The following is a 113,126-nucleotide window of genomic DNA, read 5'->3' on the forward strand; positions in this document are numbered from 1 at the left end:
GCAATAGGCGAGGGCTTTTTCAGCCCTCTTCGCCGTGGCCGGAGCGACGGGCTCAACCGCGGCTAGCCATCTTGCGCAGCCGCAGGTGCATGGCGCAGGCACAACCCGCCGGGTGAGTCGCCGGATCATCGGCCGGCGACTCAGCCGGGCTGTTGGCATTGGCGGCCGGAAGATAGTTCAGCACTGGAGCGAGCCAACGTTCCGCTTCCGCCACCGTCCAGCCCTTGCGTGCGGCATAATCCTCGACCTGGTCGCGCTCGATCTTGCCGACACCGAAATAAAAACTGTCAGCATGGCTCAAATAGAGGCCTGATACCGAGGCGCCGGGCCACATGGCGAAACTTTCGGTGAGTTGGACGCCGGTCGAGCGCTCTGCGTCGAGCAGGCGGAACAGCGTTGCCTTCTCGGTATGGTCGGGCTGTGCCGGATAGCCGGGGGCCGGCCGGATGCCAGCATACTCCTCGGCGATCAAGCCGGCATTGTCCAGCGCCTCGCCAGGGGCGTAGCCCCAGAATTCGGTGCGCACGCGCTGGTGCATGCATTCGGCAAAAGCCTCGGCGAAACGGTCGGCGAGCGCCTTGACGAGGATCGACGAGTAGTCGTCATTGGCCCTCTTGAAGCGGTCGGCCACGGCGTCTTCGCCAAGGCCGGCGGTGACGACAAAACCGCCGATATAATCGGCGACCCCGCTCTGCACCGGCGCGATGAAATCGGACAGGGCCACGTTGCGCCGACCTTCGCGCTTGGGGAGTTGTTGGCGCAGCGTATGGAAGGTTGCGAGGGACTCCGTGCGCCGCTCATCGGTGTAGACGACGATGTCGTCGCCCACGGCGTTCGCCGGCCAGAATCCGATGGTGGCGCTGGCACTGAACCAGTTCTCCGCGATGATCCGCTTCATCATGGCCTGCGCGTCGGCATAGAGCGAGCGCGCGACCTCTCCGACGGTTGGGTCGTCGAGAATGGCGGGGAAACGTCCGGAGAGCTCCCAGGTCTGGAAGAACGGCGTCCAATCGATGAAGTCGACGAGTTCGGCCAGCGGGTAGTTGCTGAAGCTGTGGCTGCCGAGGAACGATGGCTTGATCGGCGCCGCCTTGCTCCAATCGATCGGGAAGGCGTTGGCACGAGCGTGCTCGAGCGTCAGCCGTGCCTTGTCGGATTGGGCGCGGGCATGGGCCGTGGCGATCTTGAGATATTCCTGGCGGACTCCGTCGGCATAGCCGCGGCGCCGCTCCGGGGATAACAGCGCGGACGCGACGCCGACGGCGCGGCTGGCATCATTGACGTGGACCACGGGGCCGCGGCGGTAGTTCGGATCGATCTTGACTGCGGTGTGGACGCGGCTCGTGGTGGCGCCGCCGATCAGCAGCGGCAGATCGAGCCCGCTGCGCTCCATCTCGGCGGCGAGGTGGCACATCTCGTCGAGCGAGGGCGTGATCAGGCCGGACAAGCCGATGATGTCGGCGCCCTCGGCCTTGGCGGTCTCGATGATCCGGGTAGCGGGCACCATGACACCGAGGTCGATGACCTCGAAATTGTTGCACTGAAGCACGACGCCGACAATGTTCTTGCCGATGTCGTGGACATCGCCCTTGACCGTGGCGAGCACGATCTTGCCGGCGCTGCTGCTGCGCTCGTCCTCATTGCCGGCGGCACGGTTGCGCGCCTTCTCCTCTTCCATGAAGGGCAGGAGATAGGCGACGGCCTGCTTCATCACCCGGGCTGATTTCACCACCTGAGGCAGGAACATCTTGCCGGCGCCGAACAGGTCGCCGACGATATTCATGCCGCTCATCAGCGGGCCTTCGATCACCGCCAGAGGCCGGTCGGCGGCGAGGCGCGCCGCCTCGGTATCCTCCTCGATGAATTCGGTAATGCCATGGACCAGGGCATGGCTGAGCCGCTTATCCACCGGCCAGGCGCGCCAGGCGAGGTCCACAGTCTTGGCCTGCTTCTCCTGGCCGCGGAATTTCTCGGCCAGTGCCAAGAGCCGTTCGGCGCCGCCGCTGTCGCGGTTGAGGACAACGTCCTCACAGACCTGCCGCAGTTCCGGATCGAGATCATCATACACCGCCATCTGACCGGCATTGACGATGCCCATGTCCATGCCGGCCTTGATGGCATGATAGAGGAAGACCGAATGCATCGCCTCGCGCACCGGCTCGTTGCCGCGGAACGAGAATGACAGGTTCGAGACGCCGCCCGAGACGTGGGCATGGGGCAGATGGCTGCGAATCCAGCGGGTCGCCTCGATGAAGTCGACGCCGTAATTGTCGTGTTCCTCGATGCCGGTGGCTATGGCGAAGACGTTGGGATCGAAGATGATGTCTTCCGGCGGGAAGTTCAGGCGTCCCACCAGGATGTCGTAGGCGCGCTTGCAGATCTCAGTCTTGCGCGCGAAGGTATCAGCTTGGCCGGCTTCGTCGAAGGCCATCACCACCACCGCCGCGCCGAAGCGGCGGGCGATGGTCGCTTCGCGGATGAATTTCTCCTCGCCTTCCTTCATCGAAATCGAATTGACGATCGGTTTGCCCTGGACGCATTTCAGTCCGGCTTCGATCACCTCGAACTTGGAGGAATCGATCATCACCGGCACCCTGGCGATGTCGGGCTCGGAGGCGACGAGGTTGAGGAAGGTGGTCATCGCCTGCTGGGAGTCGAGCAGGCCCTCGTCCATGTTAACGTCGATGATCTGGGCGCCATTCTCGACCTGGTCTCGCGCCACCTGCAGGGCAGCGGCATAGTCGCCGGAGGTGATCAGCTTGCGGAAGCGGGCCGAGCCGGTGACGTTGGTGCGTTCTCCGACGTTGACGAAGGGGATTTCCGGCGTCAGTTCGAACGGCTCGAGGCCGGACAGCCGCAGCCGGGGCGCGATCTGTGGCACCTTGCGCGGCGTATGGCCCGCCACGGCTGCGGCAATGGCCGCGATGTGTTCGGGCGTGGTGCCGCAGCAGCCGCCGACGATGTTGACGAGGCCGGCCGCGGCGAATTCGCCGATCAGGCGGGCCATGTAGTCGGGGCTCTCGTCGTATTGACCGAATTCGTTGGGCAGGCCGGCATTGGGATAGGCACAAATCAGGCTGTCAGCGACGCGGCCGATGTCGTCCACGTGAGCGCGCAGATCAGCGGCGCCGAGTGCGCAATTGAAACCGATGGTGAACGGCGCGGCATGCCGTACCGAATTCCAGAAGGCTTCCGGGGTCTGGCCGGACAGGAGCCGGCCCGACTTGTCGGTGATGGTCCCGGAGATCATCACCGGCACGTGCCTTCCGGTGGCCTCGGCAATTTCCGCAGCGGCATAGAGCGCCGCCTTGGCGTTGAGCGTATCGAAGATGGTCTCGATCAGCAGGAGGTCGACGCCGCCGTCGATCAGGCCGCGGATCTGTTCGGCATAGGCCAGGCGCAGGTCGTCGAAGGTGACCGCGCGATAGCCGGGATTGGACACGTCCGGCGAGATCGAGGCCGTGCGATTGGTCGGGCCGACGGCTCCGGCGACGAAGCGCGGCTTGCCGTCCTCGGCTTCGACGCGCGTCGCGGCGGCGCGGGCGAGTTTGGCGCCTTCGAGATTGAGCTCATAGGCCAGCGACGACAGATCGTAATCGGCCTGGGCGATCGCGGTGGAGGAAAAGGTGTTGGTGGCGACGATGTCGGCGCCGGCGCGCAGATATTGGGCGTGGATGTCCTCGATCGCCTGCGGCTGGGTCAGGATCAGGAGGTCGTTGTTGCCGCGCAGGTCGCGGGCGAAATCGGTGAAGCGGGTGCCCCGAAAGGCCGCCTCGTCGAATTGCCGCGCCTGGATCATGGTGCCCATGGCACCGTCGAGCACAAGGATGCGCTCGCTGGCGAGCTGGCGGAGGCGGGTTTCGGTGCTGGAACGGAAGGTCATGCTGATCTGCTGCTCGTTCATGCGGCCTGCTGGGCCGACGGACGCAGGCCCAGCAGGTGGCTGATGGCGAACACCAGATCGGCGCGGTTCATGGTGTAGAAGTGGAAGGCGTCGACGCCGTGCTTGGCGAGGTTTTGGACCTGGCCGGCGGCAACCGTCGCCGCCACCAGCTTGCGGGTCTCGGGATCGTCGTCGAGCCCCTCGAACTTGTCCGCCAGCCAGTCCGGCAGTGAAGCGCCGGCCCGGCCGGCAAACCCCCTGGCCTGCTTGAAATTCTGCACCGGCAGAATGCCCGGCACGATCGGAATGTCGATGCCCCGGGCGCGGACGCGGTCGAGGTAGCGCCAGTAGAGATCGTTGTCGAAGAAGAACTGGGTGATCGCACGGCTCGCGCCGGCGTCCACCTTGGCCTTGAGCCCGTCGATGTCGGCGTCGAAGTCGCGGCTCTCGGGGTGCTTCTCGGGATAGGCCGAGACCGAGACCTCGATATCCGGATGGAGGCGCTTGATCCCCGCGACGAGCTCGGCGGAGCTGCGATAGCCGTCGGGATGGGCGGCGTAGGGGGTGCCGGGACCGCCAGCGGGATCGCCGCGCAGCGCTACGATGTGTCGGACGCCAGCTTGGTGATAGTGGGAGATGACGTCATCAATCTCGCCGCGGCCGGCGCCGACGCAAGTGAGGTGCGCGGCGGGTAGGAGGTCGGTCTCGGCCAGGATGCGCGTAATCGTGGCGTGGGTGCGCTCGCGCGTCGAGCCGCCGGCGCCGTAGGTGACCGAGACGAAGCTGGGACACAGGGGCGCGAGGCGCTGGATCGTCTGCCACAGACCTGCCTCCATGTCCGCCGTTTTGGGCGGAAAGAACTCGAAGGAAATCTGCGGGCGCCGGGCAGTGGCCCCGGCCGGGAAAGCGGTCTCGGTCATGGACGTCCTCGGATCGGGCGCTTGCCGCCACGATGGGTTCAAGCGGGTTCGCCGGAAGATAAGGGGCTGGCAGGTCGACGCCCAGCCCACAAATCCAGCGATCGACTTGGGAAATTGCCCAAACACCCTACAATAGTTCAGCCGATGTAGGCGTATGTGCCGTTTGTGGGAAGGGCAAGGCAGGCAGTTTTTCGCAAATAATTGCACGATTTGGATGAAGTATTCGCTGTGGGCAGGTAATATATAATCGAAATCATTCAGTTTCGCCCACTGCTCCCCGGACGGTGGTCCGAATCCCGCCGGGCGACGGCCGGCGGGGCCATTGTCGCCGACGCCGGCGGAGCTATCTTTGGCCGGCAGGCCGGTGCGGCAATTCACTGCCGGGATTAACGCCTGCTCCTTCAGGCGAGCCCATGCCCCTTCTGTCTATCCTTGACCTCTCGGTCGTCACCACTGCCGCACCACCATCCGCGGCGCTCCGCAACAGCATCGACCTTGCCCGCCATGCCGATCAGCTCGGCTATGAGCGCTACTGGCTTGCCGAACATCACAACCTTGCCTCGGTGGCGAGCCCGTCGCCGGACCTGATGATTGGCCAGATTGCCGCCGTGACCAATAGCATCCGGATCGGCTCCGGCGGCATCATGCTGCCGAACCACGCCCCATTGGTCGTCGCCGAACGCTTCAAGATGCTCGAGGCGCTATTTCCCGGCCGGATCGATCTCGGTCTCGGCCGCGCCCCGGGCACCGACCCCGCTACCTCCCATGCGCTGCGCCAGCGGCTGCAGGGCCGCGACGGCGACGATTTTCTCGAGCGATTGCACGAGCTCACCTTGTGGGAAACCCGCGAGTTTCCGTCGGGGCATCCGTTCAACAAAGTGGTGGCGATGCCCAACGACGCGCCGTTGCCGCCGATCTGGTTGCTCGGCTCGAGCGACTACAGCTCGCAGCTGTCGGCGCAACTGGGCATGGGCTTCGCTTTTGCCCATCATTTTGCGAGCTACGATGCCGTCGAGGCGCTGACACATTACCGCCGCCAGTTCCGCCCCTCGCGCTGGCGCGCGAGGCCGCACGCGATCCTCGCCATCGCTGTGGTCGCGGCCGACACCGACGAGGACGCCGAACGGCTTGCGTCCTCGATGGATCTCAACCGCCTGCGCCGGGATCGCGGCCAGTACGAGCCGCTGCCGTCGCCGGAGGAGGCGCTGGCCTATCCCTACGCGCCGGCCGGGCGCGCTTCGATCGCGCGCAATCGCGAGCGGCTGTTCGTGGGCAGTCCCGCCACGGTGCGGGCGAAGATCGATCCGTTGGTCGCCGCAAGTGAAGCCGACGAGGTGATGGTCATCTCTGCGATTTTCGATCACGAGGCGCGCAAGCGCAGCTACAGCCTGCTCGCCGAGTCGTTCGCACTCAAGGGCGCGGCGCCCCCATGAAGGCGCGCCAGCCGCCGAAGCTGGAAATGTCGCGGGCACCTTCCAGAGCCGAAGACTCCACCAGAAAGCCCTTCACTGTAGCGCCATCGGCGAGTTCAATGGTGCCGATCGACAGCGGCGGCGGCACTTCGGCGACGAAGCGGCCGAAGGCCTCGGTGGCGAATGACCACACTTCAATGGCGATGGCGACGCCGCCGGATCCCACGCGCAGCATGCCGGGTTTGGGCGGGGTGGTGTCCGGCAGGGCATGGAGACGGTAGCGCGGCGCGGTCATGGTTGCGCCGACGAGGCGCGCGCCGAGCGTCGTCAGTTCATGGTTGAGTGCCATGCCGGACAGATGCGCTCCGACCACCGCGACGGCGATCTCGTCGGCGGCACAGGGCGCGAGCGCCGGCAGGGGCGGTTGCGCTTGTCCGCGGCCCCCCAGCGGCAGGCCGGTGGCAGCGTGGAAGGCGCGGCCAAGCGCTGCGAGTTGTGCATCCTCGCCGGCAGGGGCGAGAAAGGTGATGCCGAAGGGCAGGCGTTCGTCGCTCAGCGCTGCCGGCACGGCAAGGCCGCAGAGATCCAGTAGATTGACGAAATTGGTATAGGTGCCGAGCCGGCTGTTGAGGGTGATCGGATCGGCCAGTACCTCGGCGACGGTGTAGGTGGTCGGCGCGGTCGGCACTACCAGGGCGTCCACGGCGGCGAACAGCGCGTGCGCACCGGCGCGCAGCGCTTCCAGCCGGTAGAAGGCGGCAAAGGTGTCCGCAGCGCTGATCTTTTCGCCCTTGAGCGTGATCGCGCGGGTGACCGGGTGGACTGCGTCGGGATTTGAGGCAAGCAGATCGCGAATGACGAAATAGCGTTCGGCGACCCAGGGGCCGTCGTAGAGCAGCTGCGCACACTCATAGAGCGGCGTCATGTCGATCTCGACGAGCTGCGCGCCGGCACGCACGAGTTGCTCGATCGCGGCGTCATAGGCCCGCGCTGCAGCAGCGTCATCGAAGAACTGTCGCTGGTCGGGCCGCGGCACGCCGAGCCGCGGTGAATTCGGCGCCGCCACCGCGCCCAGCGGCCGGTCGCGGCTATAGGCGTCGGCGGCGTCGGGGCCAGCCATCGCCGCGAGTGCGGCGAGCGCATCGTCGGTGGTCAGCGTGAAAATCGAGACGCAATCGAGGCTGCGGCAGGCCGGCACCACGCCGGTGGCCGGGATCATGCCGAGACTGGGCTTGAGGCCGACGATGTTGTTGAGCATGGCTGGTACGCGGCCGGAGCCCGCGGTGTCGGTGCCAAGCGCGAGCGGCACCAGTCCGGCGCCGACTGCGACCGCCGAACCCGAACTCGATCCTCCGGGCACCAGATCGTCGCGCAGCGCGTTCTTCGGGATGCCATATGGCGAGCGGACGCCGACAAGCCCGGTGGCGAACTGGTCGAGATTGGTCTTGCCGACGACGATGGCGCCGGCGGCGCGCAGCCGCGCCACCACCGTGGCGTCGGCTGCGGGCTGATAGGAAAAAGCGGGGCAGGCCGCAGTGGTGGGCAGCCCGGCAACATCGATATTGTCTTTCACTGCCACGGGGATGCCGAAGAGCGGCAGGGCCGCGGCATCGCTGCGCGACGCCAGGGCCTCCGCCTCGGCGATTGCTTCGTTCTCCGCGCGCAGGCTGATGAAGACCGCGTCGTCGCCGCGGGCGCGGATGCGGGCGAAGCTGCGCGCAATCGTCTGCGCCGGCGTGATGCTGCCTTCGCGATGCGCGGCGACGATTTGGTGGATGGTTTCAGGCACGCGGTGTCCTTGCAGTCTGGAGGAGGGAAGGTGCGGTCAGGCGAGCGCGTCGAGCACGGCCCTGGAGTGGCTGACCCAACCAAAGATGCTGCCCTGAGCCTTGATCATGGCTAGGCCGGCGTCGTGGAATTCCTGGAAATAGGAGGCGCAGCAGTCGCCGAGCACGACACAGCGATAGCCGCGGTCATTGGCTTCGCGCACCGTGGTATTAACGCAGACTTCGGTGGCGACATCGCAGACGAGGAGCGTGTCGATGTCGCGCTGCTTCAGTACATCATCGAGTGCTGTGGCGTAGAAGACGTCCTTGCCCGGTTTGTCGATGACGATCTCGCCGGGCTCGAGGAAATCGCGCTGCATGTCGAAGACGAGAAGGGCGGTGCGCGCCCAGGCGATCTCGATGGCAGTCGGTTCCGCTGACACCATGTCGGTCTGTCCCGATCCATCCACCGGCGCCACTCCCGCCGCACTCTCCGGCTGATCGCGAGCCGTTCGCCGGCAGCGACGGAGCGTCGCTGCCGGGTCTGATCGAAGCAAGCCGCATGCCATTGTGTACACTTGCCGAAGGCTGCGGCTGTTTTTTAAAATAATTATATTTTCAATATGTTGCCTAGATATATCGCAAATTTTCAGAACTCTTTCCGCGCCATCGTCGCGGCCGAAATGATCAAAAACTAGGCTGCCGTACGAGGGCCTACCCCTCCTTGCGAGCGAGATGCAGCATCACGTAGAGCACCAAACGACGCCAGCGCGCCGACGATCACCGATCGCCGACGCAGCGGGAGCCGATCCGTCGGCCAACGCGGATCAAGGGGGAAACGACCACGCCCGAAGTGTCGGCGACTGGCTGGAACTGTGGGCTCGGCGACGCCCTGATCGCGTCTTCCTGCTGAGCGCGATGATCCGGCTTCCCCCTGGCGCAGCGTCAGCTATGGCGAGGCGCTCGGTCAGATCCGCGCCATCGGCGCCTGGCTGCTGGCGCGCGGGCTTTCTGCGGATCGCCCGCTCGCCATTCTCTCCGACAACAGCATCGCCCATGCATTGCTGGCGCTCGGAGCGATGCACGTCGGTGTGCCGGTCGCTTCGACGCTGCCGTCGTCGCCGGCGCTCCGGCCGAGGGCGTCATCGGTTATGACGAACTGGCCACCACGCCGTGAGCGCAAATCGCCTGCACGCTTCAGCTTATGGGCGATTGTCGGCGGTGGAGCTCTTAATGCGTGCGTCGGGGCCGCGGAAGATTGTGTCGACGAAAAATTTGCCCTTTTCGCCTACAGCCTTCTCCACTCCGATGGAATCGGAGCGGAGGCTCTAAATTTTTGTTTTGGCGCGTTTTCCTCGCACGAACCGGTATCCACTTCGCGGGAAAATGCTCTAATCGGAGCTGCCGACGCTCGCGCTCGCCGCCGACCATACCTTCGGCGGCGTCATGTCCAGCCGCACGCGATAGACCGCGAGATTCTCCGTGACCCGCTGGACGTAGTTGCGGGTTTCGGCAAAGGGGATGCGCTCGACCCAGTCGACCGGATCGACATCGGCGCGGCGCGGATCGCCGTATTGCCTGACCCACTGTTGCACGCGGCCACGGCCGGCGTTGTAGCCCGCGAAGGTCATGACATGACAGCCGCCATATTCCTTGAGCAGTGCGGCGAGTTCAGCGGCGCCCATCTGGGTGTTATAGACCGGATCGGATACCAGCCTGTTCCAGTCATAGGCGACGCCGAAGCGCTTTGCGGTGTCGCGCCCCGCCTCAGGCGTCACCTGCATCAGGCCGACCGCCTTGGCTGGCGAGATGTCCTTCTGGTCGAAGGCGCTCTCGGTCCTCGCCACCGAGAAGATCAGGCTGCGCTCGACCGGCGGCCCGATCGGCGCATGCTCCGGCACACCGATATCGGGAAAGGCATAGGTGTCGAGGGCGAAGCCGCGGGCGAGTGCGGTCTTGCCGATTTCCAGCATGGCGCGGGCATCGCGCCGCCGCCGGGCGAGATCGCCGAGTGCGACCAGTGCCCGGATATCGTTGCTGCGCTCGGCGAGGTCGGCGGCGAAGGTAAGGACCTGATCGCGCTCACCGATGGCGTAGAGCATGTCCGCGGCGCGAACGAGGTCGTCGGCCGCGAGGCCGGCTCCGGCCGCCTCCGGCGGCGGCTGCTGCCGCAGGTCGAAGCGGGGCAGGCCGAGCTTCGCCCGCGCCAGTTGGCCGTAATAGGCGGTCGGATGCGCGGCTGCCGCCTCGTAGCTGGCCCGCATCGCTTCAGTGTCGCCCAGCGCCTCGGCGGCGCGCCCCCGCCAGTAATTGGCCCGCGCCAGCACGATGGGATTGCGCGAGCCGTCGTCGACATGGGCGAAATGCGTCTGGGCCGTCGCGGCATCGTTGCGGAAGCGCAGCGCGATCCAGCCCGCCATGAAATGCGCCTCGGCCCGGTAGTTCGGATTGGCCGGCATCGCCGCATCACGCACCACTTTGTAGGCGGTCTCGCTGTCGCCAAGGTCGAGCAGCTTGCGCGCGATGACGCGGCGTTGCCGCCACCATTCGTCGGTGTCCTGCTCGGCCATGGTCCTGGGCGATGCCGCCAGCATGACATTCGCGGCGTCCACGAAGCGGTCATGGTGCATCAGCGCCTGGGCTCGGCACAGCGCAAAGCCCAGATCCTCGCGCGCGGCACCACCGACCTGATCGAGCAGTCCGAGCGCGGTCTTGGCATTGCCGGCGGTGGCGATGCAGGCTTTGACGATCGCCACTTGACCCTCGCCGAGGCGCTTCGCCGCACGCATGGCGCCGGCGAAGTCCTTGGCGCCGAGGCGCCGGTCCATGCGTGCGCGATGATCATCGGCGGTCAGGAGATCGCGAAAGCTGTCGAGAGCGTCGGCCTCGAGGCGCTCGGGCATCTCCTGCGTGCGCCACGCCTCGCGTACTTGCGCTTCCGCGCCCGACCTCTCGCCCGCGGCAAGGAGCGAGCGGGCGAGCGCCAGCCGTCCCTTGGCGCTGACCGGCGCGCCGTCGATGAAGTGTCGCACCACGGCGCCGTCGCTGCGTGCGTGCCATAGCCGCGCTTCGGCCCGGGCGCGAAAAACGCGCTGACCTGGCCAGGACGGATGGTCGGCAACGAAGGCGGCGTAGCGGGCGAAATTGATATCATCGCCGCCGTTGCGCAGGATCAGCCATTCCGCCAGCGTCCGGCCGACGCCCTCGCCGAGGGAGGACTTGAGCGCGGTGGCCTCGCCGATCTTGCCCTTGCGCGCGAGTTCCAGCGTTTGTTTGAGGACGGCGAGGTCGCCCGTCAGCGCGGGCGGGGCCGGTGCAGCGGGTGCAACAGGTTTCGCGGCGGTGCCGGATTTGTCTTTCTTTGATTTCGCGGCGGCAGTCTTGCCGCTGGACTTACCCTGGTTTCGCTTCGCTGCGACGGTCTCGTGCTTGGCATGAGGGGCAGCGTTGTGCTTGGCGCGATGCGCCAGCTTGTGCCGTGACGCTGCCGCGGCTTCGCCGGGCAGGATGGCGCCGATGCTGCAGACCATTCCCCAAGCGACGAGGCGAGCCAAGACCCGCGTACCCCGAGTCGAGCGGTTCATGCAACGACCCCTCGCGATGCAACGACCACGAGAAGGCTATCACAACACAACGCCGTGGTTGTTACTGTCCGGCCACACCGCTGGGAAAAGACTCGGGTTCCAGATGCGCCCGTGATGGAACCGGAACGGTGCGCGGCGCGCAGATGTGAAGCGGCACGATTCAAATATTGGCGGTAATATTTGACCAAGATCAATCCGCCTGTCGCGTCACGATGCTGACTGCGTTGCAATCGGTAAGGCGGATTAAATCCCGTCGATCCGGCGTGGACACGTCATGAGCGACTCCGCATCCGGTTCTGTCACCGGCCCCGCGCTCGTCGGCCTTGGATCGGTCGAGGTGGCGGCACGACTGCGGCAGTTCGGTCCCAATGCGGTTGACGACGCCGCGCCGGCGCTGTGGCGCGCGCTGCTGGGCAAATTCCTCGCGCCGGTGCCGTGCCTGCTGGAAGCGGCGATCGTGCTGCAATTGATCCTCGGCGAATATCTCGAGGCCGGTATCATCGCCGTGCTGCTGGTCTTCAATGCAGTGCTTGGGCTCGTTCAGGAAGGGCGTGCGCAGGCGACGGTGGCGGCATTGAAGTCGCGCCTGGCGCTCAATGCAGCCGTGTTGCGGGACCGGCGCTGGCAGGTGATTGCTGCCTCCCGGCTTGTGCCCGGCGATATCGTCAAGTTGTCACTCGGCGCCATCGTGCCTGCCGACGTGCAATTGATCTCGGGCAGCATTCTGGTTGACCTCTCCATGCTCACCGGCGAATCTGTGCCGGTGGAGGCGGCATCGGGCTTCGAGGCGCCGGCCGGCGCGCTGATCCGGCGCGGTGAAGCCGTGGCGCAGGTCACGGCGACCGGGGCACGCACGAAGTTCGGCCGCACCGCCGAATTGGTGCGCGCCGCAAAGGTGGCAAGCTCGCAGCAGAAGGCGGTGCTGCGCGTCGTTGTCTATCTTGCTGCCATCAACGGTGCGTTGGCGGCGGCTCTGATCGGCTACGCCATCGTGCGGCGTCTTCCCGCAGCGGAGGTCATCCCGCTCGGACTGATTGCCGTGCTCGCCTCGGTGCCGGTGGCGCTGCCGGCCACCTTCACCCTGGCCGGCGCCGTCGGCGCCCAGGCCCTTGGGCGGAAGGGCGTGCTGCCGACGCGGTTGTCCGCGGTCGACGAGGCGGCGGCGATGAATCTGTTGTGCGTCGACAAGACCGGCACCCTCACCAGCAATGAACTGGTGGTCACCCGCACCCTGGCCATGGCCGGTCACGACGAGGGCGAGGTGCTGGTGCTGGCGCGGCTGGCGAGCTCCGACGGTGGTCTCGACACGGTGGATGCCGCGGTCCGTACCGCTGCGGCGCGGCAGATTTCGCCGACGGCCACAGCTCTGCTCTCCTTTACGCCGTTCGATCCCGGCTTGAAAATGGCGGAGGCGGAGGTGCTCGCCGATGGCGAGCATCGGCGAATCGTCAAAGGAGCCTTCGCCCATGTCATGGCGATCTGCCGTCCACTGCCGGCGGCAACTGCCGCCGCGGCGGCGCTCGAGGACGACGGCCTGCGCGTGCTCGGCGTCGCCGTCGGAGTGGGGGACGACATGCAGCTGGTCGGGCTGCTGGCCCTGAGCGATCCACCGCGGCCCGAGGCGGCAGGGTGCATCGCGGCGCTGAAGGAGATGGGCATCCAGGTGGTGATGGTCACGGGCGATGCGCCGAAGACCGCAGCCGCAGTGGCACGCGCCGTCGGCATCGACGGCCCGATTCATTCATTACGATCCTTGCCGCCGCGTGTCAGTCCCGAGGACGTCGCCGTCTTCGCCGCCGTGTTGCCCGAGGACAAGTTTCATATCGTGCAGGCGTTTCAGCGCGCCGGCTTCATTGTCGGCATGTGTGGTGACGGGGCCAACGATGCGCCGGCGCTGCGTCAGGCTCAGCTCGGCATCGCGGTTTCGACGGCTACCGACGTCGCCAAATCGGCGGCGGGGCTCGTTCTTACCGAACCGGGACTGTTCGGCGTGCTGAGCGCGGTCACCGAAGGCCGGATCGCCTTCCAGCGGATCCTGACCTATACGCTGCGCTCGATCATCCACAAGGTGCGCCAGGTATCCTATCTCGGCGTCGGCCTCGTCCTCACGGGGCACGCGATACTGACGCCCATGCTGGTGGTTATCGTCATGATCACCGGCGATTTCTTTGCCATGTCGGCGACCACCGACAACGTGCGTCCCTCGAAGAAGCCGAATGCCTGGCGGATCGGCAATCTGGTGATCGCAGGTGCGCTGCTCGGGCTGGTCGATCTCGCGTTTTGCGTCGTCGTGCTCGTGGCCGGACAGCAGCGGCTCCATCTCGACCTTGATACGCTACGCACGCTTACGATGGTCAATCTGGTGTTCAACGGCCAGGCGGTTTTCTACTCGGTGCGGGAGCGCCGCCATCTATGGTCGTCCCGTCCCAGCAACATCGTCCTCGTCTGCTCGGCGGCCGATCTGTTCATCATCCCCGTCATGGCGCTGGGCGGCTTCCTGATGGCGCCATTGCCGTCGGCGGTCGTCGCTGCCGTGCTGGCCGGGGCGGTCGTCTTCGCCCTGGTGCTCGACCTCGCCAAGAGCATGCTGTTCAAGCTGCTTAGGATGACCTGATTACACCGGCGAGGTCGGCTGTTTCGAAGTCGCAACGGTCCTATCGGAAGCTGCCGAAATTGTTGCCGTTGTCGAGGTTGTTGGAGCGACGACCGCCGCCGCCCGGAGGGCTCATCTGGTGCCGGCGGGAAGAGTGACCGGAATGAAGCCGGCTTCCTGCAGGATGGTCTGTCCGTCGGGAGATAGAATGAAGAGCGTGAGTTCGGCCGCGATTGCCGGTGCCGTCCTCGCAATGGTCAGGCCGTACTCGGGGCCAATGGCGAGGTCAGAGGGCAGCGGAATGATCTTGATGCCGATCTGGGAAGCAAGTTGGCTGCCGGCGGAACAATAATAAAGCGCGGCGTCCGCCTTGTCCTCGGCCATCGCCACCGCAAGCCGATGCCGTCCATCGAGAGGGGTCGTCGTCGCTGGGCCGCCAAAGACCTGCTGCGCCTTGCCTGACAGCAACGCATAGGCTCCGGGCCGGGACCTTTCGATCAACCGGAAGAGCTGCCAGGTATAGTCGCCACCGGGATCTGAGACGGGTGTCGAGGTGGCGAGGCGGATCTGCGGCTTCAGCAGATAGTCCACCAGCGTGTCGGTGGTGACTTCGGACGGCGCCCGGACAAATCCGCACAGGGTATTGCGGACGAAGAGGACCGTCGGGCCCGAGAGTCCTCTGTCAGTGATGGTCTGGGCGTGAGGCAGCGCAGCCGAGGCGAAGATGTCGAAAGCAGAGCCCTTCGCGATCGAGTCGCGCAAGGTGCCTGATGGGCCCCAAACGAAATTGATGACGACCGATGGATGTGTCGCGGTGAATCGCTCGGCGATCCGTCCGAACGGCTCTTTGAGGCTTCCGGCGGCCACCAAAGTGATCGTGTCGGCGCGCGCCGTTGCCAGGGAGGCTGCCAACATCCAGATCAGGCTGCCGATGACGACTCGAGGGGACACTCTTCCGCACCCGTCGTAATGCAAGTCTTCAACATCAATCTTCAATATCTCGATCGTCGCCCGCGCCAGCCAGCAGGCGCTAGTGATCTCCTCTAGTCTGCTCCAGCGACGCGATATATTCAACCGAATATATCCGCCTTCTGCTGGCCTCCGACTTGCATGGCGGTTCGCCGGCAGCGGAGAGGTGCGCGATGGACGATGTTCCGGCAAAATGCGGCTGTCTTCCCGCCGACTGGCGCGCGGCGGTCAGGAGGCTTGCGACCTGTCTCTTTCCGCCAAGCCGCACCATCGAAAGCGAGGGCGACGATCCCTCATCGCGGGTCGGCATGGACGACGATGCGCCAAGGCCTCCGGACCTGGTCTGGATGGAGCTGTCCAGTTCGTCCTGGTTATAACGATGTCGGCTCGTTATGTTGAAATTGGTACATCGACGTCGTGTTCGCGACATCGCACCGGCCAGCGACGCCGGAACGTCAGGGCCGAATGTCTGGTGCGGTGGATTTGACGCTCGTATCAGCATTGGAGCGAGTTCTTCAAACGAGCGTCAGATCCAAAACCACACTAGAATTATAATGATGCTAGTGTCCCCTTGTTTCCAACGTTCGTATGAGCGCCTGCTGCAATGGGATACGAACGTTGGAAACGGGACACTAGTTTTTGTTTTGACGCGTTTTCTTCGCGCGAACCGGTGTCCACTTCGTGGGAAGCGCTCTAGAGATGCGAGCCGCGCAGGTCTTCGATCCGGGCGCCGGCTTCGTCGGGGGGCGGCAGGGATCGGAAAGCGCCGTTCGTGCCGATCACGGTCATGAAGACCGGCGCGGCATCGCGATCGGTATTTTCGTTGCTCGACGCCGGCGTCGGCGCCGGCAGCAGTGAACGGACCTGCCGCAGTTCGCTCACCAAGGCCTGGCGGGTCGGCGCCGGCCCGAGACGGTCCAGGGCCCGCCCGACCAGGCGACCGGCGAGGTAGCCCTCCAACGAAACGAATCCCGGGCGGGCCGACCAGTCGAAGGCCCGCAGCGCCCGTTGATAATCGGCCACGGCCTTGATCGATGTGTCCCAGGGCAGCGGCACGACCTGGGACACGATCACGCCTCGGCCCTCGGCTCCGAGGTCGTCGGCGAGTGCGTCGGCGCCGACGAACGAGATGTTGACGAAGACCGGATTGAAGCCGGTGCGTCTCGCCTCATGGATGAACTCCGCGCAGGGCTTGTAGGAGCCGACCATCACCACCGCTTCGGGCGCCGCCCGCGCCAGGGTTCGCAACGCCGAGCGTACGGCGCTGGTATTCCGCTCGAACGTCGCTTCGGCGGCGAGATCAATGCCGTGCGCATCGAGCGCCGCCTTGAGACCGGCAAGGGCGTCGCGGCCGAAGGCATCGTCCTGATAGAAGATGGCGATACGGCTCATTCGGCGTTGCGCTACCAGGTAACGCACCCAGGCCTGTGCTTCGGCGGCATAGCTCGCGCGCAGGTTGACCACCGTCGGAAGGTCGGGGGTGTGCAACAGGCTGGCGCCGGTGAAGGGCGCAATGAACGGCACGCCGGCGGCGGCGGCGAGCGGTGCCGTGACGATGGAGGTCGGGGTGCCGACGGCGCCGATCAGCGCGAACACCTTGTCCTCGTCGAGGGATCGCCGGGTTTCCGCCAATGAGCGGTCCGGATCGTAGCCGTCGTCGCGGCTGACCAGCAGCAACCGGCGGCCATGAATGCCGCCCTGCGCGTTGATCTCGGCGAAGGCCGCCTCGATCCCGAGTCGCATGCCCTGGCCGAGCGCCGAGGCCGGGCCACTGAGCGGGGCCACCTGACCAAACACGATCTCGCGCTCGGTGATGCCGTCCGCTGCCGCGGCGGCGCGCGCAACGCCGGTGATGCAGAGGAGGGCCGTCCAGACGGCAATTATGGCGCGATTCATGGTCCGAAATCTCGCAGGCGGACACTCAAGCTACCTCTGCCGGATTGAAAGGCCTTTAACGGGCGCTGCGCGCCGGACAAAGTCCGCCGATTGAAGCGAAATGTTTAACCATTTCTTCACCAGCGGGGAAAACTTCGGCGCGGTTTTGGCTTCGTACGGGAAGATTTCACGTCTACTTCCGACAATAGCTCCGTTTTTCCCAGGGCTGTCCATGGCCGACGACGTCTTCAATCCACGAGGTGACGCCGATGCGACCCCGCGGTCGCGTTGGCGGTCGCGCGTTCTCGCGCCCCTGCGCCGGCCGACCTGGATTGCCGCATTGTCGGGGATCGCCCTGACCCTTGTCGTCGGATCGATCGTGGCGCAATGGGAGCAGCGCGTCATTCGTGTCGAGTTCGACAGCGCTGCCGCTGCCAACGCCGGGTCGCTGACGTACGGCATCGACGAGTATATCCGGCGCCTCGAAACCCTTCGGACCCTGTTCGAAGCGAGCGAGGAGGTCACGCGCTCCGAATTCGACGTCTTCAGCCGGCGCCTGTTCAGCGGCCACAGCGGGTTGCTGCGTGTCGCGTGGATGCCGCGGGTTCGATCCCATGAGCGTCGGGTGTTCGAGGACGCGGCGCGGGCCGACGGCGTGCCGAATTATCGTATCCGTTCGATGGCGCCCCCTGGCCGGGACGAGGACGCCGGGCGGGATTTCTATCCGGTGTATTTCTCGACCGAACCGAAGACCTCGATGGTCTATGGGCTGGACCATTCGAGCGATCCGGGCCGGATGTCGACGCTGGACCGCGCGCGGGACCTCGATCGGGTCGCCGTGCATCTCGCCGAACTCCAGGTGAGCGCCCGGCCCGGAGCGCAGGGTCTGCTGGTCACAGTGCCGGTCTTCGTCAAAGGCACGTCGCGCGATACGGTGCGGGACCGTCGACGCAATATCAATGGCTTCGTCGTCGGGGTGTTCGACTTTGTCGCCTTGATCGACAGCATCAGGGCCAAGGACCGCTCGGTCATGTCTATCCAGCTGGTCCGCCACGTCATGGACCGATTTGGCGCTCCGATTGATGTCGTCGACTATCCCGCTGGCGGCGCGACCATCGACAGCGTGGCGCCGCTGCAGTGGACAGGCAGGTTGCCGATCGGGGACGGCGTCTGGACCCTGGTCGCCGCGCCGCGCGTTTCCGATCGCTTTGGTGTCCGGTTCACGCGCACACTGGCTCTGACCGCGGGTGGATTTTTCCTCACCTTCCTGATCGTCGCCTACCTGACGATCGCGGGCCGCAACCAGGAGACCCTGCGCCGGGCGCATCGGCGCGTGCTCGAGGTAGCGCAAACCGACAACCTCACCGGGCTCGCCAGCCGCGCCTTCTTCATGCAGCGGCTCGACATGGCGGCACGGCAGGTGATGGCCGGAGGCCGGCATTTCAACGTGTTCATGATCGACATCGACCACTTCAAGGAAATCAACGACACCCTTGGCCACGGCGCCGGCGACGGTCTGCTGCGCGAGGCCGCCGACCGCCTGAAAGCCGGCCTTCGCGGTCACGATCTGCTGGCGCGGCTCGGCGGTGACGAGTTCGCCATTCTGCAGCCGGTCGGAGTCGAGCAGGATAGCGAGGGCGCGCTCCTCGCCATGAAGATCATCCAGCTTCTGACGCCGTCCTTCACCATCCAGGGACGGAAGGTGGAGATCGGCGCCAGCGTCGGTGTCGCCATGGCTCCGGAACATGGCAGCGACCCGCAGGAATTGCTGCGCAATGCGGACGTCGCCCTCTATCGCTCCAAGGCCGACGGCCGCGGCTGCTTCACGACCTTCCGCAAATCCATGGCAGAGGAGATTGCCGCGCGCAGCTCGCTGGAAGCCGATCTGCGTAGCGCGATTGCTGCCGGCCAGTTCCAGCTGTACTACCAGCCGATCGTCGATGCGGCGAGCGGGGTGACTTGCGGTGCCGAGGCGCTGCTGCGTTGGCACCATCCAACCAGAGGGATGGTGCCGCCACAGGAGTTCATTCCAGCGGCGGAGGAGACCGGGCTCATTATCCCGCTCGGCGAATGGGTTCTGCGCCAGGCCTGCAGCGACGCGGTTTCATGGCCGCACCAGCTGAAAGTTGCCGTCAACATCTCGTCCGCCCAATTCCGCGACAAGGACCTGTTCGGGGTGATATGCGGCGCGCTGTTCGAGGCGGGACTGCCGCCGCAGCGGCTCGAAATCGAGATCACCGAATCGGTGCTGATGGACAGCGCGCCGGACAAGATGGCCTTGATGCAGGAGCTGCGGGACAGCGGCATGTCGCTGGCGCTGGACGATTTCGGCACCGGCTATTCCTCGCTGAGCTATCTGACGAAATTTCCGTTCAGCAAGATCAAGATCGACCGCAGCTTCGTGCGGAACGTCACTTGCGACCCGCAGTCGGAGGCCATCGTCGCGGCGATCATCACGCTGGCCCGCCGACTTGGCGTGACGGTCACGGCGGAGGGGATCGAGCGCGAGGACCAGGCCGAGTTGCTGCGGCGCTGCGGCGCCGATTTCCTGCAGGGCTATCTGTTCGGGCGCCCCGCCGCGGAGCCGGACTTCGCGCGAGTGCGGTCGCAGATAGCGACCTCGAGCGCCGCCGTCGCCTAGTGCGGTGGATCTGACGTTGGAAACGGGACACTAGTGTGGCGTCTCGCAATTGCCTACCGCCTTTGCGGCAAGCCTCTTGTAGGCAATTGCGAGACATAAGCCACACTAGCACTTTGATTTTGCTAGTGTCCCTATGTCTCCGAATGACCGTGCGAGCATGAGGCAAATGGAGCGGTAATTCGGAGACAGGACACTAGTGTGGCGTCTCGCAATTGCCTATGCCCTTTGCGGCAAGCCCCTGTAGGCAATTGCGAGACATAAGCCACACTAGCTTTTTGATTTTGCTAGTGTCCCGATGTCTCCGAATGACCGTGCGAGGGTGAGGCAAACGAAGCGGTAATTCGGAGACAGGACACTAGCGCGGCGTAGCCGGCTCGGTCGTGAATGTGCCGGGGCGGAGCGCCACCGAAGACGGACCCGGATCAGAACAGGCATGCGATGCGCTCGTCGTCGGCCGGCAGGATGTCGTTCGTCAACGGCTCCGGCCATTGCACCGTCAGGGTGCCGATCAGGTCACCGACACCATCTTCGTCTTCGACATCGCAGAATATTGGCTCCTGCGCATGCGCGATGAAGCCGTGCAACAGATGAGCCGCATCGTGATCGTAGACGATATCGCCCGGCACGATCCCGGGCCGCCGCATCAGGAAGCGCCTGAACGCGGTGAGGCGGGCCTGCCCGGCCGGCAGGGCAACGAAGGATAGCACGCGCGCGCCATGCGGGAGGCGTGGACCGTCCTGCATCCGGTCGTAGAGATGGAGTACGCCGGCGCGTTCGAGGTCGGCAATCTCGGTGAAATCACCGCCGACCAGCGCCGGCGACAGCGCATTGCGGATGGCCAGGATACCTTCGGGCGCGATGCCGCGGCTGCGCAGCGCGGCGGCGAGCGTCGGCAGGCTCATGGCATCTTGGCCCGCGATATCACCGTGCCGTCGCAGATGCGGCGACGCGCTCGTCGGCGAGCACCGGGGTCACGGTCTCGATCAGCCGCGCCGCGGCTTCCTTGACGCTCAGCCTGGCGGTGTCGACGCAGGCCGAGGCGCGCGCGTAGAGCGGTTCGCGGCTGGCCAGAATGGTGCGCAGCTCGGCCATCGCCGAGCGGTCGTCTGCCATCGGCCGCAGGTCGCCCTGGTGGCGAACGCGCGCCATGTGTTCCTCGGGCTCGGCCTTGAGCCAGACGGTGTAGAACGACGACAGGATGAGATCGAAGGTGAGCGGCTCGGAGACAATGCCGCCACCTGTGGCGAGCACCACCGGTTTGCGGCGCGCCAGCAACTGGCCGAGCGCGGCCTGCTCCATGCGCCGAAAGCCTTCCTGGCCGTAGAGCGCGATGATCTCCGCGACCGACAGACCGTTCTGCCGCTCGATCTCCTTGTTGAGTTCGACGAAGGTCCAGCCGATCCGCTCGGCGAGAATTCTGCCCAAGGTGGATTTGCCGGCGCCGCGCAAACCGATCAGGGCGATGCCGGCAAAGCCGGGCCGGCGCGACAGGCTGCCGACATGTCCGGTGAGGATCTCCTTGGCCTGGGCGATCTGCAGCGGCGAAGCCTTGCGCATCAGATCGCGGACCACCGCCCAGTCGGCTGGCACCTCGCTGCCGGGAAGGATGTCCTCGAGCGGCGTGGCCAGTGCCTGGGCGACCCGGCGCAGCAGCACAATGGAGACATTGCCTTTGCCGCTCTCGAGCTGGGCGATGTAGCGCTCGGAAATTCCGGAGACGCGGGCCAGCACCTTGCGCGACATGCCGCGCAGCCCGCGCATGGTGCGCACCCGCTGCCCGAGTTGCTGCAGGAAACCCTCTTCGATGGGTCCGGTTTCGGCGCTGGCCGGCACGGCAGGCGCCGGATCTGGAGCAGGGGGGTCGATCACGCGAATTCCGATTGATTCATCGATCTGATGTGAAACATAGTGCCGTAAATCGTTGACAGCAAGGCGTGCTCATGCCTCAATATGAATTATAATTCTTAATCTAGGAGAGGGAGCGTCGTGGAGAGCATCCTCAGGACCGCGGTCGCGCGCAGTATAATGCATAGGCGTCGCCAGGAGCGAAGCCTTGGCGAGAACTCTCTAGCAGGAGGCCGGTCTTGACCGTTTCGAGCACCTACAACGCGGTGACGTATCTCCTCGACCGCAATGTCGCGGCGGGGCGCGGCGACAAGGTCGTCTTCACCGATCCCACCGCTGCGGTGACCTATCGCCAACTGCAGAGCCGCACCCGCCGGCTTGCCGGCGCGCTGACGCGCCTCGGCGTGCGTCGCGAGGAACGGGTTGCGATGATCATGCTCGACACCGTCGACTTTCCCACGGTGTTTCTCGGCGCCATGCGCGCCGGCGTGGTGCCGGTGCCGCTCAACACGCTGCTCACCGCCGAGACCTACGGCTACATCCTGGCGGACTGCCGGGCGCGTGTGCTGGTCGTGTCCAAGGCCTTGCTGCCCGCGGTGGCCGATCGTCTCAAGTTGCTGCCCGATCTGATGCATGTGGTGGTGACGGGAGATGACGCGCCGACACTCGACAAGCCCAGCCATCGTCTGTCGGATATTCTCGCCGACGCGCCCGACGAGTTCGACACCGTTGCGACCCATCCGGACGAGCCGGCCTTCTGGCTCTATTCCTCCGGCTCGACCGGAATGCCCAAGGGCGTTCGCCACTGTCATTCCAGCCTGGAGGCCACCGCCGAAACCTACGGTCGGCAGGTGCTCGGCATCCAGGAAAACGACGTGGCGCTGTCGGCGGCCAAGCTGTTCTTCGCCTATGGGCTCGGCAACGCCCTGACCTTTCCGATGTCGGTCGGCGCCTCGACCATCCTCAACCCGGAGCGGCCGACGCCGGCGGTGATGTTCGATCTGATCCGGCGCCATCAGCCCAGCGTCTTCTATGGTGTGCCGACGCTGTTCGCCGCGATGCTCAACGACGAGGCGTGCAAGGCCGAGCCGCGAGGCAAGCGGCTGCGGGTCTGCGTCTCCGCGGGCGAGGCGCTGCCTGAACAGGTGGGTGAGAGTTGGAAGCGACGCTTCGGCATCGATATTCTCGACGGTGTCGGCTCGACCGAGCTTCTGCACATCTTCCTCTCCAATGCGCCGGGCGATGTTCGTTACGGCACGTCCGGGCGTCCGGTGCCGGGCTATGAAGTGCGTCTCGTCAACGAAGCCGGACAGGACGTTCCCGATGGCGAGGTCGGCGAATTGGTGGTGCATGCGCCGTCGGCGGGCGACGGCTATTGGAACCAGCGCAGCAAGAGCCGGCAGACTTTCGAGGGGTGCTGGACCCGCACCGGCGACAAATACATCCGCGACGCCGAGGGTCGTTACACCTACTGCGGACGCGCCGACGACATGTTCAAGGTGTCCGGCATCTGGGTCTCGCCCTTCGAGGTGGAGAGCGCCCTGATCAGCCACCCCGCGGTGCTCGAGGCGGCCGTGGTCCCCGCCGCCGATGCCGACGGACTTTTCAAGCCCAAGGCCTACGTCGTGCTGAAATCCGCGGCCGACCTCGCGGACCTGCGCGAGAGCCTGAAAGAGCACGTCAAGCAGAAGGTCGGGCCGTGGAAATATCCGCGCTGGATCGAAGTGGTTGATGCACTGCCGAAGACGGCGACCGGCAAGATCCAGCGCTTCAAGCTGCGCGAGGATGCGGCGTGAGGAGCGCGCGTGTTTGAGCCCGCGGCCTGCCGCCACACCGCGAGGAAGTGCCGTGTGCATTGTTGCGCGCGATGCGGTCTCGTCAAAGGATGCGGCTGACGCAGGAGGTCTTCTGAAGATGACTGCACTTCAGTCCACCGGCTTTCTCCCCATCGGCGACGGCGAACTCGAATACCGCTTCACCGGCCCCTCGCCGGCGGAGGCGCCGACGCTGGTTCTGCTGCATGAGGGGCTCGGGTCGGCGGCGCTGTGGGGCGAATTGCCGCAGCGCCTCGCCGCCGCGACCGGCGCCGGCGTCTTCACCTATTCTCGCGCTGGCTATGGCGGCTCAAGCCCGGTCACGCTGCCGCGGCCGCTCGATTACATGCAGCGCGAAGCCATTGAGGTGCTGCCCAGGGTGCTCGATGCCATCGGCTTCCGCCGCGGGCTGCTGATCGGTCATTCCGACGGCGCCTCGATCGCGGCGATCTATGCCGGAAGCGTCCAGGATCATCGCGTGCGCGGCATCGCGCTGATCGCTCCGCATTTCATCGTCGAAGACGTCTCGATCGCCTCGATCGCGAGGATCAAGCAGGATTACGAGGGCACCGAACTGCGGGTCAAGCTCGCGCGCTGGCATCGCGATGTCGACAATGCCTTCTATGGCTGGAACGGCGCCTGGCTCGATCCGGCATTCCGCGCCTGGGATATATCCGACGTGCTTGCCTATATCCGCGTGCCGGTTGCCGTCATCCAGGGCGCGCAGGATCAGTATGGTACGCTGCGCCAGGTCGAGATCGCACAAGAAGAGTGCTACTGCCCGGTCGACGTCAGCGTGATTCCCGGCGCCGCCCATGCCCCACACCGCGAGGCCGCCGAGGTGACGCTGTCGACGCTGGCCGATTTCGCCAACCGCCTCCTGCGCCTGCACGGTGAGGGCGCGGTCCGGGCGGCGTGACCGCGGTCGCGACCATTGCCCGGCCGCGCTGGGCTTATGTCCCTGGCGAGGGCGGTGGCGTCGATCGCGAGGCCATGGCGTGCGGCCTGGCGCTGCTATCGCCGAGCTACGCGGACCGCGTTCCGGCGGACGATGCGGCGGTGGGTTACGGCATCGCGCTCAACGACGAGGGCTTCTTCTGGGAGGCGCACGAGGTGCTCGAGGCCGTGTGGCGGGCGGCGCCGCCGGCCGGCCTTGATCGCCTCGTGTTGCGCGGCTGCATCCAGATTGCCAACGCCAATCTCAAGCGCCGTATGAGCCGCCCGGCCGCGGCGGCGCGGCTGATGGCCGAGGCGGCTGCGGATTTCGCCGAACTGGGCCGCCGTGGTCCGGCACCGACGGACAGTTTCGCCGGCCGGATCGACTTGACGCGGATCGCCGCCGGTTTTGGCCGACCCGGTCCCATCTTGATCGAACCGGCATTGACATGAACCAAACTGCATGATTCCTGCACTTTAGCGCTGGACATGCCGATAACATGCATTATTATGCATATTCAGCGGCGGGGCGAGGTCCTTGCCGACGATCGGTCGGACATCGGCGTTGCGCCGAGACCAGAGCAAGGGTGGATTCATGGCAGGTGAGGAGCGCAGGCTCGCCAACGGGGCGACCTTCATCGACTTCCAGACCGATCCGTCGCGCTACCGCCATTGGCAGCTCGCGGTCGATGGCGAGATCGCCACGCTTACGCTCGACGTCGACGAGAATGGCGGAATGTTCGAGGGCTACCAGCTCAAGCTCAATTCCTACGACCTCGGCGTCGATATTGAACTCGCCGACGCCGTGCAGCGGCTGCGCTTCGAATATCCTGAGGTCAAGGCGGTGATCCTGCGGTCCGGCAAGAACCGGGTGTTCTGCGCCGGCGCCAATATCCGCATGCTGGCCGGGGCGAGCCACGCCCACAAGGTCAACTTCTGCAAATTCACCAATGAGACGCGCAACGGCATTGAGGATTCCAGCGAGAATTCCGGCCAGCGCTTCATCTGCGTCATCAACGGCACCGCTGCGGGCGGCGGCTACGAGCTCGCGCTCGCGGCCGATCACATCGTGCTGGCCGACGACGGCTCGGCGGCGGTCGCCTTGCCGGAAGTGCCGTTGCTCGCGGTGCTGCCCGGCACCGGCGGTCTCACCCGCGTCGTCGACAAGCGCAAGGTGCGCCGTGACCACGCCGACTACTTCTGCACCATCGAGGAAGGCATCAAGGGCAAGCGGGCGGTGCAGTGGCGCCTCGTCGACGAGATCGCGCCCAATTCGAAGATCGATGCCAAGGTGGTGGAGCGGGCGAACGCCTTCGCCGCGAGCTCAAAGCGCCAGGGCAAAGGTCCTGGCGTGGCGCTGGCTCCGCTGGCACGTCGGATCGACGAGAGCGGCGTCCACTACGGCTTCGTCGATGTCGAGATCGATCGTGCCGCGCGCATCGCCACGATTTCGATCGCGGCGCCGATCGTGTCGCCGCCGGCCGATGCCGACGCCATGGTGGCGCAGGGCGCCTCCTTCTGGCCGTTGCAGCTCGCCCGCGAGCTCGATGACGCCATCCTGCATCTGCGCATCAACGAACTCGACACCGCGATGCTGGTGTTCAAGTCCCACGGCGACCGCGACCTGGTGCTGGCGTATGATGCCTTCCTCGAGGCCCATCGCGACCACTGGCTCGCCAGCGAGATCCGCCATTTCTGGAAGCGGGTTCTCAAGCGCGTCGACGTCACCTCGCGCACGCTGGTGACGCTGGTCGAGCCCGGCTCCTGCTTCGTCGGGACCCTCGCCGAACTCGTTTTCGCCGCCGACCGCTCCTACATGCTGATCGGCGAGAAACAGGGCGACAACCGCCCGCCCGCCGAGCTGGTGCTGACCGCAGCGAATTTCGGCGCCTATCCCATGAGCCATGGCCTGACACGCCTTGCCTCGCGTTTCCAGGCCGATCCGACCGATCTCGAGACGGCGCGGGCGCGCATCGGCGAGCCGCTCGACGCAGAAGCCGCCGAAGGGCTCGGTCTCATCACCTTCGCGCTCGATGACATCGACTGGAACGACGAGGTGCGCGTCTTCATGGAGGAGCGCGCCAGCTTCTCGCCCGACAGTCTCACCGGCATGGAAGCCAATCTGCGCTTCGTCGGGCCGGAGACCATGGAATCGAAGATCTTCGCCCGTCTCACCGCCTGGCAGAACTGGATCTTTCAGCGGCCCAACGCGGTCGGCCAGCACGGCGCGCTGCGCCGCTACGGCACCGGCGAGCGCGCGCAATTCGACATGACGCGGGTCTGACCGCGAAAGGGCGTGCCGGGTCAACCGGCGCTCCGGAGGAAACGCGAGAAAGGGAGTTGGCCATGTCCATCATCAATGTCGACTACACCACCAAGATCCCCAATAACGTCAATCTCGCCGAGGACCGTCAGGTGCTCAAGGCGCTCGAGGGCTGGCATCCGGGCTATCTCGACTGGTGGAGCGACATGGGGCCGGAGGGCTTCCAGGAATCGCTGGTCTATCTGCGCACCGCGGTGAGCGTCGATCCCAAGGGCTGGGCGAAATTCGACTACGTGCGCATGCCGGAATATCGCTGGGGCGTGCTGCTGGCGCCGCAGGAAGAAGGCCGCCTCGTCAACTTCGGGCAGCACAAGGGCGAGAAGGCCTGGCAGGAGGTGCCCGGCGAATATCGCGCCATGCTGCGTCGCCTGGTGGTGATCCAGGGTGATACCGAACCGGCGTCAGTGGAGCAGCAGCGCTATCTCGGCAAGACTGCACCCTCGCTTTACGACATGCGCAACCTGTTCCAGGTCAATGTCGAGGAGGGCCGCCACCTCTGGGCCATGGTCTACCTGCTGCAGAAATATTTCGGCCGCGACGGTCGCGAGGAGGCCGACGAACTGCTGCGCCGCCGCTCCGGCGATGCCGACGCGCCGCGCATGCTCGGCGCCTTCAACGAGGCGACGCCGGACTGGCTGTCCTTTTTCATGTTCACTTTCTTCACCGATCGCGACGGCAAGATGCAGCTCGAAAGCCTGGCGCAGTCCGGCTTCGATCCGCTGTCGCGCACCTGCCGCTTCATGCTGACCGAGGAAGCGCATCATATGTTCGTCGGCGAGACCGGCATCGGGCGTGTGCTGCAACGGACCTGCGAGGCGATGAAGAAGGCCGGCATCGATGATCCCGCCGACATCGAACGGGTGCGCGCGCTCGGCGTCATCGACCTGCCGACGATCCAGAAGAAGCTGAACCTGCATTACTCGCTGTCGCTCGATCTGTTCGGCTCGGAGGTCTCGACCAACGCCGCCAACTTCTACAACGCCGGTCTCAAGGGCCGCTTCCAGGAAACCAAGATCGACGATGATCACCGTCTCACCGGCGACATCTACAAGGTGCTCAAACTGGTCGAGGGCGAAATCCGCCTCGTCGACGAGCCGGCGCTCACGGCGCTCAATATGCGGCTGCGCGACGACTACACGACCGATTGCGCCAAGGGCGTCGAGCGCTGGAACAAGGTCATCGAGAAGGCCGGGGTCGATTTCCGCCTCGATCTGCCGCACACCGCCTTCCATCGTCAGATCGGTGAATTCGCCAATGTCGAAGCGACGCCGAAGGGCGTGCTGCTGAGCGGCGCCGAATGGGCCAAAGTCCGCGACGATTATCTGCCCTCGGCAGCCGACGGCGATTTCATCGCCTCGCTGATGCAGCCGGTGTCCGCGCCGGGCGAATATGCGCCCTGGATCGCGGCGCCCAAGGTCGGCATCGACAACAAGCCCGGCGACTTCGAATACGTGAAAATCGCCGCGTAAGCCGCCACCATGCATGTCGAAGGCCTCCTCAAGCAGCACGTGATCGATCCGGAGATCTGCATCCGCTGCAACACCTGCGAGGAAACCTGTCCGATCGATGCGATCACCCACGACGACAACAACTATGTCGTCGACGCATTGATCTGCAATTACTGCATGGACTGCATTTCCCCTTGTCCCACCGGGGCCATCGACAACTGGCGCGTGGTGCGCGAGGCCTATTCGCTCGCCGACCAGTTCTCCTGGAGCGAGTTGCCGGCGCAGCAGGAAGTGGAGGTGGTTGAAGGCGGCTCGGCTATCGAAGCGCTGGAGGACGAGGTCGGTGCGCTGCTCGCCGAGGCGCGCAAGGGTCTCGGCGGCAAGGCGGTTGCACCGCATTCGGCCAGCAAGCCGACCGTCAATCTCTACAATCGCGGCAAGCCGGCCACCGCTACCATCGCCGGTAATCGGCGCCTGACCGATGCCGCTGCCGATTCGGACGTCCGCCATGTCATCCTCGATTTCGGCGACCAGCCTTTTCCGGTGCTCGAAGGCCAGAGCATCGGCATCATCCCGCCCGGCGTCGACGCCGCGGGTAAGCCGCATGCGCCGCGACTCTATTCAGTTGCCAGTCCCCGCGATGGCGAGAAGCCGAATTCGAACAATCTGGCATTGACCATCAAGCGAGAGCCCGGCGGGATCTGCTCCAATTATCTCTGCGATCTGCCGCGCGGCGCCAAGGTCGAGGTCACCGGACCGTTCGGCGCCACCTTCCTGATGCCGAATGATCCAGCCGCCAACATCGTCATGATCTGTACCGGAACGGGCTCAGCGCCATTCCGCGGCTTCACCGAGCGACGCCGGCGCGCCATGCCCGATGCGCCGGGGCATCTGTTGCTGTTCTTCGGCGCCCGGCGGCCGCAGGAATTGCCCTATTTCGGCCCCCTGCAGAAGGTGCCGGAGAAACTCCTGACCCGGCACTTCTGTTACTCGCGGGTGCCTGGCGAGCCGCGCAGCTATGTGCAGGATCGGATCCGCAGCGAGGGCGCAGGCGTCACCGAACTGCTCCAGGACGCCAATACCCATGTCTATATCTGCGGCTTGCGCGGCATGGAGACCGGGGTCGACGAGGCTTTCGCCGACATCTGCCGGTTCGCGGCGATCGACTGGGCGGTCCTCAAATCCGAAATGCGCGACAACGGGCGCTATCACGTCGAGACATATTGAGGGCTTGAGGCCGGCTCTCCGGTGACGGCGAGAGGGATTCCGGCCCCTCTCCGCCGCGTCACGCTGAGGTGCGCGCGAGCTGCGCCTATCTCAGGATGCCATGGATAACGGCTGTCACAGCTTCGCCTTCAATCCCAGCCGGCGCCGGCGATGCCAGGATTGGCATAGACGACGCCCCCGTCGACCACGACCGTGGCGCCGACCACGTAATCGCCGGCGCGCGAGGCGAGATAGATCGCCGTGCCTGCCATGTCCTCGTCGTTGCCGATGCGGCCTGCCGGAATCCGTTCCGCCACGGTATCGGCGTTGTCGCGCGCGGCGCGGTTCATGTCGGAGGCAAACGCGCCCGGCGCAATCGCCGTGACCACCACATGGTCCTTGATCAGGCGCACCGCGAGGCGGCGCGTCAGGTGGATCAGGCCCGATTTGCTCGCCGCATAGGAATAGGTCTCGAGCGGGTTGACGAAGATGCCGTCGATTGAGGCGATGTTGATGACCTTGGCTGGGCGTGGGGCGGTCGCTGCGGCGCGCAGCAGCGGCGCCAGCGCCTTGGTCAGGAAGAACGGCGTCTTGACGTTGAGATTCATCACTTTATCCCAGCCGCTCTCGGGAAACTCGTCGAAATCGGCTCCCCAGGCTGCCCCGGCATTGTTGACTAGGATGTCGAGCTTCGATTCCCGCTTCTCGATCTCGGTCGCCAGAGTTTCGATCCCGGGCATCGTGGAAATGTCGATCGGCAGGGCGATGCATTCCCCGCCATAGCGCTCGGTCAGTTCCTTCGCCGTCGTCTCGCAGGGACCGGCCTTGCGTGCGGTGATGTAGACCTTCGCCGCGCCTTGGGCGAGGAAGCCCGCCGCAATCATCTTGCCAATGCCGCGCGAGCCGCCGGTGACCAGGGCGATGCGGCCCTTCAGCGAGAACAGATCCGTGAACATTCTTCCTCCTTTTTGATGTGACGTGCAGTCACGGTTTATGCGGCGAGACTTTGACTTTCTGGCCGCCCGCCACAAATCGGCAGTTCGGCGTACCAAACCGCATGCGTCGACTTGCGAAAAGGCCCTCGGTGAGACAGCGACCCATGTCCCCGAACAGCCTTCGTCTTCTCAGGCCATATGACGTTCGGGGCGTGTCAGCCAGGCTTCCCGCCCCGGCTGCCCGGCAGGTCGGTGCGCCGGACGCCTCCGTCTGGCCTGAATAAAGCCAATTGGCAGGTTCGCGTTGACAGGCCCGCGTTCGCTTGGTTTCACTCCCGCGATCACGCTCTCGGATTCTTCGACGAGCCTGGTCTGTCTCCGCGGAAAAGCCCTGTCAACTTTCCCGGATCATGCTCTAAGGTATGGGAATGCGAGGCTTTTTCAGGTGGGCGCGCAAATGGTGGCCGGGACTTTTGCCGCTCATTGTGCTGTGGATCGCTGCGGCTTGGAACACCACTGGGCCGCTGGAGGCCGATCTTACGGCCGAGACTGCCGCTGCGCTCAAGGGCAGCGTACTCAGCAAGGTCCGGATTACCGCCGCTGGTCGCGATGTGTCGCTGGCGGCGGAGGCGTTCTCCGAGCAGGGACGGCAGAGTGCGCTGGCTACGGCTGAAACCGTTCCCGGCGTTCGTCTCGTCAACGACGAGACCCGCCTGGTGCCGGAGGCACGGCCGTTCGTCTGGATTGCCGAGCGGGTTGTGGTTCGGGTGACGCTTTGGGGCAATGCGCCGCTGCCGGCGATCAAGGCGCGACTTTTCGACGCGGCGCGCGCCGCGGTGCCCGGGACCGAGGTCGTCGACCAGACAACGCTGGCGCGTGGCGCGCCACCGCGCTTCGACGTCGCTGCCCAGCTCTTGTTGGAGCAGGTCGGACGGCTCAAGGACGGCAAGGTCACCATTTCCGATACCGGCGTCCAGCTCGCCGGCATGGCCCGTGAGCTCGGCGGCCGCGAAGCCATCGCTGCCGCTCTGAAGAACCTGCCAGAGGGTTTTGTCGTCGCCGAAAATGCAGTGAAGGCGCCGCCCTACGTCTTTCAGGCCAACAAGGATCCGGTGGCGGTGACCGTCACGTTCACGGGCTATGTGCCGGACAACAGCGCGCATGCGGCGCTGATCGGCGCAGCAGGCCGCAAATTCTTCGACAGCAAGGTGGTCGATCAGCTCAAGGCCAGCCTCGGCGCGCCGTCGGGCTTTGTCAACGTGGCGACGATCGCTCTTGGGGCGCTGTCGCGTCTCTCCACCGGTTCGCTTGTGATCGCCGATCGCGAGGTGAAGCTGTCGGGGGATGCACTTTATGGCGTGGCCGCGGACCAAATCCGCGCCAGTCTGGCCACCGATCTGCCCCAGGGCTGGAAAGCGGTGGCGGAGATTTCGGTGCGGCCGGCGGCGACCCTGGTCGATGCCACGGTCTGCCAGCAGCTGTTCACGGACCTGTTCCGTCGGGGCAAGATCCGCTTCGAGACCGGCCGTGCCGCGATCGATCCTGATTCGGTCGGTCTGCTCGACCGCCTGGTCGAGGCGGCGCTGCGCTGCCCAGGCGCTGGCGTCGAAGTCGCCGGCCATACCGATGCGAGCGGCGACGACGCAGGCAACCAGGCGCTGTCGGAAAAGCGGGCGCAGGCGGTGGTGGACTACATGGTGAAGGCCGGCCTGCCGCGCGAGCGCCTGACCGCTGTCGGCTACGGCAGCAGCCAGCCGATGGCGTCCAATGAGACCGAAGACGGCAAAGCCCAGAATCGCCGCATCGAATTCACGGTGAAGCAATAACATGGCTCATCTTGCGTCGTTTCTATGGGGATGGCTGGCCGCCGCCCTGCTGCTCGGCCTGGCCATGGGCTGGATCGCCGTGGTGCACCGCGGCCGCCCCTTGTCGGCGGAGATGTTGCGCCGGATTGCGGTCGTGCTGGCGGTTTTCGTCGGCGTGACGGTGGCGCGGATGATCCCAGGGCGGGTCGGCTACTGGTTTGATCTTGGTCTTGTCATGTTTGCGCTCTATCTCGTCGGCTGCGCCGTGGGCAGTGCATTGCGCGATTGGGTCATCAGCCGCCATGTCGCGGCCAAGTGAGCTCGGCACGATCCCTTCGGCCGGATCTGGCTCGCCGGCGGACCTTGTCCCTCAGGTGGAAGTTGGCATTCCGGCAGTTGCTGCTGCGGCGGTTGGCCCGTGTCGCGAGCCTCGCGACCTCGGTCCGGTTCTGCTACCAATCGGGAACCGGAACGGCATCGTCGGCGCCGGGGGCGCGCCTCGGCCCGGTCCGGAATCCACGGCCGAACCAATCCATGGCAGGCCTGAGCAGGGCAGTCGAGGTCTAGATGCTGGCATCCATACGCAGGACCGTTGCGGTCCTGCGCGAACGGCAAATCCTCCACAAGCTTGGCATTGTGATCAGCATCACGATCATCGCGACCGCATGCTACATTCTGTTTCACATGCTGCGCGACCTCAAGGTCGCAGATCTGATGGAGGCGATCCGGGAAACTGATCGCAAGGCCATCGTGCTCGCCGGCCTCTGTGTCGCCGCGGGCTATTTCACCCTGACCTTCTATGATCTGTTTGCGTTGCGCAGCATTGGCAAGGCCGACGTGCCCTATCGCATTGCAGCGCTGGCCGGCTTCACCAGCTACTCGATCGGTCACAATGTCGGCGCCAGCGTTTTCACCGGTGGGGCTGTCCGCTACCGGATCTATTCGGCCTGGGGGCTTACGGCCGTCGATGTCGCCAAGGTCTGCTTCATCGCTGGACTGACCTTCTGGCTCGGCAATGCCGCCGTGCTCGGCCTCGGGGTCACCTATCATCCCGAGGCTGCCTCCGCCGTGGACAAGCTGCCGCCCTGGCTGAACCGCGGAATCGCCATCCTGGTACTGATCATCCTGGTCGGCTACGTCGTTCATGTCTGGCGCCGTCCTCGCCAGGTGGGCCGCGGGACGTGGACTGTCAGGCTGCCGGATGGTCCGCTGACGCTGCTACAGATCGCCATCGGCATCATCGACCTGGGATTCTGTGCCCTGGCGATGTTCATCCTGATCCCCGAGGAGCCGCATGTCGGATTCGTCGTGGTCGCGGTCATCTTCGTGTCGGCGACGCTGCTCGGTTTCGCATCGCACTCGCCCGGTGGTCTCGGCGTATTCGACGCCGCCATGCTGGTCGGCTTGTGGCAGTTCGACAAGGAGGACCTGCTGGCCGGGATGCTCCTGTTCCGGGTTCTCTATTATCTCACGCCGTTCGTGCTCTCTGTCACGCTCCTGACGCTTCGTGAGGTCATCGTTGGCGCCCGCAACAAGCGGCTGCGCGAAGCGCTTGCGAAGCTTGACGAGAGCACCGCGCAGCCTCCCACGATTTTACGGGACCAGGGTGATGGCGGCATCTGACCGGAGCGGACAGTCCACGGGTGCGGCTTTGCCCGGCCTCGCGCCGGCGCCACCGCCGGTGGCGCCGTGGTCGGATCGGCTGCGCCGATCCGCGGTGGTGCTGCTGGTGGCGGCGCTCGCCCTCGTCGCTTTGGTGGTACTCGGCGGAGTGCCGTTCGCCCGGGCTATCGCCGTCTTCGTCTGTATCGTCGGCGCGGCTTTGATCCCTTGGCAGCTGCATGATGCCCAACAGTCGCGCGGCGAGGCGATCGGGGCGGCGCCGGTGGAGACGCCGGTGGTGCGGGCCCTGATCGAAGGCATGCCGGATCCCGCCGTACTGCTCGACCGCGCCGGTCGCGTGCTTCATTTCAATATCGCGGCAGGTCAGCTTGCGCCGGCGCTGCGCCGCAACGAGCTGGCGCAGTTCGCGCTGCGTTCGCCGGAGATCATCACCGCCCTGCGCGAGGCGATCACCTATGCCCAGCCGCGGCGGACGAGCTACGTCGATCATGTCCCGGTTGACCGCTGGATGGAGCTGGTGGTCAAGCCGATCGCGGTGCCGACCGCCTTCGGCGGCACCGACTACTGCATGCTGATGACGTTCCACGACCAGACGCCGCTGCGCCGGGTCGAGGAAATGCGCGCGGATTTCGTTGCCAATGCGAGCCACGAGCTGCGCACGCCATTGGCGGCGCTGTCGGGTTTCATCGATACGCTGCAGGGGCCGGCGCGGGATGATGCCAAGGCGCGTGAGCGCTTTCTCGCCATCATGCATACCCAGGCCTCGCGCATGGCGCGGCTGATCGACGATCTCTTGTCGCTGTCCCGTGTCGAGCTCAGCGCGCATGTTAGACCGGATACCCTGGTCGATGTGGTGCCGATCATCCGAGAGGTGATCGACGGACTCGAGCTGCTGGCCAAGGAACGTCAGGTGGTGATCGAGACTGATCTTCCGGCGGGAGCGGTGACCATTGCCGGCGACCGCGAGGAGTTGCTGCGGGTCTTCGAGAATCTGATCGAGAACGCCCTGAAATATGGTGCGTCGGGCGGCAGGGTGATGGTCGCCCTGACGGTCGCCCCGGCGACCGACGGTGCTCCCGAAGTGCGGGTCATGGTACGGGATTTCGGTCCCGGTATCGCGCCGGAGCATCTGCCGCGGCTCACCGAGAGGTTCTACCGGGTCGACGTCGGCGACAGCCGCGCCCAGGGCGGGACCGGCCTCGGCCTGTCGCTGGTCAAGCACATCATTGGCCGCCATCGAGGCCGCCTAGTGATCGAGAGCGTGCTCAAACAGGGCGCTACTTTTACCGCCTGTTTTCCCCAGCCGAAGCCTCCTGAAAGCGCATAAAGCCAAGTTTTTACAATGGCTTGCTTGTGTCACATGAGTGTCACTGAACTCTCATAAAAGCTCTAACGCGGGCTTCTAAAGGAAGCCGCAGGGGCCTGATCGAGAGCGACCCGGCTCCGGCTCACAGATGGAGAGAACCCGTGAATTTCATCAAGACAATCGTCGCCGCGGGCCTGCTGGCCGCTGCGACCCTGCCGGCGCGCGCCGCCGATATTTCCGGTGCTGGCGCGACCTTCCCCTACCCGATCTACGCCAAATGGGCTGATGCCTATAAGAAGGAGACCGGCAACGGCTTGAATTATCAGTCCATCGGCTCCGGCGGCGGCATCAAGCAGATCACCGCTCGCACCGTGACCTTCGGCGCCTCCGACATGCCGCTGAAGCCGGAAGAGCTCGAAAAGGCCGGCCTGATTCAGTTCCCCACGGTGATGGGCGGCATCGTCCCCGTGGTGAATCTCGACGGCATTCAGAGCGGCGAGCTGACCATCGACGGTCCGACCCTCGCCAAGATCTATCTCGGCGAGATCAAGGCCTGGGACGATCCGGCGATCAAAAAGCTCAACCCGAGCACCAAGCTGCCGTCGCAGGCTATCGTCGTGGCTCATCGGTCCGATGGCTCCGGCACCACGTTCATCTTCACCAACTATCTCGCGAAGGTCAGCGCCGACTGGAAGAGCAAGGTCGGCAGCAACACCGCGGTTGAATGGCCTACCGGCATCGGCGCCAAGGGCAACGAAGGCGTCGCCAACAACGTGGTCCAGACCAAGGGCGCGATCGGCTATGTCGAGTCGGCTTATGCCAAGCAGAACAAGCTGACCACCACCAAGATGATCAACAAGGACGGCAAGACCGTCGCGCCGGCCCCGGGTGCCTTCCAGGCTGCCGCCGCCGGTGCCGACTGGGCCCATGCTCCCGGCTTCTACATGATCCTGACCGACGAGAAGGGTGCGGAAGCCTGGCCGATCGCAGGTGCGACCTTCATCCTGTTGCCGAAGCAGCCGCAGGACGCCGCCGCGGCCACCGAAGCGCTCAAGTTCTTCGCCTGGGCCTACGCCAAGGGTGATCAGATGGCGCAGGACCTCGACTACATCCCGATGCCCGACAGCGTCGTCAAGGTGGTGCAGAAGGTGTGGTCGTCCGAGGTCAAGGACTCCAGCGGCAAGCCGCTGTTCGCCGCCTCCAACTGATAACGCCAATGGAGGGCGCGGCCTCCGGGTCGCGCCCATCTCGATCTCGACGTGACTATCCGCACGAAGCGCCGAATCGCCGAGCAGTTTATCGGCGCCTGTCTGCCGGAGCTGCAAAGATGTCAGCGCATGCCGTAATGACCCGCGAGCGGCGGGACGAGGAGGCGCCCGTGGTTGAAGTGGCTTGGGAAGGGCAGGTTGTGGGAGCGCGGCAGGATGTCGAGGAGCGCGCCAAGGCGCTCGACCGGCTTCGGCTCAGCGACAATATCTTCAAGCTGATGACTCGCAGCGCCGCGATCTTCGTGCTCGCGCTGCTCGGTGGCGTCATGCTTGCGCTCTTTCTCGGCTCGTTGCCCGCGCTGAACGAGTTTGGCCTCGATTTCTTTCTGTCGCAGAGCTGGAATCCGGTTACTGAGAAATTCGGCGCGCTGGCGCCGATCTACGGCACCCTGGTCACGTCGCTGATCGCCATGATGATCGCGGTGCCGTTCGGCCTCTTGATCGCAATGTTCCTCACCGAACTTTGCCCGATGTGGCTGCGTCGTCCGATCGGCATTGCCATCGAACTGCTCGCGGGCATTCCCAGCATCATCTACGGCATCTGGGGGCTGTTCGTACTCGCCCCCTTCCTGCAGCAGCATGTTCAGCCCGGTGTGATCGCGACTTTCGCCAATGTGCCCGGCCTGTCGGCCCTGTTCGCCGGACCGCCTTACGGCATCGGCATCTTCACCGCCGGTCTGATCCTTGCCATCATGGTCCTGCCGTTCGTCACGTCGATTTCGCGCGACGTTTTCGAAGCGGTGCCGCCGGTGCTCAAGGAAGCGGCCTACGGCCTCGGCTGCAGCACCTGGGAAGTGATGCGCTATGTGGTGCTGCCCTACACCCGGGTCGGCGTCATCGGCGGGGTCATGCTCGGCCTCGGTCGTGCTCTCGGCGAGACCATGGCTGTGACCTTCGTGATCGGCAATGCCCACAAGATCTCGTCCTCGCTGCTGGCGCCAGGCACCACGATCTCGGCGACCATCGCCAACGAATTCACCGAAGCGGTCGGCGATCTCTACACCTCGTCGCTGATCGCGCTCGGCCTCATCCTGTTCTTCATTACGTTCGTGGTGCTGGCGATCGCGCGCTACCTGCTGCTGCGCATCGAGCGGAGGATCGGCTGATGGATGCTTCGCTCTACAGCACGAGACGTCGTCGCAACGTCATCGCCATGGTGGCGTCGGTCGGCGCGACGCTGATCGGACTGTCCTGGCTGGCCCTGATCCTGGGCGCCTTGTTCTGGGAAGGTTTCAGTGGCTTGTCGCTGCGGGTCTTCACCGAGAACACGCCACCGCCCGGTTCCGATGGCGGGCTGCTCAATGCCATTATCGGTAGCCTGATCGCCACCGTCCTCGCCGTCGCGATCGGCACTCCGATCGGCATTCTCGCCGGCACCTACATGGCCGAGTATGGCCGTCACGATAAGCTGACGAGCGTCGTGCGCTTCATCAACGACATTCTGCTCAGCGCACCCTCGATCGTCATCGGCCTCTTCATCTACGAGGTGATGGTGCGGCCCATGGGACATTTCTCCGGGATCGCCGGTGCCGTCGCGCTCGCCGTCATCGTCATTCCGGTGGTGGTGCGGACGACCGAGGACATGCTGCTGCTGGTCCCCAACACCATGCGCGAGGCCGCCGCCTCGATCGGTCTGCCGCGCTCGCTGATGATCCAGAAGATCGCTTATCGCGCGGCGCGTTCCGGCATCATCACCGGCATTCTGCTGGCGATCGCCCGCGTCAGCGGCGAGACCGCGCCGCTGCTCTTCACAGCCCTCAACAACCAGTTCTACAGCACCAACCTCAACGCGCCGATGGCGAGCCTGCCGGCCGTCATCTTCCAGTTTGCCCTCAGTCCCTACAAGGACTGGCAGAAACTGGCCTGGACCGGCGCCCTGATCATCACGCTGTCCGTGCTCGCGCTCAGCATCGTTGCGCGGGCGCTGACCGGAGCAAGGAAGTCGTCATGAACCTCGCCACAGCGACGCCGTCATCATCCTCCGCCCCGAACCCGGCGCAACCGCCGCTGGACCTGAGCGCGCTCAAGCCCAAGATCGCGCTGCGCGACCTCGATTTCTTCTACGGTGAGGCGCGGGCGCTCAAGAGCATCTCGATGTCTCTGTACGAGAACAAGGTCACGGCCTTCATCGGCCCGTCGGGCTGCGGCAAGTCGACGTTGCTGCGTATCCTGAACCGGATGTACGATCTCTATCCGAACCAGCGCGCAGCCGGGCACGTCGACTTCGACGGTATCGATATCCTGCAGCCGGGGCTCGACCTCAACCTGCTGCGTGCCCGGATCGGCATGGTGTTCCAGAAGCCGACGCCGTTCCCGATGTCGATCTATGAGAACGTCGCCTTCGGCATCCGCCTTTACGAGAAGCTCTCCAAGAGCGATCTCGACGAGCGGGTCGAGCAGTCGCTGCGGCGCGCAGCGCTGTGGGAGGAGGTCAAGGACAAGCTTTCCGCCAACGGCCTCAGCCTGTCGGGCGGTCAGCAGCAGCGGCTCTGTATCGCCCGCACCGTGGCGGTGCGGCCGGAGGTCATCCTGTTCGACGAACCTTGCTCGGCGCTCGATCCGATCTCGACCGCCAAGATCGAGGAACTCATCGACGAATTGAAGGACGACTACACAATCGTGATCGTCACCCACAACATGCAGCAGGCGGCGCGGGTCTCCGATTTCACGGCGTTCATGTATCTCGGCGAGTTGATCGAGTTCGGCCCGACCACCAAGATCTTCACCACGCCGTCGGACCGCCGGACACAGGATTACATCACCGGCCGTTTCGGCTGAGGCGCCGCAAGGCGCAGGAGAACATTATGGCCTTCGAACATACCAGCAAAGCCTTCGACCAGGATCTGCAGGAACTGACGCGGCAGGTCGCCGAGATGGGAGGTCTCGCCGAACGCCAGATTGTCGATTCGGTCGATGCCCTGGTCCGGCGTGACGTCGTTCTCGGCCAGCGAGTGGTCGTCAATGACGGCGAACTCGATCGGATGCAGCGTGAGATCGAGGAGCGCGCGGTCCTGACCATCGCCCGTCGCCAGCCGATGGCGGTGGACCTGCGCGAGATCGTCGGCGCCATGCGTGTCGCCACGGATCTGGAGCGGATCGGTGATCTTGCCAAGAACATCGGAAAACGCGTCAGCGCGCTCGACAGCGATTTCCACCCGCTCAAGCTGATCCGGGGCTTCGAGCACATGGCCAATCTGGTGCAGTCGCAGCTCAAGGCGGTGCTCGATGCCTATGCCGCCCATGATCTTCCCGCCGCCATGGCTGTATGGAAGGGCGATGAGGAGGTGGATGCGATTTGCACTTCGCTGTTCCGCGAACTGCTCACCTACATGATGGAAGATCCGCGCAACATCAGCTTCTGCATGCATCTGATGTTCTGCGCCAAGAACATCGAGCGAATGGGCGACCACGCGACCAATATCGCCGAAACGGTTTTCTACATGGTCGAGGGGCAGCAGATGGTGGATCAGCGCCCGAAGGGCGACATGACCGCCTTTGTTCCCTCGGCTCCCGGCAACTGATCGACGGAGACGACATGGGCGCTCGAATTCTGGTGGTTGAAGACGAAGAGGCCTTGGCCACGCTCCTGCGCTACAATCTGGACGCCGAAGGCTATGAGGTCGAGACGGTCGCGCGCGGCGACGAGGCGGACACCCGCCTGAAGGAGCGTATCCCCGATCTCGTGGTGCTGGACTGGATGCTGCCGGGATTGTCGGGCATCGAGCTCTGCCGGCGCCTGCGCGCACGGCCGGAGACCAAACAGCTTCCGATCATCATGCTGACCGCGCGCGGCGAGGAGAGCGAGCGCGTGCGCGGCCTCGCCACCGGCGCTGACGACTACATCGTCAAGCCGTTCTCGGTGCCGGAACTGCTGGCGCGGGTCCGTGGTCTGCTGCGGCGAGCGAGCCCCGAGCGGCTGGCCACGGTGCTGACCTTTGGCGACATCGAACTCGATCGCGACAAGCGCCGCGTCGCCCGCTCCGGCCAGCCGATAGATCTTGGACCGACCGAATATCGCCTGCTCGAGTTCTTCCTCGAGCATCCAGGCCGCGTCTTCAGCCGCGAGCAGTTGCTCGACGGCGTCTGGGGTCGCGATATCTATATCGACGAGCGTACGGTCGACGTGCATATCGGCCGGCTGCGCAAGCTGCTCAATGTCGGCCGCGAGCAGGATCCGATCCGCACGGTTCGCGGTGCCGGCTATGCCCTGGACGATCGTTTCGCCAAGGTCGAGTGAGGCGGGGCGTCAGGCCACGCCGGAGCGCTGCTCGACAAATCGTCTGAGCAGGTGAGCAAAATAAGACATAGCAAAACAAAAACGGCGCCCGCGGGCGCCGTTGTCGTCTTCTCCGAGGGACCCCAGGCTGCGACAGTCATTCGCAGAGGGACACTCGCAAAAAAATAAAAAGCGAGTGCGGCTCATGTCTCGCACTCGGCCTCGAGGTCCGCGCCGCGCTGTACGTTATCTCACTTCCCGCTCGGCCGGCGGTCGCGCCGCCGGTCGCTCGCCGGCTGATAGGCGACGCGCGAATGATGGGCGCAGTAGGGCAGGCCGTTCAATGATTTGCCGCCGCAGAAAAAGAAGTCGGTGCTGCCCGGGTCGCCCACCGGCCAGTGACAGGTGGCTTCCGTCAGCTCCAGCAGCGATCGGCGCTGGCTCATTGGCACCACGTTGTCGATAGCCACGGGATCGGGCTCGGCTTCGACCTCGAAAGCATGGGCGAGCGCGGTGTTGCCGCGGGCGATCGGGCGCGAGATCCGCATCATGTGCTGGGCGGGACGCGCCTTACGCTGCCGCGGCGCCGCCGAGGACGGGCTTTTGGCCCGGCCCGACAGCCCGAGCCGGTGCACCTTGCCGATCACGGCGTTGCGGGTGATGTTGCCGAGTTCCGCCGCGATCTGGCTGGCCGACAGGCCGGCCTCCCACAGCTTCTTCAACTGTTCCACGCGATCGTCGGTCCAACCCATTACCGTCATCGCATTAATCCCTTCGTGCGCACCCCGGGCCCGGGGCGACTGCAGTTGTCAAAATCCCTGACGGCAGAATCCCTTGACCCTCGCCGGTCGCTGTTTCGCAACCGGGCGCTTACGCCTTGACCAAGACCAATAGGGATCTGAACCGCCTACAACGAGATGTCGTATCCGACGCCCAAAACGCTACAATATGGCGTGACTCACGCGCAAGAGTCGCTGGACTCGGCGTCCACACCTTCTCCGTGACAAATGCGCGAATCGGTTTTTTCTGCGGCTTTTGGGCATCACTGCCGAGTTGACACCCTCCCTGCCGCCAATAGAATGTTCATCACGTGCTGCCCGCGGAGGCGGCACGTTTTGTTTCAGGGGCAGGCTTATCGTCTGATCTCGCGGTTTGGCCGCCACCGGCCCACCGGGTCTGTCGGTATTTTCTGCCCGAATTGGGTACTCGGACGTCGCCATGAGCACGAACGCCACCTCGCATCTGATGCCGGTCTTCGCACGGGTGGACCTCGCCTTCGAACGTGGCGAAGGCGTCTGGCTCTACGGCACCGACGGTCAGCGCTATCTCGATTTTACCAGCGGCGTGGCGGTGAACGCGCTCGGCCATGCCCACCCGCATTTGGTCGCGGCGCTGCAGGCCCAGGCGGCGCGGCTGTGGCATATGTCCAATCTGTTCCGTAGCCCCGATGGCGACAAGGTCGCGGCCCGGCTGTGTGCTGCGACCTTCGCCGATTACGTCTTCTTCGCCAATTCCGGCGCCGAGGCCATGGAAGCGGCGATCAAGGTCACGCGCAAATATCAGGCGGCCAAGGGCAAGCCGGAGCGGTATCGCATCATTACCTTCGAGGGCGCTTTCCACGGCCGCACCCTGGCGACGCTCGCCGCGGGCGGCCAGCAGAAATACCTCGAAGGGTTTGGCCCGCCGGTGGACGGCTTCGACCAGGTGGCGCTCGGCGATCTCGATGCCGTCAAGCGCGCCATTGGCCCGCATACCGCCGGGATCCTGATCGAGCCACTGCAGGGGGAGGGCGGGGTGCGTTCGCCGCCGCAGGGCTTCTTCAAGGCACTGCGCCAGCTCTGTGACGACAATGACGTGCTGCTGGTGTTCGACGAAGTGCAGACCGGCATGGGGCGCACCGGCGATCTGTTCGCGTATATGCACACCGGCGTGATCCCCGACGTGATGGCGCTCGCCAAGGCACTTGGCGGCGGCTTCCCGATCGGCGCCTGCCTCGCCACGGCCAAGGCGGCTGCCGGCATGACCGCCGGCACCCATGGATCGACATTTGGCGGCAATCCGCTGGCGATCGCCGCCGCCGGCGCGGTGCTCGACGTCATGCTCGCGCCCGGCTTCATGGACCGCGTGCGGCGGATCTCGGGCCTGTTGAAGCAGAAGCTCGGCTCGCTGGTGGATCGTTATCCCGATATCGTCAGCGAAGTCCGCGGCGACGGCTTGCTGATCGGCCTCAAGGCGGTCGTTCCCGCCGGCGATGTCGTCGCGGCGCTACGCAACGAGAAGCTCCTCACCGTCGGCGCGGGCGACAATGTGGTCAGGCTGCTGCCGCCGCTGATCGTGACCGAAGCCGAGATCGATGATGCCATGGGGCGCCTGGAGCGCGCCTGCACGTCGTTGTCCGAACAGCTGAAGCGGAAAGCCGTCTGATGAGCAAGCCGCGTCATTTCCTCGATCTCAACGAACTGCCGGTTGAAGAACTGCGTGCGATGCTCGACGCTGGCGCGGCCATGAAGGCGCGCCTCAAGGCCGCTCAGGCCCGGGACGAAGCGTCGCCGGATCGGCCGCTCCGCAACAAGACGCTGGCGATGATCTTCGAGAAGCCGTCGACGCGGACCCGCGTGTCGTTCGACGTCGGCATGCGTCAGCTTGGCGGCGAGCCGATCATGCTGACCGGCCAGGAGATGCAGCTCGGGCGCGGCGAGACCATCGCGGACACCGCGCGGGTGCTGTCGCGCTTCGTCGATGCCATCATGATCCGCATCCTCAACCATGATGCGCTGCTCGAGCTTGCTGCGCATGCCACGGTGCCGGTGATCAATGGGCTGACCCGGCGTTCGCATCCTTGTCAGGTCATGGCCGATCTCATGACGTTCGAGGAGCGTCGCGGCCCGATCACCGGGCGCGCCGTCGCCTGGACCGGCGACGACAACAACGTGCTGGCCTCCTGGGCCCATGCGGCAGAGCGCTTCAAGTTTCAGCTCCGGATCGCCACGCCCCCGGAGCTCGCGCCCAAGAAGGCGTTCCGCGACTGGATCAAGGCGAGCGGCGCGGACATCGTGGCCGGCACCAATGCCGAGGAGATGGTGCGCGGCGTCGACTGCGTCGTCACGGACACCTGGGTGTCGATGGGGGACAAGGACGGCGAGCACCGCCACAACCTGCTGCGCCCCTATCAGGTCAACGCCGAGTTGATGGCGCTGGCCAAACCGGATGCGCTGTTCATGCATTGCCTGCCGGCGCATCGCGGCGACGAAGTGACCGACGAGGTGATCGACGGTCCCCAGTCGGTGGTGTTCGACGAGGCGGAAAACCGTCTGCACGCGCAAAAGGGAATCCTCGCCTGGTGCTTTGACGCAGTCGCCTGAGCGTGGCAGAGCAAGGCATGGCAGATCGCGATATCAAGGACGACGGCACGCAGGACAATGGAACGGTGCGGGCGCCTTCGGCGACTCCGGTCGACGACGCCGTGCTGCCGTTCGAAGTGTCGGCACTGGACCTTCGTGGTCGTCTGACCCGGCTCGGCCCCGCGCTCGACGAGATCCTCACCAAGCACGCTTATCCCGAACCGGTAGCCAAGCTGCTTGGCGAAGCCATCGTGCTCGCTACCTTGCTGGGTTCGTCGCTGAAATTCGACGGCAGGTTCCTGCTGCAGACCCAGACCGACGGGCCGGTGTCGATGATCGTCGTCGATTATGTATTGCCGGATCGGCTGCGCGGCTACGCGCGTTTCGATAGTGCGCGGCTGAAGCCGGGGCTCGGCGCCGGCGAACTGCTCGGTCACGGCCATCTGGCGATGACCATCGATCAGGGCTCCGATATGCGGCGCTACCAGGGACTCGTGGCGCTCGACGGCGGTACGCTGGAGGACGCCGCCCATGAATATTTTCTGCGATCGGAGCAGATCCCGACCAAGGTCCGGCTTGCCGTTGGCGAGGAGTTTCGCTCGGGTGAAGGTCCGCGCCATCGTTGGCGTGGCGGCGGCATGCTGCTGCAGTTCCTGCCCAAGGCGCCGGAGCGGGCGCGGCAGGCGGACCTGCATCCTGGCGATGCGCCGGAAGGCACGGAGCCTCATCAGGTCTCCGAAGACGACGCCTGGACGGAAGGTCAGTCGTTGATCGGCACCCTCGAGGATGTCGAGCTGATCGACCCCGATCTGTCCGGTGAGCGGCTCGCCTTCCGCCTCTTTCACGAACGCGGCGTGCGGGTGTTTCCGCTGCAGCCCGTGCTGGCGCAATGCTCATGTTCGCGCCAGGCAGTCGCCTCCATGCTCAACAGCTTCGAGCTGCCGGATCGGGCGCAGATGGTGGAAGACGGCAAGGTGGTGGTCACCTGCGAGTTCTGCAGCACCGTCTACGAATTCACCCCCCAGGAGGCCGGCGTCGAAGGCGCGGGCGAGGATCCCCAGCCGTAAAGCCGTACAGGGCTGCGGTCTCCGGGCGCTTCGGCTCTCGGATGGGAGCATGGTCCCGTCGGCAATCGGCATCCAGCTCGTGCGACGTCGCGCAATTGCCTACCCTTCCTGTGGCAGGCTCCTGTAGGCAAGTGCAAGACATAAGCCAATGACCGCCCCATTTGCCTCACGCTCGCACGGTAATTCGGAGACATAAAGGACACTAGCAAAATCAAAGCGCTAATGTGGCTTATGTCTCGCAATTGCCTACAACAGATTGGCCGCAAAGGCGGTAGGCAATTGCGAGACGCCACACTAGTTGAGCGTCCGCCTGTCGTCGGGGCTGTCGAGCGAGAACAGCGGGATGTCGATGTCGAAGCGATCGCCGTTTTCGCTCATCATCTCGTACTGTCCGGACATGAAGCCGGAGGGCGTCGGCAGCGGAACTCCGCTGGTGTATTCGAAGCGCTCGCCGGGTCCCAGCACCGGCTGTTCACCAACCACGCCCTCGCCGCGCACCTCCTGCCGGCGGCCGTTGCCGTCCGTGATCACCCAGTGGCGGGTCTTGAGCTGGACGGTTTCGGGGCCGGAGTTGACGATGACGATGGTGTAGGACCAGAAATACTGGCCCTTGTCCGTGGACGAACGCTCCGGCATGAAGTTCGGCTGCACGGTTACCACGATCTGGCGGGTTACGGCGCGGTACATCTTTTCCTTCGTCTCCGACCAGTTCCTTGTATCTCCGACCCGGAAGGATCGGCAATCGTCATCGTCCCGCCATGGTGCGCTATTTTTGTCGCAGTGTCAGCCTTGTGCCGCTGATTTGAAGGCGTCGCCCGCGCCACTATCGGCACCTACCCTGCTGAACCAGAGGTGAACTCACATTGTTGGTTTTTGGTCGTGACAACCGGTCCCGAGGGCGGCATGTAACGGCGAAGGGCTCACAGTCTCGACCGACGAAATCAGGTTGTTTTCGCGCTCCGATTCCGGCTTGAATCATCCGGGCTGCCGCGTGGTGCGGCATCGCGTCCAAAGGACCGGCACGGCCGGGCCGTGGGCGGAACAGCAGGCTCGACCCAGCAGGGCGCTCGTCAATATGGCTTCCGTTGCTCAGGTCAATGACGCTTCGCTTGGCCGGCCTGCCCAGCACGATGAGGCGACGCCGAAGCAGGCGAAGCCGAAATCCCGCAGCTCAGCCGGCGAACGCGAATTGCGGCTGGATCTGTTCCGGGGCATCGCTCTGTGGCTGATCTTCATCGACCATCTGCCGACGAACATCCTGACTTGGTTCACGATCCGCAATTACGGCTTCAGCGACGCCACCGAGATCTTCATCTTCATTTCCGGTTACACCGCGGCCTTTGTCTACGGCCGGGCGATGCACGACCGCGGCTTCGTGGTCGCCAGCGCGCGAATTCTCAAGCGAGTCTGGCAGATCTATGTCGCCCACGTCTTCCTGTTCACCATCTACCTCGCCGAAATCGCCTATGTGGCAACACGGTTCGACAATCCGCTCTATGCGGAAGAAATGGGCATCCTCGATTTTCTGAAGCAGCCGGATGTCACCATCGTCCAGGCGCTGATCCTGAAATTCCGGCCCGTCAACATGGACGTGCTGCCGCTCTACATCGTGCTGATGATCTTCCTGCCGCCGATCCTGTGGTTGATGCAGCGCAAGGCCGACGTTGCACTGGCGCTGTCGGTGGCGCTCTATGCCTTCACGTGGCAGTACGATTTGACGCTGCCGGCCTATCCGGGCGGAGTCTGGTTCTTCAATCCGTTCGCCTGGCAGCTCCTGTTCGTGTTCGGCGCCTGGTGCGCCCTCGGCGGCGCCAAGCGGATGGCGAGTGTCCTGTCCTCACCGGCGACGCTGTGGATTTCGATCGCCTATCTGCTATTCGCCTTCGCCGTCACGCTGACCTGGCACATTCCGCAGCTCAGCCACTTCATGCCGCGCGCCCTTGAGCAGTGGATGTATCCGATCAACAAGACCGACCTCGACGTCCTGCGTTTCGCCCACTTCCTGGCTCTGGCGGCGATTACGGTACGCTTCCTGCATAAGGACTGGCCCGGTCTCAAGTCCGTGTGGTTGCGGCCACTGATCCTGTGCGGCCAGCATTCACTGGAGATCTTCTGTATCGGGGTCTTTCTTGCCTTTGCCGGTCATTTCGTGCTGGCCGAAATCGCGGGCGGCGCCTGGATGCATTTCGGCATCAGCATGGCGGGCATCCTGGTGATGTCTGCCGCCGCCTGGCTGTTGGCGTGGTACAAGCGGGTTGCGGATAAGAGCGGATCCCGTGGCAAGGTCGCGGACGAAGACGCCGACGTGGCAGGAGGGGAATTGTGAAAGCCGGCTTGGCAGCCGTCGCAGCGCTGGTCCTGGCGATCGCCCTCGCGGGCGTTGGCGTCGTCGCGTTCGCGCGCGCCGACGATGCGGCGCCGGCAACCGTGGTGTCTGAGGCGGGTGCTTGTGAGGTGCCATCATACCTTCTAGCCACAGAGAGTCCGCTGCCCAAGGTTGCCGAGGCGCTCAAGACGCGGCAAAAACTCGACATCCTGGTGGTCGGTAGTGCATCCTCGGCCTTGCCGGGGCCGGACGGTACCAGCGGTTCTTATCCGGCGCGGCTTGAGGCCGCGCTCAAGGAAACGTTGCCCGGCGCGGCTATCAGCGTCGGTACTCTCCTGCAGGTCAAGAAGACCGCAGCGGAGACGGCCGAGGCGCTGGAGGGGCTGCTAAAGGATCGCAAGCCGACCCTGGTGGTCTGGCAGACCGGAACGGTCGATGCCTTGCGTTCGACCGATCCAGACGATTTTCGAGCCGCCCTGGACGACGGTATCAAAGCGCTGCAGGAAGTTGGATCAGACGTTTTGCTGATGAATTTGCAGTATAGCCCGCGTATGGAGACCATGATCGCAGTCGCACCTTATATCGATAACATGCGTGTTGACGCTCAGGAGCATAACATTCCCTTGTTCGACCGTTTCGCCATCATGCGGCACTGGAACGATACCGGCCGCTTCGACCTGTTCAATTCCACCCATGGCCTCGCGTTGGCGCGGAGCGTCCATGATTGCCTCGGCCATGCGCTGGCCGGCTTCATCATCGGCGCCGCGCACATCGATCCTGCCGAATTGCGGACCCAGCGTTGATGTGCGCCGCCGTCCTGACCCGTCGCTTGTGCGATCTCCGTACTGTCGTCGCTGCAGCGCTGGTGGCGTCTGTCATGGCCGGCGCTGGCCCCGCCGCGGCCCAGAGCGCGAATGCCGCCACGCCGACCGACGTGAGTGGCGAATCCACCGGGCAGAATCCATCCCATGTTGCCGCGGCCAAGGCGCTCGACGCCGTACGATCGGCAGCGCAGAGTGCCGGCGGTGTTTTCAAGCGCGTGCCTTGCGCCTCGTCGCGCAAAGTCAAGTTCGAGGTGTCGCTGCCGCATGTCGCGCGCAGGCTCGCCGCGGGCTTGCCGGTGACCATCGTCGCCCTCGGCTCGTCCTCGACCGCGAGCTATGGGGCGAGTACGCCGGCCTTCCAGTATCCCAACCGTCTTGCCGACCAGTTGCGCCGGCATTACCGCAACGCTGACATCACCGTGGTCAATCAGGGAGTCGGCGGCGAGGATACGCCGGAGATGGTCAAGCGGCTCAAGAGCAGCGTCATCGATCTCAAGCCGGATCTGGTGATCTGGCAACTCGGCACCAATACGGTGGTCAAGGGCGGCGACATCGAAGGCACGCGCGACCTGCTCGAGGACGGTATTCGCAAGCTGCAGGCCACTGGCGTCGATATTGTGCTGGTCGATCCGCAATACGTGCCGGCAACCACCGCGAAGGAGGCCGAGACCAATCGTATGGTCAGCCTGATCAGTCGCGCGGCGCGCGCCATGAAGGTGGGACTGTTCCCGCGCTTCGAGGTGATGAAGGAGTGGCACAACGACCAGCGGCTGCCGTTTGACGATTTCGTCATCAATGACGGGCTGCACATGAACGACTGGGGCTATGCCTGCTTCGCCCAGTTGCTGGGCGACTGCATCATCCAGTCGGTCGACCAGGTTAAGGCCGGCATCGAGGCTGAGCCCAACATTCTGACGTTCCGGCCGCTGTAGGCGTAAGGCTCTCGCTTCTGCAGGGTGTGCCGGCTTCCCGGCTCTTCCGCTTGCCGGCCCCTCTGCGATCTGGCGCAGCATTCTGGGTCACCCGCTTTGCGCGGGTGGCCGCCAGCAGCAATCACCTCAAGCCTTTTCCAGCGCCGCTTGCAGGTCCTCGATGAGGTCGTCGCGGTGCTCTAGTCCCGCCGAGAAGCGGATGAAGCCCTCGGAGATCCCGAGTTCAGCGCGCGCTTCCGGCGTCAGCCGCTGATGGGTTGTGGTCGCCGGATGAGTGACGATGCTCTTGGAGTCGCCGAGATTGTTGCTGATGCAGGCGATCCTGAGGGCATTGAGCATGCGGAACGCCGCTGCCTTGCCGCCCTTCACCTCGAACCCGACCAGCGTCGAGCCGCCGCGCATCTGCTTCTTGACGACTGCCGCCTGCGGATGATCGTCGCGCCCGGGATAGACCAGGCGCGGGATCTTCGGGTGACTGGCAAGGGTGTCGGCGATGGCCGTCGCTGTCTCGGTCTGCTGGCGAACGCGGATTGCCAGGGTCTCGAGCCCCTTGAGCAGAACCCAGGCGTTGAACGGGGATATCGAGGGGCCGGTCTGGCGCAGGAATGTGTGGATGTGTTCCTGGATGAATTGCTCGGACGACAGGATCACGCCGCCGAGACAGCGGCCCTGGCCATCGATATGCTTGGTTGCCGAATAAACCACGACATCGGCACCGAGCGCGAGCGGACTCTGCCAGATCGGGGTGGCGAACACATTGTCGACCACGAGCCTTGCACCACCGGAATGAGCAATGTCAGCGACAGCGGCGATGTCGACGACATCGAGGGTCGGATTGGTCGGGCTCTCCAGGAAACAGGTGCGGGTGTTGGGCCGCATTGCCTTGCGCCACTGGTCGAGATCCATGCCGTCGACCAGCGTCGAGGTGATGCCATAGCGCGGCAGCAGGTCCTCGAGGATATAGCGGCAGGACCCGAACAGGGCCTTGGCGGCGACCACGTGATCCCCGCTGCGCAGCGGCGCAAGAATGGCGGTGGTGACCGCCGCCATGCCGGTGGCGGTGGCGCGCGCCGCTTCGGCGCCTTCGAGTTCGGTCATGCGCCGCTCGAACATTGCCACCGTGGGGTTGGAAAAACGTGAATAGAGGAAGCCGGGGTCGTGACCGGTGAAGCGCGCCTCGCACTGTTCGGCGCTCTCATAGACGAATCCCTGGGTCAGGAAGAGCGCCTCGGAGGTCTCGCCATATTGCGAGCGCAGCGTTCCGCCGTGGACCAGGCGGGTTTCGGGACGATAATTGCGGGTATTTTCGGACATCGCGAGACTCCAGACGGACCGACGGCAATCGGCCAATAAAAAAACCGGCCTGAACAAGACGTTCGGCCGGGATCACGGATGTCCCCGGCCTGTTTAGCGAGTTGTTTAACGTGGCTGCAAGCCGGCCGGCTCAAATGACCACGGGATAAGTCACGCTCTTAGTCCGCGTCAGGCTTTTCGTCAAGCTGGGCTTCGGTTAACCGAAGGAGGGCTATGGAGAGCCTTCAGGAACCGTCGACCGTGCCGCTGCCGCTGCCACCCGATGCCAGGGGAATCCTGCCCGATCGCATGATCGCGGCGATGGCCGATGCCGGCCTGATCCTGCCGGATCAGCCCTTCGTCGAAAGCCAGATCCAGCCGGCAAGCCTCGATCTGCGGCTCGGCGCCACCGCCTTCCGCGTTCGCGCCAGTTTCCTGCCCGGTCCCGGCGCTACCGTGGCCGAGCGCATCGAAGACCTCAAGCTGCACGAGATCGATCTGACCGGCGATGCGGTGCTGGAGACCAATTGCGTCTATGTGGTGCCGCTGCTCGAGAGCCTGGCGCTGCCGCCGTCGATCTGCGCCGCCGCCAATCCCAAGAGCTCGACCGGCCGGCTCGACGTTTTCACCCGCGTGATCGCCGACGGCACCAGCCGCTTCGACATGATCCATCCCGGCTATCACGGCCCGCTGTACGCCGAGATCAGCCCGAAAACCTTTCCGGTGTTGCTGCGCGAGGGCTCACGCCTGTCACAGATCCGGTTTCGCGTCGGTGACGCCGTGCTCGGCAGCACGGCGCTGCAGGCGCTGCACGCCAAGGAACGACTGGTCGACATTGACGATCCCGATCTCTCCAACGGTCTCGCGCTGAGCGTGGATTTGTCTGGCGAGGGCTCGGGCGGCTTCGTCGGCTACCGCGCCAAGCGCCATACCGGCGTCGTCGATATCGACCGGCGCGGTGGCTATGCGGTGGAGGAATTCTGGGAGCCGATCCGCGCGCGCGACGACCTCAGCCTGATCCTCGATCCCGGCGAATTCTATATCCTCGCTTCCAAGGAGGCGGTGCAGGTGCCGCCGGATTTCGCCGCCGAAATGGTGCCCTTCGATCCCCTGGTCGGCGAGTTTCGCGTCCACTACGCCGGCTTCTTCGATCCAGGCTTCGGTTACGCGGGCGCCGGCGGCCAAGGCTCGCGCGCGGTGCTCGAAGTGCGCTCGCGCGAGGTGCCGTTCATCCTCGAGCATAACCAGGTCGTCGGGCGCCTTGTCTATGAGCATATGCTGGCGCGGCCCTCGGCGCTTTACGGCCAGCGCATCAATTCCAACTATCAGGGCCAGGGCCTGAAGCTCTCCAAGCATTTCCGCGCGCCCTGACAGCGTGATCGCGGCCTCATACGGCAGCGGTTTGTTTCGACCGCGCTTACTGCGGCAGCGCCCGGTTGAAGCGGGCCCGGGCGAATTTGCGCGCCTGCACCGGTTGGCCGAACAGGCTGCCCTGGGCAAGATCGAAGCCCAGTTCGCGGATCGTAAGCAGATCGGCGCGGCTGTCGACACCCTCGGCAATGGCGCGTGCGCCATAACCCGCCGCGAGTTCGGCGATGCTGCGGCAGACGTTTCGCTTGAGACGATCGTCGGCGCAGCCGTTGACGAAGTTGCGGTCGACCTTGATCTCGACGAAGGGGAAGCGCTCAAGGTCCATCAGCGCCGGCCAGTCGACGCCGAGATTGTCGACTGTCACCGCGACGTTATGGAAACGGACGCGTCGGGCGACCTCGCGCAGCGGTTCGAAATGCGCGGCGATGTCCGCCCCGTCGACTTCCACCGTCAGCCCGGGGAAGGCAGGATGCGCCGGCAGCAGCCGGCACAGATCATCGACCCCCGTCGCATTGGTGAGGAAGGCGGCAGGAAGATTGATCGACAAATCGAGCGGTCCGCTGCGACCGAGGAAAAAATGCCAGTCGTCCATGGCCGTTTGCAGCACGAAGGAGGACAACGCGTGCGATTGCGGGTCCCGCTCGTCCGCGAGCAGGGAGCTCGGCGCCACCACACCCCACGACGGGTGCCGCATCCGTAGCGTCGCTTCGGCGCCGCGCGGTGCCAGCGAATGGACGTCGACCTTATGTTGGTACCAGAGTTCCAGCCAACCGGCTTTGAGCGCCTCGGCGACATCGACAGGCGCGCGCGGCGGGCCATCGACCGGCAGCAGGGGGGCGAGCCGGTTGCGAAGCGCCTCGGTGCCGAACGGCGTCGTCAGATCCGGCAGTAGCGCCAGATCGAGTTCCTCCCCGAGCTGGCGTAATGCGGCTAAAGCCGACGAATCCTTCGGCCCCCACAACAGAACCTGGCCGGCGAAGCCGCGGGCGGCGAGGCGCGTCAGCACGCGCGCTGCCTCCTGTCCACCGGCGGAAAGCCCGAGGACGACGAGGTCCGTCGGCTGGCGCTCGAGCCGCTCGTCGATATCGTCGGCGCCGGCGCAATCGGCCGTCAGCAGCCCGAACTCCTCGACGGCATCGCTGAGAAACTGCCGCAGGTGCTGTTTGGCGTCGACGACGCAAACGCACGCCAGGATCTTGCGGCGCCCGAAGGCGACGAAGTGAGCGGAGGTGGTCTGGTTGAGTTCTTCCATCGGTTCACCCTCTGTCACCGAACGGTCGTGCAATGCGGCCATCTTCCTAACGTTCGTGCATTCTCGAATGAGGGCGGGCGCGGGGCTTTTCACCATTTTGCGGTGGTAGGGTTAAAGCCTCCAATGTGCAGCAGTTTTGATGTAAACTGATTGTAAAGGTGCGCCTCCGATCCGAATGCGGTTCGGTGTGGCGTTGAAATTCAAGCGTTTTTTGTTGTCGGCGCAGCGATCTTGCGCTTGCCGCCGCCCCGGTGGTGCGGGTATGGTCGCGCCGATGCGGGCGTAGTTCAGTGGTAGAACGACAGCTTCCCAAGCTGTATGTCGTGAGTTCGATTCTCATCGCCCGCTCCAGCTCCCCGAACCGCAGCGTCAGATGCAGCCAATCATCTCCGTCGCGAACCTGTCGAAGGTCTATGCTTCGGGGTTCAAGGCGCTCGACAACGTCAATCTGGAGATCCGGCGCGGCGAGATTTTCGCGCTGCTCGGTCCCAATGGGGCCGGCAAAACGACCTTGATCAGCGTCATCTGCGGCATCGTCAATCCGACCAGCGGCAATGTGGTCGTCGATGGCCATGATATCATTACCGACTATCGCGCCGCCCGCGCTTGCATCGGTCTGGTTCCACAGGAACTCACCACCGACGCGTTCGAAACCGTCTTGGCAACTGTAAGCTTTTCCCGCGGCCTGTTCGGCAAGGCGCCGGACCCGGCGCATGTCGAGCGGGTGCTCAAGGCCCTGTCGCTGTGGGACAAGAAGGACAGCATGCTGATGACGCTGTCGGGCGGCATGAAGCGTCGCGTCCTGATCGCCAAAGCGCTGTCGCATGAGCCCAAGGTGCTGTTCCTGGACGAGCCGACCGCCGGGGTCGACGTCGAGCTGCGCAAGGGCATGTGGGAGGTCGTCCGCTTCCTGCGGGAGCGAGGGGTGACCATCATCCTGACCACGCATTACATCGAAGAAGCCGAGCAGATGGCCGATCGCATCGGCATCATCCGCAGGGGCGAGATCATCCTGGTCGAGGACAAGGCCGAGCTGATGCGCAAGCTCGGCCAGAAGCAGCTCACTTTGCATCTGCAGTCGCCGATCGATGCGGTTCCCGATGCCCTGGCACCCTACGGGTTGACGCTCGGTGCCGAAGGGCACGAAATCGTCTACAACTACGACACCCAGGCCGAGCGTACCGGCATCACTTCGCTGCTCAGCGACTTGCGTGCGGCGGGCGTCAATTTCAAGGATCTGCAGACGAGGGAGAGTTCGCTCGAGGACATCTTCGTCGGGCTGGTGCGGAAATGACGGTGAATCTCCACGGCGTGCTTGCAATTTATCGCTTTGAAATGGCGCGGACCCGACGCACGGTGTTCCAGAGCGTTGTCTCGCCGGTGCTGTCGACCTCGCTCTATTTCGTCGTTTTCGGCGCGGCCATCGGCTCGCGCATCACCGAAATCCAGGGCGTCAGTTACGGCGAGTTCATCGTGCCGGGGCTGATTATGCTGATGCTGATGACCCAGAGCGTGTCCAACGCCTCGTTCGGCATCTACTTTCCGAAATTCACCGGCACCATCTACGAGCTGCTGTCGGCGCCGATCTCCTATCTCGAGGTGGTGATCGGCTATGTCGGCGCGGCGGCGACAAAATCGGTCATCCTCGGCCTCATCGTGCTCGGCACTGCGGCGTTGTTCGTCGATCTGCGGATCGATCATCCGGTCTGGATGCTGAGCTTTCTGCTGCTCACCGCGGTGTCCTTCAGCCTGCTCGGCTTCGTCATTGGCATCTGGGCGCAGGGTTTCGAGCAGCTCCAGGTGATCCCGCTCCTGGTGGTGACGCCGCTGACCTTTCTCGGCGGCACCTTCTATTCCGTCGAGGTGCTGCCGCCGACCTGGCACACGCTGTCGCTGTTCAATCCGGTCGTCTACCTGATCAGCGGCTTCCGCTGGAGCTTTTACAGCGTTGCCGACGTCCATGTCGCCATCAGCGCCGCGGTGGCCGGGATCTTCCTGCTGATCTGCCTGGTCGCGATCTGGTGGATCTTCCGGACTGGCTATCGGTTGAAGAGCTGAGACGCGCAAACGACAGGCGCTGAACAACACGCCTCTGCCGCAATGGAAACAGGGGATCCTGCGACAACCAGCTCTGCTCACGCCGCTGAGGCTGCGCGATGTGATCGCGCGAAACCGCGTCATCAACTCGCCGATGTGCCAGTATTCTGCCGAGGAAGGCGTCGCCGATGACTGGCATCTCGTTCACCTCGGCAAGTTCGCCCAGGGCGGTGCCTGATTGTCGACGCTCCTCTGTCGACGAGCGAGGCCGTTCGCAACGTTCTCGCCGGATTGGCTGGCGGTTTCACGGGCGCCGCCGTCATGGCCATCGGCTTCCGCGTGCTGCGCCTCGGGCGGCTTGAGCTTGCGCCATGGTTGCCGATGTTGGCCGCCGGCACGCTGGCCGGCGCCTTGCTCGAGGCCGATCTCGTCCTGCGGCTCGATGCCGTCTCATTGCTGTTCACGCTGTGGCAGGCGAGCGTCGCCGCCGCTCTGGTGCGGGCGCTGCGCTCGTAGTTGGCTCGTTCACGCGACTGTCCGCGCGGCCGCGCGTCCGGCATTGCGGCCAGAGAACAGGCAGCCGCCGAGAAATGTGCCTTCCAGGGCGCGATAGCCGTGCATGCCGCCGCCGCCGAAACCGGCCGCTTCGCCCACAGCATAGAGCCCGCCGATGATGCGGCCATCGGTGCCGAAGACCCGGCCGTCGAGGTCGGTCTCGAAGCCACCGAGGGTTTTGCGGGTGAGAATGTTGAGGCGCACGGCGATCAGGGGACCGTGGGCCGGGTCGAGGATACGGTGGGGCTTGGCGGTGCGGATCAGGCGGTCGCCGATATAGCGCCGCGCATTGTGGATCCCCTGCACCTGCGTGTCCTTGCAATAGGGATTGTCGATCTGCCGGTCGCGCGCTTCGATCTGGTAGCGGATGGCGTCGATGGACAGGAGGTTGTCGCCGCTCAGCGCATTCATGCCGGCGACAAGGTCCTCCAGATTGTTGCGGACGATGAAATCGATCCCGTTTTTTTTGAATGCCTCGACCGGCGCCGGCGCGCCCTTGTTGGTGACGCGCCCCAGCGTCTTGCGCCAGCTCTTTCCGGTCAAGTCCGGATTTTGCTCGCTGCCGGACAGCGCAAATTCCTTCTTGATGATGCTCTGGGTAAGGATGAACCAGGAGTAGTCGTAGCCGGTCGCCATGATGTGGGCGAGCTGGCCGAGGGTGTCGTAGCCGGGATAGAGCGGCGAAGGCAGGCGCCGGCCGCGTGCATCGAACCACATCGAGGATGGGCCGGGGAGGATGCGGATGCCGTGCTTCGGCCAGATCGGATCGAAGTTCTGCAGCCCTTCGACATAGTGCCACATCCGGTCGCGGTTGATGACGCGGCCTCCGGCCGCCTCGGTGATTCCGATCATGCGGCCGTCGACATGGGCGGGCACACCAGACACCATATGCCGCGGCGCATGGCCGAGCCGCTTCGGCCAGTTTTGCCGCACCAGCTCATGATTGCCGCCGATGCCGCCGCTGGCGACGATCACCGCCTGGGCGGAGTAGGCGAAGCTGCCGGTTTCGACCCGCGAGGATTCCTCGCCGCGGCCGCCGCTGGTCGGCTCGAGAATGGCTCCGCTGACACCGGTGACCGCGCCAGCGGTGGTGGTCAGGGCGTCGACCCGATGGCGGAACTTGAACATGATCAGGCCGGCGGCGCGTGCCGCCTGGGCGCGGCGGGCGAAGGGCTCGACGAGGCCCGGTCCGGTGCCCCAAGTGACGTGAAAGCGCGGCACCGAATTGCCGTGGCCGGTCGCGTCATAGCCGCCGCGCTCGGCCCAGCCCACCACGGGAAAGAAGCGATGACCCATCGCGCGCAGCCAGGCACGCTTTTCGCCGGCGGCGAAATCGACATAGGCCTCGGCCCATCGCTTCGGCCAGTGGTCCTCGTCGCGATCGAAGCCGGCGGCGCCGAGCCAGTCGTCCCAGGCGAGCGCGCGGGAGTCGCGAACACCGAGGCGCCGCTGTTCGGGCGAATCGATGAGGAACAGACCGCCGAACGACCAGAATGCCTGGCCGCCGAGGTTCTGTTCGCCTTCCTGATCGATCACCATGGCCCGTTTGCCCGCGTTGGCGATTTCGGTGGCGGCGACGAGACCGGCGAGGCCTGACCCCACGATGATGACGTCGACTTGCTCGGCCATTCTTTCGATCCCCCGCCCTATCGTGACCGCCGGCCGAAGCTGCTTGCAACGGTTGCAGCGAAGTCGTCCGGTAACTTGAGGACGAACTGCGGCGCTGGGCTGCAGCCCTGTTCCCTCAGGCGCGGACGCCGAGCTTGTCGGCCCTCGTGGTTCCCAGAACCAGAACCGGTCCGGAACAGTGGGTCAACGAAAAATAGAGATTTGTCTGGCTGCATGGCGAATGTCGTTAGTGGCGGCGAAGCGGTGCATCTTCTGCGCAACACCCGCTTCGAAAACGCGCCGACGATCGCGCTGGGACTGGACAAAGGCGTCACTTCGCATGACCCTTGATGCGGCGAATGCAGTCTGCCGGATCTGACGGGACGGAACGGGGCAGGGTATGAAGGTCGTTACGGTTTTGCTCGCGGCCGTGCTGCTGATCGCAGGCGTGGGCGCCAGTCATGCGCTGGTCCGGATTTCAGAAGACCGCGGGGGCCGGATTGGCACCTATGTGGATAAGTACCAGGAGCTGCGCTCGTCGGGCGATCAGGTGATGATCGATGGTCTGTGCGCCTCGGCCTGCACCATCGTGCTGGGCGCCGTCCCTCGTGACCGCATCTGCGTCACGCCGCGGGCCAATCTCGGCTTCCATGCCGCTTGGGATTTCGGCGCCAATGGCCGCACAATTACCAATCCGGAAGCGACCCAGATGCTCTATTCGATGTATCCGGCGCAGATCAAACGCTGGATCGCGACCCGGGGCGGACTGACGCCGCGGATGATTTTCCTGCGCGGCCGTCAGCTCGCCAGCATGTACCGGCCCTGTTACCTCGACGCCCAGGCATCTTCCCGCACCGCACCGTTGTACGATGCTGCGGTTCGCGGCTCGTCATCTCGCGCCGCGATGCGCCACTAGAGCCTTCTTCTACGGCCTTCCGCAGACGTGATCGGCGCGTTCGGCTTGGCGCTTGCCGACAGCCGGAACCGGGCCTATCTCAGCCTTGGAAGCTACTCGGACCGGATAAGGGCGCAGACGGTATGTCGCGGCAGTCGTTGATCGCAACAGACAGGACCGCAACGGGCGACGGACGCCTCGGTGCCATGGTGCTGATCGCCGTGGCGATCGCCGCCGGCATCGCTCTCGCCGGGGCCGGCGTCCTCTGGCTGCATTACGGGACCGCGGTGTTCTTCCAGATACTGGCCGCGGGCTTTGCGGCCTGTTTTTGATGGGATTGAAGTGACATGGCTTCTCGGACGACGCGCCCTCTGGTGATCATCGCGGCATTTGCCGTGAGCCTCGCCGTCGGCCTTGGCGCCACGTTATGGGCCTTGGGAGGCTTCAGCGCGGCCACTGCGCCGGCTGCAATCGGCGGCTCGTTTCGTCTCACCGACCAGAATGGCCGGGCCGTCACCGAGGCCAGTCTCGCCGGCAAGCCCAGCCTGATCTTCTTCGGTTTCACCCATTGCCCGGACATTTGCCCGACGTCGCTGTTCGAAATGTCGGAGCTGCTCCGCGCCCTGGGCTCCGATGCCGACAAGGTCAATGCCGTCTTCGTCTCGGTCGATCCCGAGCGCGACACGCCTTCGGTGATGAAGGACTACCTGTCGAGCTTCGATCCACATCTGCGCGGACTGACCGGTGATCCCGAAGCGGTCGCCAAGGTGATTTCGGCGTATCGCGTCTATGCCAAGAAAGTACCGCTCAAGGACGGCGACTACACCATGGATCATACCGCCCTGATCTATCTGATGGACCGGAACGGGCGGTTCGTGGCCCCCTTCAACATCAAGCGCAAGCCGGAAGAGGCCGCCTCGGACCTCAAGCGTTACCTGTAGCGACCTGTAAATGGAACTCTGGCCGGCCTCACGCGGGCTTTGCGTCCGGCCCGGCTTTGGTCCAGAAACGTCCGCAGATCAGTCCATCGCTTCGGTGGGCCGCGCCCTCCGCCGGATGTCCGTGTCGATGCCTGTCATGTCCGCCCCGATCGCCCGCTGGATGTTCCGCGCCGGCTTTGTCGCGGCGCTGGCGATGCTGCCTGGCATGGCTCCCGCCCAAGTCCAGCTGCCCGGCCCCCGGCAGGCAGAGCCGGCCGCGGTGGCGCCGCCACCCCAGGCTAACCGGCCAGGAGCCGCGGCGCCAGGCGCCCAGGCCGCGCCCCAGGCGGTGCCCGGGTTCTGGGACCCGCGGCGCCGGCCGGACCGTCCTGATCTGTCGCGCCTCACCGTCATTCGTTTCCTGACCGAGACCGATTATCCGCCGTTCAATTTCACCGGTCCCGACGGCAACCCGGCGGGTTTCAATGTCGATCTGGCCCGGCTGCTTTGCGAGGAGATCAAGGCGAGCTGCACTATCCAGATGCGACGCTTCGAAACCCTGGTGGACTCGCTGCTCGCCAATCGCGGCGACGCCATCATCGCCTCGCTGGCGGTGACGCCGCAGCTCCGCAGCCGGGTCGATTTCACCGACCCCTATTACCGGGCACCGGCGCGGTTCGTTTCTCGGCGGGATTCGGTGATGAGCGAGGTGCGTCCGGAATATCTCGAGGGCAAGAAGGTCGGGGCGATTGCCGGCTCCGCCCATGAAGCCTTCCTCAAGGCACAGTTCACCGATGCCCAGATCGTCGGCTATCCGAACGACGACGCTCTGCGCCAGGCTCTCCGCCGCGGCGAGGTTGATTTCATCTTCGGCGATGCCATCGCGCTGGCCTTCTGGATCAACGGCACCGATTCCGCCGAGTGCTGCGTGTTCAGCGGCGGTCCCTTCGTCGAGAGCCGCTACTTCGGCGAAGGCATCGGCATTGCGGTGCGCAAGGGCAACGATGTGCTGCGCCAGGCGCTGAACTGGGCGATGTTCAGGATCTGGGAGAAAGGCCGCTATACCGACCTGTGGCTGCGGTATTTTTCGGTGAGCCCGTTCTGAGCATATTCCGGGGTGCGCAGAGCCGCCGGGGGATGGTATAAGCCGCCGCCGATTGGTCTGGTGCGGTTTGGGATCTGGCGCTCGTATGAAGGCCTCGCCGATACGGGCGTCCGATCCACCGCGCTAGTGTCCTGTCTCCGAATTACCGCTCCATTTGCCTCATGCTCGCACGGTCATTCGGAGACATAAGGACACTAGCAAAATCAAAGTGCTAGTGTGGCTTATGTCTCGCAATTGCCTACGAGAGGCTTGCCGCAAAGGCGGTAGGCAATTGCGAGACGCCACACTAGTGCGGCACGATAGCGGGCAGCGTGCCAATGCCGCCCGGTAGCGCCTCTGATCCCTTCATCGATGCCGGTGGCCTGGGATGGGACCTCGCGCGAGCGAGGCGGGCGATCCTGTTACGTGATGACCCGGCCGGCTGCCTCGACCCGTGGGCGGCGCTCGGCTGGATGGAGATGAAATGATGGCCGATGAGACTGCGCTGAGCCCCGGCGACCTGCGGGCGCTGGCTGAACAATCCAACGCCTGGCCGTTCGAGCAGGCGAAGCAGATTGTCGCGCGGTTGAAAAAGAACCCGAAGGACGAGGTGCTGTTCGAGACCGGCTACGGCCCGTCCGGCCTGCCTCATATCGGCACCTTCGGCGAAGTGGCGCGCACCACCATGGTGCGCCACGCCTTCCGCGTCCTCACCGAGGACAAGATCAAGACCCGCCTGCTCGCCTTTTCGGACGACATGGACGGGCTGCGCAAGGTGCCGGACAACATCCCCAACAAGGAGATCATCGTTCCCCATCTCGGCAAACCGCTGACGCGGGTGCCGGATCCTTTCGGCACGCATCCGAGCTTCGGCGCTCATAACAATGCTCGGCTGCGCAAATTCCTCGATGCCTTCAGCTTCGACTACGAATTCGCCTCCTCGACGGACTACTACACCTCCGGCCGATTCGATCAGGCGCTGCTCAAGATGCTCGCAAATTTCGAGAAGGTGATGGCGATCATGCTGCCGTCGCTGCGCGAGGAACGGGCGGCGAGCTATTCGCCTTTCCTGCCGATCTGCCCGCGCACCGGCGTCGTGCTGCAGGTGCCGATCGTCGCCCACGATGTCGCAGCCGGGACGGTGTCCTATGACGATCCGGAGACCAGGGAGCGGGTGACGGTGCGGGTGACCGGCGGCCACTGCAAGCTGCAATGGAAGCCGGATTGGGCGATGCGCTGGGTCGCGCTCGGCGTCGATTACGAGATGGCCGGTAAGGACCTGATCGATTCGGTCAAGCTGTCCGGCAAGATCTGCGCCGCGCTCGGCGGGGTGCCGCCGGAAGGCTTCAACTATGAGCTGTTCCTCGACGAGAAGGGCCAGAAGATCTCCAAGTCCAAGGGTAACGGCCTGACCATCGACGAATGGCTGCGCTACGCCTCGCCGGAATCGCTGTCGTTGTTCATGTACCGCGAGCCGAAGGCGGCCAAGCGGCTGTTCTTCGACGTCATTCCGCGCAACGTCGACGACTACCACCAGTTCCTCGACGGCTATGGCCGTCAGGACATGAAGCAGCGTCTCGCCAATCCGGTCTGGCACATCCATTCCGGTCAGCCGCCGGCCGCCGAGATGCCGGTGACCTTCCAGCTCCTCCTGACCCTGGTGTCGTCGTCCAATGCCGAGAACGCCGAGACGCTGTGGGGCTTTATCGGCCGCTATCGGCCCGGGGTGACGCCACAGACCCACCCCAAGCTCGATGCCATGGTCGGCTACGCCATCAACTACTATCGCGACTTCGTCGCGCCCGAGAAGCGCTTCCGGCATCCCACCGAGAGCGAGCGCGGCGCGCTGCTCGACCTGCGCGATGCCCTGTCGCAGCTTGCCCCGACCGCAACGGCCGAGGACATCCAGAACGTCGTCTACGAGATCGGCCGTCGTGAGCCGTTCCTCGATACGGCCAAGAAGGGCAAGGACGGTCGTCCGGGCGTGTCGCTCGAATGGTTCAACATGCTCTATCAGGTGCTGCTCGGCCAGGAGAAGGGCCCGCGGTTTGGCTCCTTCGTCGCTGTCTACGGCCTCAATAACGCCATCGCCATGATCGACGGCGCCCTGGCGAGAGCCGCGGCGTGATTCGACGGCTTTCGGCGGTGCGGCCTTGATGCAGGTCAGGACGGGGGCTACCGTCCCCGCCATCATCGATCATCGGCCTCGCCGGACGGCTCGAGACCTCAAAACGGACTCTGAACGCGCGTGTCCACCATCTACAAAATCTGTCCTGCTTCCGCATGGCGGGAGGCCGAGCGGCTCGGGGTCTACCGTGGCAGCGCCGATGACCTGCGGGACGGCTTCATCCATTTTTCCACGGCTGGGCAGGTGGCGGAAACTGCGCGGAAGCACTTCCACGGCCAGACCGGCTTGTTCCTGGTCGCCGTCGATCCCGATCAGCTGGGCGATGCCCTGCGCCTGGAACCCTCGCGCGGCGGCGAACTATTCCCCCATCTTTATGGTGAACTCGATCTCGCGGCTGTGACGGACGTGCTCGAATTGCGCGACCGTGCCGATGGCGGCCATGACATTCCGGAGCTTGCGCCGTGATCCGCGCCTTTGACACCATTTCGCTGCCGCTGCTGCGCTGGTTCGATCCGGAGGACGCCCATCGCCTGGCGATTCAGGGGCTCAAGCTTTTTCCGCCGGCGCGGTCTCGCGCCGACAGCCCGATGCTGGCGGTCCGCGCCTTCGGTCTGAACTTTCCCAATCCCGTCGGCATGGCTGCCGGCTTCGACAAGAATGCCGAGGTCCCGGATGAATTATTGCGCCTCGGCTTCGGCTTCGTCGAAATCGGTACGGTGACGCCGCGGCCGCAGTCGGGGAATCCCCGGCCGCGCATGTTCCGCCTGTCGGAAGACGAGGGCGTCATCAATCGGCTTGGTTTCAACAATGACGGCGCCGACATGGTGCTGAGGCGCCTCGCCGCGCGTGCGAGCCGCGGCGGCATCGTCGGCGTCAATATCGGCGCCAACAAGGATTCGCCGGATCGCACCGCGGATTATGTCCGGCTGATCGAACTGTTCGCGCCGGTGGCGAGCTATTTCACCGTCAATGTCTCCTCGCCGAATACCCCCGGCCTGCGCAACCTGCAGCAGGCGGCGCAGCTCGACGATCTCCTGGCGCGCGTGATCGATGCGCGCGAACGCGTGCGGCGCAACGCCGGCGAGAGCCCGGTGCTGCTCAAGATCGCGCCTGATCTGTCGCTCGCCGAACTCGACGACGTCGTTCACGTCGCCCGCTCGCGCAAGGTCGACGGCATGATCGTCTCCAACACCACGCTGTCGCGGCCGCCGTCGCTCAAGAGCCTGCGCGCGCGCGAACAGGGCGGCTTGTCGGGCCGGCCATTGTTCCGCCTGTCGACGCGCATGGTGGCTGAGACCTATGTGCGCGCCGAAGGCGCTTTCCCGCTGATCGGCGTTGGCGGTATCGATTCCGGCGGTGCCGCCCTGATGAAGATCCGCGCCGGCGCCAGCCTGATCCAGGTCTATTCGTCTCTGGTTTTCAAGGGCCTGGGGCTGATCGAGGAGATCAAGACCGATCTGCTCTCGGTGCTGCGCCGGACCGGGCGCGAATCCCTCGACGAGATCGTCGGTGCCGATGCCGCAACGATCACCGCGGAAGACTGGCCGGCTTAGCGTTTCCTCACCTGAAGCGTTTCCCTCATCCTGAGGCGAGGGTCGTCACCCGAACGCCTTGCGGACCAGCGCCGGATAGCGCAGCAACTGGGACAAGCCGCGCGCCAGCAGGAAGACCAGCAGCGCGAGCCACAGTCCGCTGTTGCCGAGGCCCTGCATCAGCCACCACGCGGCGAAATAGATGCCGAGCGACAGGATCATCAGGTTGCGCATGTCGCGCGACCAGGTCGCGCCGATGAAGATGCCGTCGAAGGTGTAGGCGAGGGCGCCGCACAGCGGTGCCAGTGCCGCCAGCGTCAGATAGAGGCGCGCGGTGGCGCGGACCGCCTCGCTGGTGGTGATGATGTCGATCAGCACTGCGCCGGCGAGGAGAAAGGCGAGGCTGACCGCTGCGCCGAAGCCGATGCCCCAGCCCACCACGAGGCGCACCGCGCGCCGGAAACCACCGCCGTCATGGGCGCCGGTGGTGTGGCCGCAGAGCTGTTCCGCGGCGGTTGCAAGGCCGTCGAGAAAGAACGAGCCGATCAGCATGAAATTGTTCAGCACCGCGTTGGCCGCAAGAACGTCATCCCCCGCGCGGGCGCCCTGGGCGGTGAAGAACAGGAAAGCGGCAATCAGCGCCGCGGTGCGGATCAGGATGTCGCGATTGATGGCGACGAGCCGCCGCCATTCCTCGCCTCGCAGCAATGCGGCGCGCGCAACGGCGAGCTGGCCGCCCAGCAGGCGCCATGCAATGGCGGCGCCCAGCACAAAGCCGGTGCCCTCGGCAAGGACTGCTGCGGCTGCGGCGCCAACCACACCGGCGCCAAGCCCCAGCACCAGGAACGCGGTCGCCGCGATGTTGACGGCGTTGACGACAACCTGCAGCAATAGCGCCAGGCCGGGGCGCGCCTGCCCGACCAGCCAGCCGAGCAGCACGTAATTGCCGAGCACCAGGGGCGCCGACCATAGCCGTACGTCGAAATAGCTGCGCGCGGCGGCGGTCGCCGCGTCGCTGCCGCCGATCATGGCGAAGATCGCCGCGCCGAGCGGCCGCTGGAGCACCACCAGCGCCGCGCCGAAGGCCAGCGCCAACCCCACTGCCCGCGCCAGCACGGCGCGCCTTTCGCCGTCATCGCCGGCGCCTTGGGCCTGCGCTGTCAGCGCCACGGTGCCCATGCGCAGAAAGCCGAACAGCCAGAACAGGCAATCGAAGGCGACGGCGGCCATGGCGACACCGCCCAGCAATGTCGAATCGCCCAGCCGTCCCACGGCGGCGGTCGCGACGATGCCGAGCAGCGGCGTCGTTAGATTGGCGATCATCGCCGGGCCAGCGATCGCGAAGACGCGGCGCGTGGTCATCGTGACCGGGGCGGCGCGGTCGCGGAGGTCGTCGGCCCGCGCGTCCATTACAAGTCCACTACAAGGCCATCGCTGGCGACGGTGTAGGGCACCTCGTCGGCATGGGAAAGCATCGTCTCGCCAAGATGGGTGAGCACCACGTGCCGGGCGCCGATCCGTGGCAGTTCGGCGGCAAGGCGATCATAGCCGAGGTGATTTCGCACCTCGCGGCCGAATGTGTAGGCCTCGGCGATGAACAGGTCGGCGCCACGGCCGACATCGACCAGCGCGTCGGTCCATTCGGTGTCGCCGGTATAGGCGATCGTACGGCCCTCGACCTCGATGCGGTAGCTGAGGAACGGGCCGCCGGATTGGCCATGGACCGCGGTGCAGGGCGTCACCCGGATCGCGCCGAGGTTCCGCGGCTGATCGGGCACGAGCTCGATCAGATCGAGATCGAAGCGCTGGCGCGTGGCGGAAGAATGCTCGAACAGCGCTTCCATGACCGCGGTGAGCCGCGCCGGCAGCCCCGCGGGTCCGGCGATGGTCAGTGGCCGCTCGCGGCGGCCGAACTGGGCATCGAGAATCAGAAAGGGGAGGCCAGCAAAATGATCGCCGTGGAAATGCGTGATGAGGACGAGATCGATGGCGCCGAGATCGGTGCCGCAGCGCTTGAGCGCCGGCAGCGACGAGGCGCCGCAATCGATCAGGAAATTGACGGTGTCGCCGGTGACGTGAAAGCACGTATTGAAGCGGCCGCCCGAACCGAAGGCATCGCCGCAGCCGACAAACCGCAGCTGCATGGCGTAGTCCTCAGTGCGGCCGTGGCGTGCCGAAGACCCGCGACAACAGCCAGATCGGAATGACGATCACGGCGCCGAGCAGGAAATAGCGCCACAGCCAATTGACAGCATCGAAGCCGAGATCCCAGATCCGCTCGACCAGCAGCTGGATCGAGCGCAGGATGTTCCACGGATCGAAGCCGATGGCCGCGAGCACCACGCCGACCAGGATCGACAGCAGGATCAGTCGAAAGGCGACCGACAACGGCGAACCGCCGAGGAAGCGGCTGAAGGCGTCGCTGCCGTTGCGGGCCTCGATCGGCTTCTGGTCCATAGTCATGTCCTGCCTCCTGTTGTCCGCCGCGTCTTGATCGCGTCCTGATGGTGCACCGCAGCGCGCGGCATCCTGCAACTTGGGAAACCCGGCCACCGCAGTCAAGCGCCGGAAATGAAAATCCTCTTCGTCGGAGCGATGCTGGCCCTCGTGCTGGTCGTCCGCTTCGGAAAAGCGGTATCCTGCGCCGCAGGTCGTGTCTTAAGATGAATATTCCGCAACACCGGCGCCGCGCCGCCGTTCAAGATAAAGCTGTAGGTTCGATGGAAACGCGTTCACTTGGTGCAATTGACGGGACTGTGGCTGTGCTGGGCCTCGGTTCGATGGGCTTCGGCATGGCGGCGTCGCTTCGCCGCAAGGGCTTTGACGTCGCGGGCTTCGACCTGAGGCCCGAAGTCGCGGCGCGCTTCGTCGCCGAGCATGGTGGCCGTGCCGTCGCGTCGGCGCGCGAGGCCGCCAGGGATGCCGCGGCCGTGGTGGTCGTCGTCGTCAATGCCGACCAGACCGAGGCGGTGCTGTTCGGCGCCGAGGGCATTGCGGCCGAGCTCAAGAAGGGCGCTGTGATCCTGTCCTGCGCGACCATGGCGCCGGAGCGGGCCCGCGCGCTGGCGGCCGCTGCCGCGAAGCTTGGCCTGCATTATGTCGACAGTCCGATCAGCGGTGGCGCCCAGCGCGCGGCGGAAGGCGCGCTAACCGTGCTGGCCTCAGGCGAACCGGAGGCCATGGCCAAGGCCGAGCCGCTGCTCGCCGCGGTGGCGGCCAATGTCTATCGTCTTGGCGACGAAGCCGGGATCGGAGCTGCCTTCAAGATGGTCAACCAGCTCCTCGCCGGGGTGCACATTGCCGCTGCGTCCGAGGCCATGGTCTTTGCCGGCCGTCTCGGCCTCGATCTGCGCAAGGTCTACGAGGTGATCACGGCGTCCGCCGGCAATTCCTGGATGTTCGAGAACCGCATGCCCCATGTGCTCGATGGCGATTACGCGCCGCGCAGCGCGGTGGAAATCTTCACCAAGGATCTCGGCATCATCAGCGACATGTCACGGACGGCGAAATTCCCGACGCCGGTCGCGGCGACGGCATTGCAGATGTTCCTGATGACGGCGGCGGCGGGCATGGGCAAGGACGACGATTCCTCGGTGGCGCGGCTCTATGCCCAGATCGCCGACGTCGATCTGCCGAAGCCGAAAACCTGACCCGTTACGCCCTGGAGTTCGTTGCGATGCCGCGCTTCGCCGCCAATCTCACCATGATGTTCAACGAATGGGACTTCCTCGACCGCTTCGCCGCGGCGGCGGATGCCGGCTTCGACGCCGTGGAATTCCTGTTTCCCTACGCCTATCCGCCGGAGGTGATCGCGGAGCGTCTGACGCGCCATCGCCTTGCTCCGGCGCTGTTCAATGCGCCGCCGGGCAATTGGGAGGCCGGCGAGCGCGGTTTTGCCGCGCTGCCGGCGCGGCGCGCGGAATTCGAGGCGTCGATCGCCACTGCGCTCGCTTACGTACGTGCCACCGGCGTGAAACGGCTGCACATCATGGCCGGCATCGCCCCGGCCGGTGATGCCGCCGCCATGGTGGCGTTCGAAAGCGCGGTGCTGTTCGCCTGTGATCAGGCAGCCGGGGCCGAGATCGACATCGTGATCGAGCCGATCAATCCGCGCGACGTGCCGGGGTATTTTCTCAATAATTTCGATGTCGCTGCGGCGCTTGTGCGCAGGCTCAACCGGTCGAACCTGAAGCTGCAATTCGACATCTATCACCGCCAGATCATCCATGGCGACGTGACGCGCGGCCTCGAGGCCATGATGCCGATCATCGGCCATATCCAGACCGCCTCGGTGCCGGAGCGCAATGAGCCGGGCACCGGCGAGCTCGACGATGCCCGCATCTTCGCGCTGCTCGATCGCCTCGGCTACGGCGGCTTCGTCGGCTGCGAATACCGGCCGCGCGGCAAGACCCTCGACGGCCTGTCCTGGCTTGCGCCCTACAGGGGGGAGGGTCGATGATTCTGGGATGCGTCGCCGACGACCTCACCGGCGCCACCGATCTCGCCTTGATGCTGACCCGCGAAGGGCTGCGCACGATGCAGTCGACGGGGCTGCCGCCGGCCGATCTCGATGTCTCGCAGGTCGATGCCGTGGTGGTTGCCCTCAAGTCGCGCACCATTGCCGCCGCCGACGCCGTCCGGCAGTCGCAGGCGGCGGCGGCGGCGCTGCGCCGCCTCGGTGCCCAGCGGCTGCTCTTCAAATACTGCTCGACCTTCGATTCCACCGACCGCGGCAATATCGGCCCGGTGGCCGAGGCGCTGCTCGAATTCGTGGGCGGCGGCGTGACCATTGCCTGTCCTGCCTTTCCCAAGGCGGGCCGCACGATCTATGCCGGCTATCTGTTCGTCAACGGTGTGCCGCTGAACGAAAGTCCGATGAAGGATCATCCGCTGACGCCGATGCACGATGCCAATCTGGTGCGGGTGCTTCAGCGCCAGACCCGCGTCAAGATCGGCCTCATCGACTATGATACCGTGGCCACCGGGCCGCGGGCTGTGCGTGCCGCGCTCGATGCGGGTGGCGATGCCATGTTCATCGTCGACGCCGTCGCCGACGATCAGCTTCGTACCATCGGCGCCGCATGCGCCCATCTGCCGCTGATCACCGGCGGCTCGGGCGTCGCCATGGGCCTGCCCGCGGCGTATCGCGCGGCCGGACTGCTCTCCGCGCTGACCCCGGCGCCGCAGCAGATGGCTGCGCCGGCAGGCCGACGCGCCATTCTTGCCGGCTCTTGCTCGGCGGCAACGCGCGGTCAGGTCAAGGCGGCGATCGCTGCCGGCCTGCCGCATTTGCGCATCGACCCGCTGGAGATTGCGGATGGCGCGCAGACCGCGCTCACCGTGCTGCAATGGATCGACCGCCAGCAGCCCGAAAAGCCCTTCCTGGTCTATTCCAGCGACGATCCCGACACGGTGCGGGCGGTGCAGGAACGGCTCGGTCGCGCCCAGGCCGGCACCATCGTCGAGGACCTGCTTGCGGCGGTGGCCAAGAGGTTGCCCGAGCGCGGCGTCAGCCGTCTCATCGTCGCCGGCGGCGAAACGTCGGGCGCGGTGGTGCAGGCGCTCGGTGCCGAGTTGCTGACCATCGGCCCCGAGATCGATCCCGGCGTGCCGTGGACGCGCAGCCGTGGTGGCCTCGACATGGCGCTGGCGCTCAAGTCCGGAAATTTCGGCGGCGAGGACTTCTTTCTCAAGGCCTGGGATCGGCTGACATAACACGCGGGCGGCCGCGGACCGCCGGGACCGCGCGAGAGTCGGCCGCTCACCGGCCCTTGAAGTTGGGAACGCGACGCTCTGCCATCGCCTTGATGCCTTCCTTGAAGTCTTCGGTAGCACGCAGCCGTGTCTGCTCGGCGAGTTCATGCTCCGTCGCCGCCCTGACCCGGTTGGCGAGCCCCCGGCGTATCGTCGCGCGGGTCGCTACGACGCCGAGCGGCGAGCATTCGGCGATCTCCTCGGCGAGTTTGAACGCCGCCGCGCGGACCTGATCCTGCGCCACCAGCACGCTGGCGAGGCCCATCTTGAAGGCATCCTCGCCGGTCACGCGGCGACTGGTGTAGAACATCAGTGCGGCGTTGGTTTCACCGATCGCTTCCGGCAAGGTGACCGTGAGGCCGAAGCCGGGATGGAAACCCAGCCGGGTGAAATTGGCCGAGAAGCGCGCTTCCGGGCAGGTGACGCGGAAATCCGCCGCCATGGCAAGGCCAAGGCCGCCGCCGATGGCGGCGCCATGCACCGCGGCGATGATGGGCTTCCGGGCGCTGAAGAGACGCACTGCCTCGAGGTAGAGGTGGCCGATCGCGGTGTCGCCGACCGAGCGTTCGGGACTGGGCGCCGGCTCGTTGAAATTGGCGCCGGCGCAGAACGCCTTGCCCTCCGCCGCCAGCACCACCGCGCGCACGGATGGATCCTTGTCGATCGCCTCGACCGCGTTGGCGATCTGCCGGATCAGCAGCAGGTCGAAGAAGTTCAGGGGTGGTCGGCGAATCTCGATGGTGGTGACGAAGCCCGACTGGCTGAGAGCAAGATCCGATGTCATGAAGCGTCCGCTGGTGAAACGAGGGGAAGTCAGCGCAGCCCGAGGCCACGCGCGATGATGCCGCGCAGCACCTCGGTGGTGCCGCCCTGGATGGTCAGTTTGGGTGCGATCCTGGTGGCGAAATCGAGTTGACTGGCGAGCGTCTCGTGATTGCCGGCATCGATATCGATGAAGGCGGCGAGATGGCGCACCCGGTGCGGCAACTGCTGCTCCCACACGGTGCCGATGTCCTTGACGATGGCAGCCTCGACCACGGGCTCCTTGCCGGCCTGCAGCATGCCGGCGACCGATACCGACATGCGCCGCATGGCGTGAAGCTGGGCTACCAGGCGTCCGACGCCCTCGGCGCCGCGCAGGTCGGGCTCGGGCCCGAGGGCGCGCACCAGTTCGATCAGAACGTAGGAGGTCTCCAGGAAGCGCTCCGGTCCGCTGCGCTCATAGGCGAGTTCGCTCGTCGCCTGCTTCCAGGCGCCGTCGATCTCGCCGAGCACGTGATCGTCGGGCACGAAAGCGTCCTGGAATACGACCTCATTGAATTCCCGCAATCCGTTGATCTGGCCGATGGGGTTGACGGTGATGCCCGCCGTCTTCATGTCCACCAGGAATTGCGTCAGGCCGTGACGGCGGTTCTCCCTGGTCGGGGGCGACGTACGGAAGATGCCGAGCATGTAGTCGGCGATGTGCGCCGAGGTGGTCCAGATCTTGGTGCCGTTGATCAGCCAGCCGCCGCCCGTCCTGGTCGCTTTCGTTTTCGCGGCGAACAGATCGGAGCCGGAATTCGGCTCGCTCATGCCGATGGCGAAGCAGACCTCGCCGCGGCAGATCCGCGGCAGGATGTTCTGCTTGATGTGCTCCGGCGCGTAGCGCAGCAGCACCGGTCCGCTCTGTCGATCGGCCACGAAGAAGCGCCGGGTCGGCGCATTGGCGACGCGCATCTCCTCGGTGACGACATAGCGTTCGAGGAAGCTGCGTTCGTGGCCGCCATATTTCTTCGGCCAGGTCATGCCGATCCAGCCGCGTTCGCCGACGCGGCGGCTGAAGCCGGGATTGTCATTGTCCTCGCTCTGCGGCCGATGAGGATCGAAGCTGCCGGCTGCGATCTCGTCGGCGAGGAAGGCGCGCACGTCGCGCCGTAGCGTCTCGCATTCGGGCGGCAGGCGGATCGGGTCGAAATGCAGCGCAGCGGTCAAGTAAATTCTCCTCGCCGAGCGGTCATCGTGCCGCCACCAGCGGCCACAACTGATCGGCGCCGAGGGCGGCGACGCGGCGGCCGAGTTGCGCGGCCCAATGGCTGTCGTGGCCGAAGTCGTCGCGCCAGCCCAGGGCATGCAGCGTATAGCGATGCAGCACATGCTCGCTGGTGAAGCCGATGGCGCCGTGGACCTGATGGGCGACGGCGGCACCGATTTCCGCGGCTTCGGCGCAGCGGATCTTGGCGGCAGCCGCTTCGAGCAGGAGCGCATCGCCGCTGGCGCCATGGGCCAGGGCGTCGGCCGCCGAACTCGCCGCTGTCACCGCTGCGGCCACCTCGCCGGCGAGGCGCGCGAGGTTGTGCTGGATCGCCTGGAACTTGGCGATCGGCCGCTCGAAGGCGACGCGCTGGTTGGCGTAATTCACCGTGATGTCGAGCGCGGTTTCCAGGCAGCCGGCGATCTGCAAGCTGCGCGCGATCGCGCCGATGATCAAAAGGTCATCGGCCGCGAAACCGACCGGCGCGGCAGCGCTCGCCACGATGGTCGCGCCGTCAAAGACGACGGTGTCCGAGGCGTTGCCGGCCAGGTTGATGCCTGCGGTGATCCGGCAGGTGTCGGTCGCCACCAGCGCGATAACGGGGCCTTGAGTCGCCTCGGCGACGATGGCGAGATGGCGCGCCTCCCGCGCGAACGGCACGCTGCGCGCGCGGCCCTGCAGCCGTCCGTCGGCATCGATGTGGACGCGATCCTTGGGGTTGGTGGGCGCTACGGTCATGGCGCCGCCCGGCGATTTGATGCCGGCGCGCGCCAGCAGCCAGCCGGCCAGCAGGGTCTCGGCAAGGGGCACGGCCAGAGCCGCACGACCGGCTGCCTGCAGCACGCCGAAGCCGTCGGCGAGTCCGGCGCCGGCACCGCCCAGCTCCTCGGGCACCCAGGCGAGCGTCAGGCCGGCATCGGCGAGCGCGGTCCATAGCGGCACCTTCCAGTCGGCCGAAGCGGAGCGGATGATCGTCCGGCTGTCGGCGAGATCGGCAAAGATGCGTGCGGCCGTATCGACGACGATGTTGTCGCAGGTGTCGTGGCCCAAACGAGTCCTCCCGACCTGATAACCGCTTCTCGTGCCGTCACGGGACGGGCAGTCGTGTTGCGCGGCATGATGGGGAAAACCACGCTCACTGACAAGCACGCGGCCGCTACGCTGCTTGCGGGTGCACATGCACCAGCGGCATCATCCTGCCGGATATTCCGCATGACGGTCGCATGGAATCGTTGTCGCCGCGGCGACACTGCGGTTAGCCTGCGTCAACATCCGAATATGAATTCGACTGGGCAGGAAGGAGCACAAGGAATGACGACGCAAACTTTACGCGTGATCGTGACCGGCGCCGCGTCGGGACTGGGTGCGGCGACCGCGCGCGGCCTCGCCTGTCCCGGGGCGAAGCTGGTGCTCAATTACGGCTCCAACGCCGATGGCGCAGAAGAGGTGGCTGCGGCCTGCCGATCCGCCGGTGCCGAGGTCGCGGTCGTGCAGGGCGATGTCTCGATCGATGCAAATTGCCGCCGCATTGCCGAGGCCGCAAACGGCTGGGGCGGGCTCGATGCGCTCGTCAACAATGCCGGCATCACGCGCCATGTCGAACACTCGCAGCTCGAAGGCCTTGAGGCGACGGACTTTCAGCGCATCTTTGCCGTCAATACGATCGGCCCCTACCAGATGGTCCGTGCCGCACGCGCGCTGCTCGAAGCCGGCGCCCGGGAGCGCGGGCGCGCTTCCGCAGTGGTCAATGTCTCGTCGATCGCCGGCCTGAGCGGGGTCGGGTCTTCGATTGCCTATGTGGCGAGCAAGGGCGCGCTCAACGCGATGACGCTGTCCCTGGCGCGGGCGCTGGCGCCTGCGGTCCGGGTCAATGCGGTTTGCCCGGGCTATATCGATACCGAGTGGTTCGTGAAGGGGCGCGGCGCCGAGGCCGCCGGCAAGGTTCGCGAGATGGTGGAGGCGAGAGTGCCGCTGCGGGTGGCTTCCAGCGCGGAAGATGTCGCCGGGGTGGTCTGCTTCATGGCGGGACCACAATCGGGGCATATGACCGGCGAACTGGTGCGTATCGATGCCGGCATGCACCTGGGGTGAAACGGGCACTGCGCCCTTGCGCCTAAAGACGCAGTGCCGTTGTCAGGGTTTTCACTGACGGTCGCGGATCACGCCCGAGGCCACCAGACGATTCCAGATGAACAGCACCACCACCGCGCCGATGGTGGCGGTGATGAACCCCGCCCCCTGATTGGGGCTGTAGTGACCGATCGCTTGCCCGATCCATGTCGCAATGAAGGCGCCGGCGATGCCGAGCACGGTAGTGAGAATAAATCCTTGCGGATTGTTCGGGCCCGGCGAAATCAGGCGGGCCAGTATGCCGGCGATGAAGCCGACGACGATGATCCAGAGGAGGCCGCTCATCCCGTCTTTCCTTTTGCTGCTGCTGTGTCGCTGTCGTGGAAGGCGGCGGTGCTCAGATCATTCGTGAGGCTTCCTGTTCGGTCGGCAGCCTCCCGTCGGGCGTCAGTTGATTGATAGCCTCCGGCAAATGCTGGCTCAGCCCCTCGAGCAGTTCGTCTCGCGACAGCCCGCTCTGCGCCATCATCGTCGAGATCTGATCGGCGCCGAGGGCGTTGGCGAGATCATTGGGCGAGATTTGCTTGTTCGGGCCGGGACTGACCCAGGAATCCGCCTTGTCGCTGTGGCCGGCATCCTGGATCTGCTGGAGCAGATCACCCAGCCCGCCACTCAGGACGCTGCCGGCGGCGCCGCCGGCGAGCAGGCCGCCGAGGATTCCGCCGAGGCCGCCACCTGAAGAAGCCGTCGTGCTCGAGGGAGCCGGTGCGGGACTCGGAGCAGGCGCCGCCTGCGGCTGTCCGCTGACCTTCTTGTAGGCCTTGTAGGCGAGCAGGGCGAGGATGGCCATGGTGAGAGGCGACATGCCGCCGCTACGCTGCTCATCACGCGGCCCGCGCGGGCCGTTCTGCATGCCGTTAAGAACATCGAGTAGGCCCATGGTGGTCTCCTATGTAGCTCGCGGGAAGCCTAGTGCCCGCTTTCCGAAATTCGTGAACCAGTGACGCATCTCCTCCGACGAAATTCGGAGACGGGACACTAGTACCCTTTTGTTTCCGAAGTGCGTGTCCAGAAGATGCCGCGACCGGCAAGATGCGACATTGTGCGCTCCGGCCCGGTCGTCTCGTTCCGGAAGCAAAGTTGCAGTAGAGCAGCAACTCGTCCACGGTGGCGAAATCGTGGCGTCCGGCCGAGACGAGGGATTCATGAGGGGATCGAGGCGGATCGTCGTCGTGGGCGCCGGCAGTGTCGGCTGTTTCGTCGGCGGCATGCTCGCGGCCGAGGGCCTGCCCGTCGCCTTGCTTGCCCGCCGCCGAATCATCGATGAAATCAGCGCCAGCGGCCTGAGGGTCACCACTCTGGAGGGCGTCGACAAACGCGTTTCGCCGGGCGCGATCGAGATGTCCGAGGACCCTTCCGTGCTGCGCGAGGCGGGAATTGTCCTGGTCTGCGTCAAGAGCGCGGATACCTCTGCGATGGGAGCGATCATTGCCACCCACGCCCCGCCGGACGCCGTCATCGTCAGCCTGCAGAACGGCGTCACCAATGTCGGCGTGCTGGAAGCTCAAGCCGCCGGCCGGAAGGTGCTGGCGGGCATGGTGCCGTTCAACGTGGTTGCCTTGGGCAAGGGGCGCTTTCATCGCGCCACGTCGGGAGACATCGTCATTGCCCGCGATGAAGCCGGCACCGCGACCCGGCTGTCGGTGCCCGACCTGAAGGTGCAGGCGGCGGCCGACATGACCGGTCTGCAATGGGGCAAGCTGCTGCTCAATCTCAACAATGCGCTGAATGCACTGTCGGGTCTGCCGTTGCGCCAGCAACTGTCGCAGCGCCGGTGGCGATGTCTGCTCGCCGACCAGATCGCGGAGGCGCTGAGGGTTCTGGCCGCGGCGGGGATCAAGCCGGCAACGATGACGCCGCTGTCGCCGTCCTTCATTCCTTTCGTTCTGCGCCTGCCGGACTGGGCGTTTCGCCTTGTCGCGGGGGCGATGATCCGGATCGATCCGCAGGCGCGGTCCTCGATGTGGGAGGACATGCAGCGCGGTCGTCCCACCGAGGTCGATTATCTGCAGGGTGCGGTGCTCGGGTTCGCCCGGCGATACAAATGCGCGGCGCCGCTGTCGGCCCGGATCGTGGCGTTGATCAAGGCTGCAGAAGGCCGGAGAGAGTTGCCGGCCATGGTGCCGGATGAGATTCGTCGCGGACAATGACGAATGCGGAAAACGATCACCAATCAGAGTCGGCGACGCGACGCAGCGTCGCGTTGAAGCGGATGCTCTGCTTGCCGTAGAAGGTCAGATCGCCTTCGCCGGCCTTGCCGGAAAAGCCGATGCTGACGGGTTTGCCGCCGAACAGCGGTGCGACGTCGCGGGGCCGGGTGTGCTGGTCGATCTGCACCTCGCCCTTGATGGTGTCGCCCTGGACCGAGTAGCTGCCCGTGTAGAACAGGAAGGCATCGCCGCCGAGGATGCGGCCGTCCCGAAAGATGATGACGGCGCTGCCCTTGCCGAAATGGCCGTCCAGCGTCCTGACGTGAATCGAGTAGAGCCCGTTCTTCATCGCCGCGGTCCCCAGCGCGCCATCCGGCTCGATTTATGACACGCCGGGGGGCTACGGCAACTCCAGCCTTGGCCGCTCAGAGCCGGGCCAGGGTGGCGGTATCGGGAGCGCCGTCGAAATATTTTTTCAGCGCGTCCTTGAACAGCGATTCATCCGGCGCGGCCTGCGCGAACAGCGTCATGCAGGAATGGAATTTCATATCGTCCGGGCTGCCGAAGATCGCGTTGATGGAGCGCTCCTGCACTGCCAGAACGAGACGGGTGCATTCGCGAAGGCGTTCGCCCAGCACCGGGTGGGCGAGATAGGCGCTCGCTTCGGCGAGGGAGGCAATGGCGTAACGCTGCGCCACGGCGCTGAAGCCGAGGCCGGCGATCTGAGGAAAGATGAACCACATCCAATGGCTGCGCTTCCGCCCGGCACGCAGCTCTGCCTGCACCGCCGGATAGACGCCGTCCTGGGCGCTCACGAAGCGCTGCAGATCGTGGACGTCGTCTACCGATAACATCAATCAAGTCCGCTCCACTGGCGTGCGACACGCGTCGGCGCTGCTGCGAGCCGGCGCTTACGACCGCGCCAAGGCAATGGTCACACCGGAGAATTCGGTGCCCTCGGACGAGATCTTTACCGTCTGGCGATTGCCGCGGGTGGTCAGTGTCAGGTTGGCTGTAAATGTCGGCGACGACACCACCACCTGAAACAGGCCGGCCTGGGCTCGGCCCTGCAAGGCGCCGTTGACGCCGCGCGTCGCCTCCGCCCAGGTGCCGCTGATCTGGCCGCCGCTGGCGTGGACGTTGCTGCTGAGCTCGAAGCGGTAGCTGTCGCTGGCGCAGCGCAGCGTCTGCTGCAACGCATGGCCGTCTTCGCCCACCGCGTAAGTCGCGCGACACTTGATGCGCTCGCGGGTGCCGCTCGCCAGCGAGATTGACCCGGTCCCGCTCCACACGCCTGCAAGGCCGGCGAACGGCGCCGATTGCGCGCTGGCGAGGGTCGGCGCGAGCGAGATGGCAACCGCGATACCGGCGACGGCGCCGCGGGCGACGGCAAGAAGTTTGATCATGGACCGGGTATCCCCCCAGGAATAACTGAAAGTAGAATTCAGCAAAAACCATGGCAGCGGAAGATTGTTCCGCGAAAAGCGGCCGAATTTGGATGCCGGCGATTCACCGGTGGCCCATTTTGGTGCAGATCTCCCGTGCACCATCCGGAACCAAAGCGGCGATGGCGCCATTTCCATCACCTGGATGTTTTGCGGAGATGACAGGATGACAAAAGTCGCCGTCGCTGCGGTCGTGCTCGCTTGCGTCGTCGGTGCCGGTGGGCCGGCCGATGCAAAGGGTTGCCTGAAGGGAGCCGTGGTCGGCGGGATCGCCGGTCATTATGTGGGCCACCATGGATTTATGGGCGCTGCCGCCGGCTGCGTGGTGGGTCGGCACGAGGCCAGCAAGCGCCAAACCGGTCAGCCGCAGGATGCCAACTCTCAGCGCCGCTGAACGTGACTTTCGCGGCATTTGCGCCTAAGAAACGAGTCGCGCCGCTGTCCGGACCAGCCGGAGGCGTGCGTCCTGTCTTTCATGTCCGAGCATGAACGCTCCGGCCGTCGGTTGACGAAGCCTCCGGATGCGCGCCCGGCAACATACGGTGAGGATGCCTTGAAGAAGCCCGTGCTGTCGCTCGATGAGATCGAGGCGAAGAAACCGCGACGCGCTGATCTGCCCCCCAACGAAGGATATGTCCTGGTGGTGGACGGTCATTTCAAGAGTGAATTCAAGACGGTCGAGGCGGCCGAGGAAGCCGGCGGCAAGCTGAAGACCAAGTTCCCCAAACTGCAGATTCAGATCTACGACGCCGCCACCAAGACTCGCTCGCCGTTGCACTGGCCGCCGGGCTGAACCTGCCGCCCTGGGCACGCCCGCCCGCACTCAGCTGTTATGACACGCGCAAGCAGCCGGCATGAGCAGGGTCACTTCCCTTCGCGCATCAGGGCGTAAGCGCTCTGTGCCATGGCCGCCGGCCGGGCGTCGGTTGCACTAGCAATGATCATCATTCTAAGGCCTGTCCTCAATTGAGCCAGATGATAACCGCCGCGAGGTGGATTGCGGCGAGGAAATTTCTGGCGGTTTTGTCGTAGCGGGTAGCGATGGCGCGGTATTGCTTGAGCTTGCAGAAGAAATTCTCGATGAGATGGCGTGCCTTATAGGCGTGCTTGTCGAAATCGCGCTGGAGCTGCCGGTGGCGCCTGGGCGGGATCACGACCGACTTTCCCCGTGCCAGCAAAGGGGCAATCACCCGTTCGTCGGCGTCGAAGGCCTTGTCTGCCAATAAGGCGTCGGCCGCCATGTCGGGCAGCAGTGCATCGGCGCCCTCCAGATCATGGGCTTGGCCGGGCGTCAGGATGAAGTCCAGCGGATTGCCCAGGGCATCGACAAGCGCATGGATCTTGGTGCTCAGCCCGCCTTTGCTGCGCCCGATAGCTTGGTTTTCGCCGTCTTTTTTTGTGCGCCGGCACTGTGCTGATGCGCCCGCACGATCGTGCTGTCGATCATCGCGTACTCATTGTCGGCATCGCTCGCCAGCATCTTAAACAGCTTCTTCCACACCCCGCTCTTCGTCCAGCGCGAAAAACGCGTATGTATCTTGATCGGATCGCCGAAGCGTTCGGGCAAATCTCGCCAAGGGATCCCGGCTCGATAGCGGTAGATCACCGCTTCTACAAACAGCCGATTGTCTTTGGCCGTGACCCCTACATGCCCTTCACGTCCGGGCAAAATATCCTTGATCCTATCCCATTGATCGTCCCGAAGGGCGTAGCGGCGCATTTGGTCAGCTCCGAATCAGCTGACCGCCTATGAATCATGCGATAATCTGCTTGGGAATCCTCTAATTGAGGACAGGCTCTAGCGTCCTGTCTCCGAATTACCGCTTCGTTTGCCTCACCCTCGCACGGTCATTCGGAGACATCAGGACACTAGCAAAATCAAAAAGCTAGTGTGGCTTATGTCTCGCAATTGCCTACGAGAGGCTTGCCGCAAAGGCGGTAGGCAATTGCGAGACGCCACACTGCCACACTAGTGCGGTTTTGGATCTGACGCTCGTATGAAGAGCTCGCTGCAATACTGATACGAGCGTCAGATCCACCGCACTAGTGCCCGCTTTCCGAAGTTCGTGTCCGGAAGATGCCGCAACTGACCCACGAACTTCGGAATCGTCATCTTCAAACGATGATCTCGTTGATCTGCACAACCCCACGCTTGTCGGTGAAGTTGGCGACGTCGCCGGAGACCTCGCGGCCGTGAGCCGCACCGGCCGCCTTGTAGGCCTCCAGCGAGGTGAACGTCATCAACGTCATCAGCCTGAAATCGGGTGCGCTGCCATCGGCCTTGGCGGTGCCGCGCACTACCCTGACGTCGGTCATGCCATGTGGCGTCCAGCGCTGCCTCACCAGCGCGATGTGCGTCTTGAGGTAATAGTCCATGTCGAAGCGGATGCCGGTATCGGCCGGATAGATGACGCTGACCATGATCATGATGTCGGTTCCTGTCGCGATTGGCTCTGCGCCGGCGTTATGCGCGCAGCGCATTCATGGTCAGCAGCTCGTAGGTCGCGGCGGTCTCGCCGGTGCCGGTGATGATCTCGACGTCCCAGCGGACCTCGCCATATTGCGCGTTGCGAGGCGCCTTCTCCTTGGCGGTCAGCCGCACCTTGATGCTCTCGCCGGGCCGCACCGGTCTTGTGAAGCGCAGCGAATCGAGACCGTAATTGGCCAGCACCGGCCCGGGATCGGGATCGACGAACAATCCGGCCGCGAAGGACAGCAGCAGATAGCCATGGGCGACCCGGCCGGTGAAGAAGGGATGACCGCGCGTCGCCTCCTCGTCCATATGGGCGTAGAAGGTATCGCCGGTGAAATGGGCGAAGTGCTCGATGTCTTCGAGGCTGATGCTGCGCTCGGCCGACAGGAAGGTCTGGCCGATGGCGAGATCGTCGAAGCCATAGCGGAACGGATGCCGTTCCATCGTCACTTCCGGCGCGCCCTTGCTCCAGCTTCCGGTGACCGCGGCGAGCAGGGCGGGGGAGCCCTGCAGCGCGGTGCGCTGCATGTAATGGGCGAGGCTGCGGATGCCGCCGAGCTCCTCGCCGCCGCCGGCGCGGCCGGGTCCACCATGGACGAGATGAGGCATCGGTGAGCCGTGCCCGGTGCTCTCGCTGGCGCAGTCGCGATCGACCACCAGCAGCCGGCCGTGGAAAGCGCCGATACCGAACACCACGTCGCGCGCCGTCGTGGCGTCGTGAGTGAACAGCGAAGCGACGAGGCTGCCGCCGCCGCGATTGGCGAGTGCAACGGCTTGTCCGATGCCGTCGTAGCCCATCACGGTGGCTACCGGGCCGAACGCTTCGATCGCGTGGACCTTGCTGGCGGTCTGCGCGTCGGCGCAGTGAAGCAGCAGCGGCGGCACGAAGGCGCCGCGGCCGGCGTCGGCGCCCTCGACGGTGAAATTGTCCGGATCGCCGAACGTCAGTTCGGCCTCGCTGCGCAGTTGCGCGACATGGGCGAGGACGTCACGCCGCTGGTCGAGGCCGACCAGCGGCCCCATGCGCACCCCCTCGATCGCCGGATTGCCGATCCGCACCGCGCCGAGGCGGCTTCGCAGCGCCTCGATGACCGCGCCGACGTATTCGTTCGGTGCCAGGGCGCGGCGGATCGCGGTGCATTTCTGCCCCGCCTTCACTGTCATCTCGCGCACGATTTCCTTGATGAAGAGGTCGAATTCCGCCGTGCCCGGCGTCGCATCGGGGGCGAGGATCGCGGCATTGAGGGAATCGCGCTCGGCGATGAAGCGCACTGCATTGCGGGCGATCATCGGGTGGCGCTGCAGGGTTTCTGACGTCGCCGCCGAGCCGGTGAAGGCCACGACATCCTGACAGGTGAGGTGATCGAACAGATCGCCGGTGGAGCCGACGACGAATTGCAGGACGCCCTCGGGCAGGATCTTCGAATCCACGATCAGGCGCATCAGGGCATGGGCGACATAGGCGGTGACCGTGGCGGGCTTGGTCACCACCGGAGCGCCGGCGAGCAGGGCGGGCGCGAACTTCTCAAGCAGCCCCCAGCAAGGGAAGTTGAAGGCGTTGATGTGCACGGCGACGCCATGCAGCGGCGTGACGATATGGCGGCCGGCGAAGCTACCGCCCTTGCCGAGTGGCTCGACGCCGCCGTCGAGCAGGAAGCTGGAGTTGGGCAGTTCGCGCCGGCCCTTGCCGGCATACACGAACAGCGTGCCGATGCCGCCCTCGATATCGATGGCCGCATCGCCGCGCGTTGCGCCGGCATGAAGCGACAGGCGGTAAAGCTCGTCCTTGCGCTCGGTCAGATGCTGCGCCAGCTTCTTGAGGAGGTCGGCGCGCTGGTGAAAGGTCAGGCGTCGCAGCGCCGTGCCGCCGGTGCCGCGGCCAAAGGCGAGGACCGCCGCCATGTCGAGTCCGCCGCTGGTGGCCTCGGCGACCACGTCGCCGGTGACGGCGCTGCGGATTTCGATGCGGTCGGCACCGGGCGCGCACCAGCGGCCCTGGACATGGCTTTCGAGCTTCATGGCATCACCTCGGTCTCGGGACGCTTCGGGGCGGCATGCCCCGGAGCTTCAGCGGGCGCGGCGGCGGTGAGACGGCGTGTGCCGTCGCTGATCAGGGTGGTGACGAGCTCGGCGTAGTCGGCGCGGGAGAAGGCGCCGCCGGCGCGGAACCAGAGGTAATGCCAGTTGAGCATGCCGAACAGCGACATGGTCACCGGCTTGAGCATCGCCGTGCCCTTGAGTTGCGGCGCGACGCCGGCCATCGCCTCGGCGAACAGCGTCACCAGCTCACGCTCCATCGCCTTGAGTTCAGCCTGACGATCCTTCGGCAGCAGCCGCAGGCTGTTGATCTGAACATTGTGCTGGGCGTCGGCGTCACGATAAGCCTCGAGCAGCGCGGCGACCATGCCACGCAGGCGCTTTCGCGGCGGTGCCGCGGCATCGTCCGCCGCTTCGACCACCTCGATCAATTCGGCGAGATGGCAGCGGATGACGTCGAACAGCAGTTCGTCCTTGTCCTTGTAGTAGTGATAGAGGTTGGCCTTGGACACGCCGCAGGCCTCCGCGATGCGGCTCATGGAGGCGCGGTCGTAGCCGTGTTCGGAAAACAGCTCGGCCGAGCGGTCGAGGATCGATCGCCGTTTGTCGTCGTAATCGCTGGCGCGGGAGCGGGCCATCGGGGTGGTTTGATCCTTTGATCTCTATTGGTCCTTGGGGCGGCGATCGATGATTCGCCGTGCCTTGCCGAGCGAGCGTTCGAGCGATTCGGGATCGCGCACATGGATGCGCGCGGTGATGCCGATGGTCGATTTGATCGAATGGGCGAGCTCGGCGGCGGCGGCCTTGCGCGACTCCGGATAGTCGGCCTCGGGCCGGACCTCCACATGGACATCCATATTGTCCATGCGGCCCTCGCGGCTGAGCTCAATGACGTAATGCATCGACAGCGTGGCGATGGCCGCCAGCTTCTCCTCGATCTGGGTGGGGAAGACATTGACGCCGCGCACGATCATCATGTCGTCGCTGCGGCCGGTGACCTTTTCCATGCGGCGCAGCGGCCGCGCGGTGCCCGGCAACAGGCGGGTGAGGTCGCGGGTGCGATAGCGGATCACCGGCATCGCCTCCTTGGTCAGCGAGGTGAAGACGAGTTCGCCGCGTTCGCCATCGGGCAGCACCGCGCCGGTTTGGGGATCGATCACCTCGGGATAGAAGTGGTCCTCCCAGATGTGCAGGCCGTCCTTGGTTTCGATGCATTCGTTGGCGACGCCGGGGCCCATCACCTCGGAAAGGCCGTAGATGTCTACGGCATGCATGTCGAAGGCGTCCTCGATCTCCTCGCGCATGGCGTTGGTCCAAGGCTCGGCGCCGAAGATGCCGATGCGCAGCGACGACTTGCGCGGGTCGAGGCCCTGTTTGCGGAATTCATCGAGGATCGCCAGCATGTAGGACGGCGTCACCATGATGATGTCGGGCTTGAAATCGTTGATGAGCTGGACCTGGCGCTCGGTCATGCCGCCGGACACCGGCACGACCGTGCAGCCGAGCCGCTCGGCGCCGTAGTGAGCCCCGAGGCCGCCGGTGAAAAGCCCATATCCGTAGGCCACATGGACCATCATGCCGGGGCGGCCGCCGGCGGCCCGGATCGAGCGCGCCACGACGTCGCTCCAGGCGTCGATGTCCGCCGTGGTGTAGCCGACCACGGTCGGTTTGCCGGTGGTGCCCGACGAGGCATGGATGCGGGCGACCTGGCTCTGGGGCACGGCGAACATGCCGAAGGGATAATTGGCGCGCAGATCAGCCTTGGTGGTGAAGGGAAAGCGAGCGAGGTCCTCGAGGTTGTGGAAATCCTGCGGCTTCAGTCCAGCGGAGTCAAAGGCGGAGCGGTAATGCGGCACGTGCTCATAGGCGTGGCGCAAGGACCAGGCGAGGCGCGCGCGCTGCCAGGCGCGCAGTTCGTCGACGGAGGCGCGCTCGAAGCGATCGAGCGCGGCCGGTTCGGGTCGCAGCGCCTTGAGCTTGCGCAATGGAATCTGAAGCACGGTGTCCTCCCGATGTCTTACAATGTCGTTATCGATTGCGCTCTTGCGGTGGGCCCTCGGTCTTCCCCTCGCCGGGAATCCAGTTGCCGCCGATGCTGCGCGCGTGACCGCGGAATTCGGCGACGACGGTGCCCTCGCCATCGCGCACGGTGACGTCGTAGATGCCGTTGCGGCCGCTGCGCGAACGCTCGATGGCCTGGGCGGTCAGGACCGTGCCGCCGCGGACCGGACGGATGAAGGTCACTGCGCACTGATAGGCGACGGCATGAGGGCCATGGCTGTTGCAGGCGAAGGCGAAGGTGGAATCGGCCAGGGTGAAGATGAAGCCGCCGTGGCAGATGCCGTGACCGTTGGTCATGTCCGGCCGCACGGTCATGGCGAGCTCGGCTTCGCCGGGCGCAACGCGACGGATCTCCATGCCGAGACCGCGGCTGGCATTGTCCTCGGCCCACATCGCCCGGGCGCTGTGTTCGGCGCGGGCCTGCGCATTGGCGGGGATCGTGGATTTGTCCATCACGCCCTCCCGGTGAAGCGCGGCGGGCGCTTCTCGAAGAAGGCCGCGACGCCTTCCATGTAGTCCGGCGTTCGTCCTGCCTCACCCTGCAGGTCCCGTTCCCTGTCGAGCTGGCGGTCGAGATCATTGACCTCGGCCTCGTCGAGAGCGCGCTTGATCAGAGCCAGGCCGGCGGTCGGCTGGGCGGCGAAATGGGCAGCGAGGCGATGCGCCTCGCCCATCAGCGCCGCGTCGTCGAGGGCTTTCCAGATCAGGCCCCAGGTTTCCGCCTGCTCGGCGGCAAGGGGTTCGGCGAGCAGGGCGAGGCCGCGGGCGCGGGCGCGGCCGGCGAGGCGTGGCAACAGCCAGCTGCCGCCGCAATCGGGGACGAGGCCGATTTTGGCGAAGCTCTGGACGAACTTGGCCGAGCGCGCCGCCAGCACGATGTCGCAGCCGAAGGCGAGATTGGCGCCGGCCCCGGCAGCGACGCCGTTGACCGCTGCGATCACCGGCAGGGGCAGATCGCGGAGCTTGCGGACGATGGGATTGTAGAGCCGCTCGATGGTCTCTTCGAGCTTCGGGATTTGGCCCGCCGTGGCGACGCCGTCGGACAGATCCTGTCCGGCGCAGAAGCCGCGGCCGGCGCCGGTGAGAATCAGCGCGCGACAGCCTCTGTCGGCTTCCGCTTCGGTCAGGGCAGCGAGCAGGGCACCATGCATGCCCTCGCCGAAGGCGTTGAGGCGGTCGGGGCGGTTGAGGGTGACGACACGGTAGCCGTCTCGGACCTCGGTGAGCACCGGAGCTGCGGTCAATGGATCCTCCCGTGCGGCTCATTCTGCAGCGGCCGCATGAACGATATTGCTATCATTGACCAACCGGTCGGTCAATTATGTGGATGCAATATCCGCGTGGTGTGCTCTGGACCGTTAAGCTGTTATCCGGACGGATAAAGACCGCGCGGCCGTAGCCATGCGGCGGCGAGCAAAAAATTTGAGGCGCCGGGTCTTGAAGAGCGCTCACGTGATTTAAATCAATCGGCCGTCGGCTGCTCGCAGTGAGGCCGGGCCCGCGCGGCTGATGTCGGCGAGCCGCTTGTATCCATGTTGCTTTCCGAAGGACGCGGCTAGTGTCCTGTCTCCGAATTACCGCTCCATTTGCCTCACGCTCGCACGGTAATTCGGAGACATAAAGGACACTAGCAAAATCAAAGCGCTAGTGTGGCTTATGTCTCGCAATTGCCTACCCTCTCTGCGGCAGCGGAAGGCGTTATCGGCTCGCCAGCGCCAGTTTCATCGCTGCGTCCAGGGCGTCGTCAGGGGCGGCTTGGATGTCCGGTATGACGCCAACGCGATCCCAATGGCTCTTCGTCATCGGGCTCTCTGCCCGACCCGACGGCACGAAAACGAAAAGATTCGAGCCGAGCGGAGTTGGGCCATTCGGGTTTCCCCCCGCTCCTCCTTTTGTCTTCGCGCCGACAATGGTCGCGCGCTTGAGAGCTTGTAGCTCGTACGCGAATCCCTCGCCCGCCGAAAAAGTCTCAGGGCCGACCAGAATGTAAACGCGTTTGCTGATGTAGTGGGTGGGCGTCGGGCTGCTCCAGAGCTCTTCGGTCTTGAAGTCTGGTGCGCCCCTGTTGCGGACGATGAAACTATCGACGTGAATGGGTCGCGCCGGATCGAGAAAAAGCTGCTGAGATCCACGGCAGAGGGAGGATAGCCGCCTCTATTGCCCCGCATATCAATGATCAGCGCGTCTGTATCGGCGACGAGACGCATGGCGTTGTCCGCCGCATCCTTGAAAATCTGCGGCGGCACGACCCTGGTGAGACGGATGTGACCGATGTTTCCTTTCAAGCGATCGACCCGCTCGAAACCGGCGTCGTTTGGCGCGGATTGGGCCGGGGACGGCAAACCCCAAAAAACTCGAATATGGCTATCGCTCGTTGCCGACTGAAGGTCGGCGGTCATCCGATGCGCTCATCGCCCCAGCGCCAGGCGCCCGGCGCCGATCCGGATGGCGTCGTCCTGCGGTGCATGAACTCGGCCGCACAGCACGTCGCGAAAGTGGCGCTCAAGCGGATTGGCGCGGGAGAGGCCATGATTGCCGGTCAGGGTGAGAGCGGTCTCGATCGCGGCGACAGCGTTGTTGGTGACCGCGAGCTTGACGATGTTGGCCGCGGCGGGGTCGGCGCTCGTCCCCGCATCGATTTCTCCGGCAAGGCTGCCGAGCAGCCGACCGTTGATCGTCAGCCGCGTCTCGATCTCTCCAACATGCTCCTGTGCTCTCGGTAACGTCGCGAGCGGTGCGCCGAGGCTGGACGGCGCGCGCCGGTTCAGGAAGCCCGTCAGCCAGTCGCGCGCGGCGCGCGCGATGCCGTCATAGATCGCGCCGAGCAGCAAGGCATGCACGGCCGTCATCAAGGGATCGGCCGGCAGCCAGGAGTCGGGTCGCCGCAGTTCAACCTCATGATCGGCCGGGATGTCGACATCCTCGAAAATGACATCATGGCTGCCGCTGGCGCGCAGCCCGAGGTGATTCCAGGTCTCGACAATGCGTGCCCCCGCCGCGCCTGCGGGCACGAGGAACTGGCCGGTGCGGGGCATCTCCTCGTCGGTCCGCGCCCAGACCAGGTACCAGTCCAGGATCGGAGCGCCGGTGCAATAGATCTTGTGTCCGTTCAGGCGCCAGCCGGTCGACGTGCGCCGCGCCACGGTGGCCGGCAGCCCGCCTCGCGACGGCGAGCCGAGATCGGGTTCGACCCGCAGCGCATTGACGAGGCCACGGCCGTCGACCGCCTCGCGCGCGAGCCGCCGCGCCAGGTGCGCCGGGTAACGCTCGCCGGCCGCGATGAGCAGGTGCTGGATGTAATGCATCGTCAGTACCAGCGCGGTGGAGGGATCGGCCTGGGCGATGACGCCGATCACCTCCGCGGCTTCCCGTGCCGCGGCGCCGGTGCCGCCTAGAGGCGCAGGCACGGTGAGGGCGAGCAGGCCTGCGCCAGCGAGTTCGGCAAAATTGGCGAAGGGGAAGCTGCCGTCGCGGTCATGTTCGGCGGCGCGAGCGGCGAAATTGACCGCGAGGCGCCGTGCGATGTCGACCGCGCCTGGCGTCTCGCCGGAGCGCTGCAGAGATTTGACCAGATAAGGTGTTACCATGTGGAGTCGGCTCCGAGCAGGGCGAGGATCTGGTGACGCAGTTCGACCAGGGCGGGGTCGCCGCGATGGCGGGGATAGGGCCGGTCGACCGAGAGGTCGGCCTTGATCCGTGCCGGGCGCTCGCTGAAGACGATGACGCGATTGGCGAGGAATACGGCCTCCTCGACATCATGGGTGACGAGCAGTGTCGTGAAGCCGGAGCGTTGCCACAAGCTCAGGATCTCGGTCTGCATGGTCAGGCGCGTCAGCGAGTCGAGCTTGCCGAGCGGTTCGTCGAGGATCAGGATCTTCGGATCGTTCACCAGGGCGCGGGCGAGGGCAACGCGCTGGGCCATGCCGCCGGAGAGCTGATGGGGGTAGGCATTTCGGAAGCCCGACAATCCGACGAGATCGAGCGCCGCATCGATCCGACCGCGCTCCCGCTTGAGAATGCCCCGGGCTTCGAGGCCGAGCGCCACATTTTGTCCGACCGTGCGCCAGGGAAACAGCGTTGGATCCTGGAATACGACGACGCGGGAGGGGAATGGTCTCGTGATTGGTTCGCCGTCCTCGCGCAGCGCGCCGACGCGCGGCGGTTCGAGGCCGGCGATGAGCCGCAGCAAGGTCGACTTGCCGCAGCCCGAAGGCCCGAGCAGTGCGACGAATTCACCGGGGGTGACGCGGAAGGAGACATCGTCGAGCACGGGCAGGGCCTGCCCGTCGATGTCGAAGGCGTGGCTGATGCCCTCGACGTCGAGCGCGGCGCCGGCGCGGCCGGGGTCCTGGGCGATCGCAAGCGCTACCATTTGACCACCCCCTTCTGCCAGGTGAGGACGCGGTCGCGGATACGGAACAACAGGGTGATGGCGCCGGAGCAGAGCAGCGACATCACGATCAGCGCCGCATACATATTGGAATAGGAGGCCCAGCCCTGAGCCCATTGCAGGTACCAGCCGAGGCCGGATTTGACGCCGATCATCTCCGCCACCACCAGCACGGCGAAGGAGGAGCCGAGCCCCATGAAGAGGCCGACGAAAACATGCGGCAGTGCCGCTGGAATTGCCACCCGCGCAACCAGGAACCACGGTTTTGCGCCGAGGGTGCGGGCGACGTCGTAGTAGGCGCTGCTGACGCTGGCGACGCCCGACCAAGTCAGCACGGTCACCGGAAAGCCGGTCGCCAGCGCAATCAGGAAGGTGCTGGCGCTCCAGCTCGAGGGGAACGTGAAGAAGGCGATCGGCAGCCAGGCCGTCGCCGGCAGCGGACCGATGAAGCGCAGCAATGGGTGAACCCAGTAGCCCACTGCGCGCGACCAGCCGATCGAGACTCCGGTGACGAAGCCGATCGCGGCGCCGATCAGGTAGCCGCCGAGCTGCAGCTTCACCGAGGCAAAGGCGCTGCCGAGCAGCTTCGGCAGATCGTCGGTATAGACCTCGACGATGCCCTGCGGCGGCGGAAAGAATGGCTGCGGCAGCCAGGCGAATTTCGCCGTGGCGATTTCCCATACCGTCAGGAAGAGCCCGAGCGCAGCGAGCCAGGGCAGCCGCGGCGTCAGCACGGCGTCGAGGCGGCCGGAAAGTCGGGCGCTCGCTGCCGCGATCGGGATCGCCGTGGCGATGACCAGGGCGGCGAAGGCAACCGCTGCTGTCCGCGGCCAGTCGGCGACATCGTCCCAATAGAGGCCGGTGACACCGAACGCGGCCCAGGCCGCGCTGGCGATGACAGCCGGGGTGGCGCGACGAATGACGCCCAGCGCCGCCGCGGAAGGCGCGAGCGTGGCGCCGCCGATGACGAGCCCGGTATCAGACGCCGAAGAGATCGACATAGATGCGCTCCGCGAATTTCGTCGTATCGGTCGATGGCTTGAACACCGAGACGAGCTTCAGGTCGTCGGCATAGGACTTCAGCTCCTGCTTGAGCGCGGCGCCGACCGGGTGGTGGTGGTGGGTATGATAGCGCGCCATGCCGGCGAGATCGTCGAGGCTCGCGGTCTTCGGCGCATAGGGCTGGAAGGACTGGGCCGCCTTGTCCGGATTTTGCGCGGTGAACATTGCGGCGTCGAGCAGAGCCTGGGTCAGCGCCCGCGCTACGTCGGGCTCCTCGCGCACCAGCGCGCCGCGCAGGCCGACGATGCAGCAGGTCCGCTCGCGATACTCGCCGTCGAGATTGGAGGCGACTTCCTTATAGGCCGGGTCCTTCAGCCACAGATAGGCGATCGGATCGGACGCCAGGAAGGCCTGGACCTCTCCTTTCTCGACCGCGAGTTGCAGCAGATTGCCGGGATAGGCCCGCCAGTCCACCGCCGTATTGGGATCGATGCCCAGCTTGGCGAGCTGGATCGAGAAGAAATTCTTGTCGGGGCCGGCGAGGTCGCCGACGGCGACGATCTTGCCCTTGAGGTCGGTGAGCTTGTCGACGCCGGAGCCGACCCGGCTCAACACTCGCATGCAGCCGCCATGGGTCCCCGCCGCGATCTTGACGTCGAAGCCCTGCTCCAGCGGCTTCAGCCATCGTAGCGCCATGCCGAGGCCGGCGTCCGATTTGCCGGTGGCGATCGCCTCGAGCAGCTGGTCGGTCGAGCCGGAGTAATTCACCAGCTCGACGTCCAGATTGTGCTTCTCGAAAATCTTGTTGTCGATGGCGACCGGCACCGGCGCGAGGCACACGGCACCGGCGTTCCACGATAGCTTCAGCTTGCGCGGCGTGCTGCCCGGAGCCACCGCCGTCGCTGCCGTCCGGCAGATCGGAAACTGTGAAAAATCGACCAGCGACGATGCGGTTCCGAGCGGGAATGCCTGGGCCCCAATGACGCCGAGTGGAACGGCGGCGGCCGCCGCCGCGCCGGCGCGCAGCAACTGTCGGCGGTCGATACCCGGTGATGTGGGGCGGAGAATGTCGTTGCGCATGAAAGGCTCCTGCAGGCGGGCAAAAAAACGGCAAAGCTCCGCCGCTGCCGCAGCGTGCGTCGCCGCGGCCTCGCCATTGCGGGGGCATTGCAGGTAATCAGATTCTCGGTCGCGGTTGCGCGACGAATGGCGTCGCCGAGCCGATGCGCCGATGATGCGGGGCAGCATGAGAATCGTCAATAAAATGGAATTTTGAATGTGACGCGGTCGGGAGAGTTATCGCCTCTGCGTCGTGCGGCGGGCGCGTGTTTTGTTCGCGGCGCAATTCACGTCTTCGTCACGCGACGCGCCCCGATCGATCGGGACTGCGGCGGCGCAAAGCCCTCATCGAGCGAAACGTTTTCTGATCGCGGTGCTGCGCGGTGGCTTCGTTGTCTGCAAGCGGCGAACTTCGGTCAGCCATTTCATTGACCGTCGCCGATTTCAACTTACGCTTGGCCGGACGCATCCATCGCGTCACGGAGCTTCATTCATGTTTTCAGCGCGCGCTCTCGCCCGCTTCCTGTCGGCATCGTTCCAGACCCTCGCGCAGGCGTTTCGGCCCGGCCGGTGCGGCACGGCCGCCGCCGCTCTCGCGCTCGGCTGCGCGTTGCATGGTGCTGCTGTCGCCGCCGATCAGGTCGTGCTGCGGATCGGCGATCAGAAGGGTGGCAACCGCTCGCTCCTGGAGATCTCGGGTGTCGCGAAGGATCAGCCGTACCGGATCGAATGGTCCGAATTTCCGGCGGCGGCGCCCATTCTCGAAGCCATCAATGCCGGTGCTCTCGATGTCGGCTATACCGGCGATCTGTCGTTCCTCACGGTCTACGCCGCCGGCGCACCGATCAAGGCGATCGGCGGCACGCGGTCGAATCCGAAGTCTCAGGCGGTCCTGGTGCGCCAGGATTCAACAATCGGATCGGCAGCCGATCTCAAGGGCAAGCGGATCGCCGGAACGCGCGGCGGCTGGGGCCAGTTCCTAGTCGACGCGACGCTGGAGAAAGCGGGCCTCGAGCTTGATGAGGCGACGTTCGTGCCTCTCGGCCCGGTGGATGCCAAGATTGCGCTGCTCGCGGGTTCGGTTGACGCCTGGGCGGTGTGGGAGCCCTACATCTCCTATGCCGAACTCAAGGACGGTGCCCGCGTCATCGGCGACGGTGCGGGCCTCACCCCGACTGTCGTCTTCGTCGTCGCCTCCGATCAGGCGATCGCGACCAAGCGCGCCGCAGTGCAGGATTTCCTGCAGCGGCTCGACCGCGCCCGGCTGTGGTCGCTCGACCATCTCGACGTTTACGCCAGGAGCACGGCGGAGCTGACCAGGCTGCCGGAAGACGTGCTGCGCCGCGCCTACGAGGCGCAGCGCACCAGCCCGATCCCGATCGATGACGCGGTCGTCCGCGAGGTCCAGGCCGCCGCCGATCGCGCCGTGCGCTACGGCATCCTCGGCAAGCCGGTCGACGTCGCGAAGGCGGTCGATCGCAGCTTCACTTCGGCGCGGGCGGCGTCGAACTGACGGGGACAAGTGGTGGTCGTGGCTATTTGGTGCCGAACATCCGGTCGCCGGCGTCGCCGAGGCCGGGCACGATATAGCCGTGGTCATTGAGCTTCTCGTCGACCGCCGCGGTCCAGATCGGGATATCGGGATGCTCTGCCTGGAGCTGGGCGATGCCTTCGGGCGCTGCCAGCAAACAGACGAAGCGCAGGTCGCGGGCGCCGCGGGATTTCAGCAGCGAGGCGGCGGCGCAGGCGGAGTTGCCGGTCGCCAGCATCGGATCCATGAGGATGGTGGTCCGCTCGGGCAGGTCCTGCGGCGCCTTGAAGTAGTATTCGACGGCCTGCAGCGTTTCCGGATCGCGATAGATGCCGATGTGGGCGACCCGCGCCGAGGGCACCAGCGCCAGCATGCCATCGAGGAAGCCGACGCCGGCGCGCAGGATCGGGGCGAAGATCAGTTTCTTGCCGGCGATCTTCGGCGCCTGCATGGTCTGGAGCGGCGTTTCGATCTCGACCATCTCCAGAGGCAGGTCGCGGGTGATTTCATAGCACAACAGCATCCCGACCTCGTTGACGAGTTCGCGGAAGCTCTTGATCGAGCGTTCCTGCTCGCGCATCAAGGTGAGCTTGTGCTGGACCAGCGGATGATGAACGACGTGGACTTCTGCTGACATGACGGCTCCCGCGGGCGTCGGCATGCCAGTGCGAGATCGACAAGGCCGCCTCTGGTCCACGCCCCGATGGGCCGATTATCGTCCGCCGCCATGGCGATGACAACGCGCCCGCCGGCGCAGATGGCGGCAGCGGTCGACCAAGCTGTGGGCAATCCGGCGTCGGTGGCACAGCCGAATGCGGCTTCAGTCGTGCCTTGCCCGCGCCATCCACCAGTTGTAGCCGGCGCCGACGGCCATCAGCAGGCTGGTGGCGAGGAAGACCGCGCGCATGCCGACATGGCCGCCGACGAAGCCGCCGAGCACGGGGCCTGCGACCTGGCCGACATACTGCGCCGAGACGGAGTAGCCCAGCGCGCTGCCGGCGATATGATCGGGCACGCTGTGGCGAATGACGCTGGCGATGCACGGCAACAGCCCGCCGAGCGCCAGCCCCATCAGGAAGCGCAGCAGCACGAGCTGCCATGCGGCGGTGACGAAGGCCTGGGGAACGAGCAACAGGGCGGCGACCGCGATGGCGCCGATCAGCACGTTCCAGTGGCCGATGCGATCGGCGAATTCGCCGAGCCGCGACGCCGAGAGGATGCTGCCGAGCGCCGCCGCCGACATGGTGATGCCGGCAATCAGCGTCACGCGCGCTGGATCGACGAACTCGGCGACATAGATCGTGATGATCGGCTCGATCGACATATTGGCGAACATCAGCAGGAGGCCGGTCACCAGCATCGCTGCGAGCGGTCCCTTGTCGGGGATCGCCCCCCAGCCGCCTTTTGCCGCCGCCCGTGCCTTCACCGCGTGCTTCTCCTCCTTGATCAGGAAGCAGGTGGCGAGGAAGGCGAGAAAGATGACGAAGCCGGCGAGCCAGAATGTTGCGCGGATGCCGATCAGCGGCGGCAATGCGCCGCCGATCAGCGGGCCGGCCAGATTGCCGGCCATGATCCCGGACGACAGTGTGCCGATCGCCCATCCGGAGCGTGCCTTCGGCGTCTGGGTCGCCACCAGGATCATCGACCCCGAGGAATAGCCGCCGGCGAGCCCGACCAGGAGGCGCAGCAGCACCAGCTGCCACACGCTCTCCACCATGCCCATCAGCGACATGCAGATCGCCATGCCGAAGCTGGCGCGCACCAGCATCAGCTTGCGACCGTAACGGTCGCCGAGCCGGCCCCATAGCGGCGCCACCAGCGCGGCGGCGAAGAAGGCCGCGCCATAGGCGATGCCCGACCATTGCACGATGGCGGCAGCATCGGTCGCGCCGAGCTGTTCGACATACAGCGGCAGGAGCGGCAGCAGCAGGGTCATGGCGACGATCGTGGTGAAGGAGCCGATCAGGCACACGACGAGATTGCGTCGCCAATGGGTGTGCTCTTCGGTCGCCGCGGCGGCGGTTCCTTCCAGGGTCATCGCGATGAAAGTCCGGTGAGTAGGATCTCCCTCCTTAGGGGCTTTTCGCGATCGTTGGCACCCGTGCAGCGGGCATGGGGCTATGCGGGGCCCTGGCCGACAACCGGTCCCATCGCGGCGGCGTCACGCCGCGCGTTGGGTCGGCGCTTCCCGCGCAAGATCCGCCAGCATGGTGGCGACGCGCCGGCGCACCTCCGTTGCGGCGGCTTGCTTGACCGGGCCATAGCCGCAGATATCGAGCGCCGCGGCGGCGATCGGGGTGAGCTTCGCCGCGCCGTGATCCGGCAGCGCGGTGAGCAGGCGCGCGATCAGGTCCTCGTACCAGGCGATCAGTTCGCGCTCCATCCGTCGCTCGGCGGTACGGCCGAAAACGTCAAACACCGTGCCGCGCAGCACCTTCAGCCGCGCCAGCACCCGGAACGGCAGGCGCATCCAGCCGCCCAGCGCGATCTTGCGCGGCCGGCCGCGGCCGTCGCGGCCGAGCGGCAGCAGCGGTGGGGCGAGATGATAGCGCAGCTTGAAATCGCCTTCGAAGTTCCGGTGCAACTCATCGGCGAAGCTGGAGGCGAGATGCAGTCGGGCGACCTCGTATTCGTCCTTGTAGGCCATCAGGCGGAACAGGGCCCGTGCCGTCGCATCGGTGAGCGGCATCTCTTGTCCGCGCGTCCGCGATGCTTCCGCAGCCCGGACGCGGTCGACCGTGGCGCGATACCGGGCGGCCCAGGCGTCATTCTGGTAGTCGGCGAGAAAGGCCTGACGGCGGTCGATGATGTCGTCGAGCGTCTGCGGCGCCTTCCTGACGGATGGCACGCTCAGCGCCGACGGCTCGGCTACCGCCAGCCGACCAAGGGCGAAGGCCCCCTTATTGGCTCCGACCATGATGCCGTTGAGTTCGATCGCACGCTCCAGCGCGGTGAACGATACCGGTACGATGCCGCTCTGCCAGGCGGCCCCGAGCATGACGATATTGGCGTAGACGCCGTCGCCGCAGAGCCGCTCGGCGAGGGCGTTGGCATCGAGTGTCGTCAAACGACTCCCGCCGATGACGCGGGCGAGGGCGGCGAGGCGTTCATCGACAGCGAGGCTGGCATCGCGTCGCCGCACGACGTCGCCGGTCGGCATCTCGGCGGTGTTGATCACCGCGGCCATGCCGGGACGATAGGCGGCCGAGGCCTTGGGCGAGGATGAGACCACGACATCGCAGCCGATCAGGGCGTCGGCCGCCCCCTCGTCGATCCGCACCTGGTTGATGGCGGCCGGCGTTTCGGCGAGGCGCAGATAGCTCAACACCGGGCCGAACTTCTGGGCGAAGCCCATGAAGTCGAGCACGCTCGCACCCTTGCCGTCGAGATGCGCCGCCATGGCGATCAAGGCGCCGACGGTGATGACGCCGGTGCCGCCGACGCCGGTGACGAGGAGGTTGAAAGGCGTTGCCAGCGAGGGCAATGCCGGTTCGGGCAGCGCCGCGGCACGAGCCAGGAAGCCCTGCAGATCTGCGGCATGGCGGCGCCGTCGGCCGCCTTCCACCGTGACGAAGCTCGGGCAGAAGCCGTCGATGCAGGAGAAGTCCTTGTTGCAGTTGGACAGATTGATCCGGCGTTTGCGCCCGAGCGCGGTCTCGACCGGTTCGACACTGAGGCAGTTGGATGCCGTCGAGCAGTCGCCGCAGCCTTCGCAGACGAGGTCGTTGATGACGACAAAGCGGGGCGGATCGACGATCTGGCTGCGCTTGCGGCGGCGCCGTTTTTCGGTGGCGCAGGTCTGCTCGTAAATCAATATGGTGACGCCCGGAACATCGCGCAGTTCGCGCTGCACTGCGTCCAGCATGCCGCGATGATGCAGCGTCACCCCTGGCGGGAAATCGCCGGGCGAGAATTTCGCCGGATCGTCGGAGACCAGGGCGATGCGGTCGACGCCTTCGGCCCGCACCGAATGGGCGATCGCCTGGACGCTGATCGGGCCGTCGACCGGCTGCCCGCCGGTCATCGCCACCGCATCGTTGAACAGGATCTTGTAGGTGATGTTGGCCTTGGCGGCGATGGCCTGGCGGATCGCCATGGAGCCGGAGTGATAATAGGTGCCTTCGCCGAGGTTCTGGAAGATGTGCGTCTGGCCCGTGAAGTGTGACGCCGCTACCCAGTTCACGCCCTCGCCGCCCATCTGAATCAGCGACGAGGTGTCACGGTCCATCCAGCTTGCCATGAAATGACAGCCGATGCCGGCGAGTGCCCTGGAGCCTTCGGGCACCTTGGTCGACGTGTTGTGCGGACAGCCGGAGCAGAAATAGGGCGTCCGGGTGGCACCCGGAACCTCGATGATCCGCGCCGGTGCCGGCGCGAGCGCCGCAGCCCGGGCCGGCAGCTTCAATTCGGGAAAGAAGGCATCGAGCCGCGCGGCGACGATGGGCGCCAGAAGGCGTGGCGACAATTCGCCGATCCAGGGAATGAGATCGGCGCCGTATTCATCGGTCTTGCCGACCATGCGCTCGGGCTTGGAGCCGGGAAAGTCGTAGAAATATTCCTTGAGCTGGCTTTCGACGATGCCGCGCTTTTCCTCGATCACCAGCACCTCCTGCTTGCCCTGGATGAAGGCGAGGGTGTCTCGCACGGCAAGCGGCCAGACCATGCCGATCTTGTAGATGTCGATGCCGAAGGACCGGCAGGCGGCTTCATCGAGGCCGAGCAGGCGTAGAGCTTCCATCAGATCGAGATGCGCCTTGCCGGTGGTGACGATGCCGTAGTGCGCCTCGCCGACCTCATAGATGTGGCGGTCGATGGGATTGGCCTCGACGAAAGCCTCGACCGCACGCTTCTTCGCCGCCATGCGCGCCTCGATCTGCGGTCCCGGGAGGTCGGGCCAGCGGTAGTGGAGACCGCCGGGCGGCAGCACGAAATCGGGCGTTGCGAACGAACGGGGCGGCGTCAAATCGATCGAGCCGCCGGACTCGACTGTCTCCGAAATCGCCTTGAAGCCGACCCACATGCCGGAGAAGCGCGACAGCGCATAGCCGTATTCGCCGAAGGCGAGATATTCGCTGACGCTGGCCGGGTTGAGCGTCGGCATGAAGCAGCTCATGAATGCGACGTCGGACTGGTGCGGCATCGACGACGACACGCAGCCGTGATCGTCGCCCGCGACCACAAGCACGCCGCCATGAGGCGAAGTGCCATAGGCGTTGCCGTGTTTGAGCGCGTCGCCGGCGCGGTCGACGCCGGGGCCCTTGCCGTACCACAGGCCGAAGACGCCCTCGACGGTGCGGGCCGGGCTGGTCTCGACCTGCTGGCTGCCGAGCACGGCGGTGGCGGCGAGGTCCTCGTTGACCGCCGGCATGAAGGTGATGCCGAGTTCGTCCAGCAGCGGCCTGGCGCGCCAGAGTTCGAGGTCGACGCTGCCGAGCGGCGAGCCGCGATAGCCGGAGATGAAACCCGCGGTCCTGAGCCCGGCCGCGCGGTCGCGCCGCGCCTGGTCGAAGGCGATCCGGGCGATGGCTTGCGTTCCGGTGAGGAAGATCCGGCCGCTCGTCCGGATGTAGCGATCCTCGAGCCGGTAATCGTCGGCCAACGGGGGCCGGGATAGCGTCTGGTCCATCGCCAGCTTCTCCGCGCGCGGCCGTCGGGTTGCGGCCGTCCTGGGCGAGTCTAGCTGCGGCCGCTGGGGGTGCTTTTCAAATGCGGGGGGCTGGTGCTGGTGCCGTGCAAGGCTTTTTCACCGCACCGCCTGATGCGAAAATTCCTGCCACGATGGAGAGTTGACCATTCCGGGGTCCGGCGATGCACGCTCGCCGATTGCCTTCCTTACCGCATTGCGGCAGGTTGCGCCGGACCAACAACTTCCAACCTGACGAGAGCAAAGACCGATATGAGCCAGCTGGTGATCCGCGCCGGAGACTTCCACTTCAACGCCCGTTTCGAGGAGCAGCTGGCGCCGAAAACCGTAGCCGCCTTCCGCAAGGCCATGCCGTTCGAGAGCCACATGATCCATGTGCGCTGGAGCGGCGAGGGCGTGTGGCTGCCGCTCGGCGATCTCGACTTCGGCGTTGGCTACGAAAACCACACCAGCTACCCGGCGCCCGGGCAGATCATTCTCTATCCGGGCGGGATCAGCGAGACCGAGATCCTGCTGGCCTATGGCGGCGTCCATTTTGCCAGCAAGATGGGCCAGCTCGCCGGCAACCACTTCATAACCCTGACCTCGGGTCTGGAGCGGCTGCCCGAACTCGGCAAGCAGGTGCTGTGGAAGGGCGCCCTGCCGGTCCGGTTCGAGGAGCTGTGATCCCCTGATCTCCTGAGGAGGCTGCGCAGCAGCCGCCTCGACGGACTGAGGCGTCATGGTTCGAGGTCGTGCGGCAGTGCCGCATGCCTCGCCTTGAGTTGCCCACGAATGCTGCGTAGCAGCGTGGCGACGACTTGCAGTCGTGCAGCCGGTACGTCATCCTCCCTCCCGATCTGGCGCGTGTCCGATCGCCGTCCGCGCAACGGCCGGCGACCCACGCGACACGCTCCGACCTCATTGGAGGCGGAGCAACGGTGAGGGAGTGCATCCGTGATCGACCGTCGCTGCCTCTTGCGGCGGACCGGCGCCTTTCTGGCCGCCGGCTCCGCCCTGTCCGCTTCATCCCGCCTTGCCTTTGCCGCCGATAGCGTGACGTTGCCGATCGGCAACGGCGAGCGGCCGATGGTGAAGTATCCGCAGAAGCGCCCGCTGATCCGGCTGACGAGCCGGCCGCCCCAGCTCGAGACGCCGTTCTCGGTCTATGCCGAGGGGCCGATCACGCCCAGCGACGCCTTCTTTGTGCGCTACCATCTGTCGGACATTCCATATGGTCTCGATCCGGGCAAATTCACGCTCGAGGTGAAAGGCAAGGTTGACCGGCTGCTGCGACTGTCGCTCGCCGAGCTCCGTAGACTGCCGGCGGTCGAACTGATCGCGGTCAACCAATGCTCCGGCAACAGCCGCGGCTTCTTCGAGCCGCGCGTCGCCGGCGGGCAGCTTGCCAATGGAGCGCTCGGTAATGCGCGCTGGCGCGGCGTGCCATTGAAGACGGTGCTCGACAACGCCGGCGTCCAGGCCGGCGCAAGGCAGGTCACCTTCAACGGCATGGATGGTCCGGCCAGTGACAAGACGCCTGATTTCATCAAGGCGCTGGATATCGATCATGCGAGGGACGGCGAAGTTATGCTCGCCTGGGCGATGAATGGCGAGGCGCTGCCGTTCCTCAACGGCTTTCCGCTGCGTCTGGTGGTGCCGGGCTATTACGGCACCTACTGGGTCAAGCATCTCAACGAGATCACCGTCATCGACAACGTCTATGACGGCTTCTGGATGAAGACCGCCTACCGGATTCCGGATAACGACTGTGCCTGCGTCGAGCCGGGCTCGGCGCCAAAGGCGACCATTCCGATCAATCGCTTCAACACGCGCTCCTTCATCACCAGCCTCGCTGATGGCGCCAGGGTCAAGGCGGGCCGGACGATCACGGTCAAAGGTTTCGCGTTCGACGGCGGCAAGGGTATCAAGGAGGTCGAGCTCTCAATCGATGGCGGCAGGAGTTGGCAGCCGGCGAGGCTCGGCAAGGATCTCGGCAGATATTCGTTCCGCGAATGGCAGCTGCCGGTGACGCTTGCCGCGGGAACGCACGAATTGAAGGTGCGGGCCATCAACAATGCCGGTGCGACCCAGCCGGCCGCCGCGAACTGGAATCCGGCGGGTTACATGCGCAACGTCGTCGAAACCACCACCGTCACCGCGGCCTGAGGCATCGCCATGAAACGTCTGATGATCCTGTCGGGCCTGGCGCTGCTCGCCGGCATTGCCGCGCTGCAGGCCAATCCCGTCAATTACAAGCTCCCCAGGGAGACTGCCGCCTTCAAGCCCGGCAGCAATGTTGAGGTGGTCCAGGCCAATTGCAGCGCCTGCCATTCGGCGGACTACATTGCCACCCAGCCGCGGGGGCCGAAATTCAAGAAAGAGTTCTGGCGGGCCGAGGTCGCCAAGATGATCAAGGTCTATGGCGCCCAGATCGATGAGGCGGATGTCGGCAAGATCGCCGATTATCTGGCGGAGAACTACTGAAAGCCGTCGCTTCCCGGGGGCGATCTCGAGGCGCGGCCTGCTGCTCCTTGCTTATCCCCTGGCTCACCCCTCGCCGAGCAGCCGTCGGGCGCCTGCGATGACCCGGCGGGCAACGGCTTCGGCGCCCTCGCTGCGGGTGAGGGCCTCCATCGGGACTTCGAGCGCCACCGGAATGCCGGCCGGCATGTGGCGCAGCACACCAGCGATGTCGAGCCCGCCATCGCCGGGTGGCAGGCGTTCGGCTCGCGCGGTATGCAGCATGGCGTCCAGCGACCCTTCGCGCCCAGCGGCGGCATCGCAGGCATGGACCATCGGCAGCCACGCCGGCGGAATGCCGTCGAGATCGGCAAGCGGACTGCCGGTGCGATCCATATGCAGGGTATCGACGAGGATACCAACATTGGCGCGGCCGGCGGCGGCCACCACCTCGCGCGCTGCGGCGAGCGAGGCGACCGGGGTCCAGGCGAAGAATTCCATCAGGGCGGTGATGCCGTAAGGCGCTGCGCAGTCGGCGAGCGCGGCGAGATGGCCGGCGAGCGCGCTCCGGTCGGAATCATACGGAGCGCTGATCACATAGCGGGCGCCGAGTTCGGCGCCGGCGGCGAGCATCGGTTCGAAGCGTCTGGCGTCGAACCCGGGGGCGAGGCGGACGAATTCGATGTCGAGCACACCAACGCCGGTATCGGCGAGGCGCCGCTTCGTCTCGCGCAACGCCGCCGGATCGTTCATCAAGGGATAGCCGGGCGTCTCCGTTGTCACCGCGACAAGGCGCAGGCCGACAAATCGGTAGCCGCACCGTGAAGCGACATCCACCATTTGAGGCGGCGCCAGCGACAGCACGGTGAGATGGGCGAGGGAGAAGTCGGTCATCTTGACCTGGTACCCTGTTTCCGAACTGAAATGAGCGTCAGATCCGCCGTACTAGTGTGGCGTCTCGCAATTGCCTATGCCCTTTGCGGCAAGCCCCTGTAGGCAATTGCGAGACATAAGCCACACTAGCACTTTGATTTTGCTAGTGTCCTTATGTCTCCGAATGACCGTGCGAGCATGAGGCAAGTGGAGCGGTAATTCGGAGACAGGACACTAGCTCTTTATCCTACTTGGCGACGAGGCGCAGGAAGCTCATGACCGCGCCGGTGACTGCAAAGCCGACGCCGAGCGCCAGCGCCACCGTCGGCCCCTGGATTTCGAACAGGGCGAAGCACAGCGCCGCCAGCGCGGCGCCGATGGTCTGCCCGGTAAGTCGCGCGGTCGCGACGATGCCGCTGGCGCCGCCGCTGCGGTCCGGCGGCGCGCTGGTCATGATCGCCTTCATGTTCGGCGACTGGAAGAAGCCGAAACCGAAGCCGCAGACACAGATGCGCCAGATGATGTCGGCGGTCGCGGGCTGGCCCGGCAGGCTTGCCAGCAATGCCATGCCGATGCCGAGCACGATGAGGCCGATGCCGCCGAGAATGCCGGCGGGAAAATGATTGGATAGTCGTCCGGCGATCGGCGCCATGATGCCCACCACCACCGACCAGGGCGTGATCAGGAAGCCGGTGGCGACCGCCGACAGACCGAGATTGTGCTCGAAGAAGAAGGGCAGCGCGACGAAGGCGAGGCCCTGGGTGGCGAAGGAGCACATGGCCGTGGCCGCCGACAAGGCGAACAGCGGCCGCCGGAACAGGTCGAACGGCAGCATCGGCGCCGGATGGTCGGCCTGGCGGCGAACCAGCAGCACGCCGAGAATCAGCCCGGCGATGAATTCGACGGCGGCAACCACGGTGTTGCCGTGATGGGCGGCGCTGCCGACGGCGGTGATGAGAAGGCCGAGGCAGCCCGAAGTGAGCAGCGCGCCGGGGATGTCGAAGCGATGGCTGGCGGTCGGGGTTTTCGGCAGGGTCTTGAGCCCGGCGACCGCTGCGGCGATGCCGAACGGCACATTGACCCCGAACAGCCAGGTCCAGGGTCCGACCGACAGCAGACCGGAGGCAACCGTCGGTCCGACGGAAAAGGCGGTGGCGACCACCAGCGCATTCATGCCGAAGCCGTGGCCGTGCAGTCGGCGCGGATAGGCGAAACGCACCAGCGCGGTATTGACACTCATGATGCCGCTGGCGCCGAGGCCCTGCAGCGCCCGGGCGACCAGCAGTGTGGGCAGCGACCAGGCGAAGGCGCACAGCAGCGAGGCAAGGGTGAACAGCACGAGGCCACCGAGGTAGATGCGCTGGTGGCCGATGATCTCGCCGAAGGCGGCGAGCGGCAGCAGCGTCGCGACGAGGGCGATCTGGTAGATGTTGACCACCCAGACGACGTCGGCGGGGCTGACGGCGAGATCGGCGGCGATCGCGGGCAGCGCCACATTGGCGATGGCGGTGTCGAGCGAGGCCATGGCCACGGCGATGAAGATGGTGAGAACCGCCCAGCGCCGCCGCTCCGGTGGCAGGCCATCGAACTCGCTTATCAAAGGTGATGTGCTACGGGCGTCCATCGCTCAGGTCAGTCCAGTCGATCTAGTGTGGCGTCTCGCAATTGCCTACCGCCTTCGCGGCACCCCTCTCGTAGGCAATTGCGAGACATAAGCCACACGAGCACTTTGATTTTGCTAGTGTCCCTATGTCTCCGAATGACCGTGCGAGCGTGAGGCAAACGAAGCGGTAATTCGGAGACGGGACACTAGTGTCCCGATTCCAACGTTCGTATCCCATTGCAGCAGGCGCTCATACCAACGTTGGAAGCAAGGGGACACTAGATGCTCGCGACAAGCGCGGGCATGACGATGTTTGGTGAACGGCGTAGTTCTACGCCAGTCGCCGCGAATGATTCTCATTAATCTGGTTGCGGCCGATTCAGCAGGGTCGCAACTGCATGCGGCATATGCGGACCGCGCTCAGGCGGCGAGGCGCTGGCCGCTGGCCGTCCCGATCCGGCCTATGGCCGCGGCATGGCGGGCATGTGCTGCCGCCGTTCGCCGCCGGATCAGCTCTCGATGGTGCGGAAGCGGGCGAGGTAGTGCAGCCCGAACACGGCCAGCAGAAGGTTGAACCAGATCGGATCGGCCCGGTCGAGGAAGAAGCTTTCCATCGAGGCGAGATAGATGCCGAACAGCCAGATCTGCAGAAACATCTGGTTCAGCGGTCCGCCGTGGCCACGTCGCTCGGCGAGGTGATAGTCGCGTAGCGGTCCGATTACCAGGACCAGGATCACCAGCGCCAGTCCCGGCAATCCCATGGTGAGGCCGGCGTCCAAATAACCGTTATGGCTGTGGGCCGCTTCGGTCGCCCATTCCAGGCCGGGGTCGGGCGTCCCCATGATCTTGCTGCCCCAGAAGGCGGAGAAGCCGTAGCCGGTCAGCGGCCGCGTAGCGATCGATTCGGCAGCGAAGCGCCAGATGTCGGTGCGGCCGGTGAAACTGGTGTCGAAGGGCAGGGCGCCTGCGATGGCTGCGAGCGCCGGGCTCAGCACCGTGCCAACGCTCAAGGCATTGATCAGCGCCAGCGGCGCGAGGCAGACCGCGGCGCGCGACCATAGGCTGCGCAGACGCGGCACCAGCAGGGATACGGCAAGGACGAGAATCAGCAGTCCGAGCGAGCTTTTGCCGTGGGTGAACAGGAGGAACACCGCCGAAAGCCCGGTGACCGCACCGCCGGCAATGACGGCGCGGCTGCGCAGTCCATAGATGCCGATGAAGACGAGCATCGCCATCACGGCAGCCGCAACATTCTTGTGGCCGAAGCTGCCACGCCAGTCACCGGCGAGCTGCGGCTCCTGCACGTCGGTGGCTTGGTGAATCGACAGATGCGGCATCAGAATGACGCCGGCAAAGCACAGCACGAGCACGATCAGAGCTGCCGCCAATGTCCAGCGTGTCAACTCCTGCCGTGATTTCGGCACCAGCAGGAGCGCCGCGGCAGTGGCGACGACGCAGGCCGTCAGGGTGAAGCGCCGGATCGAGGTGGCGGGATCGAGCGAGAGCAGCACCGTCAGCACCATCCAGCCCATGAGCGTCAGAAAGCTCGCCGTGGCAAGGCTGACGAGGCCGCGGCTGTTGGCGCTGCGCGCCATCGCCGGCGCCAGCAGAGCGAGCGCCAGAAACCAGACATAGGTCCAGAAGTCGTTGCCGGTGCCGACATCCTCCAGCCGCATATTGGTAAGGTCGGCGAAAGGCTTCAGCGAGACCCAGACGAGCAGCAGCGTTCCCGTGAAGACGACCATGCGGGCGGTGTCGGCAAGCCGCTGTCTCCGCAGATGGCGGACCAGGGCGGGCATGACGGAGGTGAGGCTCGGTTGTGTCACGGCGATACATTTCGGGGCAGGCATCGGCGTTCCGGGGGCCGCTACCGTGCCGTGTTGGGTCAATTTGGCAGGCGATCACGCTCTCGTCTGACGAGAGACGGTCTTCTTGCATGAGAAATGCCGGCTGCCCGCCGCCGTCTCAGTCTGGCTTACGAGGGTTAATGAAGCTCGCGAGGCAGGTCCGCGAGGCGGAACACTCGAGCGTATTCCGATTCCTATAGGGAAGCGCGAGGATCGCGGCTATGGTGCCGCCGCTTCCGCGCGCGGAATGACCTCCGCCGGCTCATTGAAACGAGGAGCAGCCATGACAATCAATGTGGTCAGCATCAGCGGCAGCCTGCGCAAGGGCTCGTTCAACTCGGCGCTGCAACGGGCGCTGCCGGCGCTGGCGCCCGCCGAGATGACGATCACCCCCGCACCGGCTTATGACACGTTTCCGCTGTACAATGCCGACGTGCAGAATGCCGCGGGCTTTCCCGACGCCGTGATCACCTTCGCCGACGCGCTGCGCCGCGCCGACGGCGTCATCATCGTCACCCCGGAGTACAACTACTCAGTGCCGGGCGCGCTCAAGAACGCCATCGATTGGGTATCGCGCCTGGACAACCAGCCCTTCAAGGAAAAGCCGGTGGCGATCCAGTCGGCGACGGGCGGCCCGCTCGGCGGCGCGCGCATGCAGTATCACCTGCGCTCGATCATGGTGTTCCTCAACGCCTTCACCTTCAACACGCCGGAAATCTTCGTCGGCTCGGCCCAGAGCAAGTTCGACGAGAAGCTCGAGCTGACCGACGAGACGACGCGCAAATTCGTCGCCGCCCAGCTCGAAGGCTTCGGCAAGTTCGTCCTCCGCATGCGACCGTGATGAGCTGACCCGAGGGGCGAGAGGCGCGAGCTTTCTCACCATGCTCGCGTTAGCTGCGGGCTCCACATCCCCGCCGGGCGGCGGACCGAAGAAGTCGGTCGGCTTACGTCAGCGGGCCGAGTTGTCGCGCAAAACGAGCGACAAGTTCGAGGCCGAAGGCTCCGAGCGCGGCCATGGCGTGGACGCCGGCCTTGAGGTAATGAGCGACCTGCTGGCGCATCGCGGCGCGGTCGAGGTGCTCGCATCGAACCGCGCATAAACGATGCCGTGAATGCCGTGCAGCGAGCCGGCCGCGGCGCTCACGGCATCAGCCGCCCTTGACCGCGCCGGCGGTCAGGCCGGCGACGATCTGGCGCTGCGCCGCCATGGTGAGCAGCAGCACCGGCAGGGTGACGATCAGCGCCGCAGCGGCCAGCGGTCCCCAGCTCAGCTGGTCGAAAGAGATCATGTTGTAGACCGCAACCGGCAGCGTGCGGGTCTCGCGCCCGGCCAGCACGATGCCGAAGGCGAAGTTGTTCCAGGAGAAGATCACCGACAGGATGAAGGACACCGCGATGCCGGGTTGTGCGATCGGCAGCGCCACATGGCGAAAGACCTGCCAGCGCCCGGCGCCGTCGATGATGGCGGCCTCCTCCAGCTCCATCGGTGTCGTGTCGAAGTAGCTGATCATGATATAGATCACGATCGGCACCGTGATCACCAGATGGATCAGGATCTGCGGCAGCAGCGTGCCCATCAGTCCGAGCCACTGGAACAGCAAAAACAGCGGGATGAGATAGGACAGGCCTGGCGTCATGCGCGCGATCAGGACGACGAACGCCGACTTCATCGCTTTCATCCGCGAGATGCCGTAGCCGGCGGGCACCCCGACCAGCAGGCCGAGCAGGGTGGCCGAGCCCGTGACGATCAGGCTGTTGAAGAAATATTGCAGGAAGCGGTTCGACTGGAAGACCTGGACGTAATTGTCCAGCGTCGCGATGGTCGGGATCAGGATCGGCGGATAGGCCGAATTGTCGACCTCGTATTTCAGTGACAGCGAGATCATCCAGATGAAGAACAGCACTGCCGGCGACACCAGCATCAGGGCGGCGAAAGCAAAGCCGATCTTCTCGATGGCGCCTTTCACCATGGACAGTTCCCGTTCATGAGCCAGTCCCCATCTCCATCCACTGGGTCCGCTGCCGCAGATAGAGCAGCAGCACCGACAGTGCGACCACCAGCAGGAAGAATGCCAGCGCGATCGCCGAGCCGTAGCCGACGTCGTAGTAAACGAACGCCACGGAGTAGAGATAGAGGTTGATCGTCTCCGACGCGGTGCCCGGGCCGCCCTGGGTCATGGCGAAGATGATGTCGAAACTCTTGACCGCATCGATGGTGCGGATGATGGCGGCCACCAGGATGAAGGGGCTGAGCAGCGGCAGCGTAATGTAGCGAAACATCTGCCAACGGTTCGCGCCATCGATCAGCGCGCTCTCATAGGGTTCGGACGGGATCGCCGCGAGGCCGCCCAGCAGGATCAGCATCACCAGCGGAGTCCATTGCCAGGTCTCCACCAGCACCAGCGATGGAATGACCGTGGCTGGATGGAAGATCCAGAGCTGGGGCGGAATTCCGACCAGCGACAGGAGATAGTTCATCACCCCGAGCTGGGGATGGAACATCATGGTCCAGACCAGGGCGATGGCGACCGGTGTCGCCATCATCGGCATGACGAACAGTGCGCGCAGAAAGCCGCGGGCCGGAAATTGCGCGTGGAACACCAGTGCCGCCAAAACGCCGAGCACGAGCGGCAGCATCACCGCCAGCGCGGTGTAGAGCAGTGTATGCCCCATCGCTTCGATGAAGCGCGCGTCGGTGAACAGGCGGCCGTAATTGCTCAGGCCGACGAAGCTTGGCGGTTCGCCGACCTTCCAGCCGTGCAGGCTCATCCACAGGGTGAAGGCCCAGGGAAAGACGATGACACCGCCGACCACGGCCACTGCAGGCAGCACGAACGGCCAATAAGTCGGCCGCCGCCAGGAGGCGGCCGCGGGCGCGGCCGTCTCCGCAGGCTTGGCGGCAGCGAGTGCGGTCTCGGTCATCCCTTCTCGCTGCGCTCCAGGATCGGCTTGAACTGCTCGGTCGCCTTCTTCATCTCGGTTGCCGGATCGGCGCCGGACAGCGTGGCGGTGAGCGCGGCGCCGATGACGTCGCGGAATTCGGCCACGGGCACGATCACCGGCAGGCCGAGCTTGCTGATCTTGGCGGAGCCGGTGACGCAGTCGAGCCACTCCATGGGCATCTTCACGCCCTTGCGGGTCTCCGGATCATCGATCACCGAGTCGCGGAACGGCACGCCTCCGCCGATCTGCAGCAGTCGCGCGCCCATCAGCTTGGACACCGCCCACTGGCTGTAGAGATAGCCGGCTTCCTTGTTCTTGCTCGCCTCGGCGACGCCGATGCCGTCGCCATAGGTCGCCGACGCGCGGATCTTGGGGCCTTTGGGCATGACGCCGTAGCCGACCTTGCCGACGACACGCGAGCGGGTGGGGTCCTCCAGTGGCGGCGCCCAGCCGATGCCATCGAGCCACATGGCGGCGCGCCCCTGAATGAAGGCCGCCTGGCATTCCATCCAGTTGAAGCCGGCGATGCCGGGCGGGCCGGCCTTGGTGAGGAGATATTGATACTGTCTGGTGGCCTCGATCGCCTCGGGGCTGTCGGTGAGCAGGTTGCCCTTGTCGTCGAGAAAGTCGAGCCCGTAGCCGAGATAGATGCTTGCCCACATCGGCAGGTTGGCGTTTCGCAATCCGCGGCCGACGAAGCCGGCGATGCCTTCCTTGGGATCGTTGAGGATCTCGGCGGCTTTGATCAGGTCCTCCATCGTTTCCGGATAGGGCACCTTCTTCTTCGCGAAGATCTCCTTGTTGTAATAGACCATGAAGTAGTCGACCGACCACGGCAGCGAGCGCAGCTGACCCTTGTCGGTGGTCGCGTAAGTGCGCCCGGCGGCGGAGAAGTCCTCGACTTTGAGGTCCGGCGTGGTGAGGTTCGGGTCCTTGATGAAGCCCGAGAAATCGGCGAGCCAGCCGGCCTTGTCGAACTGCCGCTTCTGCACGTGGTAGCTCAAATGCACGACGTCGAAATTCGGCTTGCCGGAGGTGAGTTCGATCACCGCCTTCTGGCGCTGCTGCTGCTCCGGAATGACCTCCGACGACACCTTGATGCCGGTCAGCTCGGTGAATTCCTTCTCGTGGCGCTGCAGCAATTCGCCGCGCGGCCCCTTGACCAGATTGGCCTCGATGGTGGTGCCGGCAAATTTCTTCCATTGCGGATCAGCGAAGGCGTGCAGGCCGGCAAGGCCGAGCGCTCCGGTGGCGAGCGTCCCCTGCAGCAGCGAGCGCCGGGTCGGGCCGAAAGCGGCCATGTCGTCATCCTCCCTCGAAAGCCGCCTTGTTTGCGGCGGTTACCTTGCGTCCTGAATGAGATGCCATGCGGCCGCCTGGAAATTAGTATATCAGCATACCGCAAGCGACAAGGCGCACATGCGCGTCACGCTCTGGCGAAGATTATCCGGGTGGTATTTAAGCAGGTGAGTTTCGGCGCTGTCGCGCTCGAGGCTTGTCAGCAACGGCAACGAACAACGCGAGAAGGTCAGGACATCCATGGTACCCACCGGCAGCAACCGCAAATATCGCATCGCCGTCATCGCCGGCGACGGCATCGGCAAGGAAACCGTGCCGGAGGGCCTGCGCGTGCTGGAGGCGGCTGCCGCGAAATATCGCTTCGAGCTACAGCTCGATACGTTCGATTTCTCGTCCTACGACTACTACGCCAGACACGGGCAGATGATGCCCGACGACTGGAAGCAGCAGATCGGCACCCATGATGCCATCTTCTTCGGCGCGGTGGGTTGGCCCGCCAAGATCCCCGATCACATCTCGCTCTGGCAGTCGCTGATCCTGTTCCGGCGGGAATTCGACCAATACGTCAATCTTCGCCCGGTCCGGTTGATGCCGGGGGTCAAGTCGCCGCTGGCCGGTCGCAAGCCGGGCGATATCGACTTCTTCGTGGTGCGCGAGAATACGGAAGGCGAATATTCGTCCATCGGTGGTCGGGCTTTCCCGGGGACCGAGCGCGAATTCGTGGTGCAGGAGACGATCATGACGCGCCACGGTGTCGACCGCATCCTGCGCTTCGCCTTCGACCTCGCCCGCCGGCGCAACAAGAAGCATCTGACCTCCGCGACCAAGTCGAACGGCATTTCGATCTCCATGCCCTTCTGGGACGAGCGGGTAGAGGCGATGGCGAAGGAATATCCCACGGTGCGCTGGGACAAGTATCACATCGATATTCTCACCGCGCATTTCGTCATGAACCCCGATCGCTTCGACGTCGTGGTCGCCTCCAATCTGTTCGGCGACATCCTTTCGGACCTCGGCCCGGCCTGCACCGGCACCATCGGGATCGCGCCGTCGGGCAACATCAATCCGGAGCGCGAATTCCCCTCGCTGTTCGAGCCGGTGCATGGCTCGGCGCCGGACATTGCCGGCCAGGGCATTGCCAATCCGATCGGCCAGATCTGGTCGGCGGCGATGATGCTCGATCATCTCGGCGAGGTCGAAGCCGGCAAGGCGATCGAGACGGCGATCGAAACCGTGCTCAAGGAAGAGAAGCTGCGTACCCGCGATCTGGGCGGCCCGGCCAACACCGTGACGTGTGGCAAGGCCATCGCCCAGACTTTGGAGTAAGCTTTTCGAGGCTCTCGGGTTGCGCCGCGCGTCAGCCAACGTGGCGCCGCGCGGCCCTGCTTTTTGAGCGCGTGTGACGCACCGGCGACACACCTCGGCCATGGCATGCCGGGTAGGCCGAATTCGTCGTGAGCGGGCCCCGCTCGCGCATTTTTGCCACGAAGACGCCCCCAAGAGTGCGGAATGAGCGGGGACAACCGGGGCAGCATCGGCCAAAACCGGCCGGTCCGGTCTCCGCCGAATCCTTGGCGCTGAACCGGGTTGGCTTGTAGGATCGGAGGGCACGCGGCGCTGATTCTCGCAGTGCCTCGTCCACCTCGCCTTGAAATCGGCCGGGCCTCGCGCTCGACGACGGCACCACCCGTTGACGACAACGGAGACGTCGCCAGCCGGGCCGGCTCACGGAAGCGGATCGCGCATGCTTGACCCCGGAAAGATCAATGTCGGCGCCGAGGATGCCGCTGCCCGGCGGTCACTGAGTATCGCGTTCGGCCTGGAGCGCATCGGCCTATTCCCGATGAAGGCGCCGATCCTGTCCTGCATCATTCTGGTGGCGCTGTGCATCGGCGCCTTTTTCGGCGTGCAGCGGATCAAGATCGACGATTCGCTCAGTCAGCTGTTCCGTTCCAATACCCGCGAATATCACCAGTACGAGGAGGTGACCAAGCGCTTCCCGTCGACCGAATTCGATGTGCTGGTGGTGGTCGAGGGCAAGGCCCTGCTGGCCCGTGAAAATCTCGAAAAGTTGCGCGACCTGGTCACCGATCTGCAGCTCATCGATGGTACCCGTGGCATCATCTCGCTGTTCTCGGCCCGTCAGGCGCCGGCGCCGGGACAGTTTCCGGCGCCGCTATTCCCCGAGACCCTGCCGGAAGGCAGGGCCTACGGCCAGTTCATCGACACGGTGAAGACCAATGAGATCATTCGCGGCAAGCTGCTGTCGGAAGATGGTACGTTGGCCCTGATCGTGCTGTCGCTCGAACCCTCGGTGGTGTCGAGCAACGGGCTGAAGGCCACGGTCGGCGAGATTCGCAAGACCATGAAGGAGGATCTCGGCGATACCGGGCTGTCGGTCGAACTTTCCGGCGTGCCGGTGATGCAGCTCGAGATCCGCAATGCGGTGGAGCGCGACGGTCTGATCTACAATGTCGCCGGCGTGCTTGCCGGCTGCATCATCGCGATCCTGTTCTTCCGCAAGGTCTCCTTCATGGTGGTGGCGGCGTTTCCGCCTCTGCTCGCCATCCTGCTGGCGCTGGGAGGCCTCGGCTGGGCGAATTTCAGCCTCAACATGTTCCTCAACGTGATGACGCCGCTGATCATGGTGATCAGCTTTTCGGATTCCATGCAGCTCACCTTCGCCGCCCGCGACCGCCTGATCGCCGGCGAGGACAAGGTGACGGCCTTCAGCAACGCTGTTCGGGTGGTCGGACCGGCCTGTGTGCTGACCCATGCCACCGCCGGCATTTCCTTCCTGGCGCTGCAGTTCTCGAATTCGGACCTGATCCGCGCCTTCGGCGAGGCCGGGCTGGCTGCAACCGTCATCGCGCTGCTCGCGGTGCTGTCCTTCGTGCCGGTATTCGGCATCCTGTTCGTGCGCGGCGAACAGGAATTCGCCGCCAAGTTCAAGAGTGCCGACGTCGGCGTCAACGCGCTGCGTCGCTTCTGCGCCTGGATCGCCGTGCGCATGGTCGGTCGCCCGGCGCTGTTCAGCGCCATTGCCTTGGCCGTGGTCGGCGGCCTCGCCTTGATCTATGCCCATCTCGAGCCGCGTTATCGTCTCGCCGACCAGGTCCCCGACAAGCAGAAGGCTGTCGCCGCCAGCAGCCGGCTCGACGCCAAGCTGACTGGCGCCAACCCGATCGACATCCTGATTGAATTCCCCAAGGGCGCTTCGCTCTTTGATCCCCAGACACTTTCGACCGTCGCCGACGTCCACGCCCTGGTGGAGAAGCAGGCCGGTGTCGGCAATGTCTGGTCGTTGGAAACGCTGCGGCGCTGGCTGGCGGAGAAGGCCGGCGCCCATGACGTCGCCACCCTCAAGGAATATGTCGACGTCATTCCCGACCATCTGAAGCGGCGCTTCATCTCCGCCGAGCAGGATGCCGTGGTGGTCTCGGCGCGGGTGCCTGATCTCGATTCCAGCCAGATCCTCCCGGTGGTCGAGGGTCTCGACAAGGCCATGGATGCGGTGCGGGCCAAGCATCCCGGCTACGAAATCGCCGTGACCGGCTTGTCGGCGATTGCGGCGCGCAACAGCGCCAACATGATCGAAAAGCTCAATTCCGGTCTGACCATCGAGTTCGTCTTCGTCGCCGTCTTCATCGGTCTCGCCTTCCGTTCTGCGACAGTGATGTTCTCCAGCATCCTGCCCGGCATCTTTCCGGTAGTCGCGTCGGGCACGGTGCTGTGGGCTATGGGCGAGGGCCTCCAGTTCGCCAGCGTGGTCGCGCTCACGGTGTCCTTCGGCCTCGGCCTTAGCGCGACCATTCACTTCCTCAACCGTCTGCGGCTGGAGAGTGCACCCGGCTCCGATCCGGGCATCGCGGTCGAGCGCGCCACGGTGCTGGTCGGGCCGGCGCTGATCCTGACCACGGTGGTGCTGGCCTGCGGTCTCGGGGTGATGGTGTTCTCGGATCTACCCTCGCTGCGGCTGTTCGGCTGGCTCAGCGCCTTCTCGATGATCGCCGCGCTTGTCGCCGATCTCTTCATCCTGCGTCCGACCGCCATGTTCCTGGTCGGCCTCTCGCAGATGGTGCGTGGTCTGTGGCGCGGACCGGCGAAGACAGGCGTGTGAGGGAGGGGCAGATTTTTCAGGTGTCCGCCGACTTGGCTTTTCAGAACGAGGAGGCCGGGAAGCCGTCGTTCAAAGCCGAACGGCGGCCCCAGGGGCCGCCGTGTCGTTACCAAACTGTCAAAATCAAGCGCTCAGCGCGCCAACGTGATCTGCACGCCCTTGAGCTGGGTATTCTGCGAACTGATGGCGATGGTCTGGCGGTTGCCCTTGGCGATCATCGATAGTTCGGCGGCGAAGCCGTTGGCGGTCACCAGCGCACTGAACTGGCCGTTGCCGGCGCGACCCTCGACGCCTCCGTTGATGTTGCGGCTGATCTCGCTCCAGGTCCCGGTCAGGTTGCCGCCGCGGCTGATGACGTCGCTGTTGAGGTCGAAGCGGTAGCTGTCGCTGGCACAGCGCAAGGCCTGTTGCAGGGAATTGCCCTGCGAGCCCACGGTGTAGTTCGCTTTGCAGCGGATGCGCTCGCTGCCCCCGTCAGCGACACGGATGGTGCCGCCGCCCGACCAGGCGCCATCGAGACCGGCGAAGGGACCACTCTGGGCGTGGCTCGCCGGGGCCATCAGCATCAGGCCGACGGCGACGCATGCCGCCTTGAAGATCAGCCAGTAAGACTTCGATACGAACGCGTTCATCGGATGTCCTGCAATCGCTTCTATGTCAGCCAATACGCGACCACCACTCCTCAGCTTTAGTCGCATCCGGCCGCCTGAGGTTCAGGTAACTACCGCACTATGCCACGCGAGCGGCCAAATCGAGGCCGCTGCGGGCTCCGCAGC

100 protein-coding genes, 1 tRNA gene, 5 pseudogenes and 1 riboswitch (1 of these 107 cut by a window edge) are annotated in these 113,126 nt (G+C 65.3%); of the genes and pseudogenes, 55 read left to right on the forward strand and 51 right to left on the reverse strand.

Annotated features, from left to right (window positions below; translation table 11 throughout):
* The 3 genes in view from DB459_RS10560 to metF are tightly spaced (at most 17 nt apart) and all read right to left on the reverse strand, a layout consistent with a single transcriptional unit that may run on beyond the window.
* Window positions 1-56, reverse strand: partial view of a hypothetical protein gene (locus DB459_RS10560; RefSeq protein ID WP_253712801.1) — the 5' end (the start) only. 1,345 nt of this gene lie to the left of the window's left edge; 56 of the gene's 1,401 nt are visible here — the first part of the coding sequence; its start codon is at window positions 54-56; its stop codon lies off the left edge, out of view.
* Complete coding sequence (gene metH / locus DB459_RS10565) at window positions 53-3,883, reverse strand: methionine synthase (RefSeq protein ID WP_253713513.1); 3,831 nt, start codon at window positions 3,881-3,883, stop codon at window positions 53-55. Before metH ends, DB459_RS10560 begins: the two co-directional genes overlap by 4 nt.
* Before the next feature lie 17 nt (window positions 3,884-3,900).
* Complete coding sequence (gene metF, locus DB459_RS10570; RefSeq protein ID WP_253712802.1) at window positions 3,901-4,803, reverse strand: methylenetetrahydrofolate reductase [NAD(P)H]; 903 nt, start codon at window positions 4,801-4,803, stop codon at window positions 3,901-3,903.
* 413 nt (window positions 4,804-5,216) lie between these two features.
* Here metF and DB459_RS10575 point away from each other — a divergent pair, with 413 nt between their 5' ends.
* Window positions 5,217-6,236, forward strand: a complete 1,020-nt coding sequence (locus DB459_RS10575; RefSeq protein WP_253712803.1) for an LLM class flavin-dependent oxidoreductase — start codon at window positions 5,217-5,219, stop codon at window positions 6,234-6,236.
* Here the strand turns inward: DB459_RS10575 and atzF are convergent.
* From atzF to DB459_RS10595, 3 genes are all read right to left on the reverse strand, one after another.
* A complete protein-coding gene (gene atzF, locus DB459_RS10580) occupies window positions 6,214-8,004 on the reverse strand; it encodes an allophanate hydrolase (RefSeq protein ID WP_253712804.1) in 1,791 nt (596 codons plus the stop codon). The genes DB459_RS10575 and atzF overlap by 23 nt on opposite strands.
* A gap of 36 nt (window positions 8,005-8,040) precedes the next feature.
* The gene (locus tag DB459_RS10585) at window positions 8,041-8,427 is read right to left on the reverse strand and encodes a cysteine hydrolase family protein (RefSeq protein WP_253712805.1); all 387 of its coding nucleotides are present in this window, start codon (window positions 8,425-8,427) and stop codon (window positions 8,041-8,043) included.
* Window positions 8,428-9,372: 945 nt separating this feature from the next.
* Window positions 9,373-11,565 carry a transglycosylase SLT domain-containing protein gene (locus DB459_RS10595; protein ID WP_253712806.1) on the reverse strand — a complete coding sequence of 731 codons (2,193 nt, stop codon included), beginning with the start codon at window positions 11,563-11,565 and terminating at the stop codon, window positions 9,373-9,375.
* Between the two features lie 274 nt (window positions 11,566-11,839).
* On the opposite strand from DB459_RS10595, the gene DB459_RS10600 reads away from it, so the two are divergent.
* Window positions 11,840-14,179, forward strand: coding sequence for an HAD-IC family P-type ATPase (locus DB459_RS10600; protein WP_253712807.1), 2,340 nt, complete (start codon window positions 11,840-11,842; stop codon window positions 14,177-14,179).
* A gap of 111 nt (window positions 14,180-14,290) precedes the next feature.
* Here the strand turns inward: DB459_RS10600 and DB459_RS10605 are convergent, their stop codons facing one another.
* Both DB459_RS10605 and DB459_RS10610 read right to left on the reverse strand, forming a co-directional pair.
* Window positions 14,291-15,232, reverse strand: a complete 942-nt coding sequence (locus DB459_RS10605; protein WP_253712808.1) for an extracellular solute-binding protein — start codon at window positions 15,230-15,232, stop codon at window positions 14,291-14,293.
* Window positions 15,233-15,820: 588 nt separating this feature from the next.
* Entirely contained in the window at window positions 15,821-17,023 is a 1,203-nt protein-coding gene (locus DB459_RS10610) for an ABC transporter substrate-binding protein (protein WP_253712809.1), read from the reverse strand.
* 211 nt (window positions 17,024-17,234) lie between these two features.
* On the opposite strand from DB459_RS10610, the pseudogene DB459_RS27560 reads away from it, so the two are divergent.
* The 3 pseudogenes from DB459_RS27560 to DB459_RS27570 all read left to right on the forward strand — a co-directional run.
* A pseudogene (locus DB459_RS27560) lies at window positions 17,235-18,032 on the forward strand (CHASE domain-containing protein); the annotation flags it as partial.
* Window positions 18,033-18,392: 360 nt separating this feature from the next.
* Window positions 18,393-18,764: pseudogene (locus DB459_RS27565) on the forward strand (diguanylate cyclase domain-containing protein); the annotation flags it as partial.
* Between the two features lie 129 nt (window positions 18,765-18,893).
* Window positions 18,894-19,643 (forward strand): annotated as a pseudogene (locus DB459_RS27570) (putative bifunctional diguanylate cyclase/phosphodiesterase); the annotation flags it as partial.
* A gap of 422 nt (window positions 19,644-20,065) precedes the next feature.
* Here DB459_RS27570 and DB459_RS10620 read toward each other — a convergent pair.
* Both DB459_RS10620 and DB459_RS10625 read right to left on the reverse strand, forming a co-directional pair.
* Window positions 20,066-20,545 carry a hypothetical protein gene (locus DB459_RS10620; RefSeq protein WP_253712811.1) on the reverse strand — a complete coding sequence of 160 codons (480 nt, stop codon included), beginning with the start codon at window positions 20,543-20,545 and terminating at the stop codon, window positions 20,066-20,068.
* A 19-nt stretch (window positions 20,546-20,564) separates the two neighbouring features.
* Window positions 20,565-21,476: a helix-turn-helix transcriptional regulator gene (locus DB459_RS10625; RefSeq protein ID WP_256519394.1), complete on the reverse strand. Its 912-nt coding sequence runs from the start codon at window positions 21,474-21,476 to the stop codon at window positions 20,565-20,567.
* A 251-nt stretch (window positions 21,477-21,727) separates the two neighbouring features.
* On the opposite strand from DB459_RS10625, the gene DB459_RS10630 reads away from it, so the two are divergent.
* The 6 genes from DB459_RS10630 (at window position 21,728) to boxA (ending at window position 29,236) form a co-directional block, all read left to right on the forward strand.
* Window positions 21,728-23,284, forward strand: a complete 1,557-nt coding sequence (locus DB459_RS10630) for a benzoate-CoA ligase family protein (protein ID WP_253712812.1) — start codon at window positions 21,728-21,730, stop codon at window positions 23,282-23,284.
* Between the two features lie 118 nt (window positions 23,285-23,402).
* Window positions 23,403-24,221, forward strand: a complete 819-nt coding sequence (locus DB459_RS10635; protein WP_253712813.1) for an alpha/beta fold hydrolase — start codon at window positions 23,403-23,405, stop codon at window positions 24,219-24,221.
* Window positions 24,218-24,691 (forward strand): DUF309 domain-containing protein, encoded by a 474-nt coding sequence (locus DB459_RS10640; protein WP_253712814.1) that lies wholly within the window; start codon window positions 24,218-24,220, stop codon window positions 24,689-24,691. Before DB459_RS10635 ends, DB459_RS10640 begins: the two co-directional genes overlap by 4 nt.
* A 142-nt stretch (window positions 24,692-24,833) precedes the next feature.
* The gene (boxC, locus tag DB459_RS10645) at window positions 24,834-26,522 is read left to right on the forward strand and encodes a 2,3-epoxybenzoyl-CoA dihydrolase (RefSeq protein WP_253712815.1); all 1,689 of its coding nucleotides are present in this window, start codon (window positions 24,834-24,836) and stop codon (window positions 26,520-26,522) included.
* Window positions 26,523-26,584: 62 nt separating this feature from the next.
* Window positions 26,585-28,030: a benzoyl-CoA 2,3-epoxidase subunit BoxB gene (gene boxB / locus DB459_RS10650; protein ID WP_371926918.1), complete on the forward strand. Its 1,446-nt coding sequence runs from the start codon at window positions 26,585-26,587 to the stop codon at window positions 28,028-28,030.
* Window positions 28,031-28,039: 9 nt separating this feature from the next.
* Window positions 28,040-29,236: a benzoyl-CoA 2,3-epoxidase subunit BoxA gene (gene boxA / locus DB459_RS10655; protein ID WP_253712817.1), complete on the forward strand. Its 1,197-nt coding sequence runs from the start codon at window positions 28,040-28,042 to the stop codon at window positions 29,234-29,236.
* Between the two features lie 128 nt (window positions 29,237-29,364).
* Here the strand turns inward: boxA and DB459_RS10660 are convergent, their stop codons facing one another.
* A complete protein-coding gene (locus DB459_RS10660; RefSeq protein WP_253712818.1) occupies window positions 29,365-30,171 on the reverse strand; it encodes an SDR family oxidoreductase in 807 nt (268 codons plus the stop codon).
* Window positions 30,172-30,578: 407 nt separating this feature from the next.
* Here DB459_RS10660 and DB459_RS10665 point away from each other — a divergent pair, with 407 nt between their 5' ends.
* The 10 genes from DB459_RS10665 to phoB all read left to right on the forward strand — a co-directional run bounded on the left by DB459_RS10665 (window position 30,579) and on the right by phoB (window position 40,389).
* Complete coding sequence (locus tag DB459_RS10665; protein ID WP_253712819.1) at window positions 30,579-31,976, forward strand: OmpA family protein; 1,398 nt, start codon at window positions 30,579-30,581, stop codon at window positions 31,974-31,976.
* A 1-nt stretch (window position 31,977) separates the two neighbouring features.
* Window positions 31,978-32,274, forward strand: a complete 297-nt coding sequence (locus tag DB459_RS10670; protein WP_253712820.1) for a hypothetical protein — start codon at window positions 31,978-31,980, stop codon at window positions 32,272-32,274.
* A gap of 248 nt (window positions 32,275-32,522) precedes the next feature.
* Complete coding sequence (locus tag DB459_RS10675) at window positions 32,523-33,578, forward strand: lysylphosphatidylglycerol synthase domain-containing protein (protein ID WP_253712821.1); 1,056 nt, start codon at window positions 32,523-32,525, stop codon at window positions 33,576-33,578.
* A complete protein-coding gene (locus tag DB459_RS10680; RefSeq protein ID WP_371926919.1) occupies window positions 33,565-34,905 on the forward strand; it encodes an ATP-binding protein in 1,341 nt (446 codons plus the stop codon). Before DB459_RS10675 ends, DB459_RS10680 begins: the two co-directional genes overlap by 14 nt.
* A 140-nt stretch (window positions 34,906-35,045) precedes the next feature.
* The gene (gene pstS / locus DB459_RS10685) at window positions 35,046-36,092 is read left to right on the forward strand and encodes a phosphate ABC transporter substrate-binding protein PstS (protein WP_253712822.1); all 1,047 of its coding nucleotides are present in this window, start codon (window positions 35,046-35,048) and stop codon (window positions 36,090-36,092) included.
* A gap of 119 nt (window positions 36,093-36,211) precedes the next feature.
* On the forward strand, window positions 36,212-37,258 hold the full coding sequence (gene pstC / locus DB459_RS10690; protein WP_256519342.1) for a phosphate ABC transporter permease subunit PstC: 1,047 nt from the start codon (window positions 36,212-36,214) through the stop codon (window positions 37,256-37,258).
* Between the two features lie 47 nt (window positions 37,259-37,305).
* Window positions 37,306-38,103, forward strand: a complete 798-nt coding sequence (gene pstA / locus DB459_RS10695; protein ID WP_371926975.1) for a phosphate ABC transporter permease PstA — start codon at window positions 37,306-37,308, stop codon at window positions 38,101-38,103.
* The gene (pstB, locus tag DB459_RS10700) at window positions 38,100-38,930 is read left to right on the forward strand and encodes a phosphate ABC transporter ATP-binding protein PstB (protein WP_253712824.1); all 831 of its coding nucleotides are present in this window, start codon (window positions 38,100-38,102) and stop codon (window positions 38,928-38,930) included. The genes pstA and pstB overlap by 4 nt, the downstream gene beginning before the upstream one ends.
* A gap of 26 nt (window positions 38,931-38,956) precedes the next feature.
* Entirely contained in the window at window positions 38,957-39,673 is a 717-nt protein-coding gene (phoU, locus tag DB459_RS10705) for a phosphate signaling complex protein PhoU (protein WP_253712825.1), read from the forward strand.
* Between the two features lie 14 nt (window positions 39,674-39,687).
* Window positions 39,688-40,389 carry a phosphate regulon transcriptional regulator PhoB gene (phoB, locus tag DB459_RS10710; protein WP_253712826.1) on the forward strand — a complete coding sequence of 234 codons (702 nt, stop codon included), beginning with the start codon at window positions 39,688-39,690 and terminating at the stop codon, window positions 40,387-40,389.
* Window positions 40,390-40,619: 230 nt separating this feature from the next.
* Here the strand turns inward: phoB and DB459_RS10715 are convergent, their stop codons facing one another.
* The gene (locus tag DB459_RS10715; RefSeq protein ID WP_253712827.1) at window positions 40,620-41,129 is read right to left on the reverse strand and encodes a GcrA family cell cycle regulator; all 510 of its coding nucleotides are present in this window, start codon (window positions 41,127-41,129) and stop codon (window positions 40,620-40,622) included.
* Window positions 41,130-41,586: 457 nt separating this feature from the next.
* Between DB459_RS10715 and DB459_RS10720 the strand changes: the two genes are divergently transcribed.
* The 3 genes from DB459_RS10720 to DB459_RS10730 are packed head-to-tail and all read left to right on the forward strand — an operon-like array spanning window position 41,587 to window position 44,776.
* Window positions 41,587-42,792, forward strand: a complete 1,206-nt coding sequence (locus DB459_RS10720) for an aspartate aminotransferase family protein (protein WP_253712828.1) — start codon at window positions 41,587-41,589, stop codon at window positions 42,790-42,792.
* The gene (argF, locus tag DB459_RS10725; RefSeq protein WP_253712829.1) at window positions 42,792-43,730 is read left to right on the forward strand and encodes an ornithine carbamoyltransferase; all 939 of its coding nucleotides are present in this window, start codon (window positions 42,792-42,794) and stop codon (window positions 43,728-43,730) included. The genes DB459_RS10720 and argF overlap by 1 nt, the downstream gene beginning before the upstream one ends.
* 17 nt (window positions 43,731-43,747) lie before the next feature.
* Entirely contained in the window at window positions 43,748-44,776 is a 1,029-nt protein-coding gene (locus tag DB459_RS10730; protein WP_253712830.1) for an Hsp33 family molecular chaperone, read from the forward strand.
* Window positions 44,777-45,070: 294 nt separating this feature from the next.
* Here DB459_RS10730 and apaG read toward each other — a convergent pair whose 3' ends face one another.
* Window positions 45,071-45,463, reverse strand: a complete 393-nt coding sequence (gene apaG / locus DB459_RS10735) for a Co2+/Mg2+ efflux protein ApaG (protein ID WP_253712831.1) — start codon at window positions 45,461-45,463, stop codon at window positions 45,071-45,073.
* Between the two features lie 388 nt (window positions 45,464-45,851).
* Between apaG and DB459_RS10740 the strand changes: the two genes are divergently transcribed.
* The 3 genes from DB459_RS10740 to DB459_RS10750 are packed head-to-tail and all read left to right on the forward strand — an operon-like array spanning window position 45,852 to window position 48,858.
* Entirely contained in the window at window positions 45,852-47,102 is a 1,251-nt protein-coding gene (locus tag DB459_RS10740; RefSeq protein ID WP_253712832.1) for an OpgC domain-containing protein, read from the forward strand.
* Window positions 47,103-47,110: 8 nt separating this feature from the next.
* The gene (locus tag DB459_RS10745) at window positions 47,111-47,905 is read left to right on the forward strand and encodes an SGNH/GDSL hydrolase family protein (RefSeq protein ID WP_371926976.1); all 795 of its coding nucleotides are present in this window, start codon (window positions 47,111-47,113) and stop codon (window positions 47,903-47,905) included.
* Complete coding sequence (locus DB459_RS10750; RefSeq protein WP_253712834.1) at window positions 47,905-48,858, forward strand: SGNH/GDSL hydrolase family protein; 954 nt, start codon at window positions 47,905-47,907, stop codon at window positions 48,856-48,858. The genes DB459_RS10745 and DB459_RS10750 overlap by 1 nt, the downstream gene beginning before the upstream one ends.
* Window positions 48,859-48,984: 126 nt before the next feature.
* On the opposite strand, the gene DB459_RS10755 is transcribed toward DB459_RS10750, so the two are convergent.
* The gene (locus DB459_RS10755; protein WP_253712835.1) at window positions 48,985-50,172 is read right to left on the reverse strand and encodes an O-succinylhomoserine sulfhydrylase; all 1,188 of its coding nucleotides are present in this window, start codon (window positions 50,170-50,172) and stop codon (window positions 48,985-48,987) included.
* A gap of 72 nt (window positions 50,173-50,244) precedes the next feature.
* Window positions 50,245-50,324: riboswitch (SAM riboswitch) on the reverse strand.
* A 61-nt stretch (window positions 50,325-50,385) separates the two neighbouring features.
* Between DB459_RS10755 and DB459_RS10760 the strand changes: the two genes are divergently transcribed.
* Window positions 50,386-51,522 (forward strand): 2'-deoxycytidine 5'-triphosphate deaminase, encoded by a 1,137-nt coding sequence (locus tag DB459_RS10760; RefSeq protein ID WP_253712836.1) that lies wholly within the window; start codon window positions 50,386-50,388, stop codon window positions 51,520-51,522.
* 46 nt (window positions 51,523-51,568) lie between these two features.
* Here the strand turns inward: DB459_RS10760 and DB459_RS10765 are convergent, their stop codons facing one another.
* Window positions 51,569-52,816, reverse strand: coding sequence for an EAL domain-containing protein (locus tag DB459_RS10765; RefSeq protein WP_371926920.1), 1,248 nt, complete (start codon window positions 52,814-52,816; stop codon window positions 51,569-51,571).
* Between the two features lie 234 nt (window positions 52,817-53,050).
* Here DB459_RS10765 and DB459_RS10770 point away from each other — a divergent pair.
* The 5 genes and pseudogenes from DB459_RS10770 (at window position 53,051) to DB459_RS10790 (ending at window position 55,327) form a co-directional block, all read left to right on the forward strand.
* A tRNA-Gly gene (locus DB459_RS10770) sits at window positions 53,051-53,125 on the forward strand.
* Window positions 53,126-53,147: 22 nt separating this feature from the next.
* Entirely contained in the window at window positions 53,148-54,068 is a 921-nt protein-coding gene (locus DB459_RS10775) for an ABC transporter ATP-binding protein (protein WP_253712837.1), read from the forward strand.
* Window positions 54,065-54,832, forward strand: a complete 768-nt coding sequence (locus DB459_RS10780) for an ABC transporter permease (protein ID WP_253712838.1) — start codon at window positions 54,065-54,067, stop codon at window positions 54,830-54,832. Before DB459_RS10775 ends, DB459_RS10780 begins: the two co-directional genes overlap by 4 nt.
* 58 nt (window positions 54,833-54,890) lie before the next feature.
* A pseudogene (locus DB459_RS10785) lies at window positions 54,891-55,046 on the forward strand (NADH:flavin oxidoreductase/NADH oxidase); the annotation flags it as partial.
* An 86-nt stretch (window positions 55,047-55,132) separates the two neighbouring features.
* Window positions 55,133-55,327, forward strand: coding sequence for a hypothetical protein (locus DB459_RS10790; RefSeq protein WP_253712839.1), 195 nt, complete (start codon window positions 55,133-55,135; stop codon window positions 55,325-55,327).
* Between the two features lie 9 nt (window positions 55,328-55,336).
* Here DB459_RS10790 and DB459_RS10795 read toward each other — a convergent pair whose 3' ends face one another.
* Complete coding sequence (locus tag DB459_RS10795) at window positions 55,337-56,995, reverse strand: FAD-binding dehydrogenase (protein WP_253712840.1); 1,659 nt, start codon at window positions 56,993-56,995, stop codon at window positions 55,337-55,339.
* Window positions 56,996-57,374: 379 nt separating this feature from the next.
* Between DB459_RS10795 and DB459_RS10800 the strand changes: the two genes are divergently transcribed.
* The 7 genes from DB459_RS10800 to DB459_RS10830 all read left to right on the forward strand — a co-directional run bounded on the left by DB459_RS10800 (window position 57,375) and on the right by DB459_RS10830 (window position 63,554).
* On the forward strand, window positions 57,375-57,890 hold the full coding sequence (locus DB459_RS10800) for a hypothetical protein (protein ID WP_253712841.1): 516 nt from the start codon (window positions 57,375-57,377) through the stop codon (window positions 57,888-57,890).
* A gap of 185 nt (window positions 57,891-58,075) precedes the next feature.
* Complete coding sequence (locus DB459_RS10805) at window positions 58,076-58,201, forward strand: hypothetical protein (RefSeq protein WP_371926921.1); 126 nt, start codon at window positions 58,076-58,078, stop codon at window positions 58,199-58,201.
* Between the two features lie 15 nt (window positions 58,202-58,216).
* Window positions 58,217-58,810, forward strand: a complete 594-nt coding sequence (locus tag DB459_RS10810) for an SCO family protein (RefSeq protein WP_253712843.1) — start codon at window positions 58,217-58,219, stop codon at window positions 58,808-58,810.
* Between the two features lie 127 nt (window positions 58,811-58,937).
* A complete protein-coding gene (locus DB459_RS10815) occupies window positions 58,938-59,894 on the forward strand; it encodes a transporter substrate-binding domain-containing protein (RefSeq protein ID WP_371926922.1) in 957 nt (318 codons plus the stop codon).
* Window positions 59,895-60,360: 466 nt separating this feature from the next.
* Complete coding sequence (locus DB459_RS10820; protein ID WP_253712845.1) at window positions 60,361-62,001, forward strand: lysine--tRNA ligase; 1,641 nt, start codon at window positions 60,361-60,363, stop codon at window positions 61,999-62,001.
* 120 nt (window positions 62,002-62,121) lie between these two features.
* The gene (locus DB459_RS10825) at window positions 62,122-62,466 is read left to right on the forward strand and encodes a DUF952 domain-containing protein (RefSeq protein WP_253712846.1); all 345 of its coding nucleotides are present in this window, start codon (window positions 62,122-62,124) and stop codon (window positions 62,464-62,466) included.
* Window positions 62,463-63,554 (forward strand): quinone-dependent dihydroorotate dehydrogenase, encoded by a 1,092-nt coding sequence (locus tag DB459_RS10830; protein WP_253712847.1) that lies wholly within the window; start codon window positions 62,463-62,465, stop codon window positions 63,552-63,554. Before DB459_RS10825 ends, DB459_RS10830 begins: the two co-directional genes overlap by 4 nt.
* A 45-nt stretch (window positions 63,555-63,599) precedes the next feature.
* On the opposite strand, the gene DB459_RS10835 is transcribed toward DB459_RS10830, so the two are convergent.
* Genes DB459_RS10835 through DB459_RS10845 form a run of 3 tightly spaced genes read right to left on the reverse strand, consistent with a single transcriptional unit; the run spans window position 63,600 to window position 65,990 of the window.
* A complete protein-coding gene (locus DB459_RS10835; protein ID WP_253712848.1) occupies window positions 63,600-64,943 on the reverse strand; it encodes an MATE family efflux transporter in 1,344 nt (447 codons plus the stop codon).
* Window positions 64,943-65,677 (reverse strand): MBL fold metallo-hydrolase, encoded by a 735-nt coding sequence (locus DB459_RS10840; RefSeq protein WP_253712849.1) that lies wholly within the window; start codon window positions 65,675-65,677, stop codon window positions 64,943-64,945. Before DB459_RS10840 ends, DB459_RS10835 begins: the two co-directional genes overlap by 1 nt.
* Window positions 65,678-65,687: 10 nt before the next feature.
* Entirely contained in the window at window positions 65,688-65,990 is a 303-nt protein-coding gene (locus DB459_RS10845; protein WP_253713518.1) for a DUF6460 domain-containing protein, read from the reverse strand.
* 206 nt (window positions 65,991-66,196) lie between these two features.
* Here DB459_RS10845 and ltnD point away from each other — a divergent pair, with 206 nt between their 5' ends.
* Genes ltnD through otnK form a run of 3 tightly spaced genes read left to right on the forward strand, consistent with a single transcriptional unit; the run spans window position 66,197 to window position 69,248 of the window.
* Window positions 66,197-67,183 carry an L-threonate dehydrogenase gene (ltnD, locus tag DB459_RS10850; protein ID WP_256519343.1) on the forward strand — a complete coding sequence of 329 codons (987 nt, stop codon included), beginning with the start codon at window positions 66,197-66,199 and terminating at the stop codon, window positions 67,181-67,183.
* Window positions 67,184-67,209: 26 nt separating this feature from the next.
* A complete protein-coding gene (gene otnI, locus DB459_RS10855) occupies window positions 67,210-67,992 on the forward strand; it encodes a 2-oxo-tetronate isomerase (RefSeq protein ID WP_253712851.1) in 783 nt (260 codons plus the stop codon).
* On the forward strand, window positions 67,989-69,248 hold the full coding sequence (gene otnK, locus DB459_RS10860; protein WP_253712852.1) for a 3-oxo-tetronate kinase: 1,260 nt from the start codon (window positions 67,989-67,991) through the stop codon (window positions 69,246-69,248). The genes otnI and otnK overlap by 4 nt, the downstream gene beginning before the upstream one ends.
* A 46-nt stretch (window positions 69,249-69,294) precedes the next feature.
* Here otnK and DB459_RS10865 read toward each other — a convergent pair whose 3' ends face one another.
* Genes DB459_RS10865 through DB459_RS10875 form a run of 3 tightly spaced genes read right to left on the reverse strand, consistent with a single transcriptional unit; the run spans window position 69,295 to window position 72,351 of the window.
* Window positions 69,295-70,071: an enoyl-CoA hydratase/isomerase family protein gene (locus tag DB459_RS10865; protein ID WP_253712853.1), complete on the reverse strand. Its 777-nt coding sequence runs from the start codon at window positions 70,069-70,071 to the stop codon at window positions 69,295-69,297.
* A 29-nt stretch (window positions 70,072-70,100) separates the two neighbouring features.
* Window positions 70,101-71,261 (reverse strand): acyl-CoA dehydrogenase family protein, encoded by a 1,161-nt coding sequence (locus DB459_RS10870; RefSeq protein ID WP_253712854.1) that lies wholly within the window; start codon window positions 71,259-71,261, stop codon window positions 70,101-70,103.
* A gap of 22 nt (window positions 71,262-71,283) precedes the next feature.
* A complete protein-coding gene (locus DB459_RS10875; protein ID WP_253712855.1) occupies window positions 71,284-72,351 on the reverse strand; it encodes an acyl-CoA dehydrogenase family protein in 1,068 nt (355 codons plus the stop codon).
* 261 nt (window positions 72,352-72,612) lie between these two features.
* Between DB459_RS10875 and DB459_RS10880 the strand changes: the two genes are divergently transcribed.
* Entirely contained in the window at window positions 72,613-73,392 is a 780-nt protein-coding gene (locus tag DB459_RS10880) for an SDR family NAD(P)-dependent oxidoreductase (RefSeq protein ID WP_253713519.1), read from the forward strand.
* 51 nt (window positions 73,393-73,443) lie between these two features.
* On the opposite strand, the gene DB459_RS10885 is transcribed toward DB459_RS10880, so the two are convergent.
* Both DB459_RS10885 and DB459_RS10890 read right to left on the reverse strand, forming a co-directional pair.
* Window positions 73,444-73,716: a GlsB/YeaQ/YmgE family stress response membrane protein gene (locus tag DB459_RS10885; RefSeq protein WP_253712856.1), complete on the reverse strand. Its 273-nt coding sequence runs from the start codon at window positions 73,714-73,716 to the stop codon at window positions 73,444-73,446.
* A gap of 52 nt (window positions 73,717-73,768) precedes the next feature.
* On the reverse strand, window positions 73,769-74,311 hold the full coding sequence (locus DB459_RS10890; protein WP_253712857.1) for a YidB family protein: 543 nt from the start codon (window positions 74,309-74,311) through the stop codon (window positions 73,769-73,771).
* Window positions 74,312-74,576: 265 nt separating this feature from the next.
* On the opposite strand from DB459_RS10890, the gene DB459_RS10895 reads away from it, so the two are divergent.
* A complete protein-coding gene (locus DB459_RS10895) occupies window positions 74,577-75,581 on the forward strand; it encodes a 2-dehydropantoate 2-reductase (RefSeq protein ID WP_253712858.1) in 1,005 nt (334 codons plus the stop codon).
* 16 nt (window positions 75,582-75,597) lie between these two features.
* Here the strand turns inward: DB459_RS10895 and DB459_RS10900 are convergent, their stop codons facing one another.
* The 3 genes from DB459_RS10900 to DB459_RS10910 all read right to left on the reverse strand — a co-directional run bounded on the left by DB459_RS10900 (window position 75,598) and on the right by DB459_RS10910 (window position 76,987).
* A complete protein-coding gene (locus DB459_RS10900) occupies window positions 75,598-75,930 on the reverse strand; it encodes a GrlR family regulatory protein (protein WP_253712859.1) in 333 nt (110 codons plus the stop codon).
* A 76-nt stretch (window positions 75,931-76,006) separates the two neighbouring features.
* The gene (locus DB459_RS10905) at window positions 76,007-76,435 is read right to left on the reverse strand and encodes a DUF1810 domain-containing protein (protein ID WP_253713520.1); all 429 of its coding nucleotides are present in this window, start codon (window positions 76,433-76,435) and stop codon (window positions 76,007-76,009) included.
* Window positions 76,436-76,492: 57 nt separating this feature from the next.
* Window positions 76,493-76,987: a hypothetical protein gene (locus DB459_RS10910; protein ID WP_253712860.1), complete on the reverse strand. Its 495-nt coding sequence runs from the start codon at window positions 76,985-76,987 to the stop codon at window positions 76,493-76,495.
* A gap of 205 nt (window positions 76,988-77,192) precedes the next feature.
* Between DB459_RS10910 and DB459_RS10915 the strand changes: the two genes are divergently transcribed.
* Window positions 77,193-77,420: a hypothetical protein gene (locus DB459_RS10915; protein WP_253713521.1), complete on the forward strand. Its 228-nt coding sequence runs from the start codon at window positions 77,193-77,195 to the stop codon at window positions 77,418-77,420.
* A gap of 159 nt (window positions 77,421-77,579) precedes the next feature.
* Window positions 77,580-77,819: a hypothetical protein gene (locus DB459_RS10920; protein ID WP_253712861.1), complete on the forward strand. Its 240-nt coding sequence runs from the start codon at window positions 77,580-77,582 to the stop codon at window positions 77,817-77,819.
* Window positions 77,820-77,988: 169 nt separating this feature from the next.
* Here DB459_RS10920 and DB459_RS10925 read toward each other — a convergent pair.
* The 13 genes and pseudogenes from DB459_RS10925 to DB459_RS10975 all read right to left on the reverse strand — a co-directional run bounded on the left by DB459_RS10925 (window position 77,989) and on the right by DB459_RS10975 (window position 90,069).
* A protein-coding gene (locus DB459_RS10925; protein WP_253711008.1) for an IS5 family transposase occupies window positions 77,989-78,746 on the reverse strand; the annotation gives its coding sequence in 2 pieces (ribosomal slippage) (window positions 77,989-78,416 and window positions 78,416-78,746; 759 coding nt in all).
* Between the two features lie 395 nt (window positions 78,747-79,141).
* A complete protein-coding gene (locus DB459_RS10930; protein ID WP_253712862.1) occupies window positions 79,142-79,453 on the reverse strand; it encodes an EthD family reductase in 312 nt (103 codons plus the stop codon).
* Between the two features lie 37 nt (window positions 79,454-79,490).
* Window positions 79,491-81,518 (reverse strand): phenylacetic acid degradation bifunctional protein PaaZ, encoded by a 2,028-nt coding sequence (gene paaZ / locus DB459_RS10935; protein ID WP_253712863.1) that lies wholly within the window; start codon window positions 81,516-81,518, stop codon window positions 79,491-79,493.
* Entirely contained in the window at window positions 81,515-82,174 is a 660-nt protein-coding gene (locus tag DB459_RS10940) for a TetR/AcrR family transcriptional regulator (RefSeq protein ID WP_253712864.1), read from the reverse strand. Before DB459_RS10940 ends, paaZ begins: the two co-directional genes overlap by 4 nt.
* A gap of 24 nt (window positions 82,175-82,198) precedes the next feature.
* Window positions 82,199-83,536, reverse strand: coding sequence for a phenylacetate--CoA ligase PaaK (gene paaK / locus DB459_RS10945; RefSeq protein WP_253712865.1), 1,338 nt, complete (start codon window positions 83,534-83,536; stop codon window positions 82,199-82,201).
* Between the two features lie 28 nt (window positions 83,537-83,564).
* Entirely contained in the window at window positions 83,565-84,050 is a 486-nt protein-coding gene (paaI, locus tag DB459_RS10950) for a hydroxyphenylacetyl-CoA thioesterase PaaI (protein WP_253712866.1), read from the reverse strand.
* The gene (paaG, locus tag DB459_RS10955; RefSeq protein WP_253712867.1) at window positions 84,050-84,841 is read right to left on the reverse strand and encodes a 2-(1,2-epoxy-1,2-dihydrophenyl)acetyl-CoA isomerase PaaG; all 792 of its coding nucleotides are present in this window, start codon (window positions 84,839-84,841) and stop codon (window positions 84,050-84,052) included. Before paaG ends, paaI begins: the two co-directional genes overlap by 1 nt.
* Window positions 84,842-85,295: 454 nt before the next feature.
* Window positions 85,296-85,691 carry a S41 family peptidase gene (locus DB459_RS27575; RefSeq protein WP_371926977.1) on the reverse strand — a complete coding sequence of 132 codons (396 nt, stop codon included), beginning with the start codon at window positions 85,689-85,691 and terminating at the stop codon, window positions 85,296-85,298.
* Window positions 85,691-85,996, reverse strand: a pseudogene (locus DB459_RS27580) (S41 family peptidase); the annotation flags it as partial. The pseudogene DB459_RS27580 and the gene DB459_RS27575, both read right to left, overlap by 1 nt.
* 9 nt (window positions 85,997-86,005) lie before the next feature.
* The gene (locus DB459_RS10960) at window positions 86,006-87,184 is read right to left on the reverse strand and encodes an acyl-CoA dehydrogenase family protein (RefSeq protein ID WP_253712868.1); all 1,179 of its coding nucleotides are present in this window, start codon (window positions 87,182-87,184) and stop codon (window positions 86,006-86,008) included.
* Window positions 87,178-87,969 (reverse strand): ABC transporter ATP-binding protein, encoded by a 792-nt coding sequence (locus DB459_RS10965; protein WP_253712869.1) that lies wholly within the window; start codon window positions 87,967-87,969, stop codon window positions 87,178-87,180. The genes DB459_RS10960 and DB459_RS10965 overlap by 7 nt, the downstream gene beginning before the upstream one ends.
* On the reverse strand, window positions 87,963-88,988 hold the full coding sequence (locus tag DB459_RS10970) for an ABC transporter permease (RefSeq protein ID WP_253712870.1): 1,026 nt from the start codon (window positions 88,986-88,988) through the stop codon (window positions 87,963-87,965). Before DB459_RS10970 ends, DB459_RS10965 begins: the two co-directional genes overlap by 7 nt.
* Window positions 88,966-90,069, reverse strand: coding sequence for an ABC transporter substrate-binding protein (locus DB459_RS10975; RefSeq protein ID WP_253712871.1), 1,104 nt, complete (start codon window positions 90,067-90,069; stop codon window positions 88,966-88,968). The genes DB459_RS10970 and DB459_RS10975 overlap by 23 nt, the downstream gene beginning before the upstream one ends.
* A 472-nt stretch (window positions 90,070-90,541) precedes the next feature.
* On the opposite strand from DB459_RS10975, the gene DB459_RS10980 reads away from it, so the two are divergent.
* Window positions 90,542-91,561 (forward strand): ABC transporter substrate-binding protein, encoded by a 1,020-nt coding sequence (locus tag DB459_RS10980; protein ID WP_253712872.1) that lies wholly within the window; start codon window positions 90,542-90,544, stop codon window positions 91,559-91,561.
* Between the two features lie 22 nt (window positions 91,562-91,583).
* Here the strand turns inward: DB459_RS10980 and upp are convergent, their stop codons facing one another.
* The 3 genes from upp to DB459_RS10995 all read right to left on the reverse strand — a co-directional run bounded on the left by upp (window position 91,584) and on the right by DB459_RS10995 (window position 97,205).
* On the reverse strand, window positions 91,584-92,216 hold the full coding sequence (upp, locus tag DB459_RS10985) for a uracil phosphoribosyltransferase (RefSeq protein ID WP_253712873.1): 633 nt from the start codon (window positions 92,214-92,216) through the stop codon (window positions 91,584-91,586).
* 183 nt (window positions 92,217-92,399) lie between these two features.
* Window positions 92,400-93,617: an MFS transporter gene (locus tag DB459_RS10990; RefSeq protein WP_253712874.1), complete on the reverse strand. Its 1,218-nt coding sequence runs from the start codon at window positions 93,615-93,617 to the stop codon at window positions 92,400-92,402.
* A gap of 123 nt (window positions 93,618-93,740) precedes the next feature.
* Window positions 93,741-97,205 (reverse strand): indolepyruvate ferredoxin oxidoreductase family protein, encoded by a 3,465-nt coding sequence (locus tag DB459_RS10995; RefSeq protein ID WP_253712875.1) that lies wholly within the window; start codon window positions 97,203-97,205, stop codon window positions 93,741-93,743.
* 270 nt (window positions 97,206-97,475) lie between these two features.
* Between DB459_RS10995 and DB459_RS11000 the strand changes: the two genes are divergently transcribed.
* From DB459_RS11000 to DB459_RS11010, 3 genes are all read left to right on the forward strand, one after another.
* On the forward strand, window positions 97,476-97,889 hold the full coding sequence (locus tag DB459_RS11000; protein WP_253712876.1) for a DUF3830 family protein: 414 nt from the start codon (window positions 97,476-97,478) through the stop codon (window positions 97,887-97,889).
* A 270-nt stretch (window positions 97,890-98,159) separates the two neighbouring features.
* Window positions 98,160-99,371, forward strand: coding sequence for a molybdopterin-dependent oxidoreductase (locus tag DB459_RS11005; protein ID WP_253712877.1), 1,212 nt, complete (start codon window positions 98,160-98,162; stop codon window positions 99,369-99,371).
* Window positions 99,372-99,380: 9 nt separating this feature from the next.
* Window positions 99,381-99,689 (forward strand): cytochrome c, encoded by a 309-nt coding sequence (locus DB459_RS11010; RefSeq protein WP_253712878.1) that lies wholly within the window; start codon window positions 99,381-99,383, stop codon window positions 99,687-99,689.
* A gap of 63 nt (window positions 99,690-99,752) precedes the next feature.
* On the opposite strand, the gene DB459_RS11015 is transcribed toward DB459_RS11010, so the two are convergent.
* The 3 genes from DB459_RS11015 to DB459_RS11025 all read right to left on the reverse strand — a co-directional run bounded on the left by DB459_RS11015 (window position 99,753) and on the right by DB459_RS11025 (window position 103,967).
* Window positions 99,753-100,559 (reverse strand): sugar phosphate isomerase/epimerase, encoded by an 807-nt coding sequence (locus tag DB459_RS11015; RefSeq protein ID WP_253712879.1) that lies wholly within the window; start codon window positions 100,557-100,559, stop codon window positions 99,753-99,755.
* A 226-nt stretch (window positions 100,560-100,785) separates the two neighbouring features.
* Window positions 100,786-102,162 carry an MFS transporter gene (locus tag DB459_RS11020; RefSeq protein ID WP_253712880.1) on the reverse strand — a complete coding sequence of 459 codons (1,377 nt, stop codon included), beginning with the start codon at window positions 102,160-102,162 and terminating at the stop codon, window positions 100,786-100,788.
* 488 nt (window positions 102,163-102,650) lie between these two features.
* A complete protein-coding gene (locus DB459_RS11025; protein ID WP_253712881.1) occupies window positions 102,651-103,967 on the reverse strand; it encodes an O-antigen ligase in 1,317 nt (438 codons plus the stop codon).
* Between the two features lie 304 nt (window positions 103,968-104,271).
* Between DB459_RS11025 and DB459_RS11030 the strand changes: the two genes are divergently transcribed.
* Window positions 104,272-104,829 carry an NADPH-dependent FMN reductase gene (locus DB459_RS11030; protein WP_253712882.1) on the forward strand — a complete coding sequence of 186 codons (558 nt, stop codon included), beginning with the start codon at window positions 104,272-104,274 and terminating at the stop codon, window positions 104,827-104,829.
* A 40-nt stretch (window positions 104,830-104,869) separates the two neighbouring features.
* Window positions 104,870-105,088 carry a hypothetical protein gene (locus tag DB459_RS11035; RefSeq protein ID WP_253712883.1) on the forward strand — a complete coding sequence of 73 codons (219 nt, stop codon included), beginning with the start codon at window positions 104,870-104,872 and terminating at the stop codon, window positions 105,086-105,088.
* Window positions 105,089-105,136: 48 nt separating this feature from the next.
* On the opposite strand, the gene DB459_RS11040 is transcribed toward DB459_RS11035, so the two are convergent.
* The 4 genes from DB459_RS11040 to DB459_RS11055 form a co-directional block, all read right to left on the reverse strand.
* Window positions 105,137-105,958, reverse strand: coding sequence for a carbohydrate ABC transporter permease (locus DB459_RS11040; protein WP_253712884.1), 822 nt, complete (start codon window positions 105,956-105,958; stop codon window positions 105,137-105,139).
* 13 nt (window positions 105,959-105,971) lie between these two features.
* Window positions 105,972-106,910: a carbohydrate ABC transporter permease gene (locus DB459_RS11045; RefSeq protein ID WP_253712885.1), complete on the reverse strand. Its 939-nt coding sequence runs from the start codon at window positions 106,908-106,910 to the stop codon at window positions 105,972-105,974.
* Entirely contained in the window at window positions 106,907-108,232 is a 1,326-nt protein-coding gene (locus DB459_RS11050) for an ABC transporter substrate-binding protein (RefSeq protein ID WP_253712886.1), read from the reverse strand. The genes DB459_RS11045 and DB459_RS11050 overlap by 4 nt, the downstream gene beginning before the upstream one ends.
* A gap of 90 nt (window positions 108,233-108,322) precedes the next feature.
* Window positions 108,323-108,472 carry a hypothetical protein gene (locus DB459_RS11055; protein ID WP_253712887.1) on the reverse strand — a complete coding sequence of 50 codons (150 nt, stop codon included), beginning with the start codon at window positions 108,470-108,472 and terminating at the stop codon, window positions 108,323-108,325.
* Between DB459_RS11055 and DB459_RS11060 the strand changes: the two genes are divergently transcribed.
* Both DB459_RS11060 and DB459_RS11065 read left to right on the forward strand, forming a co-directional pair.
* Window positions 108,471-109,556, forward strand: a complete 1,086-nt coding sequence (locus tag DB459_RS11060) for a tartrate dehydrogenase (RefSeq protein ID WP_253712888.1) — start codon at window positions 108,471-108,473, stop codon at window positions 109,554-109,556. The genes DB459_RS11055 and DB459_RS11060 overlap by 2 nt on opposite strands.
* 418 nt (window positions 109,557-109,974) lie before the next feature.
* Entirely contained in the window at window positions 109,975-112,350 is a 2,376-nt protein-coding gene (locus DB459_RS11065) for an RND family transporter (protein WP_253712889.1), read from the forward strand.
* Window positions 112,351-112,481: 131 nt separating this feature from the next.
* Here DB459_RS11065 and DB459_RS11070 read toward each other — a convergent pair whose 3' ends face one another.
* A complete protein-coding gene (locus DB459_RS11070) occupies window positions 112,482-112,982 on the reverse strand; it encodes a hypothetical protein (RefSeq protein ID WP_253712890.1) in 501 nt (166 codons plus the stop codon).
* Between the last annotated feature and the right edge of the window lie 144 nt (window positions 112,983-113,126).

It is taken from the genome of Bradyrhizobium sp. WD16 (genome assembly GCF_024181725.1).
Lineage (GTDB): Bacteria > Pseudomonadota > Alphaproteobacteria > Rhizobiales > Xanthobacteraceae > Bradyrhizobium_A.

Bases quoted from the DNA above. Each gene is read 5' to 3' on its own strand.
- metH (WP_253713513.1), bottom strand. From the start codon at position 3,883: ATGACCTTCCGTTCCAGCACCGAAACCCGCCTCCGCCAGCTCGCCAGC.
- metF (WP_253712802.1), bottom strand. From the start codon at position 4,803: ATGACCGAGACCGCTTTCCCGGCCGGGGCCACTGCCCGGCGCCCGCAG.
- DB459_RS10575 (WP_253712803.1), top strand. From the start codon at position 5,217: ATGCCCCTTCTGTCTATCCTTGACCTCTCGGTCGTCACCACTGCCGCA.
- DB459_RS10585 (WP_253712805.1), bottom strand. From the start codon at position 8,427: ATGGTGTCAGCGGAACCGACTGCCATCGAGATCGCCTGGGCGCGCACC.
- DB459_RS10595 (WP_253712806.1), bottom strand. From the start codon at position 11,565: ATGAACCGCTCGACTCGGGGTACGCGGGTCTTGGCTCGCCTCGTCGCT.
- DB459_RS10600 (WP_253712807.1), top strand. From the start codon at position 11,840: ATGAGCGACTCCGCATCCGGTTCTGTCACCGGCCCCGCGCTCGTCGGC.
- DB459_RS10610 (WP_253712809.1), bottom strand. From the start codon at position 17,023: ATGAATCGCGCCATAATTGCCGTCTGGACGGCCCTCCTCTGCATCACC.
- DB459_RS10620 (WP_253712811.1), bottom strand. From the start codon at position 20,545: ATGAGCCTGCCGACGCTCGCCGCCGCGCTGCGCAGCCGCGGCATCGCG.
- DB459_RS10635 (WP_253712813.1), top strand. From the start codon at position 23,403: ATGACTGCACTTCAGTCCACCGGCTTTCTCCCCATCGGCGACGGCGAA.
- boxC (WP_253712815.1), top strand. From the start codon at position 24,834: ATGGCAGGTGAGGAGCGCAGGCTCGCCAACGGGGCGACCTTCATCGAC.
- boxB (WP_371926918.1), top strand. From the start codon at position 26,585: ATGTCCATCATCAATGTCGACTACACCACCAAGATCCCCAATAACGTC.
- boxA (WP_253712817.1), top strand. From the start codon at position 28,040: ATGCATGTCGAAGGCCTCCTCAAGCAGCACGTGATCGATCCGGAGATC.
- DB459_RS10660 (WP_253712818.1), bottom strand. From the start codon at position 30,171: ATGTTCACGGATCTGTTCTCGCTGAAGGGCCGCATCGCCCTGGTCACC.
- DB459_RS10665 (WP_253712819.1), top strand. From the start codon at position 30,579: ATGCGAGGCTTTTTCAGGTGGGCGCGCAAATGGTGGCCGGGACTTTTG.
- DB459_RS10670 (WP_253712820.1), top strand. From the start codon at position 31,978: ATGGCTCATCTTGCGTCGTTTCTATGGGGATGGCTGGCCGCCGCCCTG.
- DB459_RS10675 (WP_253712821.1), top strand. From the start codon at position 32,523: ATGCTGGCATCCATACGCAGGACCGTTGCGGTCCTGCGCGAACGGCAA.
- DB459_RS10680 (WP_371926919.1), top strand. From the start codon at position 33,565: ATGGCGGCATCTGACCGGAGCGGACAGTCCACGGGTGCGGCTTTGCCC.
- pstC (WP_256519342.1), top strand. From the start codon at position 36,212: ATGTCAGCGCATGCCGTAATGACCCGCGAGCGGCGGGACGAGGAGGCG.
- pstA (WP_371926975.1), top strand. From the start codon at position 37,306: ATGGTGGCGTCGGTCGGCGCGACGCTGATCGGACTGTCCTGGCTGGCC.
- pstB (WP_253712824.1), top strand. From the start codon at position 38,100: ATGAACCTCGCCACAGCGACGCCGTCATCATCCTCCGCCCCGAACCCG.
- phoU (WP_253712825.1), top strand. From the start codon at position 38,957: ATGGCCTTCGAACATACCAGCAAAGCCTTCGACCAGGATCTGCAGGAA.
- phoB (WP_253712826.1), top strand. From the start codon at position 39,688: ATGGGCGCTCGAATTCTGGTGGTTGAAGACGAAGAGGCCTTGGCCACG.
- DB459_RS10715 (WP_253712827.1), bottom strand. From the start codon at position 41,129: ATGACGGTAATGGGTTGGACCGACGATCGCGTGGAACAGTTGAAGAAG.
- DB459_RS10720 (WP_253712828.1), top strand. From the start codon at position 41,587: ATGAGCACGAACGCCACCTCGCATCTGATGCCGGTCTTCGCACGGGTG.
- argF (WP_253712829.1), top strand. From the start codon at position 42,792: ATGAGCAAGCCGCGTCATTTCCTCGATCTCAACGAACTGCCGGTTGAA.
- DB459_RS10730 (WP_253712830.1), top strand. From the start codon at position 43,748: ATGGCAGATCGCGATATCAAGGACGACGGCACGCAGGACAATGGAACG.
- apaG (WP_253712831.1), bottom strand. From the start codon at position 45,463: ATGTACCGCGCCGTAACCCGCCAGATCGTGGTAACCGTGCAGCCGAAC.
- DB459_RS10740 (WP_253712832.1), top strand. From the start codon at position 45,852: ATGGCTTCCGTTGCTCAGGTCAATGACGCTTCGCTTGGCCGGCCTGCC.
- DB459_RS10750 (WP_253712834.1), top strand. From the start codon at position 47,905: ATGTGCGCCGCCGTCCTGACCCGTCGCTTGTGCGATCTCCGTACTGTC.
- DB459_RS10755 (WP_253712835.1), bottom strand. From the start codon at position 50,172: ATGTCCGAAAATACCCGCAATTATCGTCCCGAAACCCGCCTGGTCCAC.
- DB459_RS10760 (WP_253712836.1), top strand. From the start codon at position 50,386: ATGGAGAGCCTTCAGGAACCGTCGACCGTGCCGCTGCCGCTGCCACCC.
- DB459_RS10765 (WP_371926920.1), bottom strand. From the start codon at position 52,816: ATGGCCGCATTGCACGACCGTTCGGTGACAGAGGGTGAACCGATGGAA.
- DB459_RS10775 (WP_253712837.1), top strand. From the start codon at position 53,148: ATGCAGCCAATCATCTCCGTCGCGAACCTGTCGAAGGTCTATGCTTCG.
- DB459_RS10780 (WP_253712838.1), top strand. From the start codon at position 54,065: ATGACGGTGAATCTCCACGGCGTGCTTGCAATTTATCGCTTTGAAATG.
- DB459_RS10790 (WP_253712839.1), top strand. From the start codon at position 55,133: ATGGCCATCGGCTTCCGCGTGCTGCGCCTCGGGCGGCTTGAGCTTGCG.
- DB459_RS10795 (WP_253712840.1), bottom strand. From the start codon at position 56,995: ATGGCCGAGCAAGTCGACGTCATCATCGTGGGGTCAGGCCTCGCCGGT.
- DB459_RS10800 (WP_253712841.1), top strand. From the start codon at position 57,375: ATGAAGGTCGTTACGGTTTTGCTCGCGGCCGTGCTGCTGATCGCAGGC.
- DB459_RS10805 (WP_371926921.1), top strand. From the start codon at position 58,076: ATGGTGCTGATCGCCGTGGCGATCGCCGCCGGCATCGCTCTCGCCGGG.
- DB459_RS10810 (WP_253712843.1), top strand. From the start codon at position 58,217: ATGGCTTCTCGGACGACGCGCCCTCTGGTGATCATCGCGGCATTTGCC.
- DB459_RS10815 (WP_371926922.1), top strand. From the start codon at position 58,938: ATGCCTGTCATGTCCGCCCCGATCGCCCGCTGGATGTTCCGCGCCGGC.
- DB459_RS10820 (WP_253712845.1), top strand. From the start codon at position 60,361: ATGGCCGATGAGACTGCGCTGAGCCCCGGCGACCTGCGGGCGCTGGCT.
- DB459_RS10835 (WP_253712848.1), bottom strand. From the start codon at position 64,943: ATGGACGCGCGGGCCGACGACCTCCGCGACCGCGCCGCCCCGGTCACG.
- DB459_RS10840 (WP_253712849.1), bottom strand. From the start codon at position 65,677: ATGCAGCTGCGGTTTGTCGGCTGCGGCGATGCCTTCGGTTCGGGCGGC.
- DB459_RS10845 (WP_253713518.1), bottom strand. From the start codon at position 65,990: ATGGACCAGAAGCCGATCGAGGCCCGCAACGGCAGCGACGCCTTCAGC.
- ltnD (WP_256519343.1), top strand. From the start codon at position 66,197: ATGAATATTCCGCAACACCGGCGCCGCGCCGCCGTTCAAGATAAAGCT.
- otnI (WP_253712851.1), top strand. From the start codon at position 67,210: ATGCCGCGCTTCGCCGCCAATCTCACCATGATGTTCAACGAATGGGAC.
- otnK (WP_253712852.1), top strand. From the start codon at position 67,989: ATGATTCTGGGATGCGTCGCCGACGACCTCACCGGCGCCACCGATCTC.
- DB459_RS10865 (WP_253712853.1), bottom strand. From the start codon at position 70,071: ATGACATCGGATCTTGCTCTCAGCCAGTCGGGCTTCGTCACCACCATC.
- DB459_RS10880 (WP_253713519.1), top strand. From the start codon at position 72,613: ATGACGACGCAAACTTTACGCGTGATCGTGACCGGCGCCGCGTCGGGA.
- DB459_RS10885 (WP_253712856.1), bottom strand. From the start codon at position 73,716: ATGAGCGGCCTCCTCTGGATCATCGTCGTCGGCTTCATCGCCGGCATA.
- DB459_RS10890 (WP_253712857.1), bottom strand. From the start codon at position 74,311: ATGGGCCTACTCGATGTTCTTAACGGCATGCAGAACGGCCCGCGCGGG.
- DB459_RS10895 (WP_253712858.1), top strand. From the start codon at position 74,577: ATGAGGGGATCGAGGCGGATCGTCGTCGTGGGCGCCGGCAGTGTCGGC.
- DB459_RS10900 (WP_253712859.1), bottom strand. From the start codon at position 75,930: ATGAAGAACGGGCTCTACTCGATTCACGTCAGGACGCTGGACGGCCAT.
- DB459_RS10905 (WP_253713520.1), bottom strand. From the start codon at position 76,435: ATGTTATCGGTAGACGACGTCCACGATCTGCAGCGCTTCGTGAGCGCC.
- DB459_RS10910 (WP_253712860.1), bottom strand. From the start codon at position 76,987: ATGATCAAACTTCTTGCCGTCGCCCGCGGCGCCGTCGCCGGTATCGCG.
- DB459_RS10915 (WP_253713521.1), top strand. From the start codon at position 77,193: ATGACAAAAGTCGCCGTCGCTGCGGTCGTGCTCGCTTGCGTCGTCGGT.
- DB459_RS10930 (WP_253712862.1), bottom strand. From the start codon at position 79,453: ATGATCATGGTCAGCGTCATCTATCCGGCCGATACCGGCATCCGCTTC.
- paaZ (WP_253712863.1), bottom strand. From the start codon at position 81,518: ATGAAGCTCGAAAGCCATGTCCAGGGCCGCTGGTGCGCGCCCGGTGCC.
- DB459_RS10940 (WP_253712864.1), bottom strand. From the start codon at position 82,174: ATGGCCCGCTCCCGCGCCAGCGATTACGACGACAAACGGCGATCGATC.
- paaI (WP_253712866.1), bottom strand. From the start codon at position 84,050: ATGGACAAATCCACGATCCCCGCCAATGCGCAGGCCCGCGCCGAACAC.
- DB459_RS10960 (WP_253712868.1), bottom strand. From the start codon at position 87,184: ATGGTAACACCTTATCTGGTCAAATCTCTGCAGCGCTCCGGCGAGACG.
- DB459_RS10965 (WP_253712869.1), bottom strand. From the start codon at position 87,969: ATGGTAGCGCTTGCGATCGCCCAGGACCCCGGCCGCGCCGGCGCCGCG.
- DB459_RS10970 (WP_253712870.1), bottom strand. From the start codon at position 88,988: ATGTCGATCTCTTCGGCGTCTGATACCGGGCTCGTCATCGGCGGCGCC.
- DB459_RS10975 (WP_253712871.1), bottom strand. From the start codon at position 90,069: ATGCGCAACGACATTCTCCGCCCCACATCACCGGGTATCGACCGCCGA.
- DB459_RS10980 (WP_253712872.1), top strand. From the start codon at position 90,542: ATGTTTTCAGCGCGCGCTCTCGCCCGCTTCCTGTCGGCATCGTTCCAG.
- upp (WP_253712873.1), bottom strand. From the start codon at position 92,216: ATGTCAGCAGAAGTCCACGTCGTTCATCATCCGCTGGTCCAGCACAAG.
- DB459_RS10990 (WP_253712874.1), bottom strand. From the start codon at position 93,617: ATGACCCTGGAAGGAACCGCCGCCGCGGCGACCGAAGAGCACACCCAT.
- DB459_RS10995 (WP_253712875.1), bottom strand. From the start codon at position 97,205: ATGGACCAGACGCTATCCCGGCCCCCGTTGGCCGACGATTACCGGCTC.
- DB459_RS11000 (WP_253712876.1), top strand. From the start codon at position 97,476: ATGAGCCAGCTGGTGATCCGCGCCGGAGACTTCCACTTCAACGCCCGT.
- DB459_RS11010 (WP_253712878.1), top strand. From the start codon at position 99,381: ATGAAACGTCTGATGATCCTGTCGGGCCTGGCGCTGCTCGCCGGCATT.
- DB459_RS11015 (WP_253712879.1), bottom strand. From the start codon at position 100,559: ATGACCGACTTCTCCCTCGCCCATCTCACCGTGCTGTCGCTGGCGCCG.
- DB459_RS11020 (WP_253712880.1), bottom strand. From the start codon at position 102,162: ATGGACGCCCGTAGCACATCACCTTTGATAAGCGAGTTCGATGGCCTG.
- DB459_RS11030 (WP_253712882.1), top strand. From the start codon at position 104,272: ATGACAATCAATGTGGTCAGCATCAGCGGCAGCCTGCGCAAGGGCTCG.
- DB459_RS11035 (WP_253712883.1), top strand. From the start codon at position 104,870: ATGCTCGCGTTAGCTGCGGGCTCCACATCCCCGCCGGGCGGCGGACCG.
- DB459_RS11040 (WP_253712884.1), bottom strand. From the start codon at position 105,958: ATGGTGAAAGGCGCCATCGAGAAGATCGGCTTTGCTTTCGCCGCCCTG.
- DB459_RS11045 (WP_253712885.1), bottom strand. From the start codon at position 106,910: ATGACCGAGACCGCACTCGCTGCCGCCAAGCCTGCGGAGACGGCCGCG.
- DB459_RS11050 (WP_253712886.1), bottom strand. From the start codon at position 108,232: ATGGCCGCTTTCGGCCCGACCCGGCGCTCGCTGCTGCAGGGGACGCTC.
- DB459_RS11060 (WP_253712888.1), top strand. From the start codon at position 108,471: ATGGTACCCACCGGCAGCAACCGCAAATATCGCATCGCCGTCATCGCC.
- DB459_RS11055 (WP_253712887.1), bottom strand. From the start codon at position 108,472: ATGGATGTCCTGACCTTCTCGCGTTGTTCGTTGCCGTTGCTGACAAGC.
- DB459_RS11065 (WP_253712889.1), top strand. From the start codon at position 109,975: ATGCTTGACCCCGGAAAGATCAATGTCGGCGCCGAGGATGCCGCTGCC.
- DB459_RS11070 (WP_253712890.1), bottom strand. From the start codon at position 112,982: ATGAACGCGTTCGTATCGAAGTCTTACTGGCTGATCTTCAAGGCGGCA.